The organism is Fulvivirga sediminis (assembly GCF_016757215.1).
In the GTDB taxonomy this organism is placed as follows: Bacteria; Bacteroidota; Bacteroidia; order Cytophagales; family Cyclobacteriaceae; genus Fulvivirga; species Fulvivirga sediminis.
The window spans coordinates 346,028-461,370 of sequence record NZ_JAESIY010000003.1; the positions used below are offsets into that span (position 1 = coordinate 346,028).

Sequence of the window (115,343 nt, forward strand, 5' to 3'; positions counted from 1 at the left end):
AGGTGAGACCTGTAGATGCCGGGCCGCTGGTTTTCACTATATTGAGTACTTCTGTTCTGCTCATACCGCCCTCATGGCTTAGTATAGCGAATACAGTTCCGAAAATGATCATAGCAGAGAGCAGCGAAATGGTATTATTACCTATGCCGGTAAAAAAGGCATTTTTAACTATACCCTGCTTCTTGTTCATATAGGCAGCATAGGTAAGAAACATGCCCCATCCGGCCCCGGTATCCCATGCATTTTGGGTAAGGGCCTCTATCCATATTTTTGGGGAGCCTAATTGTGACCAGTTGGGCGTAAAAAGGTAAATGATTCCGTCAGTAGCTCCTTCCAGGGTAAGGGCTCGCACCAGGCAACCTAATATAATTATCAATAAGCTGGGGATAAGAAATTTATTGATTTTTTCTATCGAAGAAACCCCCTTCCAGATAGCCAGGCAACCCACTACTAAAGCTATAGCGTGAGTAACCAGAGGCCATACACTGTTTTGATAGTTATCCCATATCATAGTGGCGCTTTCTGTATTTATAGGCAAAGGCGCTATGATCATATACACAAAGTAATAAATGCACCAGCCTACTATTACTGAGTAGAAGAAAGTGATGGCAGTAGCCACAAAGGCCATGAATGCTCCCATCCAAGTTAATTTTCCTTCTGTGGCATGCTTAAAAGCGCCCACCAACCCTAATCGGAATTTTCTACCTAAGGCATATTCGCCAATAATGAGAGGGATGCTCCACATAAATAGGAAAATGATCCAGGCAAAGATAAAAGCCCCAGCCCCTTCTGAAGATCCGTTCTGAGCTACTATTCTAGGAAAACGCCATATATTGCCAGTGCCTATGGCTATGCCTAACACGCTGAGTAAAAAGGCTAGCTTGGAAGAGAATCGTTGATTCGCTGTATTGGTCATAATTAGGTGTAGTGTAGGTAATGGTAATGCGGCCACGGAAGTATCAGTAGCCTGATCACAAATATATAAGGCACCTCATTATCAAATAGGGTGAATATTAGCTGGAATACGTATTATTTTAACTTTGTTTACTGCAATAAGTGCTTGCGGATAGTGAATATGATATTATTAATTGAAAACCGTCTCATTTAAAGCTACTTATATAAGATTCTGTCTGATACTATATTGGCAGATCATTTCTTTATATTGACTACTTGGTGTTAATATGAAATATGTTTTATAGATTTAATATTCGATAATAGAATATTTATAGATGTTCTTAATGAAAATTGTCAATCTATACCATTGCAAGCGCTAAGTAATCATATAAAATGCAGTGAGCTACATTCGATTTTATGGAGAGTGTTAATGAGATGATTCGCCTGCTCAATTTAAATATATGATTTACCGTGAAAGTAAGTGAAAACAGAGTGAATAATTATGAGATAACGCAAATGATTGATCACCTCCGGTGACTATTAATATATAACTTAAACCTATAAATACCTTTATGAGAAATAATATACATTATTGTTTTTTGCTGCTTATTCTTTTGCAGTGTATTATTATTTCGGCCTCCTATGCTCAGGGAAGTGAAATGTACGAAGCTATTGCTCAGTTTGAAGCAGATGAAAGAGCACTTAACAGGACCTGTAATATCCACGAGAGTACGGAATACTATCAGCGCATGACCAGGCTTTATGATAGCTGGAGCAAGGCCATTGATGATGTGAATTTTGAGGCCATGTCTCCCCAAGGACAAGCGGACTATGTGTTGCTCAAAAATCAGATACAGAAAAGGCTCTATTTTCTGAATATTGAAAAGGATAAATATGATGAGATAAGTGAGGTGCTTACCATAGCAGAACCTTTGTATGCCTTTGTTAAATCTCGTAGGCATGGCGCTATTCCTGCATATAAGGAGTTGGCTGCTTCTTTTGCTGCTATAGCAGAGCTGTTAAAGAATGAACAAGAGTCTTTAAAGAAAGAACCTTTTGAAAACTGGCTGGTAGCTCAGAAAGCTTCTGATGCGGTAGAGTCTTTAAAACGCTCTTTAAAAGAAGCGTATCATTTCTATTTTGCTTACAATCCACAATTTACTTGGTGGATGGAAGAGCCGTACAAAGCATTAGATAAGGAATTGGCTGAGTATAGTGACTTTTTAAAAGAGAATTATAACGCAAGCAGTGTAAAGGATGATGGTAGCGGAATTATCGGTAAACCGATAGGGGAGAAAGCTATTAGAAGAAGTTTGACATTTTCATTTATCCCCTATGGACCTGAAGATCTCATAAAAGCAGCGGAAGAGCAGTTTCAATACTGTGAAGCTGAAATGCTTAAGGCCTCGAAGGAGCTGGGGTTTGGCAAAGATTGGAAAGCGGCCTTGGACTATGTAAAAAACACCTATGTACCACCGGGAGAACAGCCGAAGTTAATAGATTCTCTCGCTTGGGAAGCTACAGCTTTTGTGGAAGACAGAGACCTGATTACGGTGCCAGACCTGGCCAAAGAAACTTGGAGAATGATTATGATGACTCCAGAAAGACAAAAAGTGAATCCTTTTTTTACTGGAGGAGAGGTGATAAGTATTTCATACCCTACTCATAGCATGTCACATGCGGATAAGATGATGAGCATGAGAGGGAATAATCCTAATTTCTCTACAGCTACTGTACATCATGAACTGATACCGGGGCATCATATGCAGCAGTACATGAACCAGAGGTACAAGCCCTATCGTAGATTATTCTGGACTCCTTTCTGGACGGAAGGATGGTCTCTTTACTGGGAGATCAACTTATGGAACAAGCAATTTCCTGATACGCCAGAAGAGAAAATAGGCATGCTTTTTTGGAGGATGCACCGCTGTGCAAGAATAATATTCTCCCTGAGCTATCATCTTAATAAAATGACTCCTCAAGAATGTATTGATATGCTGGTAAATAGAGTAGGGCACGAATATGCCAATGCTGAAGCAGAGGTTAGGCGTTCTTTTGTAGGAGGTTATGACCCATTGTATCAGGTCGCCTATATGATCGGGGGTCTCCAGTTTTTTGCTTTACAAAAGGAGCTTTTATCTCAAGGGTGGACCGAGAAGCAATATCATGATGCAGTAATGAAAGAGGGCAATATACCTGTTGAAATATTGAGATCTGTATTAATGAAAAAGAAATTAGATAAGAATTTCAAAACCAATTGGAAGTTTTCTACTGACTTTAAATAAGGTCATATTTTAATATTCAAGAGACGATTAAACTTAAATAATAAAGTGAAGACTCATTTTATAGTTGGAATCATGGCTGTCATACTATCTCTGAGCTGGTCAGGGATGGCCCAAGAGATGAAGCCTGATCTTAAATTTGTTCATTACTCTTCTCAAGAAGGGCTTCCTTCTTCTTATGTAAAAGATATTGTAGAGGATAAGTACGGCTTCATATGGCTGGCTAATCGTGAGAACGTTTGCCGTTTTGATGGCTATAACTTTAAAACCTTCCCTGCTTACAATGAGCAGGGGGCAGAGTTTAAGCTCAGAACTAATGCTCTACTCATAACTTCAGATTCTGTAGTGTTATGCAAAGCAATGGATAATAGTTATTACTATTTCAGCCAAAAGGATGAGGTCTTCAAGCCTTATAATAATTTCAATAGGTTAGGTGTTTTTGATGAAGTGATACCTGCCGTGGACGGAGGGTTTTGGGTGCTGAAAGATCAACGGGTATTTCACCTAAAAGAAAAAGCACAAGAGCTGGCGGAACTCTCTCATTATTACCCTGATCTTGATATGAGTAAAATTTCAGCAACGAGAGTAGTGGCTAAAGGTGGCAAGCTGGCTATTGCTGGAGACCATTCAGATATTGTAATAGCAGAAAAGGGCGGCGTCAGTTATTATAACCTTCCATTTGGGAATAATATCGCAGCTTTTTACTTTGATAATTATAATAACCTTTGGGTGGGCTGCCATCAGAATGGACTCTGCCGTATAGATTTGGATACCCATAGCCTGGAGTTTTTCTCTAGCAATGCTGAAGATGGCTTGCACTTGCCGCATAACATGGTGCACTGCTTACAGGAAGATGCTCAAGGCCGCTTGTGGATGGGTACTGAAGGAGGACTCTGCCTATGGACTCCTGAAAAGCAGATTTTTGCGTATTACAAGCATGATCTCAAAGAATCAGAAGGCCTAAGTTCTAACCCTATCTATACGGCCTTCCGAGATAGATCTGATAATATTTGGCTGGGAACCTACTTTAGCGGAGTGAATTTATGGAATAAAGGAAGCAATTTTTTTAATATGCTACCTTCTGGTATTTGCGATCGGTGCTTGCGAGGCAATGCGGTTAGTTCTTTAACGGAAGACTGCCACGGTAATATTTGGATTGGTCTGGAAGATATAGGACTCAATGTACTCAACAAGCGTACCGGGCTAATTAAAAATTACCCCATAGAAAATGGAACCCATCAGGGCTTAAGCTATGGTAATATTCACGATTTATATTTTGCTGATAAGAATGAACTGTGGATAGCTACCTATACCGGGGGTATTAATATTCTTAATACAGAAACTGGACATTTTGAATATATTAACACTTCTAACAGTACCCTCATGGCCAATAATATATACGCTTTAGAGGGTAAAGGAGATTCTATATTTATCGCCACCAGCAATGGTGTAAATATTTACAAACGCTCTACTGCTGAGCTGCAACCGTTCTTTCCAGACATCTTTCAAGGTATGATGGTGGAAAGCATAACCCTAACCAATGAACATGTGTGGTTCTCTACAAGGGAGGCAATTTACAGCTATAGTTTCAGGAAAAATAAGGTTAAAAAGTTGAACAAGATAGATCTTCACGGTATCAACTTTGTAAAAAGTGACTCTAGAGGCAGATTATGGGTTGGTGATAGCTTTTCGGGGCTTTATTGTTACACAGAGCAAAATGATGAGGTTTATAGTTTCAATGAACATCATAATGGTTTTGGTAATTGGTTTTACGGCCTTCAAGAAGGTGACAACGATCATATTTGGGCGAGCACAGATGAAGGACTTGTTCGTTTCAACCTGATAGATTCCACCTCTACAGCCTTTAATAATGATTCAGGTGTTCCTTTCAGTCAGTTTAATTATAGAGCTGCCTTTAAGGATAGTGATGGAATAATTTATTTTGGCAGTAATCAAGGGCTTATATACTTTGATGAAAGCAAAAGCGATCTGCTTAACGAATGTCCGGGTAAGGTGGCGTTCACCGGCTTTGCGCTCTTTAACGAGTCGGTTTTCCCCGGCAAGGAAGCTTCGCCGCTCAATGAATCTATTAATCTTACTGAAAAGATAGAGTTGGATTATGAGCAGAATGTGTTCACACTGGAGTTCTCCGTTAAAAATTATGGAAACAAAGGAAGAGGCCATTATGCCTACTATCTGGAGGGTTTCGAAAATGGATATAACTATGCAGGCAGTCGTAATTTTGCTTCTTACACTAACCTTAGCCCAGGAGAGTATACTTTTAAGGTAAAGGCCTCTCTTAATAATGTAAATTGGGATAGTCCTGTTACAGAAATGAAGATAGTGGTAAAACCTCCCTTCTGGATGTCTGGCTGGGGGTATACGCTCTTCGCGTTTGCTATTATAATGGTATTGGTAATGATTTATTGGGTGGGTGCACGCATACAAAAGTCTAAGACCATGGTGGAGGTAGAGCGCAAAGAGCATATGCATGCTGTGGAACTCAATAAGATTAAATTGGAGTTTTTTACCAATGTATCTCATGAGCTTAGAACACCCCTTACACTTATTATCGGGCCGCTATCTAAATTGCTCTCAGATGCCAAGGTGAGCCCATCTGTGAAAGAGCGGCTTTCAGCTATAGATTTAAATGCACGAAGATTGTTAAAACTGCTCAATCAATTGCTTGAGTTTAGGAAAATTGAAAGTGGCACTATGGCATTAAAGGTGAGCAAAGCCCGTATTAATGACCTCATGGAAAACTTAGAGCAGTCTTTTATAAATACAGCTAAAGAGAATCAAATAGCTTTGAGTTTTGATTGCAGCAAGGCCAATCAGGAAATTTGGTTTGATCAATCGAAGGTGGAGAAGGTGCTTATTAATCTCATTTCAAATGCTTTTAAATTTACTGATCATAATGGAGCCATTGCTGTGAGAGCAGAAGTGAAGGACACGCAACTTATTCTGAGTGTAGAAGATACGGGTAAGGGCATGGAACAGCATGTGGTCAATCGTATTTTTGAAGCTTTTTATCAAGCAGAAAGAGAAGATGTGGGGGTGAAGAAATACTATGGCTCTGGTATAGGGCTAGCTTTTGTGCACAGCCTGGTGGAGCTGCATAAGGGGAGTATTCAAGTGAAAAGTACGCCAAATGTAGGCACTGTGTTTATAGTACAGATACCCATAGATATGGAATCTTACTCTCAAAATGAAATACGCTCTTCAGAATATGTGCCAAATTTAGTTCCTGGTTCATTGATAGTTAGTTCGCCGATTATTGAAGAGACTTCAGCAGAACAGCAGAGTGAAAATGACAAGAGGCCTACGATACTTGTGGTAGAAGATAATAGTGAACTCATTGAGTTTATTTCTCGAACGCTTAGTGAGCACTATCAGGTTCTTAAAGCTGGCAACGGAGCAGAGGGACTCAAAGTACTTGAAGAGGAACAGGTAGACCTCATTTTGAGTGACGTGATGATGCCACTGATGGATGGATTGGAATTTACTAGTAAGGTAAAGGGCAACATAGAGACCTCTCACATACCTGTGATGCTGCTTACCGCCAAGGGTGGACCTGAAAACATGTTTGAGGGTATGAAAACAGGTGCTGATTATTATATTGAAAAGCCTTTTATGGCCCATATTCTTGAATATAATATTTTTAATGCTTTAAATACCAGAAGGAATCTAATCAAAAGATTTAAGTCTGATGCACTGATGCCTGTTGCTGAACTAACTCATTCTGATGCAGATAAGGAGTTTCTCAATAAGCTTACTGCCATTATAAAGGAAAATATCGATAAGCCTTCTTTAGATGTTGGCTTTTTAATGAATGAAATAGGTCTTAGTCGCTCTATGCTGCATATTAAGTTGAAGAAGATTACAGACAATTCGGCCACTGAGTTTATTAATATGGTAAGGTTAAAAGAGGCCTTGAAATTAATGGTAGATTCAGGTTGTAACGTATCAGAGGCGGCCTACAGAACCGGTTTTTCCAGTCCAACTTATTTCAGCCGTAGGTTTAAGCAATATTATGGACAAACACCTAGAGATTTTTTACAGAAGGAGCCTTCTTAGAGGAACTTAGTGAAGTAATTATTTCGTATATATTAGACTTTTGATACTTTAAAAGAGGAGGTGACTGTTTTCGGGATTGCGGCACCTCTTCTTTTTTGCTCAATAATTTTTTTCCACTCTCAGCCGTTCTTTATTCTAAAATCATTTTTAGTTATATTCCTTTTATAGGATTATAACGTGTTGATTAGAAGTAGAAAGCACTATTTAATACAAGGTATTTTCTATGTGTTAAAGGTTAGAAACTGCACGGTATAACCTATTCAAAGGGTATTTTAAGTGAAATTGAACTTATGTGCTGGTTTTCTGAACATTAGTAGGCATATAAATAAAGTCTTTCAGCGTCTTTTGTTAAATACAATTATGTATACCCATCTTTTTGCTACTACAATCTTTAATAGGTAATAGCGGAGTATTTTGATGGTTAGTTTATTTAGTGTTAGTATCAAATAATATTGGAGGTAAAAATGAACACCCGGCATTCGAAATGTGCTTTATTGATTTTGCTCACAGCCATTTTATATTCATGTAGTAATACTTCAACCTCATTCGTGGTAGAGCAAACTGGAGAACTCAAAGAGGCTAAGAAGTTTGACCTTGAAGATGTGGAACTGTTAGACGGTCCTTTTAAAAATGCCACTGAGCTAAACATGAAGACTTTGTTGGAGACTTTTGAGCCAGATCGTTTATTGGCCAGGTTTAGAATAGAGGCAGGTTTGGAGCCGAAAGGTGAGCCTTATGAAGGATGGGAGGCTGAAACTATTGCTGGGCATACGCTAGGTCATTATTTAAAGGCCTGTGCACTCATGTATAAAACTACAGGTGATAAAAGGTTTTCTGATATTGTAAAGCATATTGTAGACGAACTAGCTGAATGTCAGGCGCAAGATCCCGATGGTTATATCGGAGCGTTCTCTAATGGTAAGAAAATTTTTACAGAGCAGATAGCTAAAGGAGAAATACGTTCACAAGGCTTTGACCTGAATGGTATCTGGGCGCCGTATTATACACAGCATAAGGTTTTATCAGGTCTTATTGCTGCCTATGAGTTGGTAGGTTATGATAAAGGGATAGAAGTCGCTAAAAAGTTTTCTGATTGGGTTTATTCCATTGTAAAAGACCTAAACCACGAGCAAGTTCAGAATATGCTGCACTGTGAATATGGAGGTATTAGTGAGTCTTTTGTGGAATTATATGGCATTACTCAAAATGATAGGTACTTAGAGCTTTCTAAAACATTTTATGATGATGTGATATTAGATTCACTGGCTAATGAAGTAGATGTACTACCAGGCAAGCATGCCAATACTCAAATTCCTAAGCTCATTGCGTCTGCCAGGAGGTATGAGATCACTGGAGACGAGAAAGATAAAAAAATGGCTAAATTCTTTTGGGACAGGGTAGTACATCATCATTCCTATGTAACAGGAGGCCACTGTAATCATGAATATTTTGGCCAGCCAGATCAGCTCACTCACAGGTTAAGCAACGAGACTACAGAAACCTGTAATGTTTATAATATGCTTAAGCTTTCTCGTCATTTATTTCAATGGAACCCTGATGCTGAGGTAGCAGATTTCTATGAGAGAGCTTTGTTTAACCATATCCTGGCCTCGCAGCATCCTGAAACGGGCAAGGTGATTTATAACCTTTCACTAGAAATGGGCGGATATAAGGAGTATCAGGATCCATACTGGTTTACCTGCTGTGTAGCTAGTGCCTTAGAAACTCACTCTAAGTATGGCAAAAATATTTATTATCATAGCGATGATGAATTATATGTCTCTCAGTTTATCGCTTCTACACTTACTTGGAAAGAAAAAGGATTAAAAGTAACCCAAAATACATCTTATCCTGATGAGCAAAGCTCTCATTTTACCATTAACACTGAAAAACCTCAGGAATTGGCTATTAAGATAAGATACCCATACTGGGCTAAAGATGGTGTGGAACTATTGGTAAATGGTAAAGAACAGCAAGTATCACAAAGTCCTCAAAGTTTTATCACCCTTAAAAAGCAATGGAAGGATGGCGATGTGATTGACGTGAGATTTCCTTTTTCGCTTAGATTGGAGGCTATGCCAGATGATAGCGATCGTATAGCAGTGATGTACGGTCCGTTAGTGTTAGCGGGTGATCTGGGACAAGTCAAAGATTCTTCTGCTTATGAGCCTATGTATGTGCCTGTAATTATGTCTACAGACCGAAACCCTGCTAATTGGCTAAAGGCGGTAGAAGGAGAGCCAAACACGTTTGAAACCGTGGAAGTAGGAGCTCCTCGTCAATTTGTATTAAAGCCATTTAATAAAACTTTTGACAGAAGATATTCTGTGTATTTTGACATGTTTAGTCAGGAAAAATGGCAGAAATACCAAGCCGAATATCAAGCTAAGTTAGAGGCTAAGAAGGAGATGGAATCTAAAACGGTAGACTTCTTCCAGATGGGAGAGATGCAGCCGGAGAGAAATCATAGCTTTAAAGGAGACCAGGTAAGCGTAGTGGAAATGAAGCATAGAAAGGCGAGGCAGGCAGAAAGAGGAGGCTATTTAGAGTTTACCATGAAAGTAAAGGCCAATACTCCTATGGCTCTTGTAGCTGAATATTGGGGAGGCTATACCGGTTCTAAAACTTTTGATATACTGGTTGATGGGGAGAAAATAGCAACCGAAAACATTACCGACAAAAAGCCAGGAGAATTTCTATATGTGGAATACGATATTCCGTCAGAGCTTACTTCTGGTAAGGACAAGATTAAAGTAGTCTTTAAGCCTCATGAAGGTCATAGAGCAGGTCCTATTTTCAATATAAGAACAATGAAGCGTGAGAGTATTTAATGTATATGTTATTTGACGTTTCAAGAGTTAAAGGGAGAGTCGCAGGGCTTTCCTTTTAACTTGCTTTCATCTGCCTATGAATAAACTGTTACTATTCCTTACGCTGTTAATTGCTTCTGCTTCTCTTAAACTTCAGGCTCAAACGCTAAAGCAGACTTCACCAGGAGCCGGCAACCCTATTCTGCCGGGTTATTTTGCAGATCCCACGGTTAAAAAATTCAATGGCCGTTATTTTATCTATGCCACCACTGATGGTACAGGCTGGGGGTTAGGCCCTTCTCAAGTGTGGTATTCTGATGATTTTGTAAACTGGACCAAAATAGAAATGAACTGGCCTACTACAGAAGTATATTGGGCCCCTGATGTTTGGCTTGGTAAAGATGATCAGTATTACATGTATTACAGTCAGCCGGTGCAGTTGCACGGTGGTGTATCAGATACTCCCTATGGCCCATGGATAGGCCTCACTGCAGATGATGAACCTATAGTGCCTGATCGGTTTGTGAAAAATGTGATCACCCTGGATGGGCAGTCGTTTCAGGATGATGATGGCTCCATATATCTCTATTGGGGTACATGGGGGATTTATGACGGCTTTGGTGCGGGTTGGGCAAAATTTAACCCTGATATGAAATCCTTTGAGAGCAAAGGCATTATTCCTAATACAGAGGCTACTGATTTCTTTGAAGCTCCTTTTATGTTTAAAAGAGGCAGTACTTACTATTTCACTTACTCTTCAGGCTCCTGTCATGATGGTACCTACCGCGTGCAGTATGCCACCAGCCAATCACCAACAGGCCCTTTTACCTTTGCGGATAATAATCCCATCTTGGCAACTAATGAAGACGGATCTATTCATGGCCCAGGCCACCATTCTATATTGAAAGAAGGAGATCAATACTATATCATTTATCATCGTCATGATAATCCTCATTCCAGCAATGGCTTTCACCGTCAGGTAGCAGCAGATAAGTTGGAGTTTGATGATGAAGGCAGGATTAAGAAAATTATTCCTACACATGAAGGCGTTGGATTTTTGGGTAAAAACACCAATCCTTTTCCTAATCTCTTATATGGGAAAAAGGTAAAGGCCTCGTCTCAATATAATGATGATTTTCAGGCCAGTTATACGGTGGATGATAATTACGGCACCTTGTGGATGCCTGCTTCTGATGATAGCAGGCCAACGCTGGAAGTAGATCTGGGAAGCGAAAAAGACATCAAAAGAACACGTATTGCTTTTCAATATGCTACGCATTTCTTTCAGTATCTCATAGAATATTCCCTAGATGGTAAAGCATGGAAAGTATATGCCGACAAAACAAGGAATATTCAGGATGGCAGCCCCATGACTGACTACAACCAGGTAAAAGTGCGTTACCTGAAGCTAACTATTACCGGAGTAGGGAAACAAGGTTTTCCTATGGCCTTATGGAATTTTAGTGCTTATGACGGATATGAGCAAGATCCTGAGCAAATGCTGGTAAACCTGCAGGCTGCTGATATCAAAGGAAATGTTTGGCTTAATAACCGTGGCATGTATGGCGGCATGTACCAGCTAGAGGAGGCTGTTACGGGTGTAACAGCGGGTATGCATTGGGTTAGTGCGAAGGGTGGTATTAAGGGAAGTGTGCCTGTACCAGCTAAAACTAATCCTACAATGGATTATACACTGATTGCTTCTTTTGTGCATCAAGATAAGCTTGAATATGTCTATATCTCTTGGAATCATCTTGCCAAAGATGCTTTTGGAATGCTAAAAGGATCTTTAACAATCAATCAGTCAGCACATGATAGTTGGTATAAAACTTTAAAAACCTATTTTGAAACAGGTCGCATAGTAACTAATGAAAAGCTGGTGGGGTTGAAGGTTTTTAACCGACGATTAGCACCCTCGGAAGCGGAGTACTATGGGTTGCTACCATACAAAACGCCGCCAAAGGCCTCATTACCATCACAAGGAATGTTGGTGTCTCTTAATGCGAATGATCTGAAGCTGGGTAGCATGGCGGCATCTTTAGATAATGATGGTTTGGCAAAAGGAGCTTTTAATTCGGAAGGTAGTGCCCCTGTGGTAGAGCTGGTAGCAGGAAAGAAAGCCCTGTTGTTTGATGGTCATCAATCGTTAAAATCCGATTTTATAACACCTTTAACCCTCACGGGTAATAATCCTTTTACGGTAGAAGCTTGGATTTATAACCATCAAATCGCTCCTGCGGAGTGCCTGGTGGATTGGGCTGCTCAGAAGGGGAGGTTGCTTACATCTTCCCGTGTTTTATATGGCAGTAACCCATCAAGCGGTGCCGTAAGCCATCAGGAATGGGCTGATATGGGCTTCAAAGGTGGAGCTCCTGAGGCATCAAAATGGCATCACATCGTAATTACTTTCGATGGCTACATGGAAAAGGTTTATGTAGATGGCGAATTGAATGATGAGGAGCAGAAAATGCTTTTTGTGGAGCCAGGCAGCTATATTCATGTGGGTAATTCGGCCAATAAAGAAGTGCCCTTTTCGGGTGCGCTGGCGTCTTTAAAAATGTATGACAAAGCCTTAAACCATCAAGAAATTAAAAGTCGTTATGCGGCTGAGGGAGATACTGATAAAATAGCCGTTTATTTCTCTGCCGCTGGCTTAGGTTATGACGAATTTAATAACTGGCCTAATCAAGGAAAGACGGGAGGTACACTTCAGCTAAAAGGAGCCAATAATAAGGTGAAGGTGGTGCATGGTAAGCTAGCTTTAGAGGTAAGCAAGAAAAGCCAATGGAGTTGGAATGCCACTAGTGTGACTTCCCCCAAGGAGAATTATTACATCATTCTTAATGCCTATACTAAAGGTCAATGGCATGAATATGTGTTCACAAAAAAAGGAAATGATATCTCTACTTATGTAGATGGAGAACCAGCTAATACTAAAATTTTTGATAAAATGAAGCTTACTTCTTTGTCTGGCGGAAACTGGTCTTGGGAGGGAGATATTACCATATCATTATTTGCTCTTATAGAAGGGCATTTGACTTCAGACGAAGTGCAGGCCCATTGGAAACGCTCTTTAAACGTTTCTAATAAATCCATTTCAAATGTGGAATTTACTAAAAGGCCCGTGGCTATGAATTCCGTTGCAGCATTTATGAAAGCACAATCATATGAAGGACAGCCAGTCAAATACCTTTTTATTGGCGGCGAAAATAAGCATTCGCAATGGCAGCGTTCACCAGAGTATATGGATCATTCGCTAGGGCCAGATAAACAGTATAATTATTATTATTTAGTTCAGGATCAATATGGAAATATAATCGCAGAGTCTGATGAGGTAGCAGTATCTACCGATAAAAGCACCTACACTGAATTCTTCCATACTTTTGATGAGAACAAACAGACAGGATTAGGTAACTATTTTGGTTTTGATGGCGCTTTGCTAGCCAATGATACTACTAATGGTACTACAGAGATCAAGATTACTAATGGGAGCCTAAAATTAGCGTCTTCTGGTGGTGGCTGGGATGGCCAACTTAAGAATGGCGCTTTTATCTATAAAGAGGTGAAAGGTGACTTTGTGATGGAGGTAGAGTTGAAGGATTACGCAGGCCTGTCTAATCATAAGTCTGTGGCATATAATGACGGAGGAATCATGGTTGCACTACCTCAAACAAAGGAAGCGGCAGCTTGGGATTTATTGAGTCTTAGCTTCTTCCCATTATATAATCAAGGTAATTTGTTCACCAATCAATCGAAGCAAATGCGATATCAGAAAGCTAACTTGCTCGGTTGGGAGGCTCATCGCTTTTTGCAGATACAAAGGATAGGAAGCCAATACTACTTCCGTACTAGTGAGAATCGTGAAGAGTGGGTAGATATGCCCGGATCACCAGTAGAAAGAGTTGATTTTGAAGGTAAAAAACTACGAGTTGGCCTATGGCATGCCACTTATTCTAATAATGAAGGATATGTAGTGTTTGATGATTTCAGACTATCAGAGAAGAAGTAGAATACGGGCTAATGGGTAGCTTATTTAAACATTTGTGTAGTTCTATAAAACATAAGTTAAGTTGATAAAGCCAGATTTTTGATAAACTTGAAATAGCGCTGATAAAAGATTTTAATAACCATGAATTTGAGATTAAGAAAACTGAACCTAACCAAGATAACACTGTCAGCTTTATGCTGTGTAATGCTTTTCTCTTCTTGTAACAAAACGGTGACTGAGGAAACGCAAGAGTCAGAAAAAGGGCCGATTACTAATGTACCGTTTACATCAGTAAAGATTACAGACACCTTTTGGTCTGAGAAGTTAGATCGTAACCGGGAAGTCACCATACCTATAGCTATTCAGCAATGTTATACTACTGGCAGGGTAGATAATTTTAAAATCGCTGGTGGACTCATGAAAGGCAAGTACAAGACTCAAATGCCTTTTGATGATACTGATATCTATAAGCTTATAGAAGCGGCTAGTTACTCATTGCAAAACCATCCTGACCCTCAGCTAGAGGCAAGGGTAGATACCTTAGTTTATTATATCAGTAAGGCTCAGGAGCCTGACGGTTATATATATACCAGCCGTACTATAGACCCTAAGCATCCTCATCCCTGGGCAGACACTACACGCTGGACTGCCGCTGCTAAAGGATGGTATGGTAGCCATGAGTTATACAACTGTGGGCACCTATTTGAAGCTGCCGCTGCTCACTATGCCGCCACAGGAAATTCTTCTCTTTTAGACATAGCTACTAAAGCGGCAGACCTATTGGTGAAAGATTTTGGCCCGGGAAAGCTGGAGTTTGGCCCGGGTCATCAGGTAGTAGAAATGGGATTAGTGAAAATGTACCATGCCACAGGTAAAAAGGAATATCTAGATTTGGCTAAGTTCTTTCTTGATGTGCGTGGTCCGGGAGGAGAAGAATATAGTCAGGCGCACAAAAAGGTGGTAGACCAGAGAGAGCCTGTTGGTCACGCTGTAAGAGCCACATACATGTATTCTGCTATGGCAGATATAGCCGCTCTTTATGATGAAAAAGATTATGTGACGGCTTTAAATGCTATTTGGGATGATCTGGTAGGTAAGAAGATGTATATCACAGGTGGTATTGGCTCTGGTGGTGGTAACGAAGGTTTTGATGCTGCTTACAAGTTGCCAAACATGTCTGCTTACTGCGAAACTTGTGCCTCTGTAGGTAATATCAATTGGAATGAACGCATGTTTTTATATGATGGAGATGCTCGTTATATAGATGTGATGGAACGTACCCTTTATAATGCCTTCCTGTCAGGAGTATCCCTTACCGGAGATCGATTTTTCTACCCTAATGTTCTTGAATCCATAGGTCAGCATAACAGAGGTGCATGGTTTGGCACTGCTTGTTGCCCTCCTAACGTGGCTCGTACACTGCCTTCAGTACCTGGCTATGTGTATGCCAAAGGGCCAAATTCTATTTATGTGAACTTATATATGGCTAATATCGCTGAGATAGACTTGGCTGGTGTGAATGTAAAAGTGGAACAAGAAACAAAATATCCTTGGGAAGGAAAGGTGAATATTAAACTTGACCCTGACTCAGAAAAGGATTTTGCTTTAAAAATGCGTATTCCGGGTTGGACTAATGATGATGTTATTCCCGGAGATTTATACCACTATGCTGATGGACACGAAGACAAGTATACTATTTCTATAAATGGAGAGGACGTGGAATACACCATGGATAATGGGTATGCCGTAGTGAATAAAAGCTGGAAAAAGGGTGATGTAGTAACTATTGATTTCGATATGACTCCTCGGATAGTGGAGGCTAGCGATAGTGTAAGTGCGGATAAAGGTAAGATGGCTATACAAAGAGGGCCAATAGTATATGCCGCTGAGTGGCCTGATTCTGAAGGGGGAAAAGTGCTTAACCTTATTTTTAGTGAGAGACAGGATTTCAACAGTGAGTATGATGCTGATAAGCTGGGTGGAGTGGTTGTAGTAAAAGCAAAAGCCAAAGCGGCTAAAGCTAAGCTTGATGGAGGTATTGAGTATAGCGAAGAGCAAGAGATAGAACTCATTCCTTATTACACCTGGAATAATCGTGGAGCAGGAGAAATGATGGTTTGGCTGCCTGTAAATGAGAGCAGTGTAAGACCCTTACCTTCGCCTACTATTGCCAGTACCAGTAAAGTGAGCGGTTCAAGGGAGAGCAAAATGCTGATAGCACTAAATGATCAGCTATTGCCAGGAAGCTCAGGAGATCATGAGTGGCCTTACTATCATTGGTGGCCTAAAAAGGGAACAGAGGAGTGGGTGCAATACGATTTTGAAGGGCCTAAAACTATATCTTCGTCTAAAGTGTATTGGTTTGATGATGAGCCTTACGGCGAATGTAGAATTCCTGCTTCGTGGGAGATGCAGTACAAAACCAAAAATAGCAATTGGAAAACTATTAAAGCGGACTATTCTGTGGTAAAAGATGATTGGAGTGCTGTTTCTTTTGATCCTATAACTGCTACAGCGGTTAGGATAAAAATAAAGCTTCCTGAGAAATTCTCTGCCGGCATTCATGAGTGGATAGTTGATTAATGAAGTTAATGGCTAAAAAAGTATTATTATTTTGCCTTTTGTTATGTTGTCTTACGGTTGGGTTGGTTGCACAGCCCACTCGTGAGGATTATAAGCATGCAGATGAAGTGGCTAGCTATGGTAAGCTGGCCTATGGCACTAAAATAGAACCACAATGGCTCAACGAATCTTTATTTTGGTATAAAATAAATAGGAAGAAAGGAAATGACTATGTGATATATGATTTGGAGAAAGCAACCTCATTTACACCTCTTGATCAGGAAGACTTAGCTTCTCAACTTAAAGATAGTTTAAATAAGGAATTGGAGGCCTTTAAGCTTCCTTTAAACAAAGAGAGATTTTCAGATGATGTATCTTCCTTTACATTTCATATGGAAGGCTATAAATGGTCTTATCAACTTACGAGTAAGTTATTATCCAGAGAAAAGCTACCAGAAAAGGAAGACTGGGGTTACTGGGCAGAAGGTAGAGATGAGTTGGCTAATGGTCCTGTAACCTCACCTGATGGCAAGTGGCTGGCCTTTATCAAAAACTACAATGTGGTAGTAAAGGAGCATTCCACCGGTAAAGAAACTGTGCTAAGTTTTGATGGTGCTGAAGGTATTATCTATTCATCTTACCTGGCATGGTCACCAGATTCCAAGAAATTAGCGACGTATCAGGTTCGTCCTAACATAAAAAAGTATTTCTATTTAATAGAATCTTCGCCAAAAGATCAACTACAACCTAAGCTGCACAAAAGGGAATACCTAAAGCCCGGAGATGCCGTACCCATTAAGCAGCCAGCCTTATTCGATATTGAAACTTTAAAACAAATAGATGTTGATGGTCAGCCTTTTGAAAATCAATTTGACCTTTCACCCATCCAGTGGATGGAAGATAGCAAAGGCTTTATTTTTGATTTCAATGAAAGAGGTCATCAGAAATATCAGGTGGTGCGGGTGGATGCTGCTACGGGTAAGACCAAAGTGCTTATAGAAGAAACCAGTAATACTTATGTCGAATACCCTAGGCTTCGTAAGTGGATGTTTAATGATGATCAACAAATTATTTGGAAGTCTCAGCGAGATGGCTGGTTTCATCTTTATTTGTTTGATGCCGTTACTGGAAAGCAGCAAAGACAAATAACCAAAGGCGAATGGCTGGTACGAAATATAGTAGATATTGATCAGGAAACAGGTCAGATATGGTTTGAGGCTGCTGGCCTAAAGAAAGGTGAAGACCCATACCACATTCATCTTTGCACTGTAAATATTAATGGTAAGCACTTTAAAGAACTCACTCCGGATAATGCCAACCACCATACATGGCTTTCTCCTGATAAAAATTATATTATCGATCGCTATAGCCGCGTGGATCTGCCTCCTGTTCTGGTGCTTAGAGATGGAGAAAGCGGCAAAGTAATCAAGAGGTTAGAGGAGGCGGATATAAGTGAGCTAACCGCTAAAAACTGGAAAGCACCAGAGGTTTTTACTACTAAAGGCAGAGATGGTACAACTGATATCTGGGGTGTTATTTATCGGCCTACTAATTTTGATCCTAATCAATCATACCCTGTAATCGAATATATATATGCTGGGCCGGGTTCTAACTACGTACCTAAAGACTTTACTACTTCTTACTGGTTTTCAGGGTTAGCTGAGCTGGGGTTTATAGTAGTGCAGTTAGATGGTATGGGCACGGGAAACCGCTCTAAGGCTTTTGGCGAGGTGTGTTATAAAAATCTAAAAGATTCTGGTTTTCCTGATCGCATTAAATGGATTAAAGAAGCTGCGGCAAAATACCCTTATATGGACATAGACAGGGTTGGTCTTTATGGAGGTTCAGCAGGAGGGCAGAGCACAGTGAATGGCCTGTTGCAATATCCTGAGTTTTACAAGGCGGGAGTGGCTGCTTGTGGCTGCTATGACAATAGGATGGACAAAATATGGTGGAATGAGTTATGGATGGGCTACCCCATAGGACAGGAGTATATAGAAAATTCCGCTGTAGAAAACGCTGGTAAACTGCAGTCTGAACTGATGTTAATTTTAGGAGAGATGGATGATAACGTAGATCCTGCCTCCACCATGCAGCTGGTGGATGCACTGATAAAGGCAGATAAGGAATTTGAATTGGTAGTATTGCCAGGCATGAACCATACTTTAGGAGGTGAATATGGAGAGAGAAAGCGAAGAGACTTCTTTATAAGAAAGCTACAGGGAGAAAAAACGCCGGACTGGAATAAGTAAGACCGTACAGCAAAAAGCAACATGCATTCTAGCGATGCAGATAGATAGTAAGTAGCTAAGTAGATTTTGAATAAAATAAAATGGCTGAGCATCACTTGATCTAATCAAGGTATTTGCTCAGCCATTTTATAACTGTTATTTGAAGGTAATTACGTTTACATATCCAGAAAGTCTTCGTTTTTAAATGAAGTTATGTGTTATTAATCTACAATCACTTTCTTAACCAGTTTCTCTCCTGATCCTTCAAGTATTATAAGGTATACACCAGTATTCAGGTTCATTTGTAGTTTTGCATCACTTTTACCGGCAATGTCTACTTCCTCTACTGTTTTACCATATACATCAGTAATTTTTAGTTGACTCATGCCATGCAGTTTGTGGAGTTCTATATTAAATAGTCCATCATTAGCAGGGTTAGGGAATATGCTGATTTTGTCACCAGTCATTTCTTTCATTCCAGGCTCTAGCTCTTGAGAAGCTATTCTGGCTCCTGTAGCCACATCACCAAAGCCTATTGATCCGCTGCAATGTAGCCATTCACTGTTAGAGCCACCACAAGATTCATCTTGCCATACACCAGTGTTGTAGGTTTGGTTTTCAGCTTGTCTGATAGTTCCATTCACTTGAACATAATCTACTTGTACATCTCTTCCGGTATCGTCATTGTCAAACTGTACAATTATACCTCCCGTGCTGTTAGTACTGGCAGTATAATTACTCATGCTGGTACCTAATGTCCAGCTGGCAATGGTTTGATTACCTACTCTTAGATTAATGTGCTCGCTTCCGGCAGTACCACGCGCTCTCACTACAATAGAGTTGGAGCCACCGCCGCCACCGCCGCCGTCACCGCCTCCTCCTCCGGAGTTGCCGTTGTCCCAAACAGAAACATTAGAACTACCACTGCTTTGGTAGCCTTCTGTAGCGAATACCTGATAGTTGTGAGTTCCAAGGTTCCAGCCACGACTAGCCCATGCATTTACATGGTTAGCAAAAGTAATGGTGTGGTTACTGCCTGTAGATACTTTGCTTCTTCTTACACTCCAATATTGGTAAAAAGTAGCATTCCCGATAATAGAGGGCTGATTAACTCTTTGAGTACGATAGATATCGTAAGTACCGCCATCTGATGTTACTGTACCTACTGCAGACGCACCTGGTGGTCTCCAGTTTCCCCAGCTTTCTACTACATAGTATTCTATTAATGGATTGGTCGTCCATCCATAAAGAGTAAGATAGCTGTTGCCATTAGGAGAGTAGTTGCCAGCATTGTAACCGATAACTCTTGTAGAGGAGCCGGTAGACCAACCTTTACCTCCAACAAAGTTACCAGTATTAGACCAAGAATAGCTGTAGTTGCCATCTGCACCTAAATTCATACAAGCAGAACCTCCGCCGTCAGTCCAATGGGTGAAATAGTAACCATCGTCCGTACCTGTTTGATTAGAGCAATATGTTTGTGAATATGTCACAAACGGATTGAAAATAAATAATAAAAGCCCAATAAGCAGGGGCCAAATTTTGGGGTTTGATTTGTTAATTGTCATACATGTTGGTTTAGTTTATTCATAAAATGGTTTTTTTGATTTACTCTTAATGCATAGAAAAAGAGCATTAAGGAATACTTTAAATCACTAATGATCATAAGTATTTTAAACAAAATATACTGGCTTCGATATTATTGCCAATACATTAGGTTACGTGCAACTGTCTGGGATGATGGTATTTAATGCACATAGGTAATGGATTTAGGTTGATGTAATTTATGTTCCTTCAAAAAACATGTGTTCTAATATAGAAATCGATTCCGAAATAATCAAGATGGCTTTTTTTATTTACTTTCTCATGTTAGATTATTATGGTAATTCATCTTATTTTTAACATCCATAGATCTTAAATAAAAGAATAAGGAGATTTTTAGGCCTAAAAGCGGCTTTAATCAACTTGTTTGTGGTCACTCAGCGTGTGTACAATTTTTAATAAGCCTATGGAATTATAGAACGCCTTGTACTAAAATCATACAGGTAGTCACTTTATCATTATATGTCATGAAAAAAATCGTTTTTCTAAGGTTACTGGGAGAACTGATCGGCTTAAACAATGAATATGGTATTCTGACTAAGCTTAATTTCTGAATTTTAAGGATACCAACTAGAGCCTGATGACTGATACTTTTGTCGTAAATTTTATCTTATTCACCGGATTTTTACATGTGCAACAAGTCTTAGAAGTATATTTTTGTATTGCTTTGGAAATATTCAATTTCAACCATCTAACATCAATGTTTTGTCTTCAGTCAACTAATTAATCAGTATTAAATAAACATCATATATAAGAAATAAAATTCTAATGAGTAAACTGATCCAATCTAAACCTAGTATTTCAAAATCCCCTCAGCAAACAGGAGGTCTTTACGAGGAGAGCATCTGTACTTTATTGCGTCATCAGGCCAGTCTACATCCAGGAAGAGTAGCTGTTATTGATGGGCCTAATGAAATCACTTTCCAGCAACTGATGGAAAGAGCAGATGCTATTGCTACGGAGCTCAACTTACGAGGAATAGTTGCCGGTTCTTTAGTAGGTGTTTGTATGCATCGCACTTGGGAGCTAGTTGCTACTTTATGGGGAGTATTACAGGCAGGCTGTGCTTATGTGCCACTGGATCCTGCTTATCCGTATGAGCGCATACGTTATATGCTAAACCACTCAAAAGCACAGGCCGTAGTGGTAGACGGAAAGAAAACAGCAACCTTATGTGATGGGGTTAAAGAGCAACTTTGGCTTGATGATATCAAAGAAAAGACCAGTCCTGTCATTGCGGAGCCATCAGCTAACGATTTGGCTTATGTAATTTATACCTCTGGCTCTACCGGGGAACCTAAAGGAGTGGCTATTGAACATGGAAATGTAGTAGCTATGATCAATGCTATGGCCCAAATTCTGGATGATAAGGATTTAGAAGGAATGCTGGCAGCCACTTCAGTTTGTTTTGACCCTTCGGTATCGGAAATATTGGGTACATTGTCATTAGGAGGTACTGTAGTGATGGCTAAAAACATGCTCGACCTACCTGTCTTGGATGCATCGAAGAAAGTTAAAAGTTGTGTGGTAGTGCCTTCTGCTATTCAAGCATTAGTATCTACAGGATGGGTGCCAGAAAGTATTCGTACCATCATTTTCGGTAGTGAGGCACTTAAGTTGCCACTAGTGGAGAAGCTTTTTGCTCTAAGGCCTGATATTCGAATTTTTAACGCTTACGGACCTACTGAAGATACCGTATTTTCTACTTCTACCAAGATTGAAAAAGGCACTAAGTCTGTTCCTATTGGTAAATCAGTTCCTAATTCGGCTTCCTATATTTTAGATGAGTCCATGAATCTGTTACCTGATGGGGAGCCCGGAGAGCTCTATTTGGCGGGTAATAAATTAGCCAGAGGCTATTTGTATGATCCAGAAAAAACTAATGAGAGGTTTATAGATACCAAGCACTATGAACATATTCCTGAGGAAAGGATCTATAAAACAGGTGACCTTTGTCGAAAATTGGCCGATGGAGAGATTGAGTTCATGGGAAGGGTAGATCAGCAGGTTAAAATACGAGGTTTTAGAGTAGAGTTAGAAGAAATCGAAACAGCGATGGAAACTATTCCTGCTATAAAAATGGCTGCCGCAGTAGCAGTGGAAACGGACTCTGGACAGCAAATGCTAGTCGCTTACATGGTTAGTGAAGATAAATCAATTAGTGATACTGAGGTGAAGTCTTATTTGTCTCAAAGGATGCCGAAATATATGATTCCTCAGCTGGTCTATCATTTGGATGAATTACCTCTGTTACCTAATGGTAAGCTAGACCGAAATAAACTGAAAGGTTTAAAAAATACTAATTTGGAAAAGGAAACCTTAAAGTCAGCAGGACTACCTGAAGAGCAAGCTGAAGGTACGAATGAGGATCAGAGAAGCGCTATTTTTTCAATTATTTGCCATGAAATAGCTACGCTGCTTAGCTTTAATGATGCTGATGAAATTGCCGAAAGTGACTCCTTCGATAGCTTAGGAATAGACTCGCTATCTACTCTGGAACTCAGTAGCAGGCTTTCTAAGGCTCTAAACTTATCTCTACCTGCTACTATTGTTTTGGAACATGATACTCCCTCTGATCTGGTTGATTATATTTTGAACCAAAAAGGTGTAAATAAAAATAATAAGCCATCAGGTAAATCTAAAATTTTATCCGATTCATTAGCTGATTTTCAGACTCATATCCGCTCAAGTCATCCTACTTTTCAAGCTGCTAAGGTATCAGCCTGGTCGGCCACTGATAAAGCGAAGCTTGTACAGGAAGTATTACAAATGGTGAATGATCAGCGCAGAAATCCATATAGCAAAGTGCTTAGAACAGGAAGTGCTACCCGCGGCTTGGTAAGCGATGCTTATAACGATGAACAGCAAGACGCCATTATATGGACCACTAACCTTTATCTAGGTCTTAATAGAGATAAAGATGTAATAGCTGAAGCCTCTAAAGCTCTCCATAGCTTTGGCACGGGTATGGGCACTTCCGCAGCAGCTTCTGGCATGACTGATTTGCACTTGGAGTTTGAAAAGGAATTTGCTGACTTAACAGGAAAACCTTCGGCTTGTCTTTTTCCTACAGGTTACACAGCCAATGTGGGGGCAGTAGCGGGTATACTCGGAAGAAATGACGTGGTTATTATTGATCAGCTTTGCCATGCTTCTATTGTAGATGGAGCCAGACTCTGCGGAGCCACTATCAGAACTTTTCAGCATAATAATGCATCAGATTTAGAAGCCGTTCTCCAATCAGAAGTATCTCCTTACCGATCGGCTATGGTAGTGCTAGAAGGAGTTTATAGTATGGGAGAGGGGGCCGCTCCTGTAGCTGATATAGTGAAGATGGCTAAAAAATATGGCGCTCTTGTATTGGTAGATGAAGCTCATTCTTTTGGTTTTTATGGGGAAGGAGGTGCAGGTATCTGTGCGGCTCAGGGCATAACAGAGGAGGTGGATTTTATTATGACTACGCTTAGTAAAGCTATGGGAAGTATTGGCGGTGTTGTAGCAGCTTCGCAAGAACATGTAGATCTTATCAAGTCTTCGTCAAGAGCTTATATATTTCAGGCATCCGTGAGTCCGGCAGATATGGCGGCAGCACTTACTTCATTACGTAGGTTACGTGCCGATGATGCGCTGAGGGCAAGATTATGGGATACTACCCGCTATATGCGGAAGCAATTTGCCGATGCAGGCTATGATCTGGGTACAGGTGATGGTCCTATTGTGACACCTCATTTTAGTGATAAAGATAAGCTCTATGCCATTGTGCAAGAGATGTATAAGCGTGGAGTTCAGACTTCAGCAGTTACTTATCCTATAGTAGAGAGTGGCCGTGGGCGACTAAGGTTTATTTGTTCTGCTGCCCATACCAAGGCAGACGTCGATTTTACCCTTCAGGCGCTTCTTGACGCTGAACGAGAAGTGGATTTGCAATTATCTAAAAATAAAGAGCTTGAGCTAGAAGAGAATGAGTCACAATACAATCTTACTGAATGGGCTAGTCAATTTACTGATCATTTGAAGGAATGGAGGGATAATCAGCTAAAGCCAATTCCTGACCTTGCGATTACTGTTTATTCACAAAACAATAGTTTCTCTGTTCTCTTGAAAGAAGGAGCGGTAAGCTTGCTGTTAGATAATAATGAGGTAGATGTTTCTAGTTGCACTTTACGGTTGCAAAATGGTCATATTGCGACTAGCATCTGTAATGCCGACGTGCAAGGTTTGCTGCACAGTATCAGTAACGGAAGTTGCTTACTACAAGGGCAGGTAGAACCTTTTGTTTGGTTTATCGCTCGTATGGTAGAGCTTAGAAATAATACGAAGCTTTATGCAAAAGAAGAGGTCGGTTATGCCGGCTGAGATTAGTTAATTATTGATACAGCACCGTCTGTAAAATGAACTAGAAGGAGGCATTAAATAAGATGAAGATCTTATTTGATGCCTCTTCTTTGTTAAGTTTTATATTGATCTTTATTGAGAATTATGACCAAGCAATCATATGCGCCTATATTCCATTGTCTAGTTATCTTTTCTTTTTATAATTGATTTAGGTCTTAATGGCTAATTCCAGTCTAACACTGATTGACCTTTGGCGTCAAGGCCCAGTTTCGGTTCTTGAGCCCTTACTTTGATCAGATAGGTTCCTGGCTCTAAAGAGGAGGGTATTTCAAACCTCCAGATGTGATCACTTTTATCCTTTGGCTCCCACATTTTAGCGATCTTATCACTATCATACCTACCAGTTTGTTGTAATGTAAAGGCTTTAGTTACCAACGGAGCCATTCCCACAAACTTTTGCATGGGGTGCCAGGTTTTTCCGTCGAGGCTAATTTCAACTTTGGTTTTTTCACTGGCGGCAAATACATTGGCATAAATGTATTTGTTGTCAAAAGAATTAAATATAGTGTCCCATGCATTCTGCTCTGGCAACGTGATACTCATTTGGTAATCGGCCGATCTTCCAGAGGCTTTATATTGATAAGTTTCGTTAGCAGTGTGGAGTAACCAATAACCTTTAAGTGTACCATCGTTCATTATGGCTAGTGGTACGCCACGTTCGTCGCGCGGACCGCTCCACCATGAGCCGCAAACAGCACCAGCTACCAGTTCATGAATGGGCTGCTGCTGAGCTCTATCGAAATACTTATGATATTGAGTGTGAGTATGCCCGGTAGCCACCATCACATTTTTATAATTGTCAAAGAGCTTTATGAGACGTTCTTTATCTTCCATTTGCTCTAATGGCATATGCATAAAAATACGCACATAGCTGTAATGGTTATTTACATGGCTCAGAAGATTTTCAATAAAGGTAAACTGGTCATCATCCAGTTTTGCTTTATACCCTTTACTCTCCATAGGGTAAATGTTATTGAGTACAATACCCAATTCACTGCCGTATTCAAAAGCATAGTAGGAGGGGCCAAAAAAGCTTTCAAAAGTGTTGTCTCTATAGCTGATTTTTTCTGCATTGTAGTCCTGATCATGATTGCCCATTACATAAAATACTGGAGCCCCAATGAGTCCTAAACTTTCTGATAAAGGAGCGTGTAGGTTGCTTTTGTCAAAAGTGATATCTCCTAATGGTATAACGTAGCCCAACTCTTTACCTGCCAGCTCATCTGTAACCAGCTTACTCATATGATGAACATCATCAATATATTTTACCTGTGTGTCGCCCAATAGGGCTACAGTCATATCTTCAGGCTCATTGTGCGTGTAGAGTGGAAAATCATACGAGCCTGAATTCAGCATGTTTTCGGGTATAAAACTTTGCGGACGGCCATCTTTCATTGGAGAAATATATTGAGTTGGTTTTATGACAAAAATCTGATTACCATCTATATATGATATTTTATATTCTCCTTTAGTATTGGTTTTTACAATATCTTTTCCATTAGAAACCAAAATGCCTTCCAGTAGTTTTTCATCTTTATTCCATTGTTGGTCTTGGTTTTTATCAACATAAACTCTGCCTTTTATGGGTTTAGCCAGGCCTGTATTTATAAGGCCTATGAGTGATATTAGAATTACAAAATTCTTCATATAAAGTGGTGGTTATTCTTGTAGGGCAAATCTTAGTTTAAAAATTCTTTTAAGGCAATTCTTAAGGTTATTTTTATTTGAAATTTCTAAAAACAGATTCTAATCGCTTCCTATGCTATTATGAGCTAGCTCGATTACGCTAGTTACTCTTGCCAGCAGCTCTATGTAAGGTTTTAAGAGCTATAAATAATATTTAATTAGAAGTAAGGTGATGTAATAAAGCATGGCTGACATTAATCAGTAATTTGTACTCATATGGATCATTCACATTGGTACAGAATTTAGATTCTTTTGGAGTAAGGTTTTACTTCAAAAGAATACTGCCATGAAATCAAAGTTTAATACCATCCTAGTGCCGGTTAATTTTTCTGATTACGCCGCTCATGCTATGGATCTGGCTATAGAAATAGCTCAGAAAAGAAGTTCTAAAATATTACTCCTTCACGTAATCAATGTGCCTGATTATAGAGGGGTAGTGGAGGGAGTAAAGGTTAATTTTCTTGATTCTGTACGCTATGTTACCTCTCAGCATCTTGATGGGCTGGTTGATAAAGCTAAGGATCATGGAATAGAAGCCTCTTATACCGTGGTAGCGGGCTTGCCAGGAGCAGAGATCGTAAAATTTGCCAGAGAAAAGCAGGTCAGTCTAATAGTGTTGGGGTCTAAAGATTATAAGCACATGGATGAGATGCTGGGAGGTTCGGCTACTGAACGCATAGTGAGGTATACCGATTGTCCTGTCATCACCGCCAAGGCGCCAATCCACCTTGCATCTGTCAAAAATGTTGTATTTGCCACTGATTTGAAAACGACCCATACTTTTATCACTTCAGAACTTAAAAGTCTGATAGCGCTTACTGGGGCCAACCTACACATCTTGAAGGTGAACACACGGGAAACCTGGATGCCGGATGTGCAGATAGAAAAGCAGTTGAAAGCCTTTAATGATATTCATGGATTTGAAAATTTCACATTTAAAGTATGTAACAGTGAAACTATTGAAGATGGTATAGTGCATTACTATGAAAATATAGGGGCTGAAGCCGTGGCCATGTCTATTCATAGTTTGTATCACCATAATTCTAGAAGCAGCAACTATTTTATTACCGAAAAGGTGTTGCAAAGTGGTCCAGGCTTGCTCTGGACTTGTGCTAATGAATCGTCTAGGAGCTGGGGCTCATAGAAAAACTGACAAAAATCAATTTCAGGTCTAATCTACATCAATTCGATGTATCTGCGGACCAAGTACTTTCGTATCGTCAAAATTTTGTAACAAAACTTCGCTTATGGAACTTGAGAAATTCAGCTATGACAATAAAATCGTGCGAGCGTTTATCATAGCTACTGTAGTTTTTGGACTGGTAGGAATGCTGGTGGGGCTAACGGCTGCCATTCAGCTTTTTTATCCCATTTTTAATTTTGATACTCCATACACTACATTTGGTCGTATCAGGCCTCTTCACACTAATGCAGTGATTTTTGCATTTGTGGGTAACGCGATGTTTGCCGGGGTATATTACTCTATGCAGCGTTTGCTTAAAACCCGCATGTTTTCAGATGCACTAAGCTGGATTAACTTTTGGGGCTGGCAATTGATTATTTTAGCGGCAGCTATATCATTGCCTTTAGGATTTACCACATCAAAAGAATATGCCGAACTAGAATGGCCTATTGACATAGCCATTACCCTTATCTGGGTGGTGTTCGGTATTAACATGATTGGTACTATCATTAAAAGAAGAGAAAAACACATGTATGTAGCCATTTGGTTCTACATTGCTACATTCGTTACGGTAGCTGTGCTGCATGTGGTTAACTCTTTTGAGCTGCCTGTTAGTTTTATGAAAAGCTACAGCTGGTATGCTGGTGTGCAAGATGCTTTAGTACAATGGTGGTATGGTCACAATGCTGTGGCTTTCTTTTTAACCACTCCGTTCTTGGGCCTCATGTATTACTACTTGCCTAAAGCAGCCAATAGACCTGTATATTCTTACAAATTGTCTATTATTCACTTCTGGTCACTCATATTTATCTATATCTGGGCAGGACCGCACCACTTACTATATACTTCATTGCCAGATTGGGCTCAGTCTTTAGGTACGGTGTTTTCTATCATGCTTATTGCACCTAGTTGGGGAGGTATGTTAAATGGTTTGCTCACTTTAAGAGGAGCTTGGGACAAAGTGAGAGAAGATCCCGTTTTAAAATTTATGGTAGTGGCAGTTACCGCTTATGGTATGGCTACTTTCGAAGGACCTATGCTTTCGCTTAAAAACGTGAACGCCATTGGCCACTTTACTGACTGGATCATTGCTCACGTACACATTGGAGGTTTAGGATGGAACGGTTTCCTTACTTTCGGTATGTTGTATTGGTTAGTACCTAAAATGTGGGATACTAAGCTATTCTCTACTAAACTGGCTAACATACACTTTTGGATTGGTACGCTAGGTATTATATTCTATGCGCTCCCATTATATGTGGCAGGTATCACTCAAAGTTTAATGTGGAAAGAATTTAATCCTGATGGATTCTTAGAATATAAGAACTTCCTTGAAACAGTAGTTCAGATTCTTCCTATGTACATGCTAAGAGCAATAGGTGGAGGGTTATACTTGATAGGTGCTATTATGATGACCTTTAACCTAATCCAAACTGCTAAGAGAGGTAGCTTTATTGCTAATGAAGATGCCGCTGCTGCTCCGCTTGAGAAACATAAGAAGCATGTTGGAGGCCACTGGCATAGTGTGCTTGAAAGAAAACCAGTACTGTTCACCGTACTTACAGCCGTAGCCATACTTATAGGTGGTGTAATTGAAATGGTACCTACTTTCCTTATTAAGAGTAACGTACCTACCATAAGCAGTGTTAAGCCTTATTCTCCACTAGAGCTTCAAGGTAGAGATCTGTATATAAGAGAAGGTTGTGTGAGCTGCCACTCTCAAATGGTAAGACCATTCCGATCAGAAACAGAACGTTATGGTGAGTATTCTAAAGCAGGTGAATTCGTTTATGATCACCCATTCCTTTGGGGGTCTAAAAGAACTGGTCCTGATTTACATAGAGTAGGAGGAAAGTACCCTAACAGCTGGCACTATTACCACATGCTGGATCCATCAGCAGTATCAGCCGGATCTATCATGCCTCCTTATCCTTGGTTATTTGAAAACACCATTGATAAGTCTACCACCGCAGCTAAAATTAGCGCAATGCGTACGCTGGGAGTTCCTTACGAGGAAGGTTATGAAGATATAGCTAATGATGTATTAGATGAACAAGCTGAATTTATAGCTCGAAGCTTGAAGGAGCAGGACGGTATAGAAGTAATGCCGGAAACTGAAATTGTGGCCCTTATTGCTTATTTACAGCGATTAGGCACTGACATCACCGTAAAAACGGAATCTCAATCATCTGAATTAGAAGCATCAAACGAATAAGACTATGTTTAAGCATTATTTCGAACAAATACACAGCGTGGAGATATGGCCCATTATATCATTGTCAATATTCTTCATATTCTTTATCTGCCTGGTGTTATGGGTAATTAAAGCGGATAAAGGTTACATCAGCAAAATGAAGCATTTACCGGTTGATGACGTGACATTGTCCACTGCAAAATCTGAAGAATCATGAGTAGAATTTTATATAAACTAAAAAGACCATTGATAGCCATGATGCTGCTCCTGATAGGGCAGCAGGCATGGGCTCAAGAGAGTGCTTCTTCAGCAGGCACCACGTCTGTATACTTTTATGTTGTTGTAGGGTTTGTTTTTGTTACAGCCCTTATAGTGCTAAGGGTGGCTATGATTATTCTCAAGCTGCTCAGGTTTATGGTAAAAGACCAGGCCAGAAAACAGGCAGAAGCCCGTGGAGAAATAATTGAGGAGCCAGTGAAGACAAACTGGTGGAGCAAATTCCTTACTCAAGCCAATGACGCAGTACCTGTAGAGGAAGAAGAAGCCATTATTCTTGATCATAATTATGATGGCATTAGAGAGTTAGATAACCACTTGCCACCATGGTGGAAAGGTATATTCTACGTGAGTATTGTTTTCGCTGTAGTATATCTGGCTGTATATCATGTGTTCGGAACCATGCCTTTGCCTTCAGAGGAATATGCCATAGAAATGAATGAAGCTCAGGAAGCGGCTTTGCTCAGACAAGCAAATATGCCTAAAAGCAATATTGATGAAACCAACGTAGAGCTGGTTGATGATCCGGCACTTTTAAGCAAAGGAAGACAAGTGTTTATCAATAACTGTGCGGCGTGCCATAGAGAAGATGGTGGTGGAGGTATAGGTCCTAACCTTACAGACGAATACTGGTTACATGGTGGTGGTATCAAAAATGTATTCGCTACTATAAAGCATGGTGTTCCAGAAAAAGGTATGATCTCTTGGGAACCATTACTTTCTCCTACACAAATGCAGAACGTGGCTTCTTTTGTAATCAGTTTGGCAGGCACTAACCCTGATAATGCTAAAGACCCACAGGGAGAAGTTTACCAATCAGGAGAAGAAGTAGAAATTATTGATAATGCTGTCGATTCTACTGCTGTGGAGGCCGACTCGTTATCTGCAGATGATGCACAAGCTGCTTTATAATATAAAATTGTTGAGAGATGAATAAGAAGGCTAGTTTGGATAACTTATATGAATACGATGAGGAGTTTAAAGATACCATTGCAACCGTAGATGCAGAAGGTAAGCGGGTGTGGGTATATCCTAAAAAGCCATCTGGACATTACCATAATAGGAGAATAGTAGTTACTATTATATTGTTAAGCATACTATTCTCTGGCCCTTTTATAAGAATAAATGGTAGACCATTTTTATTACTTAATATTTTTGAGCGCAAGTTTGTAATCCTGGGCCAGGCTTTCTGGCCTCAGGATTTTTTCCTTTTAGCACTTTTGTTAATCACATTTTTCGTTTTTGTGATTTTATTTACCGTAATTTTTGGTCGTGTATGGTGCGGGTGGGCTTGTCCACAGACACTGTTTATGGAAATGGTGTTTCGTAAAATAGAGTACTGGATTGATGGAGATGCTAATCAGCAAAGAAAGTTGAAAAAAGCGCCTTGGAATGCGCAGAAAATAGGGAAGAGGCTACTCAAACATACCATTTTTATCATTATTTCTTTAATGATATCTCACACTGTAATGGCCTATCTTATTGGTATAGAAGAGGTGAAACAGATCGTGAGTCAGTCACCATCAGAACACTGGGGTGGTTTCATAGGTCTGATGGTTTTTACAGGCATATTTTATGGTGTTTTTTCATGGTTTAGAGAGCAGGCATGTGTAGCTGTGTGTCCTTATGGCAGACTTCAAGGTGTGTTGTTGGATAAAAAATCAATAGCAGTAATGTATGACTGGGTACGGGGTGAGCCTAGAGGTAAACTTAAGAAAAAGCAGGAAGAAGCACCTAAGGGTGATTGTATAGACTGTAAGCTTTGTGTACATGCTTGCCCTACAGGTATAGACATCAGAAATGGTACACAGCTAGAATGCGTAAACTGCACCGCTTGTATTGATGCTTGTAATGATGTGATGCAGAAAGTGAATCTTCCTACAGGTTTGATCCGCTACTCTTCTTTTGAAGCAATAGAAAAAGGGAAGCAAAAGATCTTTACCAAAAGAGCAGCTGCTTATTCTGTAGTGCTGGTGTTATTACTGGGTATATTAGGTTTTTCTCTAGCCAGCAGATCAGAGATAGAAACTACAGTGTTGAAAGTGCCAGGACAGCTCTATCAGCGCACAGATGATGGTCATATCACTAACCTCTATAATATTCAGTTTGTAAACAAAACTTTTGAGGATATGACGCTGGAGCTACGTGTAGAGGATGAACCGGAAGCTGAAATAACCAAAGTAGGAGAAGGTGATCAGCTAGTGCCATCGAATGGTCTTTCAGAGGGTGTATATTTTATTAAAATACCTACTGATAAGATAAAGTCCGCAAAGACGAGCCTTACCATAGGGGTATATAAAGATGGAAAGCTTGTAGAAAAAACAGGCACCAAATTTTTAGGTCCTGTAGGTAAGTCTAATTAGCGGTAGAAGTTATTTTAATGATCAGAAAACAAAAAATCATAAAACAATGAACTGGGGAACAAGAATAGTTATAGTATTTGCGTGCTTTGTTGCTCTTATAGCCACCATGATTACCATTTGTATGAGACAAGATGTAAGTCTGGTAGCTCAAGACTATTATGTGCAGGAAATTGCTTATCAGGATCAGATAGACCGTATAAAGAATGCGAGCACTCTCGGGGGAGATCAGATGCAGGTAGATTTTGACCGCAACAGTTCCGTGTTATCATTAAATATTCCGAATAAAACCATTAACAAGGGAGAAATCCATTTTTTCAGACCCTCAGATGCTTCTCTGGATAAAAAGTACAATATCAGGCTAAATGATAGTGGAGCTCAGAATTTTGATCTTACTACTTTCAAAAAAGGCTTATGGAAGATTAAAATCAACTGGAATAAAGATGGAAAGGAATATTACGAAGAACAAAGTATAGTTATTTAAGTGAGAAATTAAACTGGGGATTGTGATGTTATCTGGATTTTTGGCTGGGTTTATAGGTAGTGTTCATTGTGCTGTTATGTGTGGACCATTATCCATGGCGGTGAATGGTCAACGTAATTTTTTGCAGCAATTAATCTATAATTCTGGTCGATTAACCACGTATGTTTTACTAGGTGTGACTTTTGGTTTATTAGGTCGTGGTTTATCTATTTTTGGCTGGCAGCAAGGCTTGTCAGTAATTATGGGAATCGTAGTGATTATTTTTGCCCTGTTCCCCAGATATCAGCACAAGCTGTTACAATCTCCTATGTACGGAAAAGTAATTCAACCCCTTCGCAAAAACTTGCAGAAGGTTTTAAAAAGTAAGAACCCATTCACCTATTATGTTATAGGCATGTTGAATGGTCTTTTACCCTGTGGTCTGGTGTATATGGTTTTATCAGTAAGTGTAGCTACGGGTACAATCCAGGGCGGAGCTTTAGTGATGTTGGGCTTTGGCCTGGGAACCTGGCCTATGATGTTCGGTATCACCAGACTACTTTCTTTTATTAAAGGGCGGAAAGCATTTTCTATTCAATATGTAATCCCAGCGTTAGCACTTGTCATGGGAGCACTACTGATATTAAGAGGACTTTCTCTAAATATTCCCTACGTGAGCCCCGTAGTTTCTACGCTGGGTTTAGATTGGGGGCTTCCCGGGTGTAGTATGCCATAATTATTAAGGGGATCTTGAGCCGTGGTTATAGTTTTATTCAACCAAAATCCGCTTTTACATTCATCTTACATTAGCTATTACCACTCCCTAAAATCCAGGGATATGTCGACGAAAGGGGATATTTATTAATTTATCAAAGACATTTAAACACCTGGCTGCTTGTAGTATAAGCAGGATCCATTTCGTGACTTATTTTTCTTTTTTTCAATTGATGAAAAATATTATTCAGAGGTCTTCCACTTACAGGAGTATTTTATGGAAATGAACTACCACTAAGAAATTGGGAACGATAGTTTTTCAATCTTTCTGAAGTGCTAGATGGCTATTTTGGGAGGGCTACAATTTATTAACATTCTAGTCTGCTAACCGTAAGTGATTATAGGTTGTTCTAGTAAGCACTTTTCTGAAAATTCCAGTGGCTTCAGAAATAGTTTTTGGAAGAGATTTTACCAATAAGTTTATCCCTGATTTAACTAAACATTGTGGTGTCTACTTTCATTGAATACTAGGGCTTTTTAATGATACAAATATTATAGCTATGTCAGACCCAATAAAGATACAATTAGTAAGAAATGCGACGTTGTTTGTGCACTATGGAGGCGCTCGCTTTTTAATAGATCCTATGTTCGCCGATAAAGGTGCTTACCCTGGTTTCCCTGGTACTTACCGTGCTGAGCTAAGAAATCCATTGGTTGATTTACCTTTGCCTCCTCACACCTGGCTTAAGCCTGATCTGGTACTGCTCACTCATTTACATCCTGATCATTGGGATGCAGTAGCAGCTGAACGGCTGCCTAAAGAAACACCTGTTTATGTTCAGAATGAAGATGATGCCGAAAAAGTAAAAGCCGATGGGTTTTCTAAAGTGAATGTTTTAGAACAGGAAAATCAATGGGGAGAGATGCAAATATTTAAAACGGTTTGCCAACATGGTTCTGATGACTTGTTTGAAGTGCCTGAAATGGCAGCCAGAATGGGCAGCGTATCAGGATATGTTTTTAAAAAGGCCAATGAAAAAACGATTTACTTAATAGGCGATACTATTTGGATTGATGAGGTGGAAGAAGCTTTGATGAAGCATGAGCCAGATATAGTTATTATGAATACAGGTAATGCTCAGGTAAATGGTTTTGGAAATATTATTATGGGGCAGGAGGATGTTCTGAGGGTACACCAGCTATTACCTAAGGCTACTATCATTGCTATCCATATGGAAGCTATCAATCACTGTGCGTTGAGTAGAAAAGACCTCAAAGCCTTTGTTGATCAAAATCAACTGAACGATTATGTTATCATTCCCGAAGATGGTGAAGAAATGCGGTTTTAGCTTCTTTTAGAAAACATTTATACTGTCAGGTTGCTCACTACCTCTACTTTTTCTCTGAGGCGGTTAAAAAATCGTATGCGTTCCCTTTGATTGGTGCTGCTAATGAGTGTAGCTGTGGATAAAAAATTCTCATACATTTGAAGCGTTCTTTTGCAGAAATTTTCATGGTGAGTAACCATGTTATCTATTATGTTGTGAGCTTTATATACAGAAAACTGGCTATTCAGATCTAAAATAATAGTATTATCACCTATGAGGATATCACTGTGGTAAAGGAAATAATTTTTCAAGGTTGAATCCGGCTGATCACCAAGTTTAAATTTGACTCCACTGTCAGCCTGTTCTTCGCAGTGATCAATGAGCAATTGCAGTTTTTCTATCAGGATGTTAAAATCATTGTCGTTAGAAAAAAATCCGGAATCATTATAAAATTGGATTTGATTGAGCGTACTCGTAAGTACACCATCATTCCATAGTTCAGAAGTGTTAATATTATTATATGAGGTAAGGATGTCTTCCGCCATGCTTACGCTTTCTTCATCAATATTTTCGACACTAAACTTTGCGTTTCGAAGGTGGGGTAGCTGTGCTACTGATTTTTCCCAGAAAAAACCTTTAAAGGCAGATAGCTCCGGTATCAATAAATTGTAAAACAATGGCAGATCCTTTGATGAATAGAACAACCTGCAATTAGGTATATCAGAAAGAATATTCATTTCGGTTTTTAAATTCCGAAGATACTCGACATAGTTAAACTCGAGATTATTATGCCATACAGGTTGAAAATCTACCTTAGAAGGATTCTTACAAATAAACGAATCTATGGAGATATTAAAATGGTTGCAAATTTTGGAAAGTTCATCAAGGTTTAAGTCGGTGTTTCCACGGAGCCTTCGGTAGACGCTATCAGTGCTAATGGCAAGTAAATCACCCAGTTCAGCCACTAATAAAGAATCGTTTCTAGTTGATTTGAGGTAATCGAAAATATCTACCTGAATACTCATTATTGATTTTTAATAATATGGGTTTAGTATTATTGATTATCACAAATTACTCAATTTAATACTAATATCCTTCTTATTATCTAATAAAATTAAGATTAAATAAATTGTATTATGGAATTCAGTGGTTGTTATAGTATCATTATATTGAAGTTTTAATAATAAATATTGATTTAATAGTGATATTTGATTTTCTTAACACTCAATCTATCAATACCTTCGGTTCATAATTAATCAACCATTATGAACTTAACTATAAAAACTCATCCTCTTCTCTTGTTACTAGGCACTCTTATCTTATGGAGTTGTAACGATTCCATGATAGCAGAACCCGACCATAATATGGTCGTAGATCCTGTGTCCAAAATGAGCTTTCCTAATATTCTTGTTGAAGAAAATTCAAAGGAAGCTTTAAGCATAAGGGAGATCAATCGCATAATTCCTGCATTGGCCACTGAGGAGTCTCCCTGGAGAAATGTTAGCGACCATACTTTGTGGAGTGCAGTCTTAGCAGGTGATGGCGCGGTAACGATAGGAATAGAGGCTGTAGAATCATTAGCTGCAGAGGCTGCAGTAGCAGGTATGGACGAACTGACCTATGCTAAGGAGTATACAAAGGCCTACCTGAATTATATCAATGATGACAAATCATCCATTTCATTCGAATCCTATGATGGTTTTCCTATGATTTGGGCTACTATCACTGATTATGGAATGTTGGCTAAGCTCAGGCAGTTGCCCACTGTTAGGTACATAGAGCCAGATGGCTTTGATTTGGAAGCGAATGAAATGATAAATGGAAGGCAGGCCAGTAGTGGTAGTGGCTGTGCTGACGATGAAAATTATGCCAACCAGGCTGACCGCTATACCATACCTGCTGGTACTAATTACAAGGTTTCCTGGCACCTGTATACGCATAACATTCCTGCCGCCTGGAGTTATGCAGAAGGTGAGGATATTATGATAGGTGTAGTGGATACAGGGATAGGCGAAAATCAGAATCAGCTTAGAGCAAACTTTGGTAGTGGCAGAACGGTGAAGCTTTCGAGAACTACAGAGGCTTTGTTTAAGAAAAATAGACATCCTTACGATGATTGTGGTCATGGAACTTCTATGTCAGGCCAAATGACAGCACCGAGAAATAGCATAGGAGCCATGGTAGGCATAGCTCCCCGGGCAGATTTGCATAGTGTGAAAATAGCTAATGGGGTGATTATCGAAACCACTAAAGAGCGCAAGGCTTTTGTAAAGGCCGTGAAAAAGCTGGCCGATGATCCTGATGTGAGAGTAATAAATATCTCTGTAGGCAGGCTCAATGGTAGAGATGATATGAAAGATGCCCTAGACTATGCTGATAGTAAAGGTAAGCTAATAGTATGTGCCGCTGGCAGTGTACTTGGCCTTAAAATATTCCCAGCCAGTTATAGTAAAACCATAGCTGCTACAGGAGTGGTTTATGATCCGCAATCTGATCCTAATGGAATAAACCTGGAAGTGATTAATTCTGATGGTGTACACAATGCCAAAGGAGATCATGTGGATTTTGCCGTATATCTAAAAAGAAAATCAGATGGAGACTATGCCTTAGGTCTAAACAGAACCAACGCTAACTCCAAAAAAGCGCTGGGCTCATCGGCCGCTTCCGCAACGGTGTCTGGAATAGCCGCACTTATTTGGTCTGCCAACCCTGATCTTACTAAGGCTCAGGTAGTGAATATTATGAGAAATTCGGGCAGCTATAAAAGGTTCTCCAGTGGACCAAGCAATAACTATGGCTATGGAATCATTGATGCAGAGCAGGCAGTAATAGCCGCTGCCAACTACTAATTCTGAATATTAATCAACACTATAATTTAAACTTTATTTCATGAAAAGAACAACACTTTTTTTCAGCGCTATGCTATTGCTTTTAGCTAGCTGTTTCACTTCCTGCGAAGATTCTCAGGATGCTGCGAAACCATCGGATGAGCCACTAAGCTTTCAAAATGGCCTATTAGTTTTTAAAACACATGCTGATTTCGAATCTACATTGAATTATCTTAAAAATAATCAGGATAATCTGAATGAATGGGAATCTCAGTTTAAGGATTTTAAATCTTTAAGATCCTCATATGCTCACTTTGAAGACCTGCTGAGCCGTGCTGGTGATGATTCAGAGTTAGAGGACCTATTAGCTGCAAACAAGCATTTGTATTCATTAAGAAAGATAAATGATGAAACTGAATTATTGCCACTGGTAGATGATCACCTAATAGCTACACTCTTTAATGCAGAGGGTTTAGTAGTAGTAGAAGGTAAGCTTATGAAACTTACTGATGATCAGTTGTTTGAAAAGGAACTGGCAGATAAATCCGATTTAAAATCTTCATTACTTGAATTTAAAAATGCTATTGAATTAGGCAAGGCAGAGAAATCTCCGGTGGTGAAGACAATAGTTCAATACGATATGAAAACAGGAAGGCGAATAGAAACCTGTGAAAATAAGTATTCTAAAAAGAACAGGAAGAGGCTCAAAGGTGAAATCTTTAAAAATCAGCTGGGAAATTTATTTTCATCTGTAGGAGCAAGAACCAAACATCAAAAGAAGAGATTAGGGCTCTGGACTGCCGCCAAAACCAAGCAAGTTAGATTAAAGATAGAGGGTGAATACTCTCAGGAGGCTCTTGGCGACATTGTATATTTACCTATTTCTTATGACAAAACAGAAAGTAATGAAAACAAGATTTCTAAGACCTTCGAATTCTGTGTAAATGTCACCTGTACATTCGGTATCACTTATATGCAAAACCTACACTGGTGCAGATGTGATGATAACGAAACAAGGACCTGCGAAACAGAAATATAATTTAATCAAAGAGTCAACCTTAATTTTAAAATGATGAAAAATCAACCATTAAAACTAATGGCCAACTGGGCCTGTCTTGCCGCTATTTTGCTGGCCATGTTTATGATGTCCTGTGAAGATGATCAAAATGAAAAAGGTTTATCTAAAGATTTACAGGAAGTAAGCTATGAGATGTCTGACGAATATTCTGTAACCGTAAGGTTAGATCCTGACCTTGTACACAGCTCGTATTCATTTAAGACGTTAGACGAGCATGATGATTATCTCAATAACCTTGAAGAAACCACTAACGGAGTAATTACTTTAAATAAAAAGATGTATGAAACCTTATCTCACTATTTTGATCCTTATCAAATTGCAGTAATTGATAATAATTATGAAATAGAAGTTGAAGGAGAAATCTATAAGGTAGATCATGAGGCTATCTATAAGAAAGTAGACAATTCTTGGGAGTTATATTTGTTCTATGGAGAATCAGGTACAGTAGATTTGGAAGAGACTGCTAAAATTCATGAAAACTATAATAATCTTGATGTTTTGGATGAATTTAGTTTTAAAAGCCCTGTATCTAAAAGAATATATGAAAGAGAAGTGCTAAATGTAAATAGTGGAAAATTGGCAGCAAGGGATGAAATTGAATATCCTTTAAGAAATCCAAATGGTAGTATTAAAAGAGTCCAATATAGAAAGGTACAGAATGGACCTATTTACTCAGCAGAAATTAGATGGAGGTGTTGGAATGAGTCTTACAATAAATGGGGTAAGAAGGCAAAAGGAGGTACTATTACAGAGATCAAAAGGATGGAAGAAGGAACAGAAGTAGGGTGGAGATCTTTGAGTAATGGAGCTAAAATTGGAACTTATCTTATTAGTGGAATGGCTGAAGGAGTAGGAGGAAAGGTGACGGTCAAAGTTGACGGAGGGAAAAGTTCTGGATCAGCATCGGGTCAGTGGAGTGTAAGTAAGGACAAAGTTAAAAGATCTAAGAATAGGTCGGCTAGAAGTATACATAATGGTGAGATTAGAGACAGTAGTACCGGAGAACTAGAAGTGGGAATGAGTGATATTAGTTTAAATTAACTAAAGCTATAAGCCTATAGCAAGAGAAGTCTTCAAAGCTTTTATAAGACTCCATTTTTATATTATAAATAGAGGAAGTTTAGAGCCGTATCAACCTTATTGGTACGGCTCTTTTCTATTTAGAGCTGCTATAGAGTGTGGGTTTAATAATTCTTTTTGACTCATTAAATGATATAATATTATTCTCAGTATTCCCACACCCACCTGACGGTTTTCAACTAGAATCATGATAGAAGTCATAGGTTGAGGCAGGGCGTACATTTAGCTTTGAGGAATAGAAAGGAGGAGAATTACCTCTTATTTATAAATGTGCAAACCTGTCATTACTTATGAAAAATGAACTAAAAATCGTTAGGCCAGAAGAAGCCGTAAAAGATATAAAATCAGGCAACAGAATTTTGATACAAGGAGCAGCTATGACTCCTACCGTACTAGTAGATGCGCTTTGCCAAAGGTATCAGGAATTTGAAGATGTAGAGGTAATACATATGCATACTGAAGGAGAAGCCTCTTATGCATTGGAGCCGTATAGATCTTCTTTTAAAATTAATAGTTGTTTTGTAGGTAAAAACGTAAGAGAAGCGACCAACAGTGGCTTTGGAGACTATATTCCTATCTTTTTAAGCGAAGTACACTTGCTCTTCAGAAGAAATATTTTACCTCTAGATGTTGCCATTATCCAGGTGTCGCCACCAGATAAGCATGGTTACTGTTCTTTGGGTACTTCGGTAGATGTGGTAATTCCTGGTTTGGAAAGTGCCAAAATGGTAATTGCTCAGATTAACCCACGTGTGCCCAGAACCCATGGAGATGGTATTATCCATGTGAGCAAAATTGATTATGCTATTGAGGTAGATATTCCTTTACATAGTTCCAGTGCCAAAGCTCCTACAGAAATAGAAGAGAAAATAGGAAAGTATGTAGCTAGCCTGGTGGAAGATGGAGCCACCCTGCAAATGGGTATAGGAGGTATTCCTAATGTGGTATTAGCTAACCTTCATGGCCATAAAAAGCTGGGTATTCATACCGAAATGTTTTCTGATGGGGTGCTTCCGCTGGTAGAGGCAGGGGTAATCACAGGGGAAAACAAAATGGTGAAACCAGGTAAGATTGTGAGTTGCTTTGCAGTAGGCACACAAAAACTGTATGACTTTATGGATGATAATCCATTGGTAGACATGAAAGAGGCGGCTTATACCAATGATACTTCTATCATAAGAAGAAACCCTAAGGTAACGGCCATCAATAGCGCCATAGAGATAGACTTATGCGGCCAGGTTTGTGCGGATACTATTGGCAAAAGGCAATATTCTGGTGTAGGAGGGCAAATGGACTTTATTAGAGGAGCTTCCTTGTCTCCTGATGGTAAAGCTATTTTTGCTATGCCATCTGTTACTAATAAAGGTATATCTAAAATTGTTCCTTACCTCAAGGAAGGAGCAGGAGTTACCACTACAAGAGCACATGTTCATTATATAGTTACAGAATATGGAGTGGTTAATTTGTTTGGAAGAAATCTAAAACAAAGAGCTCACGACCTTATTTCTATATCTCACCCTGATCATAGAGAAGAGTTGGAAAGAATGGCTTTTGAGAGATTTAAGGTACTCGTTTAATGGATTAATTTGGTATTTAGGTTTTATTGGAGCTCTCTGGTACTCGTTATCAGAGAGCTTTTTTTATAACTGATTTTTGTCAATAAAAAGAATGGTTTCGCTTATGCTAAATCATTTTATCACCTGACTCTGGTCATGTTTTACCTGCACATCTCCCTGTATCATTGTACCAACAAAAACAAAGAACGTTATGAAAAGATCAATCTATCTAACACTAATATTCAGTATGGCTGTACTAACAGGTATGGCTCAGTCTTATTCTTTAAATAACAAAGCGTCTAAAGTGGAAGTGCTAGGAACATCTACCTTGCATGATTGGGAGATGACAGCCGAGCAGGTGAGTGGGAAGGCTAATTTGGAAGTGAGTGGAAGTGACGTTAATATCAAAGCCCTTTCAATAGAGTTAAAAGCTGAAACCCTAAAAAGTGGTAAATCATCTATGGATAAGAATGCTTATGAAGCTTTAAAAACTGATGATCATCCTACTATAAAATATGCTTTCAAATCAGTGAGCAGCACTAGTGGTAACAAGCTAACCACTACCGGTACGCTTACCTTGGCTGGGGTTTCTAAAACTATCACTATGCCTGTAACAGCTACGGTATCAGGTAATACAGTAACCTTTAAAGGTAAATACACTTTTAAAATGAGTTCTTTTAAAATAGATCCTCCCACAGCCTTAATGGGAACTGTAAAAACAGGTGATGAGATAACAGTTGAATTCAATGCTCAATACACCAAATAAGCACTCAATTAATTAGCAACTATTTAGATTTCAATTAATAAGATCAACAATTTTTTAACTTATACTACAATGAAAACGTCCATAAAATTAGCATTAGTGATCTTTTTCGCTGGCTTAGCTAGCTTAGGATACGCCCAAGAAAATAGAGAATTACAGTTTTACCGTCCGGCAGGTAGAGCAGGGGTAAATGTTTTTGAAACAGGAAAGCAAGATACTGTACCATACACCGGTATGAAAGTAAGAGTAGGGGGAGATTTTGCTATGCAATTTCAAGCGCTTGACCAGTCAAATGCAGGAGATAGCCTGGTAGATTTAGGAACTAACCTGAACTTACCCAATGCCAACTTAAACATAGATGTTCAACTCTATGATGGGGTTAGAATGCACTTAAGAACTTATCTTTCTGCAAGACACCACGAAGAATCTTGGGTGAAAGGTGGCCACATCCAAATGGATAAATTAGACTTCATTAAACCGGGGTTCTTAGAAGGAGTAATGAAATACACTACCATAAGAATTGGTTTGGATGAGTTTAACTACGGAGATGCCCACTTCAGAAGAAGTGATAATGCTAGAGCTATTTATAACCCATTTGTAGGTAACTACATTATGGATGCTTTCTCTACTGAGGCTTTTGCTGAAGTAACAGGTCAGTACAACGGATTCTTAGCAGTAGTAGGTATTACAAATGGTAAACTTAACCAAAATGTGGTAGTGGATGATAATACTGACAACAAGCTTTCTTTCTTCGGAAAATTAGGTTACGATAAGCAGTTGAATGATGATTTAAGAGTAAGGTTAACAGGTTCACTATACACTAACCAAGGTAAGTCTAATGGAGCCTTCCTTTATGGTGGTGACCGTGGTGGAGCAAGATATTACTATGTAATGCACACAGTAGGTGAAGGAGGAACTGACTTCGACGGTAGATTAAATCCTATTAGAAATAGAGGAAATGCACAGTTAACTGCCTTTCAAATCAATCCCTTTGTGAAATATCAAGGACTTGAGTTCTTCGGTATCTATGAGCATACTTCTGATGGTGTAGCAGACGGAGGATTTACTCAACTAGCTGCTGAATTAATCTACAGATTTGGAGGTGATGATCAACTATATGTAGGAGGTAGATATAATACTGTAAGTGGAGAGTTTAATGATGGAGCACCAACTTCTACAGTAAATAGATTTAATATAGGTGGAGGATGGTATTTAACAGACAATATCATGGCTAAAGTGGAGTATGTTAACCAACAATACGAAGATGATGGCTGGATTGGAACTAAATATCAAGACGGAAAATTTGATGGCTTTAATGTAGAGGCTGTAATAGGTTTCTAAATAGTTAGCGTTTAGGTAGAAAAAGGGGCTTCGGCCCCTTTTTGCATTTATTCTTACTAATAACTTTTTACTAAAGCAGCAGTTTTTCCTATTATTACTAGTTTTGGTAATTGTTAACTAATTAATCTCGTGATGAAAATTATACTAGCATTATTTGTTTTAAGTGTATTCTCAATACAGAGTATACTTGCTCAAAAGCCTCATTCTGTGAGTCTTACCATACAGAATGGCAAGATAGAAGGCTTTAATGACCAAAAGGAGCATGTCGATAAGTTTTTAGGTATTCCATATGCACAGCCGCCTGTTGGAGATCTTCGGTGGAAAGCACCACAGCCATTAGAAAAATGGAAAGGCACCAAAGAGGTGAAAAAATTTGGAGCCACCCCCGTACAGACCGATGTTTTCGGAGATATTGTATTTCGCTCTGAAGAGATGAGTGAAGATTGTCTATACCTCAATGTCTGGGCTCCAGAAGATAGAAAGAAGAACGATGCTTTACCTGTGTTGGTTTACTTTTATGGAGGTGGTTATGTTGCTGGTGGCAGCTCAGAGCCTCGCTATGACGGGGCTTCTATGGCTCAAAAAGGAATAGTGGTTATTACTGTGAATTATAGACTTAATCTTTTCGGGTTCTTTGCACACCCGGAACTGAGCGCAGAGGCCTCTTATAAGGCATCTGGCAATTACGGTTTGTTAGATCAGGCAGCAGCTTTACAGTGGGTGAAAGACAATATTAAGGCCTTTGGCGGAGACCCCGATAAAGTGACTATAGCCGGAGAATCAGCTGGTTCTATTTCGGTAAGTTCACAAATGGCTTCTCCACTATCTCGTCATTTAATAGCTGGAGCTATAGGTGAGAGTGGTGCTGCCATTAATCCTACTCTTTCTCCTGTTTCTTTGAAAGAAGCAGAGACCATAGGAATGGAATTCGCTACTAAAGCGGGTTATAAGTCATTGAAAGAATTACGTAATGCAAGTACAGATGAAATATTTGAAAAGTATAAAAAATCTGGTTTGTTTGGTTTTCCTTCAGTAATAGATGGCTATTTCTTTCCCAAAACATTGCCTGAAATATTTAATGCCGGCGAGCAGGCTCAGGTACCTTTATTATTAGGATGGAATTCTGCCGAAATACCAGGTATTGCCTTTATGCAGGGGCAGCCTTATACAGAGGAAGCATATATTAAAAATGTAAAACAAGCTTACCCAACTGATTACGAAGAGGTGCTTAAATTATACCCGCATACCAGTAAAGAGGAAATAGAACTTTCGGCTACCGCTTTAGCATCTGACAGGTTTATATCTTACAGTACATGGAAGTGGTTTGATCTTCATCGTAAAAATAGTGATCAGCCAGTGTACAGGTATTTGTTTTCGCAAATAAGACCCAAAGGACCTAATGAAAAGCAAGCCCCCATCGGAGCTCCACATGCTTCTGAGATACCCTATTGCATGGGTAACCTACGTTTAATGGATGATTTTAAATGGACAGAGGATGATAAGAAGACATCAGAAGTGATGCAGCAGTTCTTTGCCAATTTTATTAAAACTGGTGATCCTAATAATGGTAGTGTCCCGCAATGGCCGGCTGCTGAGGCAGAAGATGGTACTCCTCCGGTTATGATTATCAATGCTGAATCTCAGGTAGAAGAAGCTCAGAATGATGCCCGATATGAATTTTTAGATCGTGCTTACGGCAATGATTAATAATTTTCATCAAAAAAATAGGCTGGTGATAATCACCAGCCTATTTTTTTGCATTCTTATTGATTATGCCAGTTTATCAGTGGCGAGATGGTAGTCAGGGTCTTCCATAACGTTCACATCTATAATTCGGTCTGCATTTTTTAATAGCTCCTTACAGTCTGGGCTGAGGTGTTTTAAATGAACTGTTTTTCCAGCTTTTTGGTAGCGTTCGGTAATTTTATTTAAAGCCTCTATAGCCGACATATCTACCACGCGGCTTTCTGCAAAATCTATGATCACTTCTTTTGGATCATTAGCAATGTCAAACTTATCGTTGAAGGCCGTTATAGATCCGAAGAATAATGGTCCTTTTATTTCATAGTGTTTCACACCATTAGCATCAATGCTTTTTCTGGCCCTAATGCGTTTGGCATTGTCCCAAGCAAATACGAGAGCAGCTATAATAACCCCTATGATAACGGCAAGAGCCAGGTTATGAAGTACTATAGTCACTAGCGTAACCATTACCATCACAAATATGTCTGACTTAGGCATCTTGTTAAAGATCTTTAAACTGGCCCACTCAAAAGTACCTATAGATACCATGATCATAAGTCCTGTAAGGGCTGCCATAGGTAGTTTTCCTACCAGGTTAGCGCCAAACATAATAAACATAAGGAGTAATACAGAAGCTACTATACCAGACAGTCTTGCTCTGGCACCGTTAGATATATTAATAAGACTTTGACCGAGCATAGCACAACCTCCCATACCTGAGAAAAAGCCGGAGGCTACATTAGCCATACCTTGAGCTACAGCTTCTTTATTTCCACGTCCTCTTGTTTCAGTAATTTCATCAATAATATCTAGTGTAAGTAAACTTTCTATAAGCCCTACACCTGCCATAATTAAGGCATATGGAAATATGACCTTTAAGGTTTCAAAACTGTATATAATATTGGGGATGTGGAAAGGAGGGAAGCCTCCCTCTATGGAAGCCAAATCACCTACTGTTTTGGTACTAATGTTAAAAGCGGCTACTATACCAAAAATGGCAAAAATGGCTACTAAAGAGGCCGGAACTACCTTAGTTATTTTTGGTAACCCCCAGATAATTAGCATGGTTATTAAAACTAAACCCAGCATGATATAAAGAGGCTCACCAGTAAGCCAGTTCCCATCTGCGTCTTTAAACTGGGCTAGTTGTGCTGTGAAAATGATAAATGCCAGTCCGTTTACAAAACCGTATACCACAGGTTGTGGAACCAGACGAATTAGTTTGCCAAGCTTAAGGAAACCTGCAGCCATTTGTATAAGGCCTGCCAGCACCACAGTGGCAAAAATGTATTCTACGCCATGGCTAACCGCCAATGAGGCGATTACCACCGCTACAGCTCCGGTGGCACCAGAGATCTGGCCGGGTCGTCCTCCAAAAATAGAGGTGATAAGGCCCATTACAAAAGCTGCATATAAGCCTGTGAGTGGTGAAAGTTTAGCCATTAGCGCAAAGGCCACGGCTTCTGGTATAAGGGCGATAGCAACGGTCATACCAGAAAGTACTTCCGTTTTGTAGTCTACACGTTGTGTAAGATCAAAAAGGTTGAGATACTTTTTCATTTATAAAAGTTCAAATAAAAAGGATGTATTATATACTTATTAGGAAATAGCGTATTATGATAAATATGAAATCAGCAAAATATTCATGCGGATGCTAATGCATCAGTGCGGAGTAGAAGTTGAAGTGAATATCGCTTTTAGAGTCATATTTTAAAATTATTGAAATGCGAAGGTACTACTTTTAATTAAATAAAGAAGATTATAGTATTATTTATTGAATCAGAAAAGAGTTAATACCTTTCAACTTTATCTATATGATATATAAGTTATTAGAGAATGTCTTAAAATTTCGGCACCTTTGTGGTTAAATAAGCAATAAGGTGTATAAGATTAATACTATTAATTTTCATTCTGGCGTTTCTCTTGATTGTGTTATTTTCGGGTTCCAAGATAATCAGCTCAAAGTGCTCTTGATGAAGTTGAAAAACAAGGACGTCTGGGCACTGCCTGGTGGGTTTGTTAGAAAGGATAAAGATGTTGATGATGAAGCCAAAGCTGTTCTTCAAGAGAGAACTGGCCTGACTGATATTTTTTTACATCAGTTTCATTCCTTCGGTAGTGTGAGTAGGCAGGATCCAAAACATGCTTCTGATTTAGTAGAAATGGGAGTGATAGACCCTACCATGGAGGAATGGTTTAAGCAGCGCTATGTTTCTATAGGTTATTATGCCTTAGTAGAATATTCCAAAGTAAAGCTGCCGATACCCGACGCTACTTCTGATTATTGTAGCTGGGTGCCTATAAATGATCTTCCAAAATTAGTTATAGACCATGAGTCCATTATAGGAAAAGCACATCAAACCTTAAAGAAGGAATTAAACTATCAACCCATAGGATTCAACCTTCTGCCAGAATTATTTACTATGCCAGAACTACAGGCTTTATACGAAACATTATTGCAAAGCAAGCTTGATAGACGAAATTTCAGGAGAAAAATGCTAGCCTACGGCATATTAATAGATACTAATCAGAAAAGGGAAGGGGTAGGTCATAAGGCTCCTATACTGTACAGATTTGATTTGGAAAAGTATTTTTCCGCTATTAAAGATGGGTTCAGCTCAGGTTGGTAGTATAAGATTCTGGTTTATTAAAACGATTTAGCTTAAAAATATTTAAATTTATGCCAATGTATTACCTTTGGTAATCGATTGAATACTTATTACTAATACTTATGAATAAAAATACGAATGCGTTAGCCATACTTACGCTGTTGTTCTTTATGTGGGGTTTTATAACCTCCATGAATGACATTCTTATTCCTTACATGAAGGAGGTCTTTGAACTATCAAACTTTCAGTCTTTACTGGTACAAAGTGCTTTCTTTCTGGCTTATTTTATTGGTTCTTTAGCGTATTTTATAGCGTCTCTTAGTTTAGGCGATCCTATTAATAAAATTGGTTATAAAAAGACCATTACTTTTGGTTTGATTTTATCAAGTATAGGTTGTCTATTGTTTGTGCCTGCTTCTATGGCTGAAGCATATGGCTTATTCTTGTTAGCCCTGTTTGTGCTTGGTTTAGGATTAACAGTTTTACAAATATCATGTAACCCTATCGTAATTCTTTTGGGTAAGCCCGAAACAGCTTCTGGAAGACTGAACTTAACTCAGGCATTTAATTCGTTAGGTACTACTTTAGCTCCTGTAGTAGGAGGCTTTTTTATATTTAAGTTTTTTGCCACTGATGGTGTGCTTACCGCCGAAAACGTAAAAATGCCATATTTAATGCTGAGCGGATTGTTCATAGTTGTGGCCTTGTTATTTTCTCTTAGTAAGATTCCTTCTTTTAAAAATGATGATGATACCAATCATGGTTTTACTATTTTAAAATTTGCTCAGGTAAGATGGGGGATGTTGGGTATCTTTTGCTATGTAGGAGCAGAAGTGGCCGTAGGTAGTTTAATGATAGGGTATTTAGGGTACGAAAATGTTTTAGGCCTTGATCATTTGGAAGCTAGCAAATACCTGGCTTACTACTATTGGGGTGGTGCCATGATCGGCCGCTTTTTAGGAGGGATCAATATTAACGACGAGCCTATAAAGAAGAAGATCTTATTGTCACTAGGTATAATAGCTTTAATAACTCCGCTTATAGTATACTTGTCTGGTTTACATATTAGTGAAATGTGGCCTTATTTTATATTTATAGGCATCAACCTTATTCTTTTCCTTTTGATAGGTAAAAATGATAGATTGATGCTGGGTGTATTTGCACTAGTGAATATCTCATTCCTGGTAATTACTATCTTAGAAGTACCCGGTATGATGGTGTGGCCTATTTTATCTATTGGTTTGTTTAACTCCATTATGTGGTCAAATGTATTTTCTTTATCTACTCAAGGCTTAGGGAAATATACCAGTCAGGGATCATCTTTATTAATTATGGCTATTTTAGGAGGGGCAATCATTCCGCCACTTCAAGGGCTGGTAGCAGATCATTTTACTTTGGGATATTCATTTTTAATACCTGTAATTTGTTACTTCTACCTGTTTCTATACAGTGTTCGTTATAACAAAATTTATACGCAAATCGACTAACTTATTATTATATGTCAGAGCAATTGTATCCATTTAAGTTCAAGACCATTTTTAAAGATAAAATTTGGGGTGGTACAAAAATAAAAGATGTGCTTCATAAGGATTATTCTCCACTGCCAAACTGTGGAGAGACCTGGGAGCTTTCAGGAGTAGAAGGCAATGTTTCTTTTGTGGCCAATGGACCTCTGGAAGGCGAGCCACTTACTACGCTTATCGCTAACTATAAAGATAAACTCTTAGGTAAAAAGGTATATGAAACTTACGGAGGACAATTTCCGCTACTGATTAAGTTTATAGATGCCAATGAAGACCTTTCTATACAAGTTCATCCTGATGATAAGCTGGCTAAGGAAAGGCATAATTCTTTCGGGAAAACCGAAATGTGGTATATCATTCAAGCTGATGAAGACGCCACACTCATCACAGGCTTTAACCAAGAGGTAGACAAAGAATCTTATCTGGAACACTTCAATAGTGGAAAGCTAACCGATATACTCAATAAAGAAAAAGTGGCTGAAGATGATGTATTCTTTATACCTGCAGGTAGGGTACATACCATTGGAAAAGGAATAATGCTGGCAGAAATACAGCAGAGCTCTGATGTGACTTATCGTATTTATGACTTCGATAGAACTGATGATAAGGGAAACAAAAGAGAGCTGCACGTAGAAGAGGCTGTAGATGCTATTGATTATAAATTTTATGATGAATACAAATCTAACAAGCCTATAGAGCTGAATAAGAGTTCTGCTATTGTGGAATGTCCTTTCTTTGAGACCAATAGAATGGTGATTGATAGCGAAATGAAGAAAGATTATTCTTCTATAGATTCGTTTGTGATATTGGTGTTTTTAGAAGGAGAAACTACTATTACTTCAGGAGATTTTAAGATGCAGGCCAAGCTTGGTGATGTGGTTCTTATTCCAGCAGAAATGGATGAGCTAATCCTTACTCCTTCAGGAAAAAGTAAAGTACTAGAAACTTATATTCCTAATTATTAGATGATAGAATGAGATATAAAAAAAGCAGCCATTGAGCTGCTTTTTTTATGAATGATAGTGTAGAAATACTTAAGCGGTTACTGCTTGTATTTCATTTAACCTTTTGGCTATTACTTCTTTTAATGACTGAGAAGCAGGGACAAGAGGTAGTCTTACGTGGTTTTCACAGATACCTAACTCTGCTAATAACTGTTTTATACCTACCGGACTGCTTTCACTATACATGTGAGGATTAATCTCTAATAGTTTAAAGGCTTCTGTAGAAGCTTTCTGAAAATCACCTTGAGCAGCGGCTTCTTTAATGTTATGAAAAATGTTAGCAAAGGCATTGGCCAAAACAGAAATAACACCAGAAGCACCAATAGAATATAAGGGTACTGTCAGCATATCATCTCCAGAAATCAGCATGAAGTCTTCTGGTTTGTATTTACAGATAGTTAGCGCTTGCTCAATATTTCCAGAGGCATCTTTAACGCCAATAATATTATCGTGCTCTGCGAGTCTTAAAATAGTCTCGGCAGACATGTTTGAGCCTGTTCTACCAGGAACATTATAAAGAATTACTGGCACAGGTGAGGAGTCAGCAATCTTAGTATAATGCTGAAAAATACCTTCTTGTGATGGCTTGCTATAATAAGGGCTTACAGAAAGTATGGCATCCACTCCTGTAAGATCAGTTTCTTTCGTAATTCTTAGCGTAGCATTGGTGTCATTTACACCAATTCCATATACAATAGGAAGGTTATCTTCATTGTTTTCCTTCGTGAAATCTAATATTTTGGCCTTGTCTGCCAGAGATATAGTGGAACCCTCTCCGGTGGTACCTAAGACTACATAGTAATCTACCCCTTGCTTAGCGGTGTAAGAGAGCAGTCTTTTATAGCTTTGGTAATCTATGTTATCTTCTTTGTCAAAAGGGGTAACTAATGCTACGCCAGTTCCATATAATTTAGACATGTTTATATTAGTTCAATATTTTTGTATACTTATACATCTCATTTACAAGTTCACTTGTGCTATCGCTCCTTGTATTTATCATTAGCTCGAAAAACTGACTATCAGTTTCTTCATATTTGCCTACTCGGCATCGGGCCTTACTCAGAGCTAGAATGTTCTTGATGAGCAGGTTACTTTTCGTATCCAGATAAAAAAGGTAATCGAAAGTAGCGTTGACAAATTTATGAACTTGCTCTGCCGTAAAGTTACCCCAAAAACTGATATCTTTTGTAGTGAAAAAATCAAAAAGGAATTCGAAATTTTCTAACCCTTTAGGTAATAGAGTGAGAACTTTTACCTCTTTGCCATCATCTTCCAGAGACTTTTTAAACTCTTTCACTATGTGATGTTTTCCCCAATCTTCACTGGTGTAGATAATGCCAATACTTCCAGCATCTTTATAGTTAGTGCTCAAACGTTTGGCTTTATTATTCTTCAGTATTGAGCTGGTTCTATATCCGAGTATTTTTTTATTCAACATTCATCATTTGATCATGGCGTCAAATTCATCTTCTGAAATTATTTGTACACCTAATTTCTCTGCTTTTTCGCGTTTTGCTGGTCCCATTTTATCTCCGGCTACCAGGTAATTGAGCTTTCCGGAAATAGAGCTCACTACTTTACCTCCATGCTGCTGTATCATTTCTTTGAGCTCGTCTCGGCCATATTTTGTAAAGACTCCCGAAATTACAAAAGTTTTATCGGTTAGACTATCCGAAAGGGTAGTGGTTTCTTTTTCTATAATCTCTAATTGCACTCCGGCTTTTCTGAGTCTTTCAATTTCCTCTCGGTTTTCCTCGGACTCAAAATTAGTGATAATACTACCGGCTATGCGTTCGCCTATTTCCGGAACGGCTATAAGCTCTTCATGGCTGGCCTTCATGATATTATCAATATTTTTAAAATAGCCAGCCAGCTTTTCCGCTACTGTTTTGCCAACATAACGTATGCCTAGGGCGAAAAGTACGCTTTCGAAACTAATTTCTTTAGAGGCTTCTATCCCCTTAAGTACTTTTTTAGTGCTCTGATCCTTAAAGCCTTCCAGTTGGAAAATATCATCATAAGTAAGCTCATAAAGATCCGCAGGGCTTTTCACTAGTTCGTTTTCATATAGCAGGTGGATAGTTCTTTCTCCCAGGCTGTCAATATCCATGGCTTTTCTTTGGATGAAATGCGCTATTCTGCCTTTTATCTGTGGAGGACAACCTTGTGCATTAGGGCAGTAATGCACTGCTTCGCCTTCTATACGAATAAGCTCAGTACCGCATTCAGGGCAGTTTTTTATGTAGTCTAATGGCTGTAGCTCTGGTGTGCGGGCAGTAAGGTCTACTCCGGTTACTTTAGGTATTATTTCGCCTCCTTTTTCTACAAAAACCATATCACCCACTCTAAGGTCAAGCCTTTGGATTTCATTAGCGTTGTGTAAAGAGGCTCTTTTTACTGTAGTACCTGCTAGCAGTACAGGGTCCAGTTCAGCTACAGGAGTAATAGCCCCGGTACGTCCTACCTGATAGGTAATGGACTTTAATCTTGTGGCTGCATTTTCTGCCTTGTATTTATATGCGATGGCCCAGCGGGGACTTTTGGAAGTGAAGCCTAGTTGCTGCTGTTGTTCAAAACTGTTTACCTTTATTACTATGCCATCAGTCTCCAGCGGGAGCTCATGTCTCTTGGTTTCCCATTCGTTGATATACTGAAATACTTCGTCTATATCAGTACATTTCTTATAAGTAGGGGATACGTTAAAGCCCATGCTTTCTAGCTTTTGGATAGCCTCTTCATGGGAATTAATGTTAAGATTATCACCGTTCAGGGCATACAGGTAACAATCAAGCTTCCTTTTAGCCACTGCTGCAGAATCCTGCATCTTTAGCGATCCTGAGGCTGTGTTACGCGCGTTAGCATACGGTTCTTCACCTACTGATTCTTTTTCCTTGTTTAGTTCTTCAAATACTTTTTTAGGCATAAAAGCTTCTCCGCGGGCTTCAAACTCTGCCGGATAGTCTCCTTTTAACCTTAAAGGCATGCTTCTGATAGTTTTTACGTTGTGCGTAATATCATCTCCTTTTGCTCCATCACCTCGGGTTACTCCTCGGGTAAGTACGCCATTTTCATAGGTCACACTCAGGGCAATGCCATCAAACTTAAGCTCGCAAATATATTCATAGCTTTCTCCTTCAAGACCTTTGGATACTCTTCTGTCAAAGTCTTCAAGATCTTCTTTAGAGTAGGTATTGCCAAGGGAGAGCATAGGTGTTTTATGGAAAACAGTGTTAAACTCCTTGGTAATAGTGCCTCCTACGCGGTGAGAAGGAGAATCTGGGTAGTTGTATTCAGGGAATTGCTTTTCTAGCTCTATTAATTTGTTTAGCAGTATATCAAATTCATAATCAGATACTTCGGAGGTATCATTCATATAATACTGCTCATTATAGTGGTTTATTTTTTTTGAGAGTTCTGCTATCTCTATTTGTGCTTCTTCCTTAGTCATTTCATCATGGGTAATGACCGTAAAACTAATTAAAGTATGTATAAAAAAGAAAGATGAGCTCCGGCAGGAACTCATCTTTCGTAAATGCATTTATGAAATACTATTACTTGGTAGTATCTTCATATGCTTTGGTGGCTTTTTTCAAATCCAAGCTGTTGTTAGATCTGTCAATATCCGCCATTCTTTGTGTGCGATCAATCTCTATTTTTTTAATAGCAGAGGTCTTACTGTTTACTTTTAAGGTATAAGTAGGGTATGTCCAAGGCCAAGGAGATTCAGTAATGCGAGCAGCTGTTTTATCTTCTACGTCCTTTTCTCCTAACATAACCCTAAGCGGTATGTAATAAATCTCAGTAGAGCCATCTTCGTATTCTATAAACAAATCGATAGGCATCATCATTTCGCCTACTTTTTCTAAAGTTACATAGGTGGCATCTCCTTCGCCTACTACGCTTTTAATACCATAATCTATTTGATCAGTGGTGTAAACGAATTTTTCCAGATACCAATCTAGTTGTAGATCAGAAACCTTTTCTATGGTTCTTATGAAATCAGATGAGGTAGGGTGTTTAAATCTCCAGTCATGGTAGTATCTTTTCATACCTTTCATTAGTGTTTCCTGACCTACTACATAGCTTAACTGATGTAAAAATACGGCTCCTTTGGCATATGAGTTAATACTGTATGATCTGTTAGAGTGGTAGTGATCCGCATGGGTGGTAAGTGGTTCTTCTTTTCCGCTTTCTGCCATCATATAATACGCTCTATATGAGTTGGTATGTGGGTCTGCATCACTGTTAGGGTCCATCAGATATTGCATAGTTACCGATGAAGCATATGATGTAAAACCTTCGTCCATCCAAGGGTATAGGCTTTCGTTAGTGGCTAATAAACCTTGGTACCAGCTGTGTAGCATTTCGTGAACGGCTGTTCCTAATAGGCTGTTAAGGTTTCTGTCTCCTGAGATTAGGGTAGCCATTGGGTATTCCATACCACCATCACCCCCATGGATGAAAGAGTATTTTTCATAAGGATATTTGCCAAAGTTTTCACTTACAAATTGCATGGCTTTCACCATATACTCTGGTAGCCTTTCCCATGCATCTTTGTTTTCACTGTTTTCTTGATAGATAAAGTGTAACACAGGGCCATTAGGAACCTGAGCAGTAGTGTGTGTGTAGTCAGGATCTGCTGCCCATACAAAATCATGAACTTTTTCGGCTTTGAAGTTCCAGGTAAGTGGTTTATCAGAGGTGGTTACTTCTGTACCTTCTTTTTCATATCCATGACCTATTTTATCAGGGTTTTGAAGGTAGCCCGTAGCGCCTATGGTATACGTAGGATCTATGGTTATTTTAACATCAAAATCACCCCAAACACCATGAAACTCACGCCCGATGTAAGGATCTGTATGCCATCCTAACTCATCGTACTCAGCCATTTTAGGGTACCACTGACTCATGGAGTATCGTATGCCTTCTGAGCTGTCTCTACCTGAACGTCTTACCTGTAAAGGAACCTGAGCTTCAAATTCCATTTTGAAAGTAACTTTCTCTCCAGGTAATATAGGCTTGTTAAGACGTACTGAAAGAATGGTGCCTTCTATTTTATAAGTTACATCTTTTCCGTTTTGCTTTAATGATTTTATATGCTGGTATCCTATCTCTTCATCTGAAAGCTTAGAGATACGGTCGCCCACTCGCCTGTCTGGATCTTCTATGTTTAATGAACGAACGTCCATCATACTCCCTGGTTGGAAGGCATTGAAATATAGGTGATAGAATACTTTATTTAGTGTATCAGGAGAGTTATTATAATAGGTTAGTTTTTGATCTCCGGTAAACTGGTTGGTTTTAACATTCATGTCAATATCCATCTCATATTCTACACGCTGTTGCCAGTAGGTGGTAGAGGCAGATTGACTTTTACCTATCAGAGGGATAAGCAAAAAGATTAATGTCAGTTTTTTATACATGTGCATATAATCTATTATTTGATTTAAGTTTCTAATTACCAAAGTAAAGGATTGTGATGATTATTCAAATCAGAATTATAAGGACGGTTGGTTATTCCAACTCCTCTAATGTTTCTGAAAGACTATCTTCAGTGCCTTTTAGCTTTACTTTACATTCTTTAATAAGGCCTGCAGCGCGCTTTACCAGCTCTGCCAGCTCATCCACATCGGGCTCTCCGTTTTCAATTTTATCTACTATAGATTCGATTTCTTCTACAGCATTTTTATAACTAAGCTTTTTCTTTGCCATTTTTTTTGTTGCTAGATTCTACTGTACTTGTAATAATGTAATTATTGCTTTCTGATACTATAACATCTCCCTTTGTTAAGGTGGTGTTTTTTATAAGTTTCCCATTCACTGTAGTTATAGTGTAGCCGCGTTTTAGTACCTGCTGTGGGTCCAGAAATTTCATAGTGTTATCAGCCAGATCTAATTTCTTTTGTTGCTGATGGAAATAATTTTTAGCGGCCGCTTTAACCTTATGCATAAGATGGCTTAAGGTATAATTTGAAGAGGCCGTTTTCTCTTTACTAATACCTTTTAGCTGGTACCCGAGGCTGCTGAGTCTCTGTTTTTCTACGTTTATCTTCTGGTTGACAGAGTGGAAGAGTCTAGAAAAATACTCGTCTAATTGATCATCAAATGCTATAATGCCACTTATTAGAAATTCTGCGACGGCTGTGGGTGTCTTTAATCGAGTATGTGCTACCAGATCAGCAATGGTTTCATCTCTTTCATGTCCAATACCTGTAAGCACCGGAATAGGGTATTGGGCTATGTGCGATGCCAATTCGTAATCATCAAAACAGTCAAGATCTACCTGGCTGCCGCCACCTCTTATAATGATCAGGGCATCGTAGTTTTCAATATGATCATGTACCTGCATCATGGCGTTAATAATAGATAGTGCGGCCTTGTCTCCTTGCATGGTGGCTTTGTAAAGCTTGGCACTAAACTTATAACCTCGGGAGTTTTGCTCTATCTGATCCATGAAATCTCCAAAACCGGCGGCAGTAGGGGAGCTGATGATGGCTATGCGCTGAGGTACCAGAGGTAAAGCATGGCCTCTGTTCATGTCAAACGTGCCATCAGCCACCAGCTTATCTATAACTTCTTTCCTTCGGCGAGCTCTTTCGCCCAAGGTAAAGTTAGCATCGATATCTTTGATATTTACACTAAGGCCATATAGTTCATGAAACTGAACGGCCACATTACATAGTATCTTCAGGCCCGGCTGTAGAGCCTGGCCGGTCATCCCTTCAAACCAGGTAGAGAGGTTGCGATAAGTGTATGACCAGATAGTGCCTCTTACTTTAGCGGTAACCCGGTCGTTTTCCTTGTCTACCAGTTCCAGGTAGCAGTGGCCATTTTGAGTGTTTCGCATTTCTCCGATTTCGGCCACCACCCAGTAGGAAGGATCCAGCTGGGAATCTAAGGTGGTCTTGATCAGATTATTTAGTGCGTGTAGTGATAGGTGCTCCATAAAGGAGCGCAAAATTATTTAATAATTATCAACATCTTCAAGCTTTCATGAAATATGATGAGCTTTGGGATAAGAAAAAACGCTTATTATATTTCTCTAAGACTTTCTATAATACCTGCATTTTTGCCTTTATACCTTACTACAAGTAGCGGTTGATTCATTTTTTTGTTTACCATCTGCTCTGCAAGGCTACCTAAAAACAAAGCCGCTGCTGCTGTTCTTCCTTTAGCTCCTATTATTACAAAGCCCACTTTTTCAGAATCAGCAAGGTCATAAATATCACTGGCTAAATTGTCATTTGTATCTAGCGAATACTCATCACGTATTGTAATGCCTCTTTTGTTTACTTTTTTAATGAATTTCTCAAAGTTGTCCTGAGCATTCTTTTTCATGATCTCTCCAAACTCATCAAAGGTTTTGCCTGTATAATGATAGCCGGCAGGTACTGAATAAACATTCTGGCAAATGATTTCACTAGGTACTCCCGTTCTTATAGCGAAATCTATGGTCTGATCTACAGCCAACTTGGCATAGTTAGAGAAGTCAATAGGAACCAGTAGTTTGTCTACGTTAGGCTCTGAGTTATCAGGTACGATAAGCAAATTACAGTTAGCTCTTCTGGCCAGCCTTAGGGTGGTAACACCCGCAGATTCTTTTGATTTTTTCTGACCTACTATAATTAAGTCGGTTTCACTCTTATGGGCAATATCTAAAATAGCTGGAGCCTGTCCTTTTTTAACCTGAAAGATGATTTTTACCTTCTTCTCGGCGTGGAAGTGTTCTTTAACCACGGCCTTCATCTTCTCTTTTCTGTCTTTTAGGGCATTTTCCTCTAAGTCAGGAAACTCTTTGCGTACGCTGGAAGGAATGTTAAGTCGCTTCACCATGTTTACAAAGGTTATTTTCTCAGCAGAAGTATGATCAGCCATGAAAGATGCAAACTTAACGAGAGTAACGTCCATCTCACTCGTATCAAGCCCTACTAGTAAATTTTTAAATGGTTCCATAAGTTAAAATGTGTTTTGACCTGTGCAAAATTATCTATTTGCTATCATTTAGAAACTTAATTAAAACTTTATTATTTGAAATTTCTAACTAATTCATCAGCAATTAGTTCTACACTTTCTTTTGAATGAGTAGGAAAATTGGCTATTCGTATGTGCTCTTTTTTAAACTTTCCATATCCACTACCTAGTACTATTCCTTTTTGACTCAGGAGGTTAATTACCTCGCTGCTGTCACATTTGGTTTCAGCTACCAGGGTGGTTTTTGATCTGTATTTCTCTTCTTTTATAAAGGGGCTCAGCTGTCCGCATTCCTCAAAAGCCTGATAAAGTACGGCTGCTTTGTATTCAGTTTCTCTCCTTATTTGCTCTATACCTTTTGTAAGCATGTCATTAGCCACTTTTCCTAGAAGGTATATTCCCAAAACATTAGGGGTTTCTGAGGTTTGGTTTTTAACTGATTTTTCAATCATCGATGGCAAGCTGTGGTATGAGCCGATGATCTTATTCTTGTTCATTTTTTCCTCAGACTTTGCAATACATTTTTCATTCACAATCCATACGCCCAAGCCAGCAGGTAATCCGAAACACTTTTGTACAGAGAAGTAGGCAGTGTCTACCAAGCTATAATCCAACGGTATATACGGGGCAGATGATACTACGTCTAAAGAAATAATTGGCTTTTCAAATGCACTTCTTATTGTTTTAATATCCTCAAGAGGTTGTGCCGCTCCGGTGCTGGTCTCATTTTGGGTGATAGAGATGAGCTCAGTGCTTTCTGGTATGAGCACTTCTTCTGGCTTCACTACCTGCCCTTCAGCTACTTTTTTAGTGATAGCATTAATTTGATAGTTTTCGGCTATCTCGTGAAAACGGCCGGAGAACGAACCGTTCACAAAATGAAAAGACTCATAAGATACGAGGTTCTGAATGGTTCTTTCCCAAATTTCAGTAGCTGAGCCTGTGAAAAGCACGTGATATCCTTCTGGCAGTTGTAGTAGCTGTTTAATACTTTCTACAGCGGCCTGGTGTATACTTTCATAAGCCTTACTGCGGTGAGATATGGAAGGCACACTTTCTTTTAAAGCATTTTTTATATGTTCCTCTGCTGTGAAATATAACTGAGAAGGACCAGGGGTGAAATATATTTTCTTCATGTCTTTTAGCACTGTTAGGTTGGTGCCAAAATTAGTTAACATAATTCATATTGAAATAATATAGATCACATTAATCGTAATAGTATCGTAATCGACTCATCAAGATAGAGTAATGTTCGGATTTTAGATTTGTATTGTATGGGTTATAACAAAGATACCCTGTGGTACTGGCTGAATGTATGCAGGGTGTCTTTTTACTAATTTTTTATGAAAGAGCCATCTAAACGCCCCGTTGATGTAGTAGTGATCTCAGATGTGCATTTGGGCACTTACGGTTGTCATGCAGAAGATCTTCTGCGTTACCTCAAAACCATAAAACCCAAAAAGCTCATTCTGAATGGTGATATAATAGATATATGGCAGTTTAGTAAACGGTATTGGCCGAGCTCGCACATGCAAATTGTAAAGCATATTACAGGTTTACTGAGCAAGGGTACAGAAGTAGTGTATATCACTGGCAATCATGACGAGATGCTACGCAAATTTGTAGGTTTTAAATTAGGTAAGTTTAAGATTGTCAATAAGATCGTGCTTCGTAAGGGAGGGAAAAGAACCTGGATTTTTCACGGAGATGTATTTGATATTACCATGCAACATTCTAAGTGGCTTGCCAAACTTGGTGCGGTAGGTTATGACTCACTGATTTTACTCAATACGCTGGTTAACTTTATTTCTAAGAGTATAGGAAGGGGTAAAATATCGCTTAGTAAAAAAATAAAAGACAGTGTGAAGAGTGCAGTGAAGTTCATTGATGATTTTGAAGGTACAGCGGCAGATATAGCCATTAGTAATGAATACGATTATGTGATTTGTGGCCATATTCATCACCCTCAAATGCGTGAGGTGGTGACTGATAACGGTTCTGTAACCTATTTAAATTCAGGTGATTGGGTTGAAAATTTCACTGCATTGGAATACAATAATAACCAATGGAGCTTGTACCACTTTTTAGATGATCCTGTAGCCAAGGCAGTAGTGCTAAACAAGAAGGAGCGGAAAAAGGAACTGGATAATAATGATATTTTTAAAACGATGATCAGCGAATTTTTAACAGTGAAAGTATGAGGATTCTTTATGCAATACAAGGTACTGGCAATGGACATATTAGCAGGGCTATGGACGTGGGGCCGGCGTTAGAAAAGCATGGTGAAGTAGATTATCTGGTAAGTGGGGCTCAGGTGGAGATTAGCCTTTCTCAAATACCTAAATATAGGTCTCCGGGGGTGAGTTTTTATTTTGGTAAACGTGGTGGAATTAACCTCAGCAAAACCTTTATGAAAAATTCAACCTTAAGGTTTTATAAAGAGATTAATGATTTTCCTATAGATCAATATGATTTAGTTATAAATGATTTTGAGCCTATTACGGCTTGGGCAGCCCGTAAACGTGGCCGCAGAACCGTAGGCTTGAGCCATCAAGGAGCTTTGCTTTCTGATAAATGTCCGAAGCCAGAATCCAGAGATATTGTTGGCAAAATGATTTTGAAGAATTACGCTCCGGTTTCTCAGAATTATGGCTTTCATTTCGATGCGTTTGACACTGATATTTATACCCCTGTGGTGAGAAAATGCATTAGAGATGTTAAGCCTACTAACAAGGGTCACTATACCGTCTATTTGCCAGCCTATTCTGATGAGAAGATTATAAAAGTACTTTCTCAGATAAAAGGTATTCAATGGCAGGTGTTTTCCAAACATTCGTCTAAAGCTTACCATATAGATGATATAAGTATTGTGCCTATTCATAATGACCTTTTTATTGAGAGCATTACTTCCGCTCAAGGAGTGCTATGTGGTGCGGGTTTTGAAACTCCTGCTGAGAGCCTCTATCTAGGAAAAAAATTAATGGTAATACCCATGGAAGGTCAGTATGAGCAACATTGCAATGCTGCTGCTTTAAGGAAGCTGGGCATACCTGTTTTGAAAAAATTAAAGTTGAAAAAAGTGAATAAAATACAAGATTGGGTGCAGTCTGATATGGTATTACAAATGGATTACCCAGATGAGACTGAGGCAATAGTCACAAGAATTATAGAAAAAGAGATGGGGTATGAAAGATAAAAACCAACACAGGATATTGCTTGTGGATGATGATAAAGACATTCTTGACTTATTAAAGTATAACTTACAAAAAGAAGGCTACGACGTAGAGGTAGAGAAAAAAAGTACTAAATCTATAGAAACAGCCACTAAATTTCACCCTGACCTCATAGTTCTGGATATTATGATGCCTAAGGTTAATGGTATTGAAATTTGTCGTCAGTTGAGAGAAATGCCGGATTTCAAAAACACTTACATATTTTTCCTTACTGCGAAAGGTGATAAATTACTACAAACTCAGGCCTTAGACACAGGAGGAGATGATTATATAGAAAAAATAACTGGTCTAAGGGCCCTGACTCATAAAATAAGTACTGTACTTAAAAACAACTTAGTTATAAGAAAGAGTATAAAGGAGATTACTTATGGAGATTTTCGAATAGAAAGATCATCTCATAAGGTATATTTTAATAACAAAGTAGTGGAATTGCCCAGATACGAGTTTGAATTACTTTATTTTTTTGCCCAAAATCCACATAAGACCATTACTCAAGATAGTTTATTGAATAATATATGGGGCTCCGATATTTATATTTTCTCCAAGTCAGTAGATACTTATATAGCCAGCATAGGGAAGAAGCTGGGTAAAAAATTTATTGCCAAAGTCAGTGAAAACCAATATAAATTTGAGCTTAGATAAAAGCTCTGTCATGTGCTCTGTATTGCAATAGTAACTCCTTGTTATTACTGGCTGGCTTTAAGTTTTGCATATTGAATAACGCTCTTGCTGCTTGCCCTACGGCCACATTCGGATGATAATGATCTCTGGAGAAATGCACGTATTTTAGCACCATAAAGCCGTTAAACCAGTGGTAAAACTGTTTGTAAAAAGTTTCTTCAGAAGCTGAGTTGTTAGTTATTCTCTTCAAATTATTGGTAAATTCTTTGTCCGTTAAGAATCCCTGCACTGAGGGCGGAAGAGAATCCATGACAGCCTCTATATTCTTAGTAGTAAAAAGGTATTGCACTTGCTGGATGAAGGTTTTCAATTCCTCAAAAATCCGCGGACTGTAGGTTTGCATTTGCTTGGTTTTTAGCCATTCATTTACGGCCTTGCCAGTACCAAATGGAACGCGGTCAGATCTTCTTGGAGAGGGTATTACCTTTGTGTCATTGATCTCGCCATAATTGCCCAAAGGAATTATTTTATGTAGAAAATAGAAGTCTTCTCCTGCTTTTCTTTTGTTCATTCCTCCTTGTTTTTGATAAGCATTGCTTCTTACTGCCATACTTGATCCTATGGTTTCATAGGCATACGGAAAACCAGCATATCTTAATGCGTTCACATAATATCTTAAGAAAAGCTCATAATCAATTATCGCTTCATAGATTTCCTCAGGGTAGGGGCCATCAAGAGGGTGCTCAAAGTAAATGGAGGCCCCAGGGCAGTTCGGCTGATCTTTAAAAAAGGATACTGTGCTTTGTAAGTAATTTGTATCACATTGGCTGTCAGCATCATAGCAAATGATTACTCCATCAGGCTTACCTATAGATTCAAAGCGTCTCACAGCCTCGTCCATGGCTATTCTGCGAGCCATGCCCACGCCTGCATCCTTTGGTTTCAAATCATTAATATAGAAAGTAAATACCTTGAAAGAAGGCTCTGAATGTGTCTTAGACCATATCAGAGCTTCTTCAAAGGCTTTATTGTTTACTGTTTTTATTTCTTCAGATGCATTTTCAGCTTCATTAATAACTATAATCACCTCAATGCTCAAAGCTTGCCTGTTACAGTTTTTTAGTGATTCCAAGCTCTCAATTAGGTGCTCCTCTTTGAAACAAGGAATGGTCACTACAGCATCTAGCACTTTATCAGCAGGGTCATTGATGAGCTTTTGAGGATAGGCGTAGCGCGATAAATACAAGTTTTCCATCAAGGGGCCAGTCTGTTTACCTCCCAGTTGTCGCCTTTTTTGACATACAAAATTCTATCATGAAGCCTGCTGGGTCTGCCTTGCCAGAACTCTATTAAAAATGGCTCTACTAGGTAGCCTCCCCATTGCTTGGGTTTGGGCAGTACTTCATCATCTTTGTGCTTTTCGGCAATTTTCTTCTGTCTTTCTTCTAATACCTCACGGTTGGCTATCACGGTGCTTTGAGGGGAAGTCCATGCGCCTATTTGGCTTCCTTTAGGTCGGCTTTGAAAATATTCCGTAGACTCTGCTTCGCTCAATTTAGTGGTCATACCTTGAATACGTACTTGCCTCTCTAGTTCTGGCCAGAAAAAATTAAGAGCCACCGCCGGGTTGCTAGCAAGCTCTTTACCCTTAGCGCTTTGGTAATTGGTATAAAAACTGAATCCTTTTTCTGATACCCCTTTAAGTAATATGATTCGGGAAGAAGGAAAGCCCTGCTCGCCAATGGTAGCCACATTCATGGCAGTTGCCTCTTTAATGTCGCATTCAATGGCTTCATTAAGCCACTTTTCAAACTGGTTGATAGGATTAGGTAGTAAATCCTGTTCATCTAATGCCTTTAGGGCATAATCTTTTCTTATATCAGCAATATTTTTATCCATAACCTTAAATTTTAGCCCAAATTTAAAATCTTTGTTAATTTAAAGACTATCATATTTTAATAAATAACGGAAGTAACGTATATTATAAATGAAACTAAGTATAGAGTTGGCCTGTGAAAGCAGTCAGGAGTGGGTTGATACAGTAATGTCAGACTTTGATTCTTTTTTACAGGATCATGCTAATTGTGAACGGAAGGCTTCTGCTATGGCCATGAGCTTTGTGGCTAAGTATCCGGATCGACTGGAGATAATACCCGAATTGATAGAAACAGGCATAGAAGAGTTGGAGCATTTTCAGTCGGTTTATAATATCATGCAGGAGAGAGGCGTGGCATTGCCTCCGGAAATGGGACAAGATTTGTATGTAAAACAGCTGATAAATCATTGCCATACAGATGTGGAAAGAAGGTTTTTGGATAGACTACTCCTAGCTTCTATTATCGAATGTCGTGGTGCAGAGCGCTTTAGGCTGGTATATGAGGCGTTGCCCGTGGGAGATTTAAAAACATTTTATCATAATCTTTGGGCCTCAGAAGCGAAGCATGGTAATATTTTCGTAAAAATGGCCTTGATTTATTTTGATAAAGACCATACTTATAAGAGATTAGAAGAACTAAATACAGTTGAAGCAAAGGTCTTGCAGTCTTTACCACTAAAACCCGCTTTGCACTAAATGGAATATTTTAAGTATAAAAATAATTTTCAGCCGGAAAAAGGAAGTCTGCTGATCTCGGAGCCATTCCTGCCAGATCCTAATTTTGAGCGCACAGTAGTATTACTTTGTGAACATAATGATGAAGGGTCTTTTGGGTTTGTTTTGAATAAGCCATCTACAGTTTTATTAGATGAAATCATTGAAGATGTGAATGACTTCAGCGAAAAGGTTTATATTGGCGGGCCGGTACAGCAGGACACGCTACATTTTGTACATAGAGAAGAAAATATAGAAGGTGGAGTGCCCATAGCTGAGGGCCTTTACTGGGGTGGTAATTTTGAGCAACTGCTCACTATGATTAACACCAAGCAAGTGTCGGGTAATGATTTTCGTTTTTTTGTAGGTTATTCTGGTTGGTCAGAAGGTCAGTTAAAAAACGAGTTAGATGCTGATTCTTGGATTGTGGCTAATTATGCTAATGAACAATTGGTATTTAATACCCCCGAAGAAGAGTTGTGGAAAGTGGTGCTTAAAGAGTTGGGTGGCAGGTTTAATGTCTACTCAAATTATCCCACAGACCCACGCTTAAATTGAATGATTTTGTTATTTTTACGGTTATACAGTTCGAAAACTGCAAAACATGGATAAAGAGAAGGACATCAAGGAAGTAGATAATACTACTAACACTGATCAGGAGCAAAACGAAAACAATGACGTTAGCACTGAGCAGGAACAAGCCGGACAATCAGAGCCGGAAACTGAAAATAGTGTTTCTGACGAAGTCAATTCGGATAGCACTGAAACATCTGACATAGAGCCTACAGAAAAAACTGAAGCTACAGACCAGGCAAAAACAAAGCAGGGTGAGCAGCTTAACTCTGAGGAAGATCTTGCTGAAAAGGATCATGACGATGAACACGATGATGATCATCATGATGAAGACTACAGTAACTATTCTAAAGAGGAGTTAGTAGAGCTCATTAAGGCATTAGCCAAAGGCGATAACTTGCAGAAAGCTGATAGGGTAGCCAAAGAAATAAAACCTTTATATGATGAGATAAGAAATCATGAGAGGCAACAGGCACTGGAGAAGTTTGTGGCAGATGGGGCAGAAGAGTCTGACTTTGATTATAAACCTACAGAACTTGATAATCGCTTTGATGCTAATTATAAGCTGATACGAGATAGGAGACAGCAAGATCTCAAATCGCGTGAGCAGCAAAAAGAAACTAACCTTAAGAGAAAACAAGATATTTTAGAAAAACTCCGTGAGTTTGTAGACTCAGAGGAGACTAATATCAGTTTTGAGGCTTTTAAGGAACTTCAGAATGAGTGGAAAGATATAGGGACCGTTCCTGGTGCTTATGCTAAAACCCTTTGGGCTAATTATAATGCTCTCATTGATAGATTTTACGATAATAGAAGCATCTATTTTGAGCTTAAGGAGCTTGATAGAAGAAAAAATCTAGACTCTAAAATTGAGCTTTGCGAGCGCGCCGAGAAGTTGATAGAGTTTGAGAATCTTAAAGATGCTATTAAAGAGCTCAACGAACTTCATCATGAGTTTAAACATATAGGTCCTGTACCTAAAGATGAGCAGGAAGCACTTTGGCAAAGATTTAAAGGAGCTTCTGATGCTATATATGCTAGAAGAAAAGAATTTGTAGATCAGCTAAAGGTAGAGCTGGAGGAGAATCTTGTGGTGAAAGCTAAGCTTGCCGATGAGGTTCAGGAGTTTGTTGATTTTGATTCTGACAGGATCAAAGAATGGAATGCGAAAACTAAGGACATTCTTGAAATACAAAAAAGATGGGAAGCTACCGGAGGATTACCTCGTGCTAAGGCTAAAGAGGTAAACAAAAAATTCTGGGGAACTTTTAAAACCTTCTTTAATAATAAGAGTGCTTTCTTTAAGAGATTAGATGCACAGAGAGAAGGTAATCTGGAGAAGAAAAAAGAGCTTATAGCCAAGGCTCAGGAACTAAAAGAAAGCAATGAGTGGCAAAAAGCCGCTGATCAGTTTAAGCAATTGCAGCGCGATTGGAAAGAGATAGGTCCTGTTCCAGAAAAGTACAGAGAATCAGTATATAAAGAGTTTAAAGAAGCTGCAGATCACTTTTTTGAAAGAAAAAGGTCTAACAATAGTGAGTTAGAGAAGGATTATGAGGATAATCTGAAGAAAAAAGAAGAGATCTGTGATAAGATAGAGGCTTTGGCTAATGGAGAAACAGAGGATCTGGATACACTCAGAGGATTGCAAGATCAATACATGGAGATAGGTTTTGTGCCTCGTAAAAGTATTACCAAAATCAAAAACAGGTATACTGAAGTGGTAGATAAATACCTAAACAGTATTAAAGGTCTGTCTAAAGAAGAAAAAACGGAGATTAAACTCGAAAATCAAGTAAATAAACTTCTTAATAGTCCTAATGCAGATCAAAAGCTTTATAGAAAGGAGCAAACACTTCGAAAGCAAATAGGTAAGATAGAGAATGATATAGCTGTTTGGAAAAATAATTTGGAATTCTTTGCGTCTTCAAAAACAGCAGATAAGCTGAAGGATGAATTTAATGCTAAGATTAAAGCGGCTACTGATGAGCTTAAAGTACTTAAAAAAGAGCTTAGAATGGTAAGAACCGCGAACTGATAAAAAAAGCCATAAAATTTTCTCGTTAAGTATTTGCAATTATAATTTGATGCATTACATTTGCACTCCATTAAATAAAAAGGCAGATCAAAAAGATGATTAAAGTCTTATAAAATGGAAGAGAGAGGCCTCCATAGCTCAGTTGGCCAGAGCAACTGACTTGTAATCAGTAGGTCGTTGGTTCGAATCCGACTGGGGGCTCAAAAGCCACTTATAACGAAATGTTGTAAGTGGCTTTTTTTATTGCTTTTGAGGTGTATCTCTTCTTTGGCCCTACTTATTTTTCATTAGGCATGAAAGGCTTTCAGCTTTTGGATGTTCTCTTCTATGTGCTTTTGTTTGAGCGGCTCTAATGTTTTTTTACCATACTCGGTATAGTACTTATGGTTCTGGAGAAATTCGAGGTTGCGTGTGAGCCATTCTGCATCTGAAAGTTGTACGTTAAAAACGTTCGAAATTTCTTTTCTTAGAAGATGGTTACGTTCCCAGTAATCAGGCTGTGATAGGTGATAAAGGTCTGCATCACAAAGCACTTTTTCAAGTTTACTTTTAGGGCATGCTGTAAGGCTTGTTGCTCGAATACAGTGAGATATAGTATGTAAATTCCTATTATCAACAGAAATGTTTACTTTTAGAAATGCACGGGCTAACGAAGCGCTTAGGTCTTCATGATGATGAGGACCATTAATATAGCCTGTGTCATGAAACCATGCAGCCATTTTACAATTAACAAGCTCTTTTTCTGTTAAATTTTCATGCCTGCCTATAAGTTCGGTAGCCTGCACTACATAGCGCGTGTGATCCAAATTATGAAAGCTATAACTTTCAGATATGGATGTTTCTAATAAGCTAATCACATATTCTTCTACGGGTTCCAACATGAGCTTTTCATTTAATTAGGATAAATGTAGGCCCCAATTCTGTAGAAAAATGGGAATGGTAGGGGAGTTGTGAATGATGTTGTAGCAGTAAGTAACATACTGTATCTTATAGGTTGAATGATATGGTGATGATGTGCTCATTTTCCTGACATTGGTATTTGATGTCATAATGAAGTATTTCGCAGATTTGCTTTACCATAGCAAGCCCCAGTCCTGATGATTCTGAAGATGGATTGTCTTTTGCGAAGCGATCAAAAAGTTTATGTGGGTCTACGGTGAGCTTATGGCCTGAATTTTTGATTATGAGCTTGTTTTCATCTAAATAAATATGAATGTATCCTTTCAGAATATTATGCTTGATAGCATTGCTGATGAGGTTGTTAGTAAGAATTTGAAGCAGTGATTTGTTAACTGGGCGATTGTTTTTTTGATTGTTGAACAGCTGCTTCTTAATTAGTAAACCTTTGGCCTGAATAAAGTCTTCATAACTTTCTAATGTTTCTAAAACAAGGCTTTCTAAGCTTGCATTTTCATATTGATTGAAGTTGCGGTTTTCGATTTTAGCTAATAGAAGCAGTGCCTTGTTAGTCTTAGACATCCGATTGATAGACGACTCTATTCTTTCGAGGCTTAAAATTTGTTCTTTATCCGATACTTGCTGTAATAGCCAGTCTATATTAGATTTAATGATTGCTAAAGGAGTTTGAAATTCATGGCTGGCGTTTTCAGTAAATTCTTTTAATCCTTCATAGTCGTTTCTTATTCTTTCGGTCATGGTAAAAATGGCTTGATTCAATTCAGTGAATTCCTGAACATCAGTAGTTACGGGTGTTAGTTGGGCTGGAGTACGAATCTGAAATTCTTTAAGCTGATTCAAAATGGCATAAAAGGGTTTCCATAATCTTTTTGAGAGCGCATTATTAATTAACAAAAGGCCTATGAGTAGTAGAATGAAAAGTAGGGTCATAGATGAAGCTATGCCTAGTAGAATGTCTTTGGATTGAATGAGTGATTCTCTGAGAGTAAGTTTGTATATCTTACTATTAATTTTTTTGTAAGTTGTTAGTTGTAGGTAGGGAATACGTTCATCTTCACTGCTAGTAATCAGCGTGTCAGAGATTTCATCGGGCTTTATGGATTTTTGAATAGAATCCAGCTCGAACTCTATAGGGTTTAAAAGGTAAGATCCGTAATCTCCTTGCTCAATCTTTTCTGTGAATTCTTCTACCTCATAGCTTAAAACTTTTTGTATCTGATTTCTTATAATGCCACTAATCATGAAAAACAGTATAATGCCCCCAATAGTCATTAAAAGTGCTACTGACGATAAATAGTATCGATTAGTTTTAGATAGAAGTTTCACTGATCAAGAAATTTATAGCCTACTCCATATACTGCATGAAAGTAATTGAAGGAGCTTTTACTATTGATTTTTTTGCGTACATTTTTTATTTGAGAATATATGAAATCATAAGAATCCGCTACATCCATATGATCTCCCCATAGATGCTCTGCAATAGAGCCTTTAGATAGTACACGTTTGGGGTTTTGTATGAAGAATAAGAGTATCTCATATTCCTTTTTGGTAAGGGGTACCATGGTATCATTTACGGTAACACTTTTGGCGTCAGGATCAATGACTATGTCTTTCAGTTTGATAAGTCTTTCGCCCGAAAAATTCAGCCTTCTGTGTAGCGACTTTATTCGGGTGTTCAGTTCATGTAAGTGAAATGGTTTGGTTAGATAATCATCAGCGCCTAGTTCAAGGCCTTTAATCTTGTCATCAACAGAGTTTTTGGCTGATATAATGATAATGCCTCCGTTATGCTCATGTCTTTTGTAGGAATCTACTACATCCAGACCGCTACCATGAGGTAAAGTAATATCAACCAAAATGCAGTCGTATTCATAAACTCCTATTTTTTCAATCGCCATATTATAGTCTGTTGCTATTTCACAGAGATATCCTTCTTCTTTTAAGTAGTGGGAGATGGTTTCAACTAACGAAATTTCATCTTCTACCAGTAGTATTTTCATAGTTGACTTATTTTAATCTTTAGCAAATTAAGGCTGTAATGTTGTAGATATTCTGGAATAGGAAAAGTCAAAATCCTAATTTTCTCCAAAATTCATCCCACTTCTCTACAAAAAGACAATATAGCTTCGCTTTGAATAATTTAATGAAAAGATGAGCAAAGTGAGAATTAATGTTCTGTTATTATTGATGTTTGGATGGTGGAGTAGTGTCAGTGCACAGAACTCAATGCTGCATACTCGTTATGAGGCAGATAGCGCCATGCTATTGAGAAACGTGGAGTTGAAGAGGTTTAATACTTCGTTAAAAACTTCGGCTGTATTGGTAGGAGCTGGATTTTTAGCACTTACTAATAACAATTTTCTTAGCAGTGTACATATTGCTGAAGAGCGGAATGAAAATATGCCCAATTTCCGTGTTCATGTTGATGATTATTTACAGTATGCTCCTGCTGCGGTAGTGTATGGATTAAATCTTGCCGGAGTTAAGGGTAAGAATAATTTTGGAGATAGAACAGCCATTCTTTTGAAATCAGAATTGATTATGATGGCCATAGTATTTCCGTCTAAAGAGCTTACTCACCATCAGCGGCCGGATGGCTCTAATCACCAGTCTTTCCCTTCAGGGCATACAGCGCAGGCATTTGCCGCTGCTACCTTTTTGCATAAAGAGTATGGGCATCTGAGTCCATTGTATAGTATTGTAGCATATGCTTCTGCTACGGCTGTGGGTGCTTTAAGGGTGATGAATAATAAACATTATACCTCTGATGTGTTAGTGGGAGCAGGAGTAGGGATATTGGCTACAAATCTTGCATACCTAACGCATCAATACAGGTGGAGTGGAAGAAGGAAAAGCAAAAGCAAAAGCACTCTTTCTGTTATGCCTGTTTATAAAAATAAAAGCTTAGGTGTAAATATGAGCCTTAAATTGAATTAAAAGCAGGATAACCATTTTTACTTTATTAGACGTTGGCGTCTATTTTATCTGCTAACCTTATCAAGAGCAAAAAAAATAATATTGGAAGTGAATAATTAGATAATAGCATCTGATGCTAGCGAAGTGAATTAATTTGAGGTGTTTACTCTTATTAGGCGGTGCCGTTGAATGGCTTTGACGTAATGTTGGAAATTTATTGTAAGAAAAAGTTCTATAATCATTTGCATTTATAATCTGATGTACTAGATTTGCAGTCCATCAACGAAAAAAGAACTCTAAAGGAGAGCTATTCGAATGGAAAAGGCCTCCATAGCTCAGTTGGCCAGAGCAACTGACTTGTAATCAGTAGGTCGTTGGTTCGAATCCGACTGGGGGCTCCAAAGCCACTTATAACGAAATGTTGTAAGTGGCTTTTTTTGTTTATTAGGTTTGGAGATGAAGTTCCTATGCATAATTATAAGTCTCATTCCTTTTTTCTTTCTTAAATTGGTATCTTAAAATACCAACATAGAGATGACCATAAGAAAGGTAAAGCCCACCGATAATCAAGCTTTAGCCAGTATGATTAAAGCAGTTTTTGTTGAGCACGACGCACCTAAGGTGGGTACTGTTTACTCTGACCCTACCACCAATCATTTATACGAGTTGTTTGATGAAGATAAGGCTGAATTGTGGGTGGCTGAAGAAGGGGGGAATGTGGTAGGGTGTTGCGGCATTTATCCTACATCAGGGTTGCCGGCTGGTTGTGTGGAGTTAGTCAAATTCTATTTAGCACCAAACGCAAGAGGTAAAGGAGTAGGTAGAGCTTTAATGGAGAAGAGCATGGAATCTGCCCAGAATATGGGGTACAAGCAGGTTTACTTGGAGAGTCATCCTAAATTTGCAAAAGCAGTAGGCATGTATGAGAAGCTGGGCTTTGTTATGCTTCCAGAGGCTATGGGGCAGTCTGGTCATTCTTCCTGCAATATCTGGATGCTAAAGACATTCGATGACTTAGAGGAGTAAAGGTCATTTCTTTTGTCATTGAAAAGGCTTAGTATCTATTTTCCTTCCGATTTAAAATCAAAAAGATGTTTTTTTAGCAGGCAAACATTAAACTTGCAGGAAAGAAACTGAGAGTAGTATGAAGAGCAATTTCACCTTCCTGATTATCCTATCATTATTATTAAATGCCTGTGGGGCTAAAAATGACACTCAAAAACAGCGATTTTTGATAAGAGGAAATGAAGCTCTCAGCCAGCAAGATTACAGGGAAGCCACTCGGTTTTTCTCTGAGGCCATCAAAATAGACTCTTGTTATACATCGGCCATTAATAATTTGGGCATTGTTTATTTTGAGCAGGCTCAGTATACCAAGGCCATTCAGGAGTACCAAAGAGCCATACAGTGTGATCCTGAATATTTAGATGCTTACATGAATCGATCCAACGCTTTTTATGAAAGACGGGAATATTATAGTGCCCTGGAGGATTTAAAATTTGTAGAATCTAAAATACCTGATTCCAGTACAGTTTATTTCAGAAAAGGTTTGGTGAAAGCCAAGCTAAGAAGATTTGATGAGGCACTGCAGGAATTTAATAAGGCCTTGGAGCTTGATAGTGGTAATGTGGAAACGCTTATAAATAGGGGTTCCGTTAAATATTATATGCATGACCTGGAAGCTGCCGAAGCCGATTTAAAGAAGGCATTAGACCTAGATGTAGAGCAGTCTAATGCTTACAATTCTTTAGCCTTAATAGAGGAGCAAAGAGGTAATTATGATAAGGCCTTAGAGCTAGTAAATACAGCGCTAACTTATGAATCTTTACAACCATATTTTTTGAATAACAGAGGCTTTATTTATTTACAGAAAGGAGAGCTGGAAAAGGCTAAAAATGATATTGATAGAAGCATTACTTTAGATTCTAAAAATGCATGGGCTTACAGAAATAAGGGGTGGTACTATTACCAAAAAGAACAGTATGATCAGTCGGTTAAGTTGCTGGCTCATGCTCTTAGATTAGATGAGTTTGTTTCCAATATTCACCTCTATTATGGCTTGGCATTGAGGGCAGCGGGAGATGAAACGGCAGCTTGTAAACAGCTATTTCTAGCTAAAGAAAATAAAGAAGATGTAACCGATGAATTACTTTCTTCTTGCCATTAATTGTCTTAAAAATTATTGAATGTAATCCGTTTTAATTGATTGATATTCAGTTGTATATGAGCTCTATTTCAATAATCTTCTAGGAGGAACAACGAAAATGCTCACGTTGTAGACCATGGCTGCATTTAGCTTATTTTCTATAACTGTATCTGCATTAAATCCGACTTCTGAAGAAAGGTCAAAATTAATGTTAGAGCGCAGTCCGCTTTCTATACCAAACCATAGCCAGTCATGAATCTCACGCTCCCAACATAGTAGGAATCTTACTTCTGATTTGTTCAGGTAAAGTAGCTCTTTTTGATTGTCATCTAACCTAACGCTGTAGTTGGATCCATTGAGTTCAGATTTTAAATAGAAAAAGTTCTTTTGATTCAGGGTGCTGTAGCGGAGTTTCGCTTCTGCAGGTAGTATCATTTCTACTCCCCACTGATTGTTAAAAGATTTATTGTAGGCAATAATGGGTGCAATGGATCTACGGCCGAAGTTGTAACTAAAAGCTACACCGAAGGCATAGGATACATAGTCGTTTTTCTTCCAGCCTATAAGTGGAGATACTGAAAACTTGAAAAATTCATGTTTGGCAAAGGAGTCTGATCCATAATCTCCATTAAGCCCTCCGCTAAGACGAAGAAGGTAAAAACGATTGGTTTTGGTAGGCTTTACCATAAATATTTCACCTCTAATGCTTCTCAGTGAACGGTTCTCAAGGTTTTTATAAAAAGGGTATTCCAGATTCTCTGCATCCTCGAAATTATGTTCTTCTACGAAGTATTTAATTCCAGCGGCCATTTTAAAACCATCTTTCATGATTATGGGTGCCCTTAATTTAAACTCCCAGCGCCGATTTCTTCTTAGCTCAGCCTTGCTGTTTCCATATTCATCACTTTTAGAGCTTATGCTGTAATCTCTTACTATTTCCCTTTTGATAACTATGCCTTTTGAGCGTGGTAAGCCAATGACGCCTGGTACACAAAAAGTGGAATCTGTGCAATTAACAATGCTTTCCTGCGCATAGCAGCAGAAATTAAGAGAGTAAAATAGAACAAGATATGGAAGTTTTCGAACCATTAATGATTATTAGAGATTATAATATGCTATGTCTATTCTTTAGCTTAATTTACAAACATCTTATTTTATACGATGTTTAAAGTATGATGAAAAAGATAAATATATTGTTATTGTGTTTGTTTGTAGTAGGATGTAAGTTCACTCCGTACAGTGGAAACGACATATATAACGAAAAAGCCAAGTTACCTGAAGATGAAGCTCCACATTTTAAAAATTCCTTGGAATGGTGGTATTTTACAGGTCACCTGAATGATGTTAATTCTTCTGATCAATATGGTGTTGAATATGTTATTTTTCACTTTAATCCAAAAAACAAGAAGGATTACCTGATGAGTAATTTTGCCATCACTGATCCACAAGGCAATACTTTTCGATATGATTATAAAATACTAAAGCAGGATAGCCTGCTGAGACCAGAGCTACCTATTGATTTGGAGCTTGTTCATAAGGATATTGAACATCGCCTCTCTGGCCAAATGGGAGAGTATAAAATTGAGGCTAATATGCCAGATGATCATCTATCGCTAAAACTTGAAACTAAACCAGCCAAGCCTATATTATTGCATAATAGTACTGGGTATGAAAATTATGGAGAATATGCTGAAGCGGGATATTACTCATATCCCAGATTGGAGGCTAAAGGTCAATTGTTTAGATATGGTAAACCAATACAGCTGGCAGGCGAGCTGTGGTATGACAGGCAGTGGAATTGTATAGGCGTATGGCAGAAGCAAGTGGCGTGGGAGTGGTTTTCAGTTCAACTAAATAATGGGCAAGAACTAATGCTCTATAGGCTACACCATTTTGGAGATAATAAAGATATATATGGAGGCACTTTTTACGGTGAAAATGGTGAGCAGATAGATCTAAAAGGAACCAATATTAGCATAGAGGCAACTGAATATTGGAAGAGCGGTCATTCAAAAACTTCTTATCCGGTCAGCTGGGAAATTAAACTACCATCTTTGGATGTTAATTTAAATATTAAAGCTGTATTGAAAGATCAGGAATTAGGACTAAGCTTTAGTCCTATACATAAATTTTATTATTGGGAAGGTATGTGCGCTGCTAGTGGCACTATGGACGGTGTACCTATAGCAGGGCAGTCTTATGTAGAGATGACGAATAGAGATGCATTTGAAAAACAATGAGTTTAAAGAGTTTATAGATAAACTGCAAAACAGACTGAAAAGTCCTTTGCCTGGGGCGAATGCTCAGCGCATAATGATGCCCGCAGAAAGTACAGAGGAACGTTTCAATCTGGATAAAAAAGATGTGAGGTTAGGCGGTGTAATGGTTCTTTTTTATGAGAAGGAAGATGGTATATATCTGCCTCTTACCCAAAGGCATGATTATAAGGGTACTCATGGAGGTCAGGTGAGTCTTCCTGGAGGTAAGTGGGAGGAAGAAGATGAGAATCTGGAAGCTACCGCGCTGAGAGAAACGCATGAGGAGATAGGCATAAGCCCTGATGATGTTACGGTAATTGGTAAACTGAGTGATTTATATATACCACCCAGCAATTTTAGGGTGAGTCCGTTTATTGGTTATACTTCAAGAAAGCCAAATTTTAATATAGATACCTATGAAGTGAAAGAGTTATTGGAAACGCCTGTGAATGTTTTGGAAGATAAAGCGTACCGTAAGCAAAAAGACATCCTGGTGAGGTCTCACTTAAGATTAAAAGCCCCATATTTTGATGTTAATGGAAAAGTGGTTTGGGGAGCTACTGCTATGATGCTTGCTGAGCTTGTGAGTCTGATAGATGAAATTAGAGGCATATCAGACAACTAGAATTTGGTTAGTACCGATTATTTAATTTACTTCACCGCTTTTTAAGGAAAACTGTTTTATGGAAGAATCTCACTCGGAAGCTTGGCTTACCAATGATGCTGTAATTTTTGGAATTTTAATGCTTATGCTGGCCGTAATATTTAAAACGGCTAACAGCAAGCACCCTGGCTGGAAGAAGTTTTACAGTGTGGTTCCGATGCTCTTATTGTGTTACTTCTTACCATCTTTACTTAATACGTTCAATCTCGTAGATTCAGAGTCATCACAGATTTACTTTGTAGCCTCACGCTATCTGCTGCCTGCTTGCTTGGTACTGCTTACTTTAAGCATCGATATTAAAGAAATTATTAAGCTTGGACCTAAGGCCTTGATCATGTTTTTTGCTGCCAGCATTGGCGTTATTGTAGGCGGTCCGTTATCCATTCTTTTGGTTTCCTGGATATATCCTGATGCTGTAGGAGGTGTAGGAGCAGATGCCGTTTGGAGAGGGATGAGTACCATAGCCGGAAGTTGGATAGGCGGAGGAGCTAACCAGGCCGCTATGTATATTCAATTTCAGCCTTCAGCAGAGCTTTATTCTGTGAGCATTACAGTAGATATCATTGTAGCGGAACTTTGTCTGGTGGGCTTGTTAATAGGCATTGGTAAAGAAAAGCAGATCAATAAATTTTTCAAGGCAGATAATAGTGCAATACAAGACCTGAAAGATAAGATGGAAAACTATAGCCTGAGCATTGCCAGAATGCCTTCGACTACAGACCTGATGGCTATTTTAGGTATTGGATTTGGGGTAACTGGGCTTTGCCACTTTCTAAGTGATTATATTGCTCCTTTCGTGACTCATCATATGCCTCAGCTCATAGAAGTAGGGCTAGATAGTAAATTCTTTTGGATTGTAGTGCTATCTACCACTATAGGTATAATTCTTTCTTTTACAAAACTGAGAGAATATGAGGGTGCAGGGGCTTCTAAGATAGGAACCATCTTTATCTATATATTGGTGGCTAGCATAGGTATGAAGATGGATGTAACGGCCATATTTGATAACCTAGGCTTCTTTATTGTTGGATTTATTTGGATGGCAATCCATATCACTATACTGATCATAACGGCTAAGCTTATAAAAGCTCCTTTTTTCTACCTGGCAGTGGGCAGCACGGCTAATGTAGGAGGGGCGGCTTCAGCTCCAGTAGTTGCTGCTGCTTTTCACCCATCGTTGGCTACGGTAGGGGTGTTATTAGCTGTTATGGGATATGCATTAGGAACTTACGGTGCGTTGTTATGTGCTTATCTCATGCAGATAGCTTCGGGAGGATAAACGCTACCAGGCTCTTTTTTTTCTAAATTCTTCGGGTGTCATTCCTGTGTGTTTTTTGAAAAATTTACTGAAGTAAGAATTGTCATTAAAAGCTAGAGAGTAGGCGATCTCTGTTATGCTGAGTGTATTAACCACTAATAGCCTTTTAGCTTCAAGTACAATGCGGTTTCTGATTTCTTCTCCAGCGGAATGTCCTAAATGCTCTTTACAAACAATATTCAAATGGTTGGGTGTAACATTGAGCTGACTAGCATACTCGCTGGGTAGACGAGAAGAGGCAAAATCTGTTTCTATAAGTCTCTGGAATTTTTTTATTAAGGCATAGCTACTACTCAGCTCGCCGGTAGTGGTTTTAGAATGTGACTGTTCCACTAGCATCAGTAAGTGCAATAAAATAGTTTTGGTTAGATCCCAATACACAGGCTGGGTATGATTGACTTGCTGATATAAGCTTTCTGAAAGGGTGGTGACTTGTTGTAAGAGTTCAGAGTGTAGCTGTATTACCCCGTCTTGTGCTATGCCATTATAAAAACTGAAATTATCTATACTATCCGTTAAGAGTAAGAAAGATTCATAATAGCCCTTGTCGAAATTGATAACATAACCATCTACATCATCAGAAAAATGCCAGGTATGAATTTGACCAGGAGCCATAAAATAGATCTGACCTGGAGTGACATCGAATTTCTCAAAATCAATAGTGTGATAACCAGAACCCTGCGTGAATACTACGATATGATAGAAGCTATGCCTATGAGGAAATACCATGTTGCTGTTTTTCTTAAGATAAGCCGCAAAATGGTCAATTAGTATTTTGTTTTGATTGGAATCTGTGAGCGTGCAGCTATCGAGGATAGGTATGTGTTTATTCATTCTTTGTTAAAAAAGTAAAGGCATAAAAATAATAATTCTTATGCCTTTACGAGAATGAAATAGCAAGATATTAAGTTATGAACTTTTATCGTTAGTAGCTAGTACATCGGGTTGATATTTTACACCTCCAAAGGCATGGAGGAAAATAATGCGACTATAGCGAAATAGTATGGGCAGCAAAAGAAGGACAGATGCCGTGGTAGAGAGTACATATGTAGTCAGAGAGAAGTCTCCCAAAACGCTAAGGCCTACGCCTACGGTAACAAATAGGGCTACTGAAAAAGCATAGCTAACATACATGGCCCCTATAAAAAAACCTGGCTCTCGTTCAAATTTAAGATGACAGTGCTCACATTCTTCATTCATCTCAGTAAACTTAGTCAAGTTGTAAGCTGGGTATTTGAACATTTTTCCTTTCCTGCAACGAGGGCATTTGCCCGCTGCTACTGCCTCTAATGCACTTAATTCCTTCATCTTTATTCTTATTCAATGTGGCTGCAAATATACTTGTTAGATTTCATTATTTATGGGTGTTTTTTATTCATTGTATGGTAATATTCAACATACTGTGGTATGGAATGAAATAGAATATCAAAAATAAAAAAATGTATTTTGCTAATGTGTAAATACTTTATTTGACTTGAACAAATTCATATATTGGCTGTATATTAGATATATAAACTAAGCCACCAACCATGACCGAAGAAAGCCTGCAATTAGTAACTGATGATCCTTGGTTAAAACCTTACGAAGAGGATCTGAATAAGCGATATGATTTCTATCAACAGAAATATCATGAGATTATAACTTATCACCAATCATTAAAAAATTATGCATCCAGAGATAAAGAACTGGGGTTTCATTTTGATCATGAGCAAAAAGGATGGTGGTACAGAGAATGGGCACCTGGAGCACAGCAACTGTGGCTAATAGGGGATTTTAATGATTGGAACGCTGTGAGTCACCCATTGGAAAAAGGGGAAGAAGGTATCTGGGAAATATTTATTCCTAATGAAAACAGGCAAAATGTATTGAAGCATGGTAGCCGGGTAAAAGTGAAGGTGATGGCTAATGATACCTATAGAGACAGGATACCAGCGTATATAGAAAGGGCAGTGCAGGATGAACAAAGTAAAGATTTTAGTGGACAGATATGGAAGCCGCTAGAACCCTTTGTGTGGCGAGATCAGAGCTTTAATCCTGAGGATATAAAGTCTCCTATTATTTATGAATGCCATTTGGGTATGGCGCAAAATAAAGAAGGAATTGGTACTTATCGGGAGTTTGCTGACATGGTGCTGCCACGCATCGCAGATCTTGGGTATAATTGTATTCAGCTGATGGCGATTAAAGAGCATCCTTACTACGGGTCTTTTGGTTATCACGTAAGTAATTTCTTTGCACCATCTTCTCGTTTTGGCACGCCTGAAGATCTTAAATACCTTGTAAATAAGGCGCATAATAATGGTATGGCGGTGATCATGGATATGGTGCATTCACATGCGGTGAAAAATATGGCCGAAGGTCTCAATGATTTTGATGGATCGGGACATCAGTATTTTCATGAAGGAGGTAGAGGTTATCATAACGGCTGGGATTCTAAACTTTTTGATTATAGTAAGGATGAAGTGCTTCGATTTCTACTCTCAAATGCGAGGTATTGGATAGAGGAATTTCATTTTGATGGATATCGTTTTGATGGAGTTACTTCAATGATGTACCATCATCATGGTGATCATGTGTCATTTGATCACTATGACAAATACTTCAGAGATATGGTGGATTGGGATGCCATTCGGTATCTGCAATTAGTTAATGTGCTCATCCATGAGGTAAAACCCGGAGCCATAACTATTGCCGAAGATATGAGCGGTATGCCAGGCATTAGCCGCAAGGTAGATGAAGGAGGTGTTGGGTTTGATTATCGTTTGGGTATGGGTATTCCTGATTACTGGATCAAGCTGTTGAAGCATACGCAGGACGAAGACTGGAATATACACGAAATTTGGGAGGTGCTCTCTAATAGAAGATGGAAAGAAAAAACTATAGCCTATTCTGAGTCTCATGATCAAGCCTTGGTAGGAGACAAAACGCTGGCCTTCTGGCTTATGGATAAGGAGATGTATTGGCACATGAGTAAAGATGATGATAACATCATTATAGACAGAGGCATGGCCTTGCATAAAATGCTTCGACTTATTACCGCTACGGTAGGGGGTGAAGGATACCTTAACTTTATAGGCAATGAATTTGGCCACCCCGAATGGATTGATTTTCCAAGGCAAGATAATGGATGGAGCTATAAATATGCTCGCCGGCAATGGCAGTTAGTAGACAGTCCTGATCTGAAGTATCAGTATCTCAATAATTTTGATAGAGATATGGTACATATGTTAAAAGATAACAATGTACTTTCTTCTTTACCTGCTCAGCAACTTAATATGGATAATGATAATAAAATCATTGTTTATGAGCGTAATAACCTGATATTCATTATTAATTTTAATGCTAATAAATCAATCGCAGATTATACCTTCAGAGCCAATCAACCAGGTAAGTTTAAGGCTGCACTAATCTCAGATGCTCCTGAATATGGAGGGCATAATCGTGTAGATGCAGAAACTGAGTATCATACTTTAAAAGATGATAAATTGAGCGTTTACATACCTTCAAGAACAGGTTTAGTGCTAAGAAAGGTAGATTAAGATTTCAAGCCTAGGTTACAAATAGGTAGTATTGAGTTGGGCCGGCAGTCAGTTTTTGGTTATTTGTGAAGTTACCAGAAGGGATGTTTTTATCAATTAAAGCCTATGAAGGTAGGAATTAATTGGTAATGAGATTCTTGTGAACAATTTTATGTAGCTCATGTTACTTACATAGAACCAATAAAAAACTAGACCATGAAAAGATTATCGATATTAATTTCGACTATTGTTTTTTTTACTTTCACTTCATGTGATGTGGAAAAGACAGAAGAGGGTGAGGCCCCAGAATTAGATGTAGAGGTGGAAGCAGAATCTGGCGAAATGCCTGAATACGAGGTAGATTGGGCTAAGGTGAAAGTAGACACTAAAACAAAAACCATTAAAGTACCTAAAGTGGTAATTGTACAGGAAGAAAAGGAAGTGGAAGTTCCTTATGTAAACGTTGATATGCCGGATTCTGATTCTGAAATTGAAGAACGCAATTTAATGGTGGAAGCAGAAGTACACGATACTATGCATAAACTAGAAATTGAGAAAGTATATGCTTCAGAAAAGAATTTATATGTTGTCGCAAGACTTTCATCTACTGATCAAAATATTGATGATAATGCCGTAAGAGTTTCCGATCAGTTGGTATTAAATGCTCCTGAAGATCTAAATATTATTAAGTATATAATTGGGGAGAAGCCTTCAGGTGAATATAACAATCAATATAGTTATATAGCTGATGACAATACTTTGGCCAGTAAAGTTGGAGATGCGCAAGTAATTTATCAGAGATAAAAACTAAAGCACACTTAACTGGTAATTTCAAAATCTGATAAAAGAGCGCTGTTCTTATAGGATTTTGAAAGAATAATTTTATATGCCGAGAGTTTGATTCTATTCAAACCCTCGGCATTTTTCATTTATATAGTAAGGTGACTATCCACTCCTGCATGAGGTAAATATCTATATTTTTGCATTTCTTTATTTGTAACAATGTATATCTAAAATCACTCCTTAAACTGGGCCTTTTTGGTAATATGGACAATTGAGAATATACTTAAAAGAGTTTCATTTGAAATAAAAAACATGGAAAGATGAATCGAGAGGTTAATTCTTTTGCTTGAAAGGATAAATCTCTTATCTGGTGGATGCTATTAATGTTTCAAATAAGCCAGTTAATTTAAATTCATAATCGAAGTGGTACCTAATCATTTGTAATCGAATATCATTTATTCCTTAATTATCTTAGGCTAAAATTTTATAAAAGACTATTTTGGCGCATATGGAAATACTAGGCATCGATATAGGCGGCTCGGGCATTAAAGGGGCCATTGTGGATACCACGGCCGGTAAGATTATTTCGGATCGTTTCAGAATAGATACTCCTCAACCCTCCACACCTTCAGAAGTAGCTAAAGTTATAAAAGAGATTGTTAATCATTTTAATTGGGTTGATGATGTAGGTTGCGCTTTCCCTACGGTGGTAAACAGAGGCAAAGCCATGTATAGCTCTAACCTAGATAAGAGCTGGAAAGGGGTTCAAATTGATGATCTTTTTAGTGAGTATTGTGATGACCTGAAATTTACAGTGATCAATGATGCTGATGCTGCAGGTATAGCTGAGATGAGATATGGAGCAGGTAGAAACAAATCAGGATTGGTAATGACTATAACTATAGGTACTGGCTTGGGCAGTGGAGTGTTTTATAACGGTGAACTTATCCCAAATTTTGAGCTAGGCCGTATGTTTGGAAAGAATGGAAAAGTGATAGAGCGCTATTCTGCAGATTCGGCCCGTAAACGTAAAAACCTGAGTTATTCAGCTTGGGGTAAAAGGCTTAATTTTTTCCTTCAGCATATAGAACGCGTTTTCTCTCCAGATTATATTATTCTAGGTGGTGGTGTAAGCAAGAAGATACATCTATACCGAAAGAAAATAAAAATCGAAACGCCTTATTCGGTCTCTGAAAAGCTAAATAATGCAGGCATTATAGGGGCAGCTGTAAATGCCGCGCTCAGACATAAATAATCTTACCTTACTTTTTACTTAGTCTGTACATGAGTATTGCGGCTTTTTTTGCTTGTATGGGCAGCATATTTAGATTACCCGTTTCATGGATCGTATGATCATCAGCACCACTAAGCCCTAGGCCATCGGTAGCCATCTCTACGTAACCTGAGGTGAATGAGATGTCCGCTGCACCAGCATTTCTTGGGTTTACTGCAGTAACAGGCCCAAAGCCTAAATCTTGGCTTACCTGATTGTAATAACTTAGTATTTCTGTGTTACCTTCAGTTCTGGCAAGGGGAGGATACCCTCCTTCAGAAAATGTTAAAATGGCTGATGTTTGAGGTAGGTTTTCAGATACTATGCGGTGCATAATTTTTTTTGCTCTTTCAAGTTGCTCTGTAGACTCGGCTCTTATATCTCCTCTTACCATAGTACTCTGTGCTACTACATTGGTTTTTCCGTGGGCAGAGCCACCACCTCCATCTTCATCCATTTCAACCTGAGTACCACCGATAATGAAACCAGGATTAAAGGTAAGATTAGGCTCGGCAGATAATTCCTGGTAAAAGGCAGTAAGAATGCGAGAGGTCTCATAGATAGATCCTGTGCCAACTTTTTCTGAAAACACTTGAGAAGAATGGGCTGCTTTGCCTTTTACTTCCAGGCTCCAGCTGAGAGATCCTCTTCTGGAAGTAACAATTGTCTTCGGGTCTCCATCGGCATTTTCAAAGCCCAAAGCAATATCAGCCCACTTGGCACTTTCAGTGAGCGCCTTTTTAGATAGGTTTAATGGAGAACCACTTTTTTCTTCATCGCCCGTCATGATGATTTCAATAGACATTTCATCTAATATGCCAGCTTCTTTTAACGCTTTCATAGCCAGTATGATAATTACATCACCTCCCTTCATGTCAGCCACTCCGGGGCCATTCATAATGGAGTCATTCTTCATGCTCCATGTTTGGAATGGGTTATCTAATTCAAAAACGGTGTCTAAATGGCCTATCAAGAGAAATTTTGGGCCTTTTTTGCTATGATGATGTGCAACCAAATGACCACTTCTGTTAAAATCTTTACCCGAGGTTAATTCTGCTTCAAAGCCCAGAGCTTCTAATTCTTTTTTAAAAAGTTCTCCAACTTTATGCACTCCTTCAAAGTTCATAGTGCCGCTATTAATGTTCACAGCTTCTTTAAGCAGGGTGGTATAGTAATGAGTATTTAGGTCAATCGACTTTATGATTTTCTGTTCAGTTTTTCCTTTTTGCGCCTGGCTGTGGGAAAAAGTAGAAATGATAAGACACAGACTGATTATAAATAGAGAATGAAGGCTTGTCATAGAATAAGTACAGTATTATAGTAAATTACTGTTAAGGTAACTGATTAATTTTTTTGATTTCAAAATCAGAGAGCATATTCATCATAGAAATGTAGTAATCATAGGGCTGCTTTTCAGTAGCTGTGATAGTTTTATAGTTCATATCCAGAAAGTAATCTCCAGATGTGAATTTTGAAAGTTCATAGAGCAAGTTAGTGTTAAGCGCTTCCTTAATTTTTTTCTCCATGAGTAATAGTTTGGTGATTACTTCTTTTTGCATGGCATTTTCCGTGAAAGAGGAAATGCCAACCTGTGGCCTTTTGCGGCCTATAGGCATGGGAATGCTATAAGTGGATGTAGGCTTAAACTTTTTTAATGCTTCTTCTGCGGTTATTAATTGTTCGCTTTGTTTCATAATATTCACAATATGTTGCTTCCAGTTGTCATAAGTAGCTAATAACGGATCGATATGGCGGGTGATAAGTCCGTTTTCTTTGGCAGTCTCAACAGGGGTAGGAGATTGGTTGAGCAAGATGGAGACATTATGTTTGGGAGCTTTAAAAACCTGATATGGAGAATTTCCATGCAAGTACCAGTTTAGAGATTCTGTAACCAAAGCCTTATAGCCACACTCTTCTATAGTAGTTAGTAGGTCATTATAATGAATATTTTCGGTATTGTTTAAAATGGTAGGGGATACTCCAAAGAATTGCTCTATCAGTTTTTTATGAGCAATCAGTTGGTATTGAAATAATGATTTCGAAAACAAAGAAGCTATAGATTCATGGCTGGTGCCTCCTAAAATGGTGACTTTGCCGTCATGAATAAGCTTTTTGAGTTTGTCCATTGTCGTTGGTTCTGACCTGTGTAGTGCGGTAAGAAACGTGCCAGACATATATATAGAACATTTAAAATCTCTTCGGGTAAGCAAATCTAATATTCCATTAATTGCTGGTTTGAATATGCTCTTATAGTTGCTTTTAAACCTTTGGTGTGTATGAGCCTCATCAAAGTATGGTTTTTTCTTTCCGATATCAAAAAAAGAATAATCAGAGAGTTGTAATGGGGAATGAAAAGTGAAAATAAGACAGGTTTCCATAATTTATGCTTTGACTTTATTAAACACTGTCACTATGCTTTCGGCTACTTCTTCCCAGCTCAGTTTACCTATTTCTTTAGTGTTTTTTTCTACCACCTCATTATACAGTCGTTCACTAGTAAGCAAAGAGACAATATGCTTTACGAAGAGATCTATATCCCAGTAATCAGCCTTTAGTGCAGCAGGTAGTATTTCAGCGGCACCCGATTGTTTGCTTATCACCACGGGCAGTCCCATGCTGGCAGCTTCTAATGCGGATAGGCCAAAGGGCTCTGATACTGATGGCATACAATAGATATCGCATCGGCGATAGAGTGCTTTCATATCTTTTGGACTAAGCTGACCAGTAAAGTGAAACTTACCACTAACACTGCGGTAAGCTCCAGATTCAATGAGTTGTTTTAGCAGTTCACCTGTGCCGGCCATTACGAAACGTGTTTCAGGTATTTGTTGATTTACTTTTGCGGCTATCTGCATAAAAAGAGCAGGACCTTTCTGTCCTGTTAGCCTACCCACAAAGAGAATGAGCTTTTCTGTGAAAATCTTGTTCACTCGAGAATGCCTGTATGCTTCTATCGCATTATGAACAATATCAATTTTTTGTGTAGGTATATGGTAAAATTCATTAATGATCTGGGCAGAATATTCACTTACGGCTATAATTCTATCGGCAGCCTCAAGCCCCTCTTTTTCTAGTTCGTAAACCCATGATTCGCCATGGGTGGCGCTACGATCATAATCTAATGAGTGAATATGTACTACTAGTGGTTTCTTGGAATTTTTTTTTATCTCCATGGCTGCATTCATGGTGGTCCAGTCATGAGAATATATAAGGTCAAAATCTATGTGCTTTGAGAATGATATGGTTTTTGAAGTAAATAATTCCAGTTCTTTTTTCACTTCACTTTCACTCATTTTTTCCTTAGCAGGCATCTCAGAGGTATATCCGCTGTAGAAATAAGGAGCCAAATTAGCTTTGATGCTAATGCGAGCCATATCTTTAGCTACATTTATTTCATTGAATTGTTGGAAATTCACGCCTGTAACTTCAGAATGATGCGTTTCCTCCATGCTGTCTCCGGGCTGAATGATGGTAAGCTTTACCAAAGAGTTTAGGTTTTTTGCTATATGATGGGTGGCAATACCAAGCCCACTGTTGAGGGCAGTGGGCTCTCCGGGGCCTAACATAAGGACTTTTAATTCATCCATAGATTTTATTTAATAGTTATCTAACATGTCCAAGAGGTTTCTTTGGAGTAAGTTTTAATATGAATCTAAAGAACTTCTTGTTAGACAACTATCACGCTATTCTGTTCGTTAGATACCCCATTATCAATAAACTTGTCGGCTTCATCATCATTAGCCCAGTATTCACCATCTAAAAGATACCTGAATTCATATTCCTGATCGGCTGGTAATTCTTTGGTGATCTTAAATGTTCCGTTTTTGAGAGCGGTAAGCTCATCCTCTTGTTTAGCCCAATCATTAAAATTGCCACTGAGGTGTACGGTACTTGCTCCGTTGGCCAATTTTTTGTCTATGGCGAAGGTTACTTTACAGATAGGTTTTGATTTTAAATACTGTTTTTTAATGCTCATGGTTTTTTTGTTTTATATACAGAAATTAGGTTAAAATCTTTTAGAGCAGTTACGTAGAAGTTGCCCTTTTCATCTTTCTCCAAATCAACACCCTGCCCGTCTACAGTTACTTTGCTTATCTTATCTATTCCGAAAAATGTCAATTTATATGACTCATAAAGTGGGTTAAAGTCACCTTCTATAGATTGAGTTATTTTAAAGATGTCTTTTTCGTTAACCACTTTGAAGGTTTTTAATGATTTATCCCCATCCAGATAATCGTAGCCCTCGCCAGCATCTTCATATAACTCAGAGGTATAGCTGCTTTCTGTATAATACACTAGCAGGTCTAGCTGGTCAAAGCTAATTTGTCCTGTATACTGCATGGAAGGTTGGAGAGGTATAATAGACCCTGCTTTTACAAAAAGAGGTATTTCTTGTAGCGAGGCTACTACCTGTATTTCCTGGCCACCTTCTACAATCTCATGATTCCAATAGTTATACCATTTGCCTTTGGGTAAGTACACGGCTCTTTTTATAGAGGACTCCAGGGACATGGGGCAGATAAGTAAATTATCGCCTAAAAAGAATTCTTCTTCTCTATAATAGGTTTGTTCATCTTCCTGGGTGATCATATGTAAAGATTTGAGCATGGGGGTTCCTCTTTCTGCATATTGCCAGAAGGTGGTATATATGTATGGCAGCAGCTGATATCTGAACTCAATGAATTTTTTAACGATATCAGTAAACTCTTTCTCAAAAATCCAAGGTTCTTTGTCTCCATGATCACCAGAGGAGTGGGTTCTGAAGAAGGGGTGAAAAGTAGCCATTTGTACCCAGCGGACATACAACTCTCCTGACGGAGTGCCAATAAAACCACCTACGTCAGATCCAGAAAAGGATATGCCAGAAGCACTGAGTCTTTGGCACTGCGTATTGGCTATTCTTAGGTGATCCCACGTGGCCATGTTATCGCCAGTCCATACAGAGGCAAAACGCTGTAAGCCTGAATACCCTGATCGGCTAATGGTGAATGGTCTTTTATTTTGAGGTTTTAAAAACTGCTTTTGTCCTTCATAGGTGGCCCTTGCCATCTGCATGCCATAAACGTTGTGCCCTTTTCTATGGCTACAGGGGTGGCCGTCATAGTCATGGCGAACATCTCTGGGGAAAGAGCCCTCTTCAAATACAGCAGGCTCATTCATGTCATTCCAAACACCTGCTACACCATCATCATTCATAAGCCCCTCGTATAGCCCCGCCCACCACGTTCTCACTTTAGGGTTAGTAAAGTCAGGGAAGTAACAGGGGCCTGGCCATACCGAACCTTTCATTTTAGGACCATCAGCACGGATACAGAAATAGTCATTATCCATGCCCTCCTTATACACATAATAGTTTTTGTCTACTTTTATTCCTGGGTCTATAATCACTACTATTTTGAAACCTTGAGTCCTTAAATCAGCTATCATTTTGGCTGGATCAGGAAAGCGTGTTTTGTCCCAGGTGAAGCAACGGTAGCCATTCATATAATCTATATCCAGGTGAATAACATCACAAGGAATTTGCATCTCTCTAAATTTCAAGGCTAGCTCTCTCACTGTGGTCTCTGGATAATAACTCCATTTACTCTGCTGATAGCCCAGCGCCCACATAGGAGGCAGTTCAGGTCTGCCTGTGAGCAGGGTATAGCGCTCACTTACGCTCATTAACTCCGGGCCATAAATAAAATAGTAGCGCATTTCACCTCCCTGGGCCCAGAAGCTGGTGGCTCCATGTCTTTCTCCTCCAAAATCAAAGAAGGTACGAAAGGAGTTGTCTAGAAAAATACCGTAACCTATGTTATTATTTAAACCAAGATAAAATGGAATGTTTTTGTAAACCGGATCAGTATCTTGGGTATATCCATAGCAGTCGGTGCCCCATAATTCAAAGCGGCCATTTCGCAAGTTCAGCCTCGTAGATTTGTCTCCTAAGCCATAAAACTGTTCATTTTCGCGGCAAACTTTTGTGGTTACCACTACGTTGCCTCCATACCTTTTTTCATCCTTCCAATGGTAGCCTTTTTCATCTTCCACGATCAGGTTGCCCGCTTTATCAGTTATTTTTGTTCTAAAGGAATCTTTGAATAGGTGGCAAGTGATTTTACTGGTTGTGATAACATACTCATCCTTGGTTTCTGCTATATCAAATTGAGCAGGATTAAAGTTGTATGAAGGGTCTATGGCATAAGAGAAGTCATCTTCAAAGTAACCGTCATGGGCAAAACGGAACTTCAATATATAATCTGATATTACTGTGAGTTCCATTGAGGACTGTTCACCGTAAAACATCAACATGTGATCTTCTATTTTCTCGTAAGAGGTAATGGCCCCAGGAAAGAACTCCTCTTCTTTAGCCTTACCCTGAAAATTTTCAATATAATTACCTTCAAAGCCATCAGCTTGTTGGTTTACTTGACTTTCATTTTGATTTTCCATGCTACGCTTTTGGGTTGAAAAGAGAGTTCGTTGATCTCCTTAATCAAATATAATAAGATAATAAATCATTTTTCAAACAGTAGAATATACATTCGGTTATATAAAATTTCAAAGAATTTTCAATAAAGGTTCTGTTCTAAGTGATTTACTTACTCTTAGCATCAACTTTTCTTCTTTTGTTCGGTTATATTAATAAAATTTATTAAAATAAATAATCAAACCTTCGTGGTTCTATATGAATTTTTATTCATTAAATTTATTTTTTATCAATCGATTAGAATTTTATAGCTATGAGTCTCAATAATGATTCCACCTCTGAAAAAATTTTAACAGAGATTTCATGGGAAGTATGCAATCAGGTAGGAGGAATTTATACAGTAATTCGTTCTAAAGCTCCGGTTATGACGGAAGAATGGAAGGATCATTATTGTTTGATCGGGCCTTATGTTCCGGTAAATGCAGCTACCGACTTTGAACCTTTTGAAGATACCGAATCGATAATTGGCCGTGCAGTACATGCCTGCCGTGCTAAAGGATTTGAAGTATATCACGGTCGCTGGCTTGTGTCTGGAAGGCCACAGACTGTTTTATTTCATACTCATAGTGTAATGCATGATCTAGGTAATATCAAATATTACTATTGGAAAAATCATCATATCGAGTTTACTAAATATGACCCCCTTCTAGATGAAACCATGGCTTTTGGCTATATGGTATACCATTTCATGTCTGAGCTTGCTCGTGAGTGTATGGAGGCAGAGGTAGATCTGCTCGCTCACTTCCATGAATGGATGGCAGGACTAGCCATACCCGAAATGCGCAGGATGCAGATGCCCGTTAAAACCATATTTACTACTCACGCTACTTTGCTAGGTCGCTATCTGGCTATGAATGATCCTGACTTTTATAATCACTTACCATTTCTAGATTGGGAATATGAAGCCAAGCATTTTGATATAGAGACGAATGTAAAACTGGAAAGGGCCTGCGTGCATGGTGCTCATATTTTTACAACCGTAAGTGAAGTTACAGGTAGGGAATGTGCCTATCTTTTAGGTCGTAGCCCTGATCATATCTTGCCTAATGGGCTAAACATAGAGAGGTTTAACGTAGTGCATGAGGTGCACAACCTGCATCATGAGCATAAAAAGGTGCTAGAGCAGTTTATTATGAGTCACTTTTTTCAGAGTTACTCATGGGATCTTGGTAAAACGCTGTATTTCTTTACCTCGGGTAGATTTGAATACCTGAATAAAGGGTATGATCTTACTTTGGAAGCCCTGGCCAGGCTAAACTGGAAGTTAAAGGAAAATCGTGTTCCGATGACGGTGGTGATGTTTTTCATTACCAAACAGCCTTCTTATTCTATCAACCCTGATGTGCTGAACTCAAGAGCTATGTTGGATAAAGTGGCGCAGAATTGTGATGCTATAGTAAGTCAGATAAAAGAAAAACTTTTTATACATGCGGCTAGTAGCATGAAGGATCATCGGCTGCCAGATCTTAATGCTTTAGTAGATGATTATTGGAAACTTAGGTATAGAAGAACTATACAATCTTGGAAAACAGGCAAGTTGCCCAGTATTGTCACACATAATATTATGGATGATGGTTCCGATCCTATACTTAATTATTTAAGGAGCGCCAACCTTGTTAACAATCAAGATGATAAGGTAAAGGTGGTTTACCATCCTGACTTCGTATCATCTACCAATCCTCTTTTTGGAATGGAATACGGAGAGTTTGTAAGGGCTTGTCATTTAGGTATTTTTCCTAGTTACTATGAACCTTGGGGTTATACCCCTTTAGAGTGCCTGGCAAGAGGGGTATCGGCAGTTACTTCTGATTTGTCGGGTTTTGGAGATTATATTAAAAACGTACCTTTAGGAGACGAAGATCATGGTGTTTTTGTGGTAGAAAGGGCGAATAAAAGCTTTGAATGTGCCGCAGAGAACCTAGCGAACATTCTCTATAACTATGTGGTTAGAACAAGTCGTACTAGAGTAGATATGAGAACGAAGTCCGAAGACCTTTCAGAATACTTTGATTGGAGTAATTTATATGCTGAATATAAAAAAGCCTATGAGATGGCTGAACAAAGCTACTTTGTAAATGCTTAATAGATTATACTGAAACGTAAACCTAAAAATAATAGAAAAAACTGAACATGATTACAGAAGAACTCAAACACGATGTTGAAAAACAGGGAATTCCTTTTGATAAAGTAGAGGAACAAATAGAAAATTTCAAAAATGGGTTTCCTTACCTTGATATCCAGGCTTCTGCAACCATTGAAGACGGAATACTGCAATTAACTGACTCTAAATTATCTCATTATTTAGAAAAATTTGAAAAGGATGCCTCTTCGCAAAAGATAGTAAAATTTGTGCCTGCTAGTGGAGCTGCCAGCAGAATGTTCAAAAATCTATTTGCCTTTTTAGAGTCTGATGATGACGATATTGAGAATAATGATTTTGTGAAGAAATTTATATCTGAACTTTCTTCATTTGCTTTTTATGACGAACTGGATGAAACCCTTAGGAAGAATGGGTCTAGTATAAAGCAAGCACTAGAAAGCAAAAACTATAAAAGTATTGTAAATGCTCTTTTAGACCCTGAAGATGGTATGGGATATGGAGAATTACCCAAGGGGCTGTTACTGTTTCATAAGTATGAAGATGAGGTCAGAACTCCAGTGCAAGAGCATTTTGTGGAGGGAGCAGAATATGCTGTAGGAATAGATAATACTGTTTATCTACACTTTACGGTATCCCCAGAGCATCAGGAGCGCTTTGAGCAACATGTTAATGAAATTAAGAAGGGTTTTGAAGCTAAATATGGAATCAATTTTGAAATAAGCTTCAGTCAGCAAAAAAGATCTACTGATACTATTGCTGTAAACATGGATAATAGTCCTTTTATTGAAGAGGATGGAAGCATTCTTTTTCGTCCTGCCGGACATGGAGCATTATTAGAAAATCTTAATGATATTAATGCCGATCTTATCTTTATTAAGAATATTGACAATGTAGTACCTGACAGGATAAAAAAGTCAACTAAAGACTATAAAAAGGCCATTGCAGGTGTATTGTTAGATGTACAAAGTAAGGTATTTGAGGCTTTAGAAAAATTAGATGCTGGTGTAAGTGAAGACTTAATAGAATCTTTACATCAGTTATTCGATGGTCAATTAAATATTAAAAGACCTGACGATTTTTCGGAGTATTCACTAGAGGAAAAGGCTAAGTATTATAGAAGTAAACTAGATAGGCCTATTCGTGTTTGTGGTATGGTTGAAAATACCGGTGAACCAGGAGGTGGACCTTTCTGGGTAAAAGATGAAGATGGATCACTAGCCTTGCAGATAGGAGAGACGGCACAGCTGAATCTTGATGACCCTAAATACAATAAAATATTTAAGGAGTCATCACACTTTAACCCTACCGACTTGGTTTGTGGAGTGAAGAATTATAAAGATGAGAAATTTGATTTATTAAAGTACAGAGATCCTAAAACAGGTTTTATTACTCAAAAGTCTAAGAACGGAAAAGAACTAAAAGCACAAGAGCTACCAGGCCTATGGAATGGTGCGATGGCTGATTGGAATACCATTTTGGTTGAGGTTCCTTTGATTACTTTTAATCCTGTTAAGACTATAAACGATCTCCTTAGAGATGAGCATCAATAATTAAATGTGGATTATTTAATTGAGATAAAAAAAGTCACCTGTTAAGGTGACTTTTTTGCTTTCCTGTCTATTTTGAGTCTGTGTCTTTCTATGGATTTCCTGCGATACTGTTATCTACACTAATAATCTCTATCTCAGTTCTTCTATTAATCTCTCTACCATCTTCTTCATCATCATTTGATACTAATGGTCTTTCTTCACCAAAACCTTTTGCCGATAGGCGGTTAGCATCTATATTATGACTAATAAGGTAGTCAACTACAGATTGTGCTCTCTTCTTGGATAACACCTTGTTATACACGGCATTACCAGTGTTGTCAGTATGGCCGTTGATCTGTACGTTCATACTAGGGTTCTCAGAAAGTAATGATCTTATTTGGAATAATTCAGCAAGTGATTCAGTTCTTAGGTCAGACTTACCTGTATCGAAGAAGATGTTTTTAAGAATAACCTTTGAACCCACCTCAGCTTTTTGCAAAAGGATATGTGTATCAAGCTCTGGCATTTCAGTGTTTTTAGGAATGCTAAAGTTAATAGAGTTGAATAGATAGCCCAGCCTGGTAGTGGTAACACCGTAGTTACCTCCATGAGGTATTATCAATTCAAAATCACCACTGATGGGATCTGATTTGACTTCTGCCAAAATCGTGTTGGATTCGTTGTCTATCAACTTCATGGTAGCGAATAGAGGTTTTGCGTTGCCAGCATCTATTACTTTACCTTTTAGAATAGTTACTACTCCTTTTTCTTTCTGTTCATTAATGAAATCTTCATCAAAGTACTGCACACTAGCCTTTTCTATCACCCGCGCTTCTTCGGTAGAAGGTATAACTACTTGGGCTGTTGGAGATGGAGCATCGTTCACAAATGGTTTCTCCACTGCTATTGGAGCTGATTTTTGCTCTTCAGCTTCCTCTACTACTGGTTCTGGAGTTTCATTTCTAGCTATAGGCTGCTCAATTTCTATGTCTTCTTCTATATCAGGCTGTTTGTCCTCTTGTGGTTCTTCTTGCTTGGTAGAAGTTGGTTCAGAGGTTGTTGGTGTTACCACGGCTACCTCTTCTTTGGTTTCAATCACAGGAGTTTCTGGCTCTTTTTTAGCTTCCGTTTTTTCAGGTTCTACTTGAGCTACTGTAATTTCTGGTTCTTCTTTTTCTTTAGGTTCCACCTGAGCTACTGTAACTTCTGGTTCTTTCCTTTCCTCTCTGGCCGGAGCACTAACTTGTTCTTCGGGCTCTGGGTCTTCATTAAGCCTGGCTATTACCTGAGGGGTCACATCTGGTGATACCTCTGGTCTGTCACCTTCTGGCCATTCATGGAAAATGATCTCATAGATGTCCGCGTCACCCTCTCCATCGGGTTGAGAAGATGCATAGTACCCATGCTTGTTATCAGGTGATATGGTGAAATAGAGGTCATTAAAAACGGTATTGATAGGATACCCCATATTTACAGGCTCCTGGTACCTTCCATTAACCACTCTGCTATAAAAAATATCATTTCCACCCATACCGGTATGACCATTAGAACCAAAGTAAAGGGTTTTTCCGTCTGGTGAAATAAAAGGAGCATCTTCACTGAATCTGGTATTAATGGTAGGGCCAAGGTTAACCGGCGTACTCCATTCTCCATTTTCTCTTAAATCGGTTCTGTAAATATCCAGTCCGCCAATTCCTCCAGGTCTGTCACTGCTAAAATAGATCGTTTTACCATCTGCCGTAATGGAGGCAGAGGTTTCCCAAAAAACAGAATTGATTTTGTCTGTCAGCTTTACAGGCTCAGACCATAGATTATTTTCCTTGGTTGATGCGTATATATTTCCACCACCTCTTTCATAATAGAAATACAGCGTTTGGCCATCAGGAGATATGGAACAAGCGGCATCGTGGTATTTTATATTGATTTTAGGACTGATTTTTTTAGGGTCGTCCCACTTACCATTTCGTTTATACGAGATGTAGATATCTTCATAATAGCTGCCATCGGTGAGCCTGAGACCACCGGTGGAACCATTTCTACTTGACGTAAGTATAAGAAATCGGCCTTTAGGATCAATTATAGGTGCGTAATCATTATACTTACTGTTAATAGGCTCTCTCAGGTTTCTAACCTCTGTATTTTGCTTTTTAGCAATAGAAGCGATGCCGAAATCACATTCCCTTATTTTCTTTAAGGCTTTAGATTCGTTTTTCTTTTTAAGGTCCTTATAAATCTGAAATACTTTTTTAGCCTTCTCAAGATCATATTGATACTGATAAGCAGTACCCAGATAATAGGTGATTTCCCTATCAATCTTGGGATTAAGTAGGTATACTTTTTCAAGATTTTTTAAAGCCTGATCAACATCCCCTGCTCCTAAATAAGCCAGTCCGAGATGGTAAGTAATGGTAGCATTACCTTTTCTTATGCGTGCTGCACGTTTGAAATCACCTATAGCGCGGTCGTAAGCGCCTATTTTATAGTATCTTTTTCCCCTTTTCAAATAAAATTTGTGGCTTTGACTGTAGCCACTGGTTAGGGCAAAAAGTAGCTGAAAAATAAGCAAAAACCCTATAACTCTTCTTCTCACTGCTGAAGTAGTTTTTTGTTAGTAAATAAAAAAATATGCTTCCTAATGAAGTAAATAGGCCGTAAATTATTCATAATCACACATAAAAGAAAGTTTAAATGTAAATTTCAATCGGTATGTGTAATTTTAATTTCTTTATCACCCCAAATTTATAAAATGAAACGGATTCTGCCTTTCTTATTATTTTTTTGCGCATGTTCTTTTAGTGAAAAAAATGCAGAAAATATGGTTTATAAGGTAGGTCAATACTTTGCACCAGATAAGAGAGTGGTTATATATGACCTTGCTTACGAAAACGGAACCCTGAAAGGTGAAACCTCATCATCATTAGCTTATCAGGCACTGAGGGATAGTCTAGGTCGGTTAAATGTCGATTATAGAGACTCCGTACAGCTCCTTCCTATAGATACGAGTAAGCATGCTGTGGTAAACTTATCTGTGGCAAATTTAAGGTCTGAAGGAAAGCATTCATCAGAACTGGTTACTCAAGCATTATGTGGTACACCTTTGTTGGTGCTTAAGCAGAAGAGAGGTTGGCTGTTGGTGCAAACGCCTGATGAATATATCGCTTGGATAGATGAAGGAGGTGTTTCGGTGAAAAGCCCCTCTGAAATGACTACTTGGAGTAAATCGAAAAAATTGATTTTCACTGCTACTATCGGATATGTCTACCAAGATAGTATAGGTTTAGAGCGAATCAGTGATCTGGTCGCAGGAGATATTTTGACTTTGGTTAAAAGAGGAAGTGATTTTAGCAAAGTAAAAATGCCTGATGGAAGGTTGGGGCTAGTGAGGAATGAGCAGGTGGATCGGGTTTCATCTTGGTTAGCAAACAAGGAAGTGACTGGTGCTGGTTTGAATGAGATGGCTTTTACTATGATGGGTGTTCCATACCTCTGGGGTGGCACATCAGTAAAGGGGGTAGATTGCAGTGGTTTTACCAAAACGATCTATTTCATGAACGGCTATATTATACCCAGAGATGCGTCACAGCAAGTAAATGAAGGGCGTTTGATAGACGAAAACAAGCAGTGGGATAAATTGCAAAAAGGAGATCTTTTGTTTTTTGGGAGGGAGGCTAATGAGGAGTCACCAGAAAAAGTAGTGCACGTGGGTATGTGGATTGGAGAAGGACGTTTTATCCACTCAAGTGGTAGGGTTCAAATAAGTAGTGTGTATCCTAAAGATTCTTTATATGATGAATATAATGTGAACCGGTATTTAAGAACAAAAAGGATAATTAAAAGCGTTACAGATGGGGTAAAGCCCGTGACTGCCATGCTTCAGCATCACTATGCAGGCCATTAACACAGTAATGCTGAAGAAAGCAGAGAAACTACTTTTTCATAAACTGTAAAAGCGGTTTTATGAATTTGTCATAAGCTTCTATATGCGGTAAATGACCTATGCCATCTATTTCTACTAACTCGGCATTAGGTATGGCCTCTTTTGTTTTTCTTCCCAGTTCTGGGTATCTCCCCATAGTTTGGCGTACTTCTTCACTTACCAGATTTTTTCCCAGAGCAGTACGATCCCGCTGGCCTATAATGAGCAGAGTAGGTGCTTTCACTTGAGGAAATTCATACACCACTGGTTGGGTAAAGATCATGTCATAAGTAAGAGCACTATTCCAGGCTACTAAAGGGTATTCTGGGCTTAAGGTCCATCCGGCTAAAATATTTACCCACTCGTCATATTCAGGCTTCCATTTTCCATCATAATAACTTTCCTTCATGTAGTTTTTAATACCTTTATAACTCTTTTTTAGCTCTTGTTGGTACCATTTATCTACACCAGTATAAGGTACTTTTAGCTTCCAGTCTTCTAATCCTATTGGGTTTACCAGTATAAATTTATCTACTATATCAGGAAACATCAGTGTAAATCGGGTAGCGACCATACCTCCCATAGAGTGGCCTAGTACACTTGTCTTTTTAATGCCTATAGAATCTAGCAGGGCCTTGGTGTTAGTGGCTAGCAGCTGAAAGGTGTATTGCATGTCTTTAGGCTTGCTTGATTTTCCAAAACCAATTTGGTCTGGAATAATTACTCTAAAGCCTGCATCACTCAGATCTTTGGCAGTTTTGCCCCATTACGCACCACAGAAGTTTTTGCCATGCATAAGCATAATAGACTTACCATTAGGCTTTTCTGGTTTTACATCCATGTAGGCCATTTGTAATGATTCTCCTTGGATATCTAAATGTATATACTCTACCGCATAAGGATAGTCGTATCCTTCAAGGGCAATTCCTAATGGTTTTATATTTTGAGCTATGCTGAAATGTGAAATTAATATGGTTAAGCTCATTAACAATATGGTCTTTCTCATAGATTAGTTAGGGTTGTTAATTTTAATGTTGTAACGGAAAGATGTCTGCCATTGTTATTAGCCATATTATAGATCAAAGTAACAGTTTGAATGATATGGCTTATGTGTTAGGAGCCTGTATGATAGGCTTTGATTAGGGTAATATTAACAAAACAGCGCTGTCTTTGTATATTGATTATGTTTGGCTTCTTTAGTCTTTATTAAAAATATATGCGGTACCTTCTTGTAGTTATTTTATGCTTTGGTGTTATAACCGTTATGGCGCAAGCCAAAATTTGGGTTATGGATGTAAGCTCGGGCCAACCCATATCAGATGTATTGATAAAAGGGAATGGATTCATATTAACCACCGATTCTAATGGTATGGTGCTAAGGGATATTACCACGAAAGTGAAGGTCTACTTATCGCACGTGAGTTATTATCCACAGTATTATCATATGGTTCCTGAAATGGCAGACACGCTGTATCTCACACCCAATGAATTGGCATTGAATGAAGTGGTGGTTCATGGCTTTGAAATGGAAAAGTCCCTTTTAGAACAGCCCGGAGCAATGGCGCATCTGTCTGGAGCTCAGTTGATGCGTTTTAATGAAAATTCAATGGTAGATGCTTTTAATACTGTGGCAGGGGTACGTATGGAAGAGCGAGCGCCCAATAGCTATCGCATTTCTATTAGAGGCAGCTCTTTGAGGGCTCCATTTGGAGTTAGAAATGTAAAAGTTTACTGGAATGACATACCCTACACCTCTCCTGATGGAACTACAGGGCTTAACCTGTTAGATCTTTCTAATATATCTGATGTAGATATTATTAAAGGGCCAGCTGGTAGCATATATGGTGCTGGTAATGGTGGTGTAATAAGGTTAAACAATGATTTTTCCACTTTCAATAAAGGAATGGCTACAGCCGAGTATATGATAGGAGCCTTTGGGCTTTATAAGTATAGGCTCGCCCTTCAGCAACCTTTAAAAAATGGAAGCCTGGCAGCTGCTTATGTAAAGCAAAAGTCTGATGGTTTCAGAAATCAAAGTGCATCAGAGAGAGAGGTTTTCCAATGGTCTAACCGTTGGGATTTGGATAATGATAATAGTCTGACTTTTAATTTATTATATACTGATCTGTATTATGAATTGCCTGGAGCACTTACGGCAGAGCAAGTTGAAGATGATAGAACTCAGGCTCGGCCAGGTAGTGAGGAGTTGAATGCTTCAATAAGGCAAAAGGCTTTATTTAGCGGCATGTCTTACGATTATAGCTTAGGAAAGCACTGGAAAACTACTACTAGTGGTTATATCACCACAAGCGATTTTGACGATCCATTTAATACGGATTATAAAAAGGAAACGCAGTTTGGATATGGTGGGCGCACCAGCGTTAGCTTTGAGCATACACTTGGCAAACATATGAATTTGAATTGGGTCAGTGGTGGAGAATATCAGTATAGCAAAACATCTGCAGATAATTTTGGTAATGTAGGAGGGCGGCCAGACACACTGAGATTCAGTGATGATTTGTTCGTGAAACAGTATTTCTTATTTACTCAGGCAGAAATACAGCTTCCTTATGACCTGTCTTTAACTGTGGGTATAAGTCAGAATTATCTTAATTATGATATTAATCGAAAGGCAGATATGGCTACAGGAAAGGCTTATGATAGAGAACGAAATTTTGAGCCTGTCTGGGTACCAAGGGTAGCATTACTGAAAAAAATAGGAATCAATCAGGCGCTAAGAGCTACTGTTAGTTATGGCTTTTCGCCTCCTACTATAGATGAAGTAAGAACCAATGAAGGTAGTATTAACCTTAATTTGAATGCAGAAAAAGGTACTAATTATGAAATCGGTTACAGAGGAACGTGGTGGAACTCAAGGCTTAATACAGATCTTACTTTATTCTATTTTGAGTTAGATGAAACGATTACCACATATACCAGCCCTGAAGGAGTAACGCTTTTTAGAAATGCAGGAAGAACAGACCAAAAAGGTGTAGAAGTGAGTGTTGGTTATGATATAATAAGAAAACCAGAGGATATAATTAATCTAGTGCATTTGGAGCATAGTTATACCGGACATTTCTTTAAATTTAAAGACTATTTACAGAAAGAAAATGATTACAGTGGTAATGATCTTACCGGAGTGGCTCCAAATACTTGCGTGAATACGTTAGATGTACAAACACGCATGGGAGTGTACCTAAATGTTACCCATCAGTTTACGGATGAAATACCCCTGAATGATGGTAATACGGTATATCAGGATAGTTATCATTTGCTTTCTGGAAGGTTAGGCTGGAGAAAGGCATTTTCTAACCAATGGAATTTTGAAATTTTCACTGGTATAGAGAATGGTTTGGATCAGAAATACAGCCGAGGTAATGACCTTAATCCCTACGGACAGAGATATTATCAGCCAGCTCTAGGAATTAATGGTTATGGTGGTGTGAAATTGGTGTTTACTTATTAATTGACTATGTGTAGTAATTCATTCATTTATAGTAACTTGTGATCTGAAATGCAAGATTATTTGTTATTTATCGATACCGAAACGTCAGGTATACCTCAAGATATAAACAGTAAAATATCTCAAACGGATGTTTGGCCATTTATCTTACAAGTAGCCTGGCGTGTTTATACTTCCAAAGGGGAGTTATTAAAAAGCGAGAATCATTATATCAATGAACCAGATATTATAATTGAAGAATCTTCTAAAAAGATTCATAAGATAGATTACGAATTGCTCAAGCAAAAAGGAGAGGGGAGAAAGGAGGTTATTAAAATGTTAGCCAATGATTTACGGCATTATAAACCCCTTATTGTAGGACATTTTGTAGAGTTTGACAGTAAGATGTTGCAAGTGGCATTTAATAGGGCAGGATTAAAGAATATTATAAAAGATTTACCCCATTTTTGCACCATGCGCTCTACAGGGGATTATGTTCGCTTCACCAACCGAGATTTTCCTAGTTTAGGAATATTATATGAAGGCCTCTTTAAGGAGAAACTAGTAAATATGCATGATGCCAGTGTAGATGCTGAGGCCACGGCCAAATGTTTTTTTGAATTGTATAGAAAGGGAGAGATTGATGAGGAGCTGATTGATAACCAAACTCTTTTTATAAAAGTAACGCAGGAGATACGTAAGAAATATGGATGTGGACTCCCTGTAATCATTCTTCTTATTGTAAGCTTAATAATGATGTTTTCATGAATAGAATCGAATTTCTAAAAAATACAGCACCTTTCGATACTTTACCGGAAGAGGTGCTAGAGAAAGTGGCAGATGAGCTTCAGGAAGTTGAATTTAAAGATAAGGGTATTATCTATCAGCAGCATAATACCAAAATAACCGGACTCGATTTGATTTATGAAGGCGGATATCAGGCATTCTTTTTTGATAGGCATGGCATAAAGCAACACAAGCAAAAGCTGCGTAAACACGATACTTATGGGGCTTTTTCGATATTATTGAATAAAGGGCGATCTATAAATACCGTAGAGGCTAAAGGGAAAACCAAGGTTTTGAAAGTGGCAGCATCTCTTTTTAAGGAGTTATGTAATACACATGAAGAGTTCTACCAAAATTTTCTATCTGTATTTGGAAAAGAAATGCTGGATGAAAAGTATGCGCACTATGTGATTAAACAAGAGGCGAGGGTAGAAGATGCTATTACTTATGATCGATATTTCAATCGCCGGATAGAGCAGTCCGTTATGCGCCACATTGCTAGCTGTAGTCCAGAAACACCAGCCTATGAAGCTGCAGCCATTATGGAAGAAGAGAAAATCAGTTGCCTTTTTATTCAGGATAAAGGCAAATATGTGGGGTATGTCACGGATATTATACTAAGAAATAAGATCATAGCCGATAGAAAAGCCGCTGATACTTATGTGACGGATATTATGGATACTGATATTTATACTATCACCATGGATTCTTATGTTTATGAGGCTATTCTTTTAATGTTTAAGAATAAAATCCGTTACCTGTTAGTAGAGGAGGGTGGTGAAACCAAAGGTGTGATTAGTAGAAACAAGCTTTTGGCGGATCAGGCGCAGTCTCCTTTTATATTTCTTCAGTCAGTACGGCAGGCGATCTCAGTAGAAGAGCTGCAAAATAAGTGGTCTGAAGTTCCTGAATTGGCGTATAACCTACTAACTCGGGGGGTAAAATCAGAGCTGGTAAATGAAGTAATAAGTAATGTTTCGGATACCATTGATCAGAAGGTAATAGAAGGTGTTATTGAAGAGATGGGACCACCGCCAGCAAGGTTTGTGTATATGTGCCTGGGTAGTGAAGGCAGAAAAGAACAAACCCTCAAGACGGATCAGGATAACGCGATCATTTACGAGGATAAGGCCAACGAATTTAGGGAATTGACCAGAGAGTACTTTCTGGCTTTTGCAGATAAGGTCTCTGAAAGACTCAATACTATAGGCTTTACCTATTGTAGTGGTGGACTGATGGCTAAAAACCCAAGATGGACACACTCGCTTTCTCATTGGAAGAGAAACTATGACAAATGGATAGAGGAGCCCAACCCAGAGGCAGTGATGAACTTCAGCACCTTTTTTGACTGTAGACTGATTTATGGCGATGAAGAATTGATTACTCAGCTCCAAGAGCACATTGTAAAAAAATTACATGATCCTGGTGAGTATTTCTTTGCTCAGCTGGCTAATAATGCTTTGCAGTATGAGCCACCATTGAGCTTTTTTAGAGGTATAAAGACCATTTCAAAAGGAGAGAAGAAGGTCTTTAATATAAAAAGAGCAATGACTCCACTGGTAGATCTGGTACGTGTGTATGCACTACGTTATCAAATTCTGAGAACCAATACTGGAGAAAGACTTCAAAGCTTAATGGATGAAAAGGTATTTTCTGAAAAGGATTATCATGAACTCATGCAGTCTTATTATTACCTGATGGGAATGAGGTTGAAAAATCAGGCGCATCAGATTATGTATGACAAGGAGAGCCCTGATAATTTTATTAGCCTAGATACACTAACAAAAATTGAAATAGTAACATTAAAAGAGATCTTTAAGGTGATAGAGAACTTTCAGCAAAGAATTAAGATAGTCTTTCTTAAGAAGCTCTTTGGCTAAAAAAGAATCATTAACAATTTAATAAGGTTGTTTTTTTTTACTAATAAGGAAAAATTGTTAACATAAAGGAACAAAGAGCTATTTAATTGTTAAACTTATAGTTCAATTCAACCAACAAAATTTAAACCTCCAATAATCATATTGGTATCTAAAAAATTCTATGGCGAGAACAATAATTGTATCTAATAGGCTACCGGTTAAAGTTCAACGTGATAGTAATGGCGATTTACAATACAAATCCAGCGAAGGTGGCTTGGCTACTGGGTTGGGTTCCATTTATAAAGACGGTGACAATGTATGGGTAGGTTGGCCAGGACTATACTTTAAAGATAAGAACAAAGCCCAGAAGGCAGAAGTGACCGAAAAACTCACTTCTGAAAATATGGATCCGGTTTATCTTTCCGAATCTGAGATTAAGTTATTTTATGAAGGGTTTAGTAATGAAACGTTATGGCCTACTTTTCACTACTTTAATCAATACGCTTTATATAAAAAATCTTATTACGATGCTTATAAAAAGGTTAATCAAAAGTTTTGTGATGCCGTTTTAGAGCTGGCCAATCCAGATGACACCATTTGGATACATGATTATCAGCTCATGCTCGTTCCTGATATGATCAGGCAGAAGCTTCCTGATGCCAGTATTGGATTCTTTTTACATATCCCTTTTCCTTCTTTTGAGGTATTTCGTTTATTACCATGGAGAAGAGAATTGTTAGATGGCGTATTAGGTTCGGATTTAGTAGGTTTCCATACCTATGATGACATGCGTCACTTTCTAAGTGCTGTAAGTCGCATATGCTTCATAGGGAACCAACAAGGGCAAATTACCAAAGACAGAAGAACCATTATGATCGATTCTTTCCCTATTGGGATTGATTACGATAAATATGCTAACTCTTCAGCGGCTCCGTCTACCTTAAGCAAAGAAGTGAAGTTTCGTACTTCCATGGGAGACCAGAAGTTGATGCTGTCTATAGATCGTTTAGATTACTCTAAAGGTATAGCAGCCAGGCTAGAGATTTTTGATATTTTCCTTAGCAAATATCCTGAGTATCAAAATAAGATATCACTGATTATGGTAGTGGTACCTTCTCGTGATACTGTAGAGAAATATAAAAACCTTAAAGAAGAGGTAGATCTGCTCGTAGGGCGGATCAATGGTAAGTACGGCTCTATGAACTGGACTCCTATACACTACTTCTATCGTTCATTCCCACTAGATGATCTTTCTGCTTTTTACCGAATGGCTGATGTAGCCTTAGTGACACCTATGAGAGATGGGATGAATTTGGTTTGTAAAGAGTATGTAGCCAGTAAGCTTGATAAAAAAGGAGTACTTATTTTAAGTGAAATGGCGGGGGCGTCTAAAGAGCTTTCAGAAGCACTTATAGTAAACCCTAATGATAAACATCAGGTGGTAGATGCCATCTATAAGGCCTTAACTATGCCTGTTGAAGAGCAGGAAAAGCATATGGCCTTTATGCAAAAAGCAATAAAAAAATTCGATATCCATCATTGGGTAAAACTTTTCCTTGATAGACTAAATAGTGTGAAAGAACAACAGAAAGTAATGGGCACCAAAGTGATGGATGACAGCATGGTGGAGAACATAGTTAACGAATTTAAGAGTAAAGAAAAGCGGCTCTTATTCCTTGATTATGATGGTACTCTAGTGCCTTTTAATAGCGACCCTAAAGAAGCCAAACCAGATGATGAACTGAGAAATTTATTAACTCAACTTACCGCAGACAAAAATACTAACGTGGTTATTATTAGCGGAAGGGATAAAGATACGCTTCAGGAATGGCTTGGAGAATTTGATGTGGAGTTTGTAGGTGAGCACGGGGTATGGCTCAAAATGAGAGGAGAGGATTGGAAAACCATTGACAGCCTGGATGATAGCTGGAAAGATGCTATAAGGCCTATTCTTGAAATGTATACTGATAAAACACCTCGATCATTTATTGAAGAGAAGGATTACTCTTTGGTATGGCATTACAGACAAGTAGAGACCGGTCTTGGAGAACTACGTGCCCGTGAGATTATAAGCCATTTGAAATACCTCTCTTCTAATATGAATTTAGAAGTATTGGAAGGTAATAAAGTAGTGGAAATCAAAAACCTTGAGATTAACAAAGGTAAAGCTACTAGCAGATGGGCTGACACTAAAAACAAGAACAACTTCGTTTTTGCAGTGGGTGATGACTGGACAGATGAAGATACCTTTAAGGCTATGCCCAAACATGCTTGCACTATAAAAGTAGGAGATCTGCGGTCAGCTGCTAAATATAGTGTTAAAGATCACTTTGCAGTAAGAGAATTGTTATCTCTAATGGCTAATAGTTAAACTTTACTTTTAAGTAAAATATAAAGCTTAGTAGGGAGTATCTATTACTTCTTGCTAAGCTTTTTTTATAGATACTCTCCTTATAGAAGCCATTCTTCGATATATATGAATGTAAAATTATAGGCATTCATTAGTTTTGATCTACATTTTAACATTTCAACTTTATGGTAGATCAGGAAGAGCAGTCAAATCAAGTAAAACACGAAGAACAACAATATGAGGAAATACAACTGAAGTATGTGTCTGAAATGCATAAGACAGATCTAGAGGAGTCATTTCTCTATTATCAAAAATATATGAACTTATACACTTATTTAAGAGTGACCATGTTAGGTATGGGGGTGTTGGTTCTTCTTTATAATATATTTATCGCAGGTAATAGTTATCCAATTTCTACCTATGACAATATAATGACAGGTGTAATATCTGTTTGTGGTTTAGTTGTATTTGTGCTGGTGGTGATTTCAGTGCTTGCTTTTCGCCAGCAGGGTAAAATCAGGAAGATATTAAAAGAATTTGCTGAGCAGCGTAATTTTGATTACAAGGAATTGAAGAATGAATATAACATAGTGATTAAGTCTTTATACGGAGGAACAGGTATTTAAGGCGTACTCATGATTGCTTAGAAAATAAAAAGGCCGTTCTTAATAAAATGAACGGCCTTTTTATGGTGTTTATATTCTTCTGATTTATAGAAAATTAGGCATATCTAGTTTTCTACTTATTCTATAGGCTGCATTTACTAAACCTACGTGGCTGTAAGCCTGAGGGAAATTACCCCATTGACTTCCGGTTTTAGCATCTACATCTTCACTTAATAGTCCTAGGTGATTACTATATTTAAGTAAGTTTTCAAACGTCTCAATAGCCTCATCTATTCTACCTACGCAGGTTAGCGCTTCTACATACCAGAAGGCACAGATTAGGAAAGTAGTTTCCGGCTCACCAAAGTCATCAGCGTGTTTATATCTATAGAACAAGCCTTCCTGAGATTTGAGATCTTTTTCAAGCTCTTCTAAGTGCTTCTTACATGCCTCAGGGTTGTCTTGTAGGTATCCCATCATGATCATTTGTAAGTTGCTGGCATCTAGGTTTTTACTTCCTATAGCTTGAGTGTAAACGCCTCTCATTTCATCAAAGCAAGCATCGATCTTCTCTGAAGAAAGCTTAATCACTTTATCAGCTAGTGTTTTGATCTTCTCATTATCAAACTTATCAGCTATTTTCTTTGCAGCCTTGGCTCCAGCCCAGTGGAATAAATAGGTGTAGCAATGGTACTGACTAAGCGTACGGAATTCCCATAGTCCGGCATCTGGCTCTTCCATGAGGTCTTCTATTTTTTGAAGAATATCATAAACTAGGTTCAAAGAGTCTGAGCGTTCCAGATTAATAAAGCGTTGATCTACATATAAAGGCATCAATGAGGCTAAAATTTGCCCATATACATCATTTTGTATGTGTGTATAGGCCTGATTGCCGACCCTCACTGGGGTATTTCCTTTATATCCTTTTAAGTCCAGTATGTTCTCTGTAAGCTCCCCTTCACCAGTTACGCTATAAAGTGGCTGAAACCTGTTTCTGGATTTTACAGAAATATTAACAATGTAGTTGAAGTATCTCTCTAGTTCTTCAAAGTGACCTATATTGTTAAAAGCGGTAAGTGTATAGTAAGCATCACGCATCCAGCAATACCTGTAATCCCAGTTTCTGCCGCTACCGGGTGCTTCTGGCAAACTGGTAGTACCCGCTGCTATAATAGCACCTGTATCTTCATACTGGTGGATTTTTAAAGCTAGGGCAGAGCGGTTGATTTCTTTCTGGTGAAAGTTGCTCACACTCATATTTTTAACCCATCCACGCCAGTATCTTTTAGTTTTATCTAAAAAGCTTTCGCAAGTGCTGGCAAGAGGAGCTTCTAATGGGGCTCCCCAAGTTAGAGCCATATATTTTACTTCGTTGAGTACAATGGGCCTTTCTTCTACAATGTAGGAGAGAGGAAAGTCAGTTGTTAATCGTACTTCTTTTTCAAGACCTAAGTACTCGATATGATTACTGGCCTCATACTGTGATGGTTTTAGTCTACCATAGTCACCAGTGGGCATACACTTTACCCTTACTCTTGGAGAGTTCTCCAGAGGCTCTACTTTACGTAAGAGCATAATGGGTTTGTAGTATCGGTCAAACTGCTGAAATCTGGGAGCAAAATCGGTTACTCTGTACCGTCCCTGATCGCAAGTTATTTCCGTGACTAGTATATTGGTGTTTTCCAGATAATATTGATGTGTTTCTTTTATCTCGCCTTCAGGCTTAATAGAGAACTCTCCACCATTTTCATCATCCAACATGCCGCCAAATATGAAGCTACTGTCAAATCGTGGCCAGCACATCCACTCTATATTAGTGTTTTTGTGCACATGGGCTTGAAATGAACAGTTACCTATAAGGCCATAATCATATGTATGTTTTGTCATGCTTTAATTGAAGGTTTTTTGGTTAAGTATTTAGAAACCAAGCTGCTAGCTCCTAATATAGGAGCACTTTGATTTTGTAATTGCGAAGGTAAAATCTTCACTTTTCCTTTATAGATAGGCATTAGATTAGCCTCCATATGCCTGATAGTAGGCTCAAAGATCAAATCACCCGCCAAAGAGAGGCCTCCGAAAAGGAATATAGCCTCAGGGTTAGTATGTGCTACGGTATCCGCCAGCTTGGAGCCCAGGATTTTACCAGTGTATTCGTATGCCGCTTTAGCTACGATGTCACCTCTGTGGGCTGATTCTGTAATCATCTTGGTAGATAAGTCATCAAAACTAATACCGCGCAGTTCACTGTCTTCCATGAAGTCTGCCAACAGTTTATATACTGTTCTTTTTATACCAGTAGCGGATACATAGGTTTCCAGGCATCCTTTGCGTCCACAGCCACAGTGTCTTCCGTTAGGGTTAATGGTTACGTGGCCTAGCTCGGCAGCAAAGCCATCATAGCCATATACAAGGTCGCCATTACAAACTATACCAGATCCTAATCCGGTACCTAGTGTAATGACAATGAAATCGTTCATGTCTTTTGCACCTCCGTAGATCATCTCACCCATGGCAGCTGCATTAGCATCGTTAGTAACCATTACTGGCACTTTCAAAATTTCTTTCACTCGATCTACCAAAGGCACAATACCTTTCCAGGGTAGGTTAGGGGCATGCTCTATAGTACCTCTGTAGACATTACCATTAGGAGCTCCTATACCTACAGCTAATATTTGATTATCTCCAGGCAGTTGCTCGAGACCGTTTTTTATAGCGTCAGTCAACCGTATGACAAAGTCGTTGAAGTCTGAATGTTCTTGTGTAGGAATTTTGTTTTGATATAATACTTCTCCGCTATCGGATACTATTCCATATTTGGTATTGGTGCCACCAATATCTATGCCGACAATTACTGCATTCATTTTTGGTAATGTTTGTTTATATGATAGGAGACGAGATCGTCAATAGGTTCTTTAATTATTTTTCCAATAGAAATTTCTTTGGATATAGCTACTTCTGATAATATGTCTTTGAATATATAAGAAATAGCACCGGTAAAATGCGTTTTTAGCTCTTTGTGTTTGGTGAAAGAGGTCACATATAAGTCCATGAAGAGAGAAAATCCTTTGTTAAGCATATTTATAACATACTCATCGGATTTATGTTCTTCAATAAACTTCATGTAAGAGGCTAAATATACATTGGCGTAAGGTTGCATGTAAACGCTTTCTAAGATGTCATTTTTAGTGACTTTATAAGTAGCCTCAAAGGCTGTAGAAAGGTGTTTAGGTAGTTTTTTATAGAGGTATGCATTGAGTAGCTTTTTACCGAAGTATGAGCCACCGCCTTCATCACCTAGTATATAGTCAAGGGCAGGGGTTTCCTGTCTTACTATGTCACCATCGAAATAGCATGCATTGGATCCTGTACCCAAAATACATGCTATAGAAGGAACTCCTTCATAAGTAGCGAGTGCAGAGGCTACAATATCATGATTTACATAATGGTGAGCCTTAGGTAAAGCATATGATAATGCTCTTTTCACTACTGTTTGCCGGCTTTTGCTTCCGCAGCCAGCGCTGTAGATATAAACTACTTCTATTTTTTGTGCATCTATTGAAACCTGCGGTATATTTCTGATAGTTTCAGCTATTTCTTCTTCACTATGAAAGAAGGGGTTAATACCTGAAGTACTATGCTTAAGGATCAGGCTTTCATTTTCAATGATCTGCCAGTCGCATTTAGTAGAACCGCTGATTCCAATTAGTATCATATTGCTAGGATTTTGGCCAGCTTTACTGCTTCAGGATCAACTTCATGTCTCTTATTGTCAATCTGCTCAAAATCTATGAATACTAGTTTATTATCTTTTATGCCAATCATAACATCTCTTTTTCCGTCTAGAAGTGCTTCTACAGCTCCTACTCCTAATCTGCCAGCTAAAACGCGATCAAAATATGAAGGGGCTCCACCTCTTTGAAGGTGTCCTAGTATAGTTACTTTTGTGTCATAGTAAGGAGCTTTCTTCTTCACTTGTTCTGCTATTTCCCATACGGTACCTTCTTGCCCACCTTCAGCTACAACAACTAAACTAGACTTCTTGTTTTTTTCAGCTCCAGCATCAAGCTTAACTAATAGCTCGTCTACGGTCATACTATCTTCTGGCATCATAATGGCCACAGCGCCTCCGGCAATACCACTGTTTAGGGCAATATAACCGCTATGACGGCCCATAACTTCTATGAAAAATAAACGGTTGTGAGATAGTGCAGTGTCTCTTATTTTATCTATAGCTTCTACAGCGGTATTAGTAGCCGTGTCATAACCTATAGTGTAGTCCATGCCAGGAAGGTCGTTATCGATAGTTCCAGGTAAACAAATGGTAGGAATATCATACTCCTGACCGAAATAATGCAGACCTGTAAATGTTCCATTACCTCCAATGGCGATTAGAGCGTCAATATCTCTGGATTTAAGGTTTTCGTAAGCCTTTTTTCGGCCTTCTTTAGTTTTAAATTCCTCACTTCTCGCAGACTTTAAAATAGTACCTCCTCGTTGGATGATATTACTCACCGAGCGAGCATCGAGTTTTACAATGTCATTATCGATCATACCTTCATACCCTCGATAAACTCCAAAAATATTTTTCTTATAATAAACACATGCCCGCACTACCGCGCGAATTCCGGCGTTCATTCCAGGTGCATCCCCACCTGAAGTAAATACAGCGATATTTTTGATTTCAGTACTCATGAAATATTTTATATATTAGACAGAACCAAAGTTAGTGTAATCGTAACACTTAGGCAATATAGAATTGACTTTACAAAAATCAAATAGTTTAAATCCACATGTTTCTGTTGATTGTGTAATTTTTGGCTTTGATAAGGGCCAATTACAAGTTTTATTAATCAAAAGAGGGGGCAAAGATGAGGCTTTGGCGCTACCAGGAGACCTGATTAGAGATGATGAAAATCTGGATGAAGCGGCCAGTCGTGTTTTATATGAACTTACTGGTTTGAGGAATATATTTCTAGAGCAGCTGCGGGCTTTTGGAGATCCTGAGCGGTTAGAAGCTAATTCGGATATTCAATGGCTAAATAGCGTGCGAGAGGAGCCTCAGGCGAGGGTAATTACTATTGCGTATTATGCTATAGTGAAGCCGGGTAAGTTGCACCCTAAGCCCTCGTCTTTTGCTAGTGAAGTAAAATGGATGCCGGTGCTGGAGCTGCCTATGTTGGCTTTTGATCATAGTGTTATTCTATCTCAGGCTTTACATCACTTGGCTGCCAGCCTAAAGAAGGAACCACTGCTGGCCTTTGAAATGCTACCGCGTAAATTTACGCTCAGACAAATACAGAAATTGTACGAAGAGGTGCTTAATAAGAATATTGACAAAAGGAATTTTCGTAAGAAGCTTCAGACGGCGGGCATGCTCATTCCTCTCGATGAAAAAGAGGTGGGAGTATCTCATAAGCCAGCCCGTTTTTATCAGTTTGATAAGAAGAAAATCAAAACTAAAGGCTGGCTATAAAGCAGTTGTTTTAAAGCGAATTAAGCTGAGCAGATGCTTTAAATAGCAGCTCGGCAGTAGCAGGATTAGTAGCAATAGGAATATTGTGTACATCACAAATTCTCATCAGCATTTGTACATCTGGCTCATGCGGATGCTTGTCTAGTGGATCTCTGAAAAAGATTACCATATCCAGGTCATGCGTGGCAGCCATAGCCGCTATTTGTGCGTCTCCACCAATAGGGCCCGAAAGGAATTTGGTTACTTCTAAGCCAGCATTGGCTACGTGGCCACCAGTGGTGCCAGTAGCAAATAACTCTACATGTGTCAGTAGTTCTTTGTGTTTCAGTAAAAAAGCTACCATCTCTGGCTTTTTCCCGTCATGAGCGATTATCGCTATTTTCATAGTATAAAAAAATTTAAAATGCTGTGAGACAAAAATATAACATTATATGAAATAGCACCGGGAATAGGCTTAAAATCAATTGAAAAGTTTAACTATAGCAGATCTGCCTGCTTGTACAGTCACTTTTTTGATGGAGGTATATTTGCTGCCAGGTGCACGGTCTACCCTAAAAACTATTTTATAATTACCCGGCTGTAGAGGTACTGATATTTTGGACTTATCATGATCCAGGTCATATACCCAGTGCTGTATTCCATTCTCATCAATTTCGTAGATGCTACCGTAGCCTGCAGCATTATTCACTATATTTAGAATACCGGGAGAAGGGAGGTTGAGGTCGGTAGTTTTACTTTGTGAAATACTTACATTTCTAAATTTTCTTCTTGGGGTGGTGAGTACTTCAACGTCATAAGTGCCTACGAGATAGTTTTGCAAGGTATTGATATCATGAATATTTACGATCTGATTTTTGCCTCTTTCTGTAATAATTGCTCTCACCCCATGGTGATAATAAGCAGCGTCCTCCTGAGTTATATTTAATGATCCTTGAGGGGCGTTTACCTGTATGACATTGTGCTTGCCCGGCACCAGATTCACATTACGTTTAACGGCTGGAGGAAGCGTGTTGACCACTACATCATAGGTAAGAACAGGGTCTAGCTGTACGGAGTCTGGCTTGCCGCGCCCATCAAGGTAATGAACAAAATCAAAGGCGGGCTCTCCCGTAAAGCTATTCACGAAAGTGACATTGACATTGGTTTCTTTGGGGCGTTGATTAATATCCAGAAGTTCTACACTGGCAGATGTTTTTACTAAACTAGTAGTGATGGCTTTGTTTAAGGCATATTTAAAGCTATTAACATCCTTAGCATCATAATACTCTCCAATGCATTTAAACTGTTTTTTATATTCTTCCCCCATACCTATACCTATTATAAAAGGTCTAAGGAAGATGCCTTTTTTCTGCAGTGCCAGTGATACGGCGCAGGGGTCTCCATCGCAAGATTCAATACCATCAGTAATGATAATAATGATGTTTCGGTATCCTCCTGAATTTGGGAAGTCATTTGCCGCCTGCTCCAGTGAATAGGCAATAGGGGTAGTGCCTTTCGGATCTATCTGGTTGAGCTTATTATTTATGATATCATGATTGTTTCTAGAGAATCCGACTTCCAGCCTGGTGTCTTTACAGTTTTGACTGGAGCGGCGGTATAGATGTCCATATGCACGAAGGGCAAGTTCTAGCTTGGTGTTAGTTTTAAGGGAATCTACCAACTCTGTGAGGAGCTCTTTGGCAGCGGTTATCCTGTTAACATCTCCCCAGCCGGCCAGCATACTTCCCGAGCCATCGAGCAGGAATAGTATCCTGGTTTTTTCTGGAAGCACCTGCTGTACATCTTGTGCTTGCAGGTGGTAAATGAACAAAGACAGGAGAGAAGTTAACAGGATCTTTTTCATATAATAAAAGCTGAGCATTAAACTGATAGAGATTATTGTAAATCTATCAATTTAATTGCTATTATGACCAGGTTCCTAGCTTGCCAGCATAGAAATCATTATATGCCTGCTCTATTTCTTCTTCGCTGTTCATCACAAAAGGACCGCGAGCTACTAATGGCTCATTAAATGGAGTGGCATGTCCAAAGAGTATTAAACTGTCCTCATCGGCTTTTATTCTGATATCTTCGCCCGTATTATCAAACTCTACCAGGTTAAAGTAGCTGACAGAAGTATTATTAACGTTTACATTTCCTCTTATTACATAAAAGAATACATTTCTGTCGGCAGGTGCTTTTAAGTCATATTGAGCGCCCGCTTCAAGTGAAATGGTACTTAGGAAAATATCAGTTAGCGTATCAAATGCTCCTTTTTGTCCGTCTATAGTGCCGGCTACCAGATTGATGGTGGTTTTGCCATCCTCACTCTTTATTGCAGGTATTTTGTCTTTTTGTAAGCCGATATAGGCCGGAGCTGTCATTTTATATTTGGCAGGTAGGTTTACCCATAGTTGAAGTATCTCCAAATCACCACCTTGTTTTAGAAATTCGTCAGATGATACCTCTGCATGTATGAGTCCACTACCTGCAGTCATCCACTGCACACCACCTTCATTGATGACACTCTCATGGCCTCCTGTATCTTTATGAGCTATATCACCTTCTACGATGAAGGTAACGGTCTCCATTCCTCTGTGTGGATGAGGGCCAAAAGGCAGTCCATTATTGTTTTCAGGGTAAACTTGAGGCCCGTGATGATTCAAGAATATAAAAGGATCAATTTGTTCCAGAGTGGCAGAAGGTATAGGAGATACCGTTTTAAGATCTGCTATAGGTCTGGATATCGCTTTATGTATTTTTTTAATTGTTCTCATTGCTAATTACTAAAGTGTTTGTCCAAATATACAACTTAATGTTTAAACATTAAGTTCATACTTCCTTAATCTAATTACAAAAAAGCCTTAGCTCATGTTCTAATCTCAATGGATAAATTTTGGTTTTCCAACTAGCACAATTCTATTGTCTTTATAAACATTTAAAGAATAAAGGAATTAATTGATACCGTGAAGATGCCTTTAAATAGGAGGTTATTATATTTACCTCATAACGAAGAAAAAAATGATTGAGAAGCTCGCAGAAGAAACTTTATCCGGATGGGGAAACATTCCTAAATCCCCTTGTAATGTGGCTTACCCTACGCAGGAAGGAGAACTAATTAATTATCATCCTGAAGAATCTATGTTGGCCAGAGGGAAGGGCAGAAGCTATGCTGATCAGGCTACTAATAGCGATCATATTATATTGAAAATGGAAAGGATGAACCACTTTCTTTCTTTCGATGAAGAAACTGGCCTTTTAACCTGTGAAGCAGGAGCTACTTTAGATGAAATTATCCGAGTTTTTGCATCGCGTGGGTGGTTTCCTATGATTAATCCGGGAACCAAATTTGTTACACTGGGGGGTGCTGTTGCCAATGACATTCATGGCAAAGCACATCATGTAGATGGATCTTTTGTAAACAGTGTGGAGTATTTC

At 38.6% G+C, this 115,343-nt stretch carries 84 protein-coding genes, 2 tRNA genes and 1 pseudogene (2 of these 87 running past the window's edge); 51 read left to right on the top strand and 36 right to left on the bottom strand.

Annotated features, from left to right (window positions below; translation table 11 throughout):
- Positions 1-916, bottom strand: the 5' portion of a protein-coding gene (locus JL102_RS07195) for a sodium-dependent transporter (RefSeq protein ID WP_202243585.1). It extends 566 nt beyond the left edge of the window; the window shows 916 of its 1,482 coding nt (coding positions 1-916); it begins with the start codon at positions 914-916; the stop codon falls past the left edge of the window.
- Positions 917-1,466: 550 nt separating this feature from the next.
- On the opposite strand from JL102_RS07195, the gene JL102_RS07200 reads away from it, so the two are divergent.
- The 6 genes from JL102_RS07200 to JL102_RS07225 all read left to right on the top strand — a co-directional run bounded on the left by JL102_RS07200 (position 1,467) and on the right by JL102_RS07225 (position 18,865).
- Entirely contained in the window at positions 1,467-3,179 is a 1,713-nt protein-coding gene (locus JL102_RS07200; RefSeq protein WP_202243586.1) for a DUF885 family protein, read from the top strand.
- Between the two features lie 72 nt (positions 3,180-3,251).
- Positions 3,252-7,253: a hybrid sensor histidine kinase/response regulator transcription factor gene (locus JL102_RS07205; protein ID WP_202243587.1), complete on the top strand. Its 4,002-nt coding sequence runs from the start codon at positions 3,252-3,254 to the stop codon at positions 7,251-7,253.
- A gap of 548 nt (positions 7,254-7,801) precedes the next feature.
- Positions 7,802-10,084: a beta-L-arabinofuranosidase domain-containing protein gene (locus JL102_RS07210; protein WP_202243588.1), complete on the top strand. Its 2,283-nt coding sequence runs from the start codon at positions 7,802-7,804 to the stop codon at positions 10,082-10,084.
- Between the two features lie 76 nt (positions 10,085-10,160).
- A complete protein-coding gene (locus JL102_RS07215; protein ID WP_202243589.1) occupies positions 10,161-14,072 on the top strand; it encodes a family 43 glycosylhydrolase in 3,912 nt (1,303 codons plus the stop codon).
- Between the two features lie 120 nt (positions 14,073-14,192).
- The gene (locus tag JL102_RS07220) at positions 14,193-16,634 is read left to right on the top strand and encodes a glycoside hydrolase family 127 protein (protein ID WP_202243590.1); all 2,442 of its coding nucleotides are present in this window, start codon (positions 14,193-14,195) and stop codon (positions 16,632-16,634) included.
- An 8-nt stretch (positions 16,635-16,642) separates the two neighbouring features.
- Positions 16,643-18,865 carry a S9 family peptidase gene (locus JL102_RS07225; protein ID WP_202243591.1) on the top strand — a complete coding sequence of 741 codons (2,223 nt, stop codon included), beginning with the start codon at positions 16,643-16,645 and terminating at the stop codon, positions 18,863-18,865.
- A 200-nt stretch (positions 18,866-19,065) separates the two neighbouring features.
- Here JL102_RS07225 and JL102_RS23980 read toward each other — a convergent pair whose 3' ends face one another.
- The gene (locus JL102_RS23980; protein ID WP_202243592.1) at positions 19,066-20,412 is read right to left on the bottom strand and encodes a glycoside hydrolase family 11 protein; all 1,347 of its coding nucleotides are present in this window, start codon (positions 20,410-20,412) and stop codon (positions 19,066-19,068) included.
- An 802-nt stretch (positions 20,413-21,214) separates the two neighbouring features.
- Between JL102_RS23980 and JL102_RS07235 the strand changes: the two genes are divergently transcribed.
- Positions 21,215-24,802 carry an amino acid adenylation domain-containing protein gene (locus tag JL102_RS07235; protein WP_237390467.1) on the top strand — a complete coding sequence of 1,196 codons (3,588 nt, stop codon included), beginning with the start codon at positions 21,215-21,217 and terminating at the stop codon, positions 24,800-24,802.
- 201 nt (positions 24,803-25,003) lie between these two features.
- Here the strand turns inward: JL102_RS07235 and JL102_RS07240 are convergent, their stop codons facing one another.
- On the bottom strand, positions 25,004-26,488 hold the full coding sequence (locus tag JL102_RS07240; RefSeq protein ID WP_202243593.1) for a calcineurin-like phosphoesterase C-terminal domain-containing protein: 1,485 nt from the start codon (positions 26,486-26,488) through the stop codon (positions 25,004-25,006).
- 325 nt (positions 26,489-26,813) lie between these two features.
- Here JL102_RS07240 and JL102_RS07245 point away from each other — a divergent pair, with 325 nt between their 5' ends.
- The 7 genes from JL102_RS07245 (at position 26,814) to JL102_RS07275 (ending at position 35,066) form a co-directional block, all read left to right on the top strand.
- Positions 26,814-27,671: a universal stress protein gene (locus JL102_RS07245; protein ID WP_202243594.1), complete on the top strand. Its 858-nt coding sequence runs from the start codon at positions 26,814-26,816 to the stop codon at positions 27,669-27,671.
- A 103-nt stretch (positions 27,672-27,774) separates the two neighbouring features.
- Positions 27,775-29,925: a cytochrome-c oxidase, cbb3-type subunit I gene (gene ccoN, locus JL102_RS07250; protein WP_202243595.1), complete on the top strand. Its 2,151-nt coding sequence runs from the start codon at positions 27,775-27,777 to the stop codon at positions 29,923-29,925.
- A 192-nt stretch (positions 29,926-30,117) separates the two neighbouring features.
- Positions 30,118-31,092, top strand: a complete 975-nt coding sequence (locus tag JL102_RS07255; RefSeq protein WP_237390470.1) for a cbb3-type cytochrome c oxidase N-terminal domain-containing protein — start codon at positions 30,118-30,120, stop codon at positions 31,090-31,092.
- 17 nt (positions 31,093-31,109) lie between these two features.
- A complete protein-coding gene (gene ccoG, locus JL102_RS07260; protein ID WP_202243596.1) occupies positions 31,110-32,543 on the top strand; it encodes a cytochrome c oxidase accessory protein CcoG in 1,434 nt (477 codons plus the stop codon).
- 46 nt (positions 32,544-32,589) lie between these two features.
- On the top strand, positions 32,590-33,024 hold the full coding sequence (locus tag JL102_RS07265; RefSeq protein ID WP_202243597.1) for a FixH family protein: 435 nt from the start codon (positions 32,590-32,592) through the stop codon (positions 33,022-33,024).
- A 25-nt stretch (positions 33,025-33,049) separates the two neighbouring features.
- A complete protein-coding gene (locus JL102_RS07270) occupies positions 33,050-33,739 on the top strand; it encodes a sulfite exporter TauE/SafE family protein (RefSeq protein ID WP_202243598.1) in 690 nt (229 codons plus the stop codon).
- Between the two features lie 538 nt (positions 33,740-34,277).
- On the top strand, positions 34,278-35,066 hold the full coding sequence (locus JL102_RS07275) for an MBL fold metallo-hydrolase (protein WP_202243599.1): 789 nt from the start codon (positions 34,278-34,280) through the stop codon (positions 35,064-35,066).
- 17 nt (positions 35,067-35,083) lie between these two features.
- On the opposite strand, the gene JL102_RS07280 is transcribed toward JL102_RS07275, so the two are convergent.
- Positions 35,084-36,070: a helix-turn-helix domain-containing protein gene (locus JL102_RS07280; protein WP_202243600.1), complete on the bottom strand. Its 987-nt coding sequence runs from the start codon at positions 36,068-36,070 to the stop codon at positions 35,084-35,086.
- 240 nt (positions 36,071-36,310) lie between these two features.
- Between JL102_RS07280 and JL102_RS07285 the strand changes: the two genes are divergently transcribed.
- From JL102_RS07285 to JL102_RS07315, 7 genes are all read left to right on the top strand, one after another.
- The gene (locus JL102_RS07285) at positions 36,311-37,894 is read left to right on the top strand and encodes a S8 family peptidase (RefSeq protein ID WP_202243601.1); all 1,584 of its coding nucleotides are present in this window, start codon (positions 36,311-36,313) and stop codon (positions 37,892-37,894) included.
- Between the two features lie 40 nt (positions 37,895-37,934).
- Positions 37,935-38,912, top strand: coding sequence for a hypothetical protein (locus tag JL102_RS07290; protein WP_202243602.1), 978 nt, complete (start codon positions 37,935-37,937; stop codon positions 38,910-38,912).
- Between the two features lie 30 nt (positions 38,913-38,942).
- The gene (locus tag JL102_RS07295; protein WP_202243603.1) at positions 38,943-39,992 is read left to right on the top strand and encodes a hypothetical protein; all 1,050 of its coding nucleotides are present in this window, start codon (positions 38,943-38,945) and stop codon (positions 39,990-39,992) included.
- 329 nt (positions 39,993-40,321) lie between these two features.
- Entirely contained in the window at positions 40,322-41,608 is a 1,287-nt protein-coding gene (locus JL102_RS07300) for an acetyl-CoA hydrolase/transferase family protein (RefSeq protein WP_202243604.1), read from the top strand.
- 190 nt (positions 41,609-41,798) lie between these two features.
- Positions 41,799-42,353 carry a YceI family protein gene (locus JL102_RS07305; protein WP_202243605.1) on the top strand — a complete coding sequence of 185 codons (555 nt, stop codon included), beginning with the start codon at positions 41,799-41,801 and terminating at the stop codon, positions 42,351-42,353.
- 69 nt (positions 42,354-42,422) lie between these two features.
- A complete protein-coding gene (locus tag JL102_RS07310; protein ID WP_202243606.1) occupies positions 42,423-43,691 on the top strand; it encodes a hypothetical protein in 1,269 nt (422 codons plus the stop codon).
- A 132-nt stretch (positions 43,692-43,823) separates the two neighbouring features.
- Positions 43,824-45,398: a carboxylesterase/lipase family protein gene (locus JL102_RS07315; RefSeq protein WP_202243607.1), complete on the top strand. Its 1,575-nt coding sequence runs from the start codon at positions 43,824-43,826 to the stop codon at positions 45,396-45,398.
- A gap of 63 nt (positions 45,399-45,461) precedes the next feature.
- Here the strand turns inward: JL102_RS07315 and JL102_RS07320 are convergent, their stop codons facing one another.
- Positions 45,462-46,994, bottom strand: a complete 1,533-nt coding sequence (locus JL102_RS07320; RefSeq protein ID WP_202243608.1) for a SulP family inorganic anion transporter — start codon at positions 46,992-46,994, stop codon at positions 45,462-45,464.
- Between the two features lie 320 nt (positions 46,995-47,314).
- On the opposite strand from JL102_RS07320, the gene JL102_RS07325 reads away from it, so the two are divergent.
- From JL102_RS07325 to JL102_RS07335, 3 genes are all read left to right on the top strand, one after another.
- A complete protein-coding gene (locus JL102_RS07325) occupies positions 47,315-48,064 on the top strand; it encodes an NUDIX hydrolase (protein ID WP_317191624.1) in 750 nt (249 codons plus the stop codon).
- Between the two features lie 101 nt (positions 48,065-48,165).
- Positions 48,166-49,530, top strand: coding sequence for a sugar MFS transporter (locus tag JL102_RS07330; RefSeq protein WP_202243609.1), 1,365 nt, complete (start codon positions 48,166-48,168; stop codon positions 49,528-49,530).
- An 11-nt stretch (positions 49,531-49,541) separates the two neighbouring features.
- Positions 49,542-50,531, top strand: coding sequence for a type I phosphomannose isomerase catalytic subunit (locus JL102_RS07335; protein ID WP_202243610.1), 990 nt, complete (start codon positions 49,542-49,544; stop codon positions 50,529-50,531).
- Positions 50,532-50,600: 69 nt separating this feature from the next.
- On the opposite strand, the gene dapA is transcribed toward JL102_RS07335, so the two are convergent.
- The 8 genes from dapA to JL102_RS07375 form a co-directional block, all read right to left on the bottom strand.
- A complete protein-coding gene (dapA, locus tag JL102_RS07340; protein ID WP_202243611.1) occupies positions 50,601-51,488 on the bottom strand; it encodes a 4-hydroxy-tetrahydrodipicolinate synthase in 888 nt (295 codons plus the stop codon).
- A 7-nt stretch (positions 51,489-51,495) separates the two neighbouring features.
- Positions 51,496-52,008, bottom strand: coding sequence for a DUF6913 domain-containing protein (locus JL102_RS07345; protein WP_202243612.1), 513 nt, complete (start codon positions 52,006-52,008; stop codon positions 51,496-51,498).
- A gap of 3 nt (positions 52,009-52,011) precedes the next feature.
- Positions 52,012-54,018, bottom strand: coding sequence for an NAD-dependent DNA ligase LigA (gene ligA / locus JL102_RS07350; protein WP_202243613.1), 2,007 nt, complete (start codon positions 54,016-54,018; stop codon positions 52,012-52,014).
- Positions 54,019-54,121: 103 nt separating this feature from the next.
- Positions 54,122-55,993 carry a M1 family metallopeptidase gene (locus JL102_RS07355; protein WP_237390471.1) on the bottom strand — a complete coding sequence of 624 codons (1,872 nt, stop codon included), beginning with the start codon at positions 55,991-55,993 and terminating at the stop codon, positions 54,122-54,124.
- A gap of 91 nt (positions 55,994-56,084) precedes the next feature.
- The gene (xseB, locus tag JL102_RS07360; RefSeq protein ID WP_202243615.1) at positions 56,085-56,282 is read right to left on the bottom strand and encodes an exodeoxyribonuclease VII small subunit; all 198 of its coding nucleotides are present in this window, start codon (positions 56,280-56,282) and stop codon (positions 56,085-56,087) included.
- Entirely contained in the window at positions 56,263-57,516 is a 1,254-nt protein-coding gene (xseA, locus tag JL102_RS07365) for an exodeoxyribonuclease VII large subunit (RefSeq protein ID WP_202243617.1), read from the bottom strand. Before xseA ends, xseB begins: the two co-directional genes overlap by 20 nt.
- A gap of 86 nt (positions 57,517-57,602) precedes the next feature.
- Entirely contained in the window at positions 57,603-58,523 is a 921-nt protein-coding gene (locus JL102_RS07370; RefSeq protein ID WP_202243618.1) for a universal stress protein, read from the bottom strand.
- 71 nt (positions 58,524-58,594) lie between these two features.
- Positions 58,595-59,677, bottom strand: a complete 1,083-nt coding sequence (locus tag JL102_RS07375; RefSeq protein WP_202243619.1) for an aminotransferase class V-fold PLP-dependent enzyme — start codon at positions 59,675-59,677, stop codon at positions 58,595-58,597.
- A 207-nt stretch (positions 59,678-59,884) separates the two neighbouring features.
- Here JL102_RS07375 and JL102_RS07380 point away from each other — a divergent pair, with 207 nt between their 5' ends.
- Genes JL102_RS07380 through JL102_RS07390 form a run of 3 tightly spaced genes read left to right on the top strand, consistent with a single transcriptional unit; the run spans position 59,885 to position 62,416 of the window.
- A complete protein-coding gene (locus JL102_RS07380) occupies positions 59,885-60,742 on the top strand; it encodes a UDP-2,3-diacylglucosamine diphosphatase (protein WP_202243620.1) in 858 nt (285 codons plus the stop codon).
- Positions 60,739-61,737, top strand: coding sequence for a glycosyltransferase family protein (locus tag JL102_RS07385; RefSeq protein WP_202243621.1), 999 nt, complete (start codon positions 60,739-60,741; stop codon positions 61,735-61,737). The genes JL102_RS07380 and JL102_RS07385 overlap by 4 nt, the downstream gene beginning before the upstream one ends.
- Positions 61,727-62,416, top strand: a complete 690-nt coding sequence (locus JL102_RS07390) for a response regulator transcription factor (protein ID WP_202243622.1) — start codon at positions 61,727-61,729, stop codon at positions 62,414-62,416. The genes JL102_RS07385 and JL102_RS07390 overlap by 11 nt, the downstream gene beginning before the upstream one ends.
- Here the strand turns inward: JL102_RS07390 and JL102_RS07395 are convergent.
- Both JL102_RS07395 and pdxH read right to left on the bottom strand, forming a co-directional pair.
- A complete protein-coding gene (locus JL102_RS07395; protein WP_202243623.1) occupies positions 62,409-63,650 on the bottom strand; it encodes a glycosyltransferase in 1,242 nt (413 codons plus the stop codon). The two genes, JL102_RS07390 and JL102_RS07395, sit on opposite strands and share 8 nt — an antisense overlap.
- On the bottom strand, positions 63,650-64,294 hold the full coding sequence (gene pdxH / locus JL102_RS07400) for a pyridoxamine 5'-phosphate oxidase (RefSeq protein WP_202243624.1): 645 nt from the start codon (positions 64,292-64,294) through the stop codon (positions 63,650-63,652). Before pdxH ends, JL102_RS07395 begins: the two co-directional genes overlap by 1 nt.
- A gap of 88 nt (positions 64,295-64,382) precedes the next feature.
- Between pdxH and miaE the strand changes: the two genes are divergently transcribed.
- From miaE to JL102_RS07420, 4 genes are all read left to right on the top strand, one after another.
- Positions 64,383-64,967, top strand: a complete 585-nt coding sequence (gene miaE / locus JL102_RS07405) for a tRNA-(ms[2]io[6]A)-hydroxylase (protein ID WP_202243625.1) — start codon at positions 64,383-64,385, stop codon at positions 64,965-64,967.
- Complete coding sequence (locus tag JL102_RS07410) at positions 64,968-65,543, top strand: YqgE/AlgH family protein (protein ID WP_202243627.1); 576 nt, start codon at positions 64,968-64,970, stop codon at positions 65,541-65,543.
- A 46-nt stretch (positions 65,544-65,589) separates the two neighbouring features.
- Positions 65,590-67,596 (top strand): DUF349 domain-containing protein, encoded by a 2,007-nt coding sequence (locus tag JL102_RS07415; protein WP_202243629.1) that lies wholly within the window; start codon positions 65,590-65,592, stop codon positions 67,594-67,596.
- A gap of 127 nt (positions 67,597-67,723) precedes the next feature.
- Positions 67,724-67,797: transfer RNA gene (locus JL102_RS07420), tRNA-Thr, on the top strand.
- A gap of 86 nt (positions 67,798-67,883) precedes the next feature.
- On the opposite strand, the gene JL102_RS07425 is transcribed toward JL102_RS07420, so the two are convergent.
- The 3 genes from JL102_RS07425 to JL102_RS07435 all read right to left on the bottom strand — a co-directional run bounded on the left by JL102_RS07425 (position 67,884) and on the right by JL102_RS07435 (position 70,514).
- Complete coding sequence (locus JL102_RS07425; protein ID WP_202243631.1) at positions 67,884-68,477, bottom strand: HD domain-containing protein; 594 nt, start codon at positions 68,475-68,477, stop codon at positions 67,884-67,886.
- Positions 68,478-68,583: 106 nt separating this feature from the next.
- Entirely contained in the window at positions 68,584-69,840 is a 1,257-nt protein-coding gene (locus JL102_RS23985) for a sensor histidine kinase (protein ID WP_202243633.1), read from the bottom strand.
- A complete protein-coding gene (locus JL102_RS07435) occupies positions 69,837-70,514 on the bottom strand; it encodes a response regulator transcription factor (protein ID WP_202243635.1) in 678 nt (225 codons plus the stop codon). The genes JL102_RS23985 and JL102_RS07435 overlap by 4 nt, the downstream gene beginning before the upstream one ends.
- A 151-nt stretch (positions 70,515-70,665) precedes the next feature.
- Here JL102_RS07435 and JL102_RS07440 point away from each other — a divergent pair, with 151 nt between their 5' ends.
- From JL102_RS07440 to JL102_RS07455, 4 genes are all read left to right on the top strand, one after another.
- Positions 70,666-71,451, top strand: coding sequence for a phosphatase PAP2 family protein (locus tag JL102_RS07440; protein WP_202243637.1), 786 nt, complete (start codon positions 70,666-70,668; stop codon positions 71,449-71,451).
- Between the two features lie 303 nt (positions 71,452-71,754).
- Positions 71,755-71,831 (top strand) — tRNA-Thr (locus tag JL102_RS07445).
- Between the two features lie 133 nt (positions 71,832-71,964).
- Complete coding sequence (locus JL102_RS07450; protein WP_237390473.1) at positions 71,965-72,456, top strand: GNAT family N-acetyltransferase; 492 nt, start codon at positions 71,965-71,967, stop codon at positions 72,454-72,456.
- Positions 72,457-72,574: 118 nt separating this feature from the next.
- Entirely contained in the window at positions 72,575-73,597 is a 1,023-nt protein-coding gene (locus JL102_RS07455) for a tetratricopeptide repeat protein (RefSeq protein ID WP_202243640.1), read from the top strand.
- A gap of 63 nt (positions 73,598-73,660) precedes the next feature.
- Here JL102_RS07455 and JL102_RS07460 read toward each other — a convergent pair whose 3' ends face one another.
- Positions 73,661-74,665 (bottom strand): hypothetical protein, encoded by a 1,005-nt coding sequence (locus JL102_RS07460; RefSeq protein ID WP_202243642.1) that lies wholly within the window; start codon positions 74,663-74,665, stop codon positions 73,661-73,663.
- A gap of 83 nt (positions 74,666-74,748) precedes the next feature.
- Between JL102_RS07460 and JL102_RS07465 the strand changes: the two genes are divergently transcribed.
- From JL102_RS07465 to JL102_RS07475, 3 genes are read left to right on the top strand one after another with little or no spacing between them, the layout of a single operon-like run.
- The gene (locus JL102_RS07465; RefSeq protein WP_202243644.1) at positions 74,749-75,816 is read left to right on the top strand and encodes a lipocalin family protein; all 1,068 of its coding nucleotides are present in this window, start codon (positions 74,749-74,751) and stop codon (positions 75,814-75,816) included.
- The gene (locus JL102_RS07470) at positions 75,797-76,459 is read left to right on the top strand and encodes an NUDIX hydrolase (RefSeq protein WP_202243646.1); all 663 of its coding nucleotides are present in this window, start codon (positions 75,797-75,799) and stop codon (positions 76,457-76,459) included. Before JL102_RS07465 ends, JL102_RS07470 begins: the two co-directional genes overlap by 20 nt.
- 58 nt (positions 76,460-76,517) lie before the next feature.
- Positions 76,518-77,777 carry a DUF819 family protein gene (locus tag JL102_RS07475; RefSeq protein WP_202243648.1) on the top strand — a complete coding sequence of 420 codons (1,260 nt, stop codon included), beginning with the start codon at positions 76,518-76,520 and terminating at the stop codon, positions 77,775-77,777.
- Between the two features lie 3 nt (positions 77,778-77,780).
- Here the strand turns inward: JL102_RS07475 and JL102_RS07480 are convergent, their stop codons facing one another.
- The gene (locus JL102_RS07480; protein WP_202243649.1) at positions 77,781-78,650 is read right to left on the bottom strand and encodes an AraC family transcriptional regulator; all 870 of its coding nucleotides are present in this window, start codon (positions 78,648-78,650) and stop codon (positions 77,781-77,783) included.
- 75 nt (positions 78,651-78,725) lie between these two features.
- Complete coding sequence (locus JL102_RS07485; protein ID WP_202243650.1) at positions 78,726-79,124, bottom strand: DUF983 domain-containing protein; 399 nt, start codon at positions 79,122-79,124, stop codon at positions 78,726-78,728.
- A 221-nt stretch (positions 79,125-79,345) separates the two neighbouring features.
- Here JL102_RS07485 and JL102_RS07490 point away from each other — a divergent pair, with 221 nt between their 5' ends.
- The 3 genes from JL102_RS07490 (at position 79,346) to ppgK (ending at position 83,372) form a co-directional block, all read left to right on the top strand.
- Positions 79,346-81,355: an alpha-amylase family glycosyl hydrolase gene (locus JL102_RS07490; RefSeq protein WP_202243653.1), complete on the top strand. Its 2,010-nt coding sequence runs from the start codon at positions 79,346-79,348 to the stop codon at positions 81,353-81,355.
- 195 nt (positions 81,356-81,550) lie between these two features.
- A complete protein-coding gene (locus tag JL102_RS07495; RefSeq protein ID WP_202243655.1) occupies positions 81,551-82,138 on the top strand; it encodes a hypothetical protein in 588 nt (195 codons plus the stop codon).
- Between the two features lie 487 nt (positions 82,139-82,625).
- Entirely contained in the window at positions 82,626-83,372 is a 747-nt protein-coding gene (gene ppgK / locus JL102_RS07500; RefSeq protein ID WP_202243656.1) for a polyphosphate--glucose phosphotransferase, read from the top strand.
- Between the two features lie 7 nt (positions 83,373-83,379).
- On the opposite strand, the gene JL102_RS07505 is transcribed toward ppgK, so the two are convergent.
- From JL102_RS07505 to JL102_RS07525, 5 genes are all read right to left on the bottom strand, one after another.
- Entirely contained in the window at positions 83,380-84,690 is a 1,311-nt protein-coding gene (locus JL102_RS07505) for a M20/M25/M40 family metallo-hydrolase (protein ID WP_202243657.1), read from the bottom strand.
- A gap of 31 nt (positions 84,691-84,721) precedes the next feature.
- Complete coding sequence (locus tag JL102_RS07510) at positions 84,722-85,768, bottom strand: glycoside hydrolase family 38 N-terminal domain-containing protein (RefSeq protein ID WP_202243658.1); 1,047 nt, start codon at positions 85,766-85,768, stop codon at positions 84,722-84,724.
- 3 nt (positions 85,769-85,771) lie between these two features.
- Entirely contained in the window at positions 85,772-86,977 is a 1,206-nt protein-coding gene (locus tag JL102_RS07515; protein WP_202243659.1) for a glycosyltransferase family 4 protein, read from the bottom strand.
- A gap of 80 nt (positions 86,978-87,057) precedes the next feature.
- Positions 87,058-87,366: an isoamylase early set domain-containing protein gene (locus tag JL102_RS07520; RefSeq protein WP_202243660.1), complete on the bottom strand. Its 309-nt coding sequence runs from the start codon at positions 87,364-87,366 to the stop codon at positions 87,058-87,060.
- Positions 87,363-89,825 carry a glycoside hydrolase family 31 protein gene (locus JL102_RS07525; protein ID WP_202243661.1) on the bottom strand — a complete coding sequence of 821 codons (2,463 nt, stop codon included), beginning with the start codon at positions 89,823-89,825 and terminating at the stop codon, positions 87,363-87,365. The genes JL102_RS07520 and JL102_RS07525 overlap by 4 nt, the downstream gene beginning before the upstream one ends.
- 290 nt (positions 89,826-90,115) lie before the next feature.
- Here JL102_RS07525 and JL102_RS07530 point away from each other — a divergent pair, with 290 nt between their 5' ends.
- Both JL102_RS07530 and JL102_RS07535 read left to right on the top strand, forming a co-directional pair.
- On the top strand, positions 90,116-91,945 hold the full coding sequence (locus JL102_RS07530) for a glycosyltransferase (protein ID WP_202243662.1): 1,830 nt from the start codon (positions 90,116-90,118) through the stop codon (positions 91,943-91,945).
- 47 nt (positions 91,946-91,992) lie between these two features.
- Positions 91,993-93,513, top strand: a complete 1,521-nt coding sequence (locus JL102_RS07535; RefSeq protein ID WP_202243663.1) for a DUF4301 family protein — start codon at positions 91,993-91,995, stop codon at positions 93,511-93,513.
- 88 nt (positions 93,514-93,601) lie between these two features.
- On the opposite strand, the gene JL102_RS07540 is transcribed toward JL102_RS07535, so the two are convergent.
- On the bottom strand, positions 93,602-96,082 hold the full coding sequence (locus JL102_RS07540; protein ID WP_202243665.1) for an OmpA family protein: 2,481 nt from the start codon (positions 96,080-96,082) through the stop codon (positions 93,602-93,604).
- Between the two features lie 225 nt (positions 96,083-96,307).
- Between JL102_RS07540 and JL102_RS07545 the strand changes: the two genes are divergently transcribed.
- Entirely contained in the window at positions 96,308-97,390 is a 1,083-nt protein-coding gene (locus JL102_RS07545; protein WP_237390475.1) for a C40 family peptidase, read from the top strand.
- A 28-nt stretch (positions 97,391-97,418) separates the two neighbouring features.
- Here JL102_RS07545 and JL102_RS07550 read toward each other — a convergent pair.
- Positions 97,419-98,156: pseudogene (locus JL102_RS07550) on the bottom strand (alpha/beta fold hydrolase); the annotation flags it as partial.
- 18 nt (positions 98,157-98,174) lie between these two features.
- A complete protein-coding gene (locus JL102_RS23535) occupies positions 98,175-98,414 on the bottom strand; it encodes a hypothetical protein (RefSeq protein WP_237390476.1) in 240 nt (79 codons plus the stop codon).
- 258 nt (positions 98,415-98,672) lie between these two features.
- Between JL102_RS23535 and JL102_RS07555 the strand changes: the two genes are divergently transcribed.
- From JL102_RS07555 to JL102_RS07575, 5 genes are all read left to right on the top strand, one after another.
- Complete coding sequence (locus tag JL102_RS07555) at positions 98,673-100,877, top strand: TonB-dependent receptor (protein WP_237390479.1); 2,205 nt, start codon at positions 98,673-98,675, stop codon at positions 100,875-100,877.
- Positions 100,878-100,925: 48 nt separating this feature from the next.
- Positions 100,926-101,621, top strand: a complete 696-nt coding sequence (locus tag JL102_RS07560; protein ID WP_202243669.1) for a 3'-5' exonuclease — start codon at positions 100,926-100,928, stop codon at positions 101,619-101,621.
- Positions 101,618-103,519: a DUF294 nucleotidyltransferase-like domain-containing protein gene (locus tag JL102_RS07565; RefSeq protein WP_237390480.1), complete on the top strand. Its 1,902-nt coding sequence runs from the start codon at positions 101,618-101,620 to the stop codon at positions 103,517-103,519. The genes JL102_RS07560 and JL102_RS07565 overlap by 4 nt, the downstream gene beginning before the upstream one ends.
- A 160-nt stretch (positions 103,520-103,679) precedes the next feature.
- Complete coding sequence (locus tag JL102_RS07570) at positions 103,680-105,869, top strand: bifunctional alpha,alpha-trehalose-phosphate synthase (UDP-forming)/trehalose-phosphatase (RefSeq protein WP_202243670.1); 2,190 nt, start codon at positions 103,680-103,682, stop codon at positions 105,867-105,869.
- A 164-nt stretch (positions 105,870-106,033) separates the two neighbouring features.
- On the top strand, positions 106,034-106,474 hold the full coding sequence (locus JL102_RS07575; protein WP_202243671.1) for a hypothetical protein: 441 nt from the start codon (positions 106,034-106,036) through the stop codon (positions 106,472-106,474).
- An 84-nt stretch (positions 106,475-106,558) separates the two neighbouring features.
- Here the strand turns inward: JL102_RS07575 and JL102_RS07580 are convergent, their stop codons facing one another.
- From JL102_RS07580 to pfkA, 4 genes are read right to left on the bottom strand one after another with little or no spacing between them, the layout of a single operon-like run.
- Positions 106,559-108,340, bottom strand: coding sequence for a glycoside hydrolase family 15 protein (locus JL102_RS07580; protein ID WP_202243672.1), 1,782 nt, complete (start codon positions 108,338-108,340; stop codon positions 106,559-106,561).
- Complete coding sequence (locus tag JL102_RS07585; protein WP_202243673.1) at positions 108,337-109,314, bottom strand: ROK family protein; 978 nt, start codon at positions 109,312-109,314, stop codon at positions 108,337-108,339. Before JL102_RS07585 ends, JL102_RS07580 begins: the two co-directional genes overlap by 4 nt.
- Positions 109,311-110,165: an N-acetylglucosamine kinase gene (locus JL102_RS07590; protein ID WP_202243674.1), complete on the bottom strand. Its 855-nt coding sequence runs from the start codon at positions 110,163-110,165 to the stop codon at positions 109,311-109,313. The genes JL102_RS07585 and JL102_RS07590 overlap by 4 nt, the downstream gene beginning before the upstream one ends.
- The gene (gene pfkA, locus JL102_RS07595) at positions 110,162-111,145 is read right to left on the bottom strand and encodes a 6-phosphofructokinase (RefSeq protein ID WP_202243680.1); all 984 of its coding nucleotides are present in this window, start codon (positions 111,143-111,145) and stop codon (positions 110,162-110,164) included. The genes JL102_RS07590 and pfkA overlap by 4 nt, the downstream gene beginning before the upstream one ends.
- Before the next feature lie 64 nt (positions 111,146-111,209).
- Between pfkA and JL102_RS07600 the strand changes: the two genes are divergently transcribed.
- Positions 111,210-111,926 carry an NUDIX hydrolase gene (locus JL102_RS07600; protein ID WP_202243681.1) on the top strand — a complete coding sequence of 239 codons (717 nt, stop codon included), beginning with the start codon at positions 111,210-111,212 and terminating at the stop codon, positions 111,924-111,926.
- 10 nt (positions 111,927-111,936) lie between these two features.
- Here the strand turns inward: JL102_RS07600 and JL102_RS07605 are convergent, their stop codons facing one another.
- The 3 genes from JL102_RS07605 to JL102_RS07615 all read right to left on the bottom strand — a co-directional run bounded on the left by JL102_RS07605 (position 111,937) and on the right by JL102_RS07615 (position 114,682).
- On the bottom strand, positions 111,937-112,311 hold the full coding sequence (locus JL102_RS07605; protein ID WP_202243682.1) for a methylglyoxal synthase: 375 nt from the start codon (positions 112,309-112,311) through the stop codon (positions 111,937-111,939).
- Between the two features lie 75 nt (positions 112,312-112,386).
- Positions 112,387-113,769 (bottom strand): vWA domain-containing protein, encoded by a 1,383-nt coding sequence (locus tag JL102_RS07610; protein WP_202243683.1) that lies wholly within the window; start codon positions 113,767-113,769, stop codon positions 112,387-112,389.
- Between the two features lie 61 nt (positions 113,770-113,830).
- Positions 113,831-114,682: a pirin family protein gene (locus JL102_RS07615; protein WP_202243684.1), complete on the bottom strand. Its 852-nt coding sequence runs from the start codon at positions 114,680-114,682 to the stop codon at positions 113,831-113,833.
- A gap of 244 nt (positions 114,683-114,926) precedes the next feature.
- On the opposite strand from JL102_RS07615, the gene JL102_RS07620 reads away from it, so the two are divergent.
- Positions 114,927-115,343, top strand: partial view of an FAD-binding oxidoreductase gene (locus JL102_RS07620; protein WP_202243686.1) — the start only. It continues 939 nt past the right edge of the window; the window shows 417 of its 1,356 coding nt (coding positions 1-417); its start codon is at positions 114,927-114,929; its stop codon lies off the right edge, out of view.

Bases quoted from the DNA above. Each gene is read 5' to 3' on its own strand.
- JL102_RS07200 (WP_202243586.1), top strand. From the start codon at position 1,467: ATGAGAAATAATATACATTATTGTTTTTTGCTGCTTATTCTTTTGCAG.
- JL102_RS07205 (WP_202243587.1), top strand. From the start codon at position 3,252: ATGGCTGTCATACTATCTCTGAGCTGGTCAGGGATGGCCCAAGAGATG.
- JL102_RS07215 (WP_202243589.1), top strand. From the start codon at position 10,161: ATGAATAAACTGTTACTATTCCTTACGCTGTTAATTGCTTCTGCTTCT.
- JL102_RS07220 (WP_202243590.1), top strand. From the start codon at position 14,193: ATGAATTTGAGATTAAGAAAACTGAACCTAACCAAGATAACACTGTCA.
- JL102_RS07225 (WP_202243591.1), top strand. From the start codon at position 16,643: ATGGCTAAAAAAGTATTATTATTTTGCCTTTTGTTATGTTGTCTTACG.
- JL102_RS23980 (WP_202243592.1), bottom strand. From the start codon at position 20,412: ATGACAATTAACAAATCAAACCCCAAAATTTGGCCCCTGCTTATTGGG.
- JL102_RS07235 (WP_237390467.1), top strand. From the start codon at position 21,215: ATGAGTAAACTGATCCAATCTAAACCTAGTATTTCAAAATCCCCTCAG.
- JL102_RS07240 (WP_202243593.1), bottom strand. From the start codon at position 26,488: ATGAAGAATTTTGTAATTCTAATATCACTCATAGGCCTTATAAATACA.
- JL102_RS07245 (WP_202243594.1), top strand. From the start codon at position 26,814: ATGAAATCAAAGTTTAATACCATCCTAGTGCCGGTTAATTTTTCTGAT.
- ccoN (WP_202243595.1), top strand. From the start codon at position 27,775: ATGGAACTTGAGAAATTCAGCTATGACAATAAAATCGTGCGAGCGTTT.
- JL102_RS07255 (WP_237390470.1), top strand. From the start codon at position 30,118: ATGAGTAGAATTTTATATAAACTAAAAAGACCATTGATAGCCATGATG.
- ccoG (WP_202243596.1), top strand. From the start codon at position 31,110: ATGAATAAGAAGGCTAGTTTGGATAACTTATATGAATACGATGAGGAG.
- JL102_RS07265 (WP_202243597.1), top strand. From the start codon at position 32,590: ATGAACTGGGGAACAAGAATAGTTATAGTATTTGCGTGCTTTGTTGCT.
- JL102_RS07270 (WP_202243598.1), top strand. From the start codon at position 33,050: ATGTTATCTGGATTTTTGGCTGGGTTTATAGGTAGTGTTCATTGTGCT.
- JL102_RS07275 (WP_202243599.1), top strand. From the start codon at position 34,278: ATGTCAGACCCAATAAAGATACAATTAGTAAGAAATGCGACGTTGTTT.
- JL102_RS07280 (WP_202243600.1), bottom strand. From the start codon at position 36,070: ATGAGTATTCAGGTAGATATTTTCGATTACCTCAAATCAACTAGAAAC.
- JL102_RS07285 (WP_202243601.1), top strand. From the start codon at position 36,311: ATGAACTTAACTATAAAAACTCATCCTCTTCTCTTGTTACTAGGCACT.
- JL102_RS07290 (WP_202243602.1), top strand. From the start codon at position 37,935: ATGAAAAGAACAACACTTTTTTTCAGCGCTATGCTATTGCTTTTAGCT.
- JL102_RS07295 (WP_202243603.1), top strand. From the start codon at position 38,943: ATGATGAAAAATCAACCATTAAAACTAATGGCCAACTGGGCCTGTCTT.
- JL102_RS07300 (WP_202243604.1), top strand. From the start codon at position 40,322: ATGAAAAATGAACTAAAAATCGTTAGGCCAGAAGAAGCCGTAAAAGAT.
- JL102_RS07305 (WP_202243605.1), top strand. From the start codon at position 41,799: ATGAAAAGATCAATCTATCTAACACTAATATTCAGTATGGCTGTACTA.
- JL102_RS07310 (WP_202243606.1), top strand. From the start codon at position 42,423: ATGAAAACGTCCATAAAATTAGCATTAGTGATCTTTTTCGCTGGCTTA.
- JL102_RS07315 (WP_202243607.1), top strand. From the start codon at position 43,824: ATGAAAATTATACTAGCATTATTTGTTTTAAGTGTATTCTCAATACAG.
- JL102_RS07320 (WP_202243608.1), bottom strand. From the start codon at position 46,994: ATGAAAAAGTATCTCAACCTTTTTGATCTTACACAACGTGTAGACTAC.
- JL102_RS07330 (WP_202243609.1), top strand. From the start codon at position 48,166: ATGAATAAAAATACGAATGCGTTAGCCATACTTACGCTGTTGTTCTTT.
- JL102_RS07335 (WP_202243610.1), top strand. From the start codon at position 49,542: ATGTCAGAGCAATTGTATCCATTTAAGTTCAAGACCATTTTTAAAGAT.
- dapA (WP_202243611.1), bottom strand. From the start codon at position 51,488: ATGTCTAAATTATATGGAACTGGCGTAGCATTAGTTACCCCTTTTGAC.
- JL102_RS07345 (WP_202243612.1), bottom strand. From the start codon at position 52,008: ATGTTGAATAAAAAAATACTCGGATATAGAACCAGCTCAATACTGAAG.
- ligA (WP_202243613.1), bottom strand. From the start codon at position 54,018: ATGACTAAGGAAGAAGCACAAATAGAGATAGCAGAACTCTCAAAAAAA.
- JL102_RS07355 (WP_237390471.1), bottom strand. From the start codon at position 55,993: ATGTATAAAAAACTGACATTAATCTTTTTGCTTATCCCTCTGATAGGT.
- xseB (WP_202243615.1), bottom strand. From the start codon at position 56,282: ATGGCAAAGAAAAAGCTTAGTTATAAAAATGCTGTAGAAGAAATCGAA.
- xseA (WP_202243617.1), bottom strand. From the start codon at position 57,516: ATGGAGCACCTATCACTACACGCACTAAATAATCTGATCAAGACCACC.
- JL102_RS07370 (WP_202243618.1), bottom strand. From the start codon at position 58,523: ATGGAACCATTTAAAAATTTACTAGTAGGGCTTGATACGAGTGAGATG.
- JL102_RS07375 (WP_202243619.1), bottom strand. From the start codon at position 59,677: ATGAAGAAAATATATTTCACCCCTGGTCCTTCTCAGTTATATTTCACA.
- JL102_RS07380 (WP_202243620.1), top strand. From the start codon at position 59,885: ATGAAAGAGCCATCTAAACGCCCCGTTGATGTAGTAGTGATCTCAGAT.
- JL102_RS07385 (WP_202243621.1), top strand. From the start codon at position 60,739: ATGAGGATTCTTTATGCAATACAAGGTACTGGCAATGGACATATTAGC.
- JL102_RS07390 (WP_202243622.1), top strand. From the start codon at position 61,727: ATGAAAGATAAAAACCAACACAGGATATTGCTTGTGGATGATGATAAA.
- JL102_RS07395 (WP_202243623.1), bottom strand. From the start codon at position 63,650: ATGGAAAACTTGTATTTATCGCGCTACGCCTATCCTCAAAAGCTCATC.
- pdxH (WP_202243624.1), bottom strand. From the start codon at position 64,294: ATGGATAAAAATATTGCTGATATAAGAAAAGATTATGCCCTAAAGGCA.
- miaE (WP_202243625.1), top strand. From the start codon at position 64,383: ATGAAACTAAGTATAGAGTTGGCCTGTGAAAGCAGTCAGGAGTGGGTT.
- JL102_RS07410 (WP_202243627.1), top strand. From the start codon at position 64,968: ATGGAATATTTTAAGTATAAAAATAATTTTCAGCCGGAAAAAGGAAGT.
- JL102_RS07415 (WP_202243629.1), top strand. From the start codon at position 65,590: ATGGATAAAGAGAAGGACATCAAGGAAGTAGATAATACTACTAACACT.
- JL102_RS07425 (WP_202243631.1), bottom strand. From the start codon at position 68,477: ATGTTGGAACCCGTAGAAGAATATGTGATTAGCTTATTAGAAACATCC.
- JL102_RS07435 (WP_202243635.1), bottom strand. From the start codon at position 70,514: ATGAAAATACTACTGGTAGAAGATGAAATTTCGTTAGTTGAAACCATC.
- JL102_RS07440 (WP_202243637.1), top strand. From the start codon at position 70,666: ATGAGCAAAGTGAGAATTAATGTTCTGTTATTATTGATGTTTGGATGG.
- JL102_RS07450 (WP_237390473.1), top strand. From the start codon at position 71,965: ATGACCATAAGAAAGGTAAAGCCCACCGATAATCAAGCTTTAGCCAGT.
- JL102_RS07455 (WP_202243640.1), top strand. From the start codon at position 72,575: ATGAAGAGCAATTTCACCTTCCTGATTATCCTATCATTATTATTAAAT.
- JL102_RS07460 (WP_202243642.1), bottom strand. From the start codon at position 74,665: ATGGTTCGAAAACTTCCATATCTTGTTCTATTTTACTCTCTTAATTTC.
- JL102_RS07465 (WP_202243644.1), top strand. From the start codon at position 74,749: ATGATGAAAAAGATAAATATATTGTTATTGTGTTTGTTTGTAGTAGGA.
- JL102_RS07470 (WP_202243646.1), top strand. From the start codon at position 75,797: ATGCATTTGAAAAACAATGAGTTTAAAGAGTTTATAGATAAACTGCAA.
- JL102_RS07475 (WP_202243648.1), top strand. From the start codon at position 76,518: ATGGAAGAATCTCACTCGGAAGCTTGGCTTACCAATGATGCTGTAATT.
- JL102_RS07480 (WP_202243649.1), bottom strand. From the start codon at position 78,650: ATGAATAAACACATACCTATCCTCGATAGCTGCACGCTCACAGATTCC.
- JL102_RS07485 (WP_202243650.1), bottom strand. From the start codon at position 79,124: ATGAAGGAATTAAGTGCATTAGAGGCAGTAGCAGCGGGCAAATGCCCT.
- JL102_RS07490 (WP_202243653.1), top strand. From the start codon at position 79,346: ATGACCGAAGAAAGCCTGCAATTAGTAACTGATGATCCTTGGTTAAAA.
- JL102_RS07495 (WP_202243655.1), top strand. From the start codon at position 81,551: ATGAAAAGATTATCGATATTAATTTCGACTATTGTTTTTTTTACTTTC.
- ppgK (WP_202243656.1), top strand. From the start codon at position 82,626: ATGGAAATACTAGGCATCGATATAGGCGGCTCGGGCATTAAAGGGGCC.
- JL102_RS07505 (WP_202243657.1), bottom strand. From the start codon at position 84,690: ATGACAAGCCTTCATTCTCTATTTATAATCAGTCTGTGTCTTATCATT.
- JL102_RS07510 (WP_202243658.1), bottom strand. From the start codon at position 85,768: ATGGAAACCTGTCTTATTTTCACTTTTCATTCCCCATTACAACTCTCT.
- JL102_RS07515 (WP_202243659.1), bottom strand. From the start codon at position 86,977: ATGGATGAATTAAAAGTCCTTATGTTAGGCCCCGGAGAGCCCACTGCC.
- JL102_RS07520 (WP_202243660.1), bottom strand. From the start codon at position 87,366: ATGAGCATTAAAAAACAGTATTTAAAATCAAAACCTATCTGTAAAGTA.
- JL102_RS07525 (WP_202243661.1), bottom strand. From the start codon at position 89,825: ATGGAAAATCAAAATGAAAGTCAAGTAAACCAACAAGCTGATGGCTTT.
- JL102_RS07530 (WP_202243662.1), top strand. From the start codon at position 90,116: ATGAGTCTCAATAATGATTCCACCTCTGAAAAAATTTTAACAGAGATT.
- JL102_RS07535 (WP_202243663.1), top strand. From the start codon at position 91,993: ATGATTACAGAAGAACTCAAACACGATGTTGAAAAACAGGGAATTCCT.
- JL102_RS07545 (WP_237390475.1), top strand. From the start codon at position 96,308: ATGGTTTATAAGGTAGGTCAATACTTTGCACCAGATAAGAGAGTGGTT.
- JL102_RS23535 (WP_237390476.1), bottom strand. From the start codon at position 98,414: ATGAGAAAGACCATATTGTTAATGAGCTTAACCATATTAATTTCACAT.
- JL102_RS07555 (WP_237390479.1), top strand. From the start codon at position 98,673: ATGGCGCAAGCCAAAATTTGGGTTATGGATGTAAGCTCGGGCCAACCC.
- JL102_RS07560 (WP_202243669.1), top strand. From the start codon at position 100,926: ATGCAAGATTATTTGTTATTTATCGATACCGAAACGTCAGGTATACCT.
- JL102_RS07565 (WP_237390480.1), top strand. From the start codon at position 101,618: ATGAATAGAATCGAATTTCTAAAAAATACAGCACCTTTCGATACTTTA.
- JL102_RS07570 (WP_202243670.1), top strand. From the start codon at position 103,680: ATGGCGAGAACAATAATTGTATCTAATAGGCTACCGGTTAAAGTTCAA.
- JL102_RS07575 (WP_202243671.1), top strand. From the start codon at position 106,034: ATGGTAGATCAGGAAGAGCAGTCAAATCAAGTAAAACACGAAGAACAA.
- JL102_RS07580 (WP_202243672.1), bottom strand. From the start codon at position 108,340: ATGACAAAACATACATATGATTATGGCCTTATAGGTAACTGTTCATTT.
- JL102_RS07585 (WP_202243673.1), bottom strand. From the start codon at position 109,314: ATGAATGCAGTAATTGTCGGCATAGATATTGGTGGCACCAATACCAAA.
- JL102_RS07590 (WP_202243674.1), bottom strand. From the start codon at position 110,165: ATGATACTAATTGGAATCAGCGGTTCTACTAAATGCGACTGGCAGATC.
- pfkA (WP_202243680.1), bottom strand. From the start codon at position 111,145: ATGAGTACTGAAATCAAAAATATCGCTGTATTTACTTCAGGTGGGGAT.
- JL102_RS07605 (WP_202243682.1), bottom strand. From the start codon at position 112,311: ATGAAAATAGCGATAATCGCTCATGACGGGAAAAAGCCAGAGATGGTA.
- JL102_RS07610 (WP_202243683.1), bottom strand. From the start codon at position 113,769: ATGAAAAAGATCCTGTTAACTTCTCTCCTGTCTTTGTTCATTTACCAC.
- JL102_RS07615 (WP_202243684.1), bottom strand. From the start codon at position 114,682: ATGAGAACAATTAAAAAAATACATAAAGCGATATCCAGACCTATAGCA.